This window comes from Cyclobacteriaceae bacterium (assembly GCA_013141055.1).
In the GTDB taxonomy this organism is placed as follows: domain Bacteria; phylum Bacteroidota; class Bacteroidia; order Cytophagales; family Cyclobacteriaceae; genus ELB16-189.
In genome coordinates this window covers 2,249,186-2,364,528 of record JABFRS010000001.1, presented here as the reverse complement: position 1 = coordinate 2,364,528, position 115,343 = coordinate 2,249,186, and the positions used below count along the sequence as shown (strand labels likewise).

The window sequence follows — 115,343 nt, the reverse complement described above, 5'->3', positions numbered from 1 at the left end:
TTCATAGATTTTTTTCAAGAGTTCCTCCATTTTGCTTCTAACCTCTCCTGTTGGAGCTGTAAAGTTATTATTCATCCAGCTAAAGATGAATGTTTTGCCTTTCCTGGTAACGAGGTATCCGCTAAGAATGTGATTATTACTTAAAGTGCCCGTTTTTCCGAAAATAAATGGCTTTTCACCTTTGTAATAGTTTTTGATCGTACCCCTTTCACCACCAATAGCCAGGATATGAAACAGTCTTTCCCTGGGCACTATTGCATATATCTTTTCCCATAAGCGTATAACGGAACGCGGTGTAAATAAATTATAGCGCGATAAACCTGAACCGTCTACCCAGATTGGTTCATCCGGAAGATCTGTGAGATAATTCTTTTTTACATATTTAATAGCGATTTCCGTTTTCAAAGTGTCACTCACAACACCAGAGCAAATCAAAAGAAGCTGCTCCGCTATAAAATTATCACTCTCCTGCATCAGCACTTTATACAAGCTGTCTGGAGGAGTGGATGAATAAATGGTTCTTACATCTGATGTCGGGTTTACGTTGATGAGGCTTACTTCCTTCTTAAGAGTGTCTGTCAATAACTTTGTAAGAAGTTCGTCACTATAGTGAAAAGGAATTTTCCATTGTCGAGGACGATCCGTCTTTCCTGGAATGTAGGTGAGCTTATTTTCTGAAATGCTTCTCTTCATAACTCCCCTTTCCTTTACGGATGGTTCCATAATAGAATATTGAAAAACATCTGGTGATGCTGTAAAGCTTTTTATACTTTTCTTCACGGAAGCATAATTTCCATAAATCGGAAAGGGTGTCCGTTCGACCTGATATGCATCATTGTAATCATCCCATGCCCAGCCCGCTCCAAAATGAGTCGTCTGAAAATTAGATGAAGAGAAAAATATTTTTGAGGTATTGTTTTTCAAGAAGTTATATACACGGTCTTCATGAAAAGTGTTTTCATATAGGAATCCAGGATCACCTGTTCCCCAAAATATTATTGAATCATTCCGCTGAGAATATTTCAGAGCAGGAATAGAATCGCCTAATATTTTCAGGGAAGCATATAGTGTAAAGATCTTTGTGTTTGAGGCAGGAGTAAAATATTGATCTCCCTGGTAATCGCAAATTGTTTTTTGAGTTGAGGGATCAAACAAAACAAAACCCACATGGTCATGAAGATCTTTTTCTGTTTTTTGAATGGCCTTTGTAAGATAGCCTGAAGATGAGCAGGCTGATGAGGCCAACGCGATCAGTATCCAATAGCAACGATTTAATCTCATCATGCGCTAAGGTAGCGCTCCTTCAGGATTTTGCAGTGATGTATTTCATGACCGGCGATGATGAAGCCGAGTGCAATCGTGGTAAGCTCACTTCCGTTGGCAGTTCCCTTTCTAGTCAACATTTCCTCACTGAAACTTTCAAATAGATCAACTGAAGAGCTTCTAAGATGCTGCATCTGATCTCCAATCTGCCTTAAACTACGGCTGGTTGCATTGAGATGATGAGCATATTCCTGTTCATCAAATCCCGCGAGAGGTGTTTTATCATTTCGCGCAAAGCGAAGAGCCCGATAGGCGAAAATCCTTTCAGCGTCCATCATATGACATAATACTTCACGAATGGACCATTTACCTTCTTCATAACGGAAATCACTTTTTGCGTCAGGAATTGAGTGTATTAACTCCATGATCCTGTATCCTGAGATACGAAGAGCCTGTAGTACATCAGGTTGTTCAACCAATTTGATGTAGCCCTTATAAAACGGCGGTATTGTTTCAAGATTTAAAAACATAAGGCTTTGTTTTAAATTCAGTTAGAACTTTGTTTTATCAACTCTTTTCTACTTTATAACAAATCACATTACTCTATTTTCCCTGAAACCTTAACAACACGTCTTCTCAGGAATTGCTCCACCGGAAGCACCAACAATGCAATTAACACCTGAATAAAGAACTCAACAACGGGAGTACTCTTAAATGTAATATTGGATGATGCTATTGTTTGAATAAACTGAATGAGCATAATAACTGTCAGCGCTGACAAAAAGCTGCTGAGGTATCGATACTTTGCATTCGATGCTGTAAGTCCTCTGGATAACAAAACAAGAAATCCAAACACGAAAAACTCTACAGCATAAAACCATGGTCGCTTCCAGTAAGGAGGCTCAACGTTAAAATCGATTGTATTCAGCTCTGTGATTTTATCAAAAAGATCTTTTGATTGAATTAACACATTGTAATTTCCTGGAGGAAGGAATGGAAAATTGACAATGTTGTTGAGTGTTGACCATTCTGACCATCCCGCCTGAAGACCCTTAACCCAATATCGATACTCTACTGCCTGCAGACTAACATATTCAGGTTGTATAAACTCAAACGTCAATGAGGTCTCCCCTTCATCCACTGTCAGCTTTTGCTGCGTCGAAAACTTAAGCTGTTGACTTCTTACCTCTTTCAGGAAAAGGGGATTAGTGATTGTGGTCTGATTCTGATCGCTTGAAAATTTATACAGTTCATTAGACGCTGTAATCACCCACAAGCTCTTTCCCTGTTCGGCAGGAGCCATGAACCTGATGTCCGGAAATAGGCCCAACCACTTTGTCTTAATAGAACCCTGAAGTTTCGGATCCAACGTTCTCCATTGATGCCCATCATAAAACCAGAAGTACCCGGCAGAAGCAAAATATTTTTTAGGTCCAGGAAGTGAGTCATACTTGATGAATGAGTTTTTATAGCTCGCATATCTGAAAAATTCACCATTCTGTGTAAGGTAAACATCAGGTCCATAGGAAAGACCTACTGTCTTATCGACAGAAGTATGGGGAAGCGGTATTGATTCAGCATCCAGAATTTCACCATCTTCTATTCCGACCTTTACTGCGTGATCATGACCACAAATCCATAAATCCTGCAGATTATCTTCAAACATGTAATCTGCATACATCGACAATGTATCCGGAAATTCTTTTTGCTGCCAGGTCTTTCCATTTGATTGGAATGCCTTGATCTCATCATTATAGGTACTAACCAAAAGCTGCTGAAGGTTCTTCGAATAAAAGACCGTTCTCATTGGTTCATGGCTGACAGGCGTTGAGGTTAGTCCTGAGATTTCAAAAACCCCTCCCACTCCGCCAGACAATAGTTTATTTCCAACCACAACCAATTGATCCACTTTACCCGAAATTCCCGCGACGCGCTTGTAGACGTAGTCAGTTCCTTTAAGGACTCTTCTTGTTTTTAGAACAGTGGCTTTTTTTGAATTCGTTCCATTTTTGCCTGGTACATCGTCAGCATTTTTCTTTCTAAGTTTATTAAAGAGTCCAATCTTAAATTTCTTGCGAGGTTGTTTTGATGTAGCAACCGTTTTCGATGTAGAGGAAACCGTTTCAGAAAACACTTCATCTTCATACACATCCTCTTTTGTCAGAAAGAAAAGTCCGAGTGTGGTTCCGACATAAAGACCATTTGAAACAGATTGAACACATAATAAATTACCATCCAGTCCTGGATAATGATTGAAAGTTCTGAATGGAAGGAAAGGCGCTACTCTTGTGAATCCATAATCATGCGCCACCCATACACCCTGATGGCGATCCGTATGCAAAGCAAATACTTCGTTATCAGGAAGACCCGCATAATAATTTGATATCTCAAGTGTTTCACCCGTGAGAGGATCAACAAATACAATTCCTCCCCGCAGCGTGCCGATGGCAATCATCCTGTCAGTTACCCATGCGCAGTTTGCAACTACATTGCTTGACAGGTAAAGCAAATCCTTTGGCTTAAATTCGCTTATAGGTTTTCCTTCACTATAGATAAAGAATCTGCTGTCGTCAGTTGCGATGAAATATGTCTTACCATCCGGTGAGGGTCTGCTAAAAACAAGTTGAGCTCCTCTGAGTGGCGGGATGTCAGAAGGCTCTAAAGCATTGTTGTTTATTTTCTTCAGTCCTTCATTTTCAATATTCAAATAAAGTTGTGATCCTATTTGAAATAATCCGGTATAGAGTCCTTGCGCTGGTGTTGTAGAGAAAAGCTTTTGCGTTTTGGAAGTGACAACATCAAATTGAAAAAGATATTCGTCATTCAGAAAGTATACATAGTTGCCCAGAGCGTAGGAAGCGAATATGTTTCTTGCTTTCGTTAACGAATCAGAGAATGATTGATAGCTAAGCTGGTTCTTATCATTCATCCCGATCCTGCCGAATCCGGAAGGACCCGCAGCATATACTTCACCGGCCTGTGTTACAGCTAATGAATAGACACCACCCTCCACAGGAACAACCACCCATGTGCGACCATCGAATTGAAGAACACCGGATCGGTTGGCGAAATATAGAATTCCATTATTATCCTGTTGTATATCAAAGCTCAGGTAGCTGATATTGTCATTGCCAGGTTTGCAATGAGAAAGGAAATAATGTCCCGTTTGGGCATTACTGAAGTGAAAGATGAAGCCAAGTAGAACTAGGAGGAATAACTTTTTCATGCAGACGCAATCTGTTCAAAGATAGCAGTTCATTCCGAACCTTTTTAGCTGATTTTTGCCCAGTTAACCACTGTTTTTCTAAGGGAGGCTAAGTGGTTTTTAATGGGTAAATGCTCGGAATTTTTCAATTCTTCATCATTCCTGAGTATTTCGGCAGCCGTATCACGAGCTAAGGATAATATCTCGCCGTCTTTTCCGAGATCTGCAATCAGCAAATCCAGAAGGCCGCTTTGCTGGGTTCCCATAAGATCACCTGGACCCCGAAGTTTAAGGTCTGTATCCGCAATTTCGAATCCATTATTTGTCTTCACCATGGTAGACATTCTCAGTTTCGCTTCACTGCTAAGCTTAAAGCTTGAAATTAAAATGCAATAAGATTGTTCTGCTCCCCGCCCTACTCTTCCTCTTAACTGATGAAGTTGTGAAAGCCCAAATCGTTCAGCGCTTTCAATGATCATCACTGAAGCATTGGGAACATCAACCCCAACTTCAATCACGGTGGTCGCTACCATTATTTTTGTTTCTCCTTTTGAGAATCTGCTCATTTCAAAATCCTTGGCATCAGGTTTCATTTGTCCATGAAGAATACTGATGGCGTAATCAGGAAAAGCTCTGGAGACACTTTCATAACCATCCATTAAATGTTTGAGATCAAGCTTTTCAGATTCTTCAATAAGAGGATAAACGATATAAACCTGCCTCCCCAAATCAACCTGTTTTTTTATAAAGGAATTGATTTCGAGACGATGGGAATCATATTGATGAATGGTTTTGATAGGTTTCCTTCCCTTAGGCAATTCATCAATGACAGAAACATCAAGATCACCATACAAGGTCATAGCAAGTGTACGTGGGATCGGCGTTGCAGTCATCACGAGAACGTGCGGATAGAAAGTTGTATTCTTCTGCCACAGTTTTGAGCGTTGTGCCACTCCAAAACGATGCTGTTCATCAATGACAGCAAGGCCAAGTTTTTTAAACTTTACTTCTTCTTCCAGCAACGCATGAGTTCCTACAAGAATCTTCATCGAACCATCCTGAAGTTTCTCATGAAGAATTTTTCTTTCGGCTTTTTTAGTAGAGCCTGTTAATCTTCCAATAGATAATCCCATCGCATCCGCATACTTCTTAAGACCATTGAAATGCTGCTGCGAAAGGATTTCCGTTGGGGCCATCAACGCAGCCTGTGCATCTCCACCGATCACAAGCAGCATGCATATGAATGCGACTATTGTTTTACCACTACCTACATCCCCTTGTAATAACCGATTCATCTGGTGGCCGGATTTCATGTCAAGGTAGATTTCCCGTATGACTTTTTTTTGTGCCTCTGTGAGAGCGAAGGGAAGATGATTTTTATAAAACTCTGTAAGGATTGCAGTATCATTGAAAGCCTGGCCTTTGAATTTTTCGTAGCGGACGAGTTTCATTTTCAAAAGCCTTAGCTGCAAATAAAAAAGTTCTTCAAATTTCAGACGTGATTGTGCTGCATTAAGACTTTCAACACTGGAAGGAAAATGAATGTTATTGATGGCCTCCTTTTTACTTAGAAACCTGAATTTTTTTATGATGTAGTCCGGCAGCGTTTCGCGAATATGCTGCTGCGCGATCCGCAATACCTCCTGTTGCAGTTTGGAAAGAACTTTACTGTCAATGTGCCGGGTGCGAAGTTTATCACTTAATGGATAAATAGGCTGAAGAAATCCTCCTTTTTCACTTCGCGTACTAAGAGGTTCAATCTCAGGATGAGAAATAGAAAATTTGTTACCAAAGCGGACTGGCTTTCCAAAGACCACATAATCAATACCAGGCTTGATCTTTTGAATAACCCACGGAATACCCTGAAACCATACTAACTCAATGGTTCCGTTACCATCAGAGAAATATCCAACCAATCTTTTCTTAAACCCTGTACCAATAATTTCAAGCTTTGAGATCTTTCCGCTGAGCTGCACAAAAGGCATCTCTTCGTTTATCTCTTTGATGGAATAAAATTTTGTCCTGTCTTCGTAGCGAAACGGATAATGCTGGATGAGATCTCCAAAGGAAAAAATCTTAAGCTCCTTTTGAAGAAGGGCTGCGCGCTGAGGACCTACGCCTTTAAGGAATTCTATGGAAGTATCGAAGAATGAGCTCACAACGTGTTATGTATTCAGGTGCGCCCGAGCGCACGTTGCTTAAATTTAAGAACAATCTTCTGATGGACGTGAAGGAAAAACCGGTCTGTTTAGAAAAGTTCAGGTATTACTTCCACTGAACTGAATTGATCAGTCTTAAAACATCTTTCTTCATATACACGATAGCGGGTTGCAGTGAATCATTTTGAACCTTGACATTGAAATACAAAGCGCCCCTTAAAAAATTTTTTGAAGAATCTGTCATTGTAAATTGAAACTGACTTGGAACCTCACCTTCAAGTTCAGCAACAACTGCAGTCATTCCGCTTGGGGTTCTCACAATCGTTTCATCAATCGCATATGCCTTGATCTGATGCTTTGATGTAAGCACATATGCATCCTTCAGATATTCACGCAAACGCTTTTCATCATGATTGATCTTTTCATAGGTAAGATGAATGGTAGCTTCCAGTTCAGGATAATAAATTTCAACCCAGTAAGTTGACTTCACCCACGAGGTATCTTTTAACAATCTTGCATGCTTTGAATACTCAAATTGATAGGGAAGTGTGTCAGGAGAAATTTGATAGGATGGTTCCGGAAGCGTCAAACGATTATATCCTTTGGGCTTCGGCTGATAATCATGGGAGCACGCTGACGCCAGCAACGCAACAACAGCAACAGCGAAAAGTTTTTTCATCATCATAGCTCTACTCCTCTCCGGTTTCTCCATCGATAATGGTCACTCTGATTCTTTTGATCTTCTTCTGGTCTACTGATACAATCGTGAATAAAAAACGATCGTATCCGATTTTATCTCCAGCATTAGGCATTGCACTATGGAGTTCAAGGATCAATCCTCCCAGCGATTCGCTTTCACCTTTGACATCGTCAAAGTATTGCGGATCAAGTTCCAATGCTTTGCATAGATCGTGAAGAGAAATTTTCCCTTCGAATACAAAGGTACGATCGTCAATCTTCTGATAGGGAATTGAAATCTCATCAAATTCATCATTGATCTCTCCAATAATTTCTTCAATCAGATCTTCCAGCGTTATCAGGCCACTGGTGCCGCCATATTCATCTGCAACGATCGCCATGTGAACATGCTTACTCTGAAAATCTTTCAACAATGAATCCAGCTTCTTGGTTTCCGGTATGAAAAATCCAGGACGGAGAAGGCTCTGCCACTGAAACGTCTCATTTTCCACCAAATAAGGAAGAAGATCCTTAGTATATAATATGCCCTGTATGTGGTCAATAGTCTCTTTATAAACTGGTATTCTTGAAAATCCAGACTTACTCACAGCATCCAAAAGTTCGCGAAAATTCAACTCCACCTCAACGGCAGATATTTCCATTCGCGATCTCATAACCTGCTTGACAGCCAACGTACCAAAGTTGACAATACCCTTCAAAATTTCTTTTTCATCCTCAGATGTTTCTTCATTTCCTGTCGTCAGGTCAAGCGCACGATTCAATTCTTCGACAGTGCTGGAATATCCACGCTTCTCAATACGACGCTCGATGAGACTGCTCATCCCCATCAGCATGTAAGAAATAGGACGACAGATTTTCTCTACCACTTTCCATATACCAGCCATGGCATGGGCAATGAAGAGATTACGCTGTGTAGCATAAACTTTTGGAATGATCTCTCCGAAAAATGTAATCGCAAAAGTTGTTACGAATGTCACTACGCCCACAATCGTGTCTGTTGGGTTTCGGGTATTCGCCATGTCCCACATCAGAAATGTTGATATTGTTACGACACCAACATTCACGAAATTGTTCATGATAAGTATCGTGGCAAGCAGTAATCTTGGGCGCTTGAGGAGATAGACAATATTCAAATAACCCGAATCATTGGATTCACGGCAACGATCAAGATCATCTGCTTTTAATGAAAAGAATGCGACCTCAGATGCCGAGATCATGGCAGACATAAAAAGCAGAACTGCGATTGCAATGAAGCTGAAGAGATAGAAAGAATTCACTTCCATTGAAGAGGTGTCAATGGAAGATGAATCAATTCATTACTTAAAAAGGTATCCACCTCAGTGTGTGATCAGAAAGGAAGGTCATCCGTACTGCTGCCGCCCGACTTGGAGCCGAAGTCATCTGAAGCACTGTGCTGGGGAGCAGCAGAAGGTCTGTATTCCTGATTTCCGCCTCCACTACTGCCCTCACGTTTAGTGCTGAGCATCGTCATGTTATCCCCAACAACTTCGGTAGTATACCGAGTAACATTCTCTTTTTCCCATGAGCGGGTACGGAGTTTGCCTTCGATGTAGATCATATCACCCTTGTGAAGATATTTGGCTGCAATCTCCGCAAGCCCTCTCCACAGTACAATGTTGTGCCACTCTGTGATTTCTTTTTTATCACCAGTAGTTTTGTCTTTATAGGTCTCGGAAGTAGCGATTGTAAAGTTTGCTACTGTTGCACCATTTTCGAGATTTCTCACTTCGGGATCTTTTCCCAGTCTTCCAACTAAAATAACCTTGTTTACGCCTGACATATGTGTGTGAATTTTATGATTACGATTTCATCAATTCCACATCTTCTGAAATGTGGAAGACGGTAAAGTTACCAAAAATTCACATCATGGATTCGGGCAAAGATGCGGAGATTCTATCCTTAGACACTGATTATTTACTGTTAAGAAGTCGTTCGATGAGGATAGGCTTTGGCAAATCCTCGACAGCTTTTAATGAGTAAGATTTCAGACCCAGTGTTTTGCCAATCCTGATGAATTCTTTTTCTGACGGAATATCTATTTCAATAAATTTTACAATCAAATGCTGATGAGAAAGAATGTGTTTGACCGGTTTTCGATCTGTTGCTGGATGATAATTACTTAATGGGTCATTTTCCTCAAGAAGATTTTCAATTTTATGCGTTCGCTTTTTCTCAATAAGATGAAAATCATAAAGACCTTTCCAGATATCTTTTTCCTCGCGCATTTTCATCAATGTTTTACCCCCATGGCGGATGATAAAGTAATGCATGTATCGTTTTCGAATCTTTAACTTCTTTGATTTGACAGGAAGTACAGATTGAAGGGCATTGAGATTGGCAACACACGCCTTCGAGAATACACAATCTTCACATTTTGGATTTTGCGGAAGGCAATGCATGGCACCAAATTCCATCACTGCCTGATTGTGAGTTGCCGGATCTGTAGTTGAGATCAGTTCATTTGCTTTTTTAAAGAAAAACTTCCTGCCTTCAGGAGTGGCAACATCTTTTTCTATTCCAAATACTCTTGAAAGAACGCGATAAACATTGCCATCAACTACCGCTACGGGTTGATGGAATGCAAAGGATGCAATCGCAGCAGCGGTGTAGTCACCAATGCCTGAAAGTTGTTTGAGTTCCTCAAAAGTTTGGGGAAACTTCCCTCCGAATTTTGTGACAACTTCCTGAGCGCATTTGTGAAGGTTTCTTGCGCGGGTATAGTATCCCAAACCCTGCCATAATCTCAAGACGTCCTGCTCTTTTGCCCGAGCGAGCGATCTTACGTCAGGATATTGTTGAATAAATTTTTGGTAATACGGAAGGCCTTGAGCGACCCTGGTTTGCTGCAAAATAATTTCCGAAAGCCATATTTTATATGCGTCTTGGGTGTTTCTCCATGGCAGATCGCGATGTGACTCGTGATACCACTGAACGATTTTTTTAGAGAAATATCCCTCCTTCATTTCCTTGAGAATCAGAATTTTTGAATATTGTTTTTAATTCAGGCCACGAAAATTAATTTTGCCCTCCCTAATTTCAAGCAATAACACCCAGCACCGTGACGAAAGCAGACGTTATAAATCAAATCGCAGAGAAGACAGGCATCGATAAAGCAGATGTTACAGCATCCGTGGAAGCCTTCTTTTCCATTGTAAAAAATTCCATGTCAGGCGGACATAATATATATGTTCGTGGCTTTGGAAGCTTCATCAATAAAAAACGAAAGAAGAAAATTGCACGCAATATTTCGCGCAACACTGCCATCGTGATCGATGAGCATTTCATACCAAGCTTTAAGCCTGCAAAAGTTTTCATCAACAAGATCAAGAACAGCGACAAGGTAAAGCAACTTGCTGAAAAATAAAGAGACACTTGTCTGACGGCTTTCGTTGTCTGACAAGTACAGCTCTCCTCTCATGCTCAAAAACCGCATCCTTCTATTGGCCATTAGTGCACTCCTCATAGTGGCACTTTTCTTTCTTCCTAAAGCGGTTGTTGAAAATGATAATCAGTTGCAAACCGGAACTGACTCCAAAGGTTCCGGAGCCATGGCGGCAAGTCCGCACGGACCCACACCACAAGGCGTTCGCCAAAACATTAACCGGTTGAAAGCCCGATACTTATCGGGTTTGCCTGAAGAAAAAAATGCTATCTTTGCCGACTCTTTAGCGATCCTGTATAATCAAGCGGGTCTTTTCGACAGCGCAGCCTGGTACGCAGAGAGAGCAATGACGTTCTTTAAAACTGATGAAAGCCTTTTGAAAGCAGGTAATGCCTATTACGATGCTTACACCTTTGCCCTCAATGCTGAAAAGCAGCAGGCAATGGCAGAAAAAACCCGTGCGCTCCTGGAGCAGGTATTGGAAAAAAATCCAAAAAACCCGGACGCCAAGATCAAAATAGCCATGACCTATTTCTCTTCCAATCCTCCCAAAGGTGTTGGCATGATGAGAGAAGTACTGGCCGATGATCCAAAGAATCAACTGGCACTTTTCAACATGGGAATGCTGTCCATTCAATCTCAACAGTATCCTAAGGCAGTCGACTGGTTGGAAAAGCTTTCAGCAGTGAATGAAAAGCATATTCAGGGTCAATTGCTTCTGGGGGTTGCATATCTCAACCTTGGTCAAAAAGAAAAAGCTCGTCAGCAATTTGATAAAGTAAAAAAAATGGATTCGGATCCTTCAGTTCAGGCTACTGTCGATTCGTATCTCGAGGAACTTAAATAATTTTTTAACTCTCCCGGTCACTCGGGACAAACATTAAAACACTATGCCAAGCGGTAAGAAAAGAAAGAAACACAAAATGGCGACCCACAAACGCAAAAAACGTTTGAGAAAAAATCGTCATAAGAAGAAATAGGTAATCCTGATTAACCGTGAGTAACGAACTAATCATAAGCGCTACTCCGGAAGGATGCCGCATTGCCCTACTGCGCGACAAGTCGCTGGTTGAATTTCATGAAGACAATGGTGGAAGCAAGTTCTCTGTAGGTGACATTTACCTTGGCAACGTTAAGAAAGTTGTCCAGGGTTTAAATGCCGCCTTCATTGATATCGGATACGAGAAGGATGCATTCCTTCACTATCTGGATCTTGGTCCTCAATTTGGATCCCTTCAGAAATTCACAAAGCTGGTTCGCGCCAAAAAGATCACAGGTGGTCGACTAGAAAAATTCCAGGCTGAAAGAGATATCGACAAGCATGGAAAAATCGGCCAGCAACTTTCCAAAGGACAGTTTATTCCTGTCCAGGTTGTAAAGGAGCCGATCTCCACAAAGGGCCCGCGTCTTTCTTCGGAGTTGTCCATCGCCGGGAGATACCTGGTCATGGTGCCATTCTCAAACTCTGTGAACGTCTCCAAACGTATCAGCAGCAGTGAAGAGCGTAAACGCCTCCAACGCCTTATCCAATCAATCAAACCTGAAGGATTTGGTGTCATCGTACGTACTGTCGCCGAAGGCAAAGAAGTAGCAGAACTGGACAAAGATCTTCGCAACCTGGTGAAAACCTGGGAAGAAGGTGCTGCCCGTCTTGTCACTGCTAATCCACGCGACAAGATCATCGGTGAACTAAGCAAAACATCATCTATCCTTCGTGATCTGCTGAACGAATCTTTTGATAACGTTCACATCGACGACAAAAAGATCTACGAAGAAGTAAAGGCCTATATCCATAACATCGCTCCTGACAAGGATAAGATCGTTAAGCTTTATACAGGCAAAGCAAAAATCTTTGAACACTACGGCATTGAGAAGCTCATCAAGTCTGCATTTGGTCAGACTGTGAGTCTTAGAGCTGGTGGATATCTCATCATTGAACATACGGAAGCTCTTCACGTCATTGACGTCAACAGCGGAAACAAATCCAATCGTGAAGAAAATCAGGAGACCACTGCTTTATCGGTTAACATTGAAGCCGCGAAAGAAGTAGCGCGTCAGCTTCGTCTGCGCGATATGGGTGGTATCATCGTTGTCGATTTTATCGACATGCGCAGTGCCGATAACAAGAAGCTCATCTTCAAAACAATGATTGATGAGATGGAGCAGGATCGTGCCAAGCACACTGTTCTTCCTCTTTCAAAGTTTGGATTGATGCAAATCACCCGTGAACGTGTACGTCCGCAGATGAATATTGCAACCAAGGAAGTATGTCCGACTTGCAATGGAACTGGCAGCATCACAGCAAGCATTTTGATCACAGATCAGATCGAAGAGCATATCAAGCATCTGTTTGAAAAACAAAATGAACCTAACCTGGTTCTTGCACTTCATCCTTTCCTGTTTGCCTATTACACAAAAGGACTTTTTTCCAAAAGGGTAAAGTGGTTCTTCAAATACAAACGTTGGGTCAATCTTGTAAAAGACACTTCTCTTGGAATTACAGAATTCCACTTCCTGAACAAGGATGGTGAAGAAATTGATCTGGCGAAAGGTAAGCCTGCTGCACAACCCGCAGAGGTCGCAGCAGAAGCTTAATAAACTTCTTAGTTAAATTATTTCACAGCGAGGGATCATAAAATCCTTCGCTGTTTTGTTTTACGGCCAGTCAAAATAAACTTTGCTTCCAACAAAAATGTCAAACCAAAATCTCCTTACTTGGTAGGAATTCTCTTGCCCCCTATGAAAAAAATTCCCGTTCTGATTGGCATTGCTTTGCTCATTTCTACTCAAAGCTGTTATATCGCCAAGCCCCTGGACCATGATGTCCGGGTTTCCATTAACACTGATTTTCCAGTAATCATCACAAATACCGGAACATCAAATTTTAGTGCTTTGCATACCGAAGCAGAGTATCGCGAGTCGTATTTGAAAGAACTTAAGAATGAATTCACCAACGATCATATTATCATCGATGAAGCTTCTCCCGAGTTTATTGTGAAAATAAGTTCTCTGGAAATTTCCGAGAGCACCAAAACCGATACTGTAAAAGATGTAAAGTCAAAAGACAACGGTCTCATTCGTGATCTCACCCTTGGCAACTTGAAAACTTCCGGCACCGTGGCTCCGGCCGCAGGTGGCAATTCTGTAAAATGGTCTGCTGAAAAAGATAAAGATGAAAGACTGGACAACGCTCGCAATGTGGGTCAGATGATTACCGGTGAGAACAAAGACAATACCGTATACACCGAAAAAGGCTTTGATGAAAATGAGTTTGTTGTGCAATCTGGTCATTGTGGACGTCGTGCTGCCGTGAGAATTGTCAAAGACATTCAGGGATTATTGAAAAAATAACATCCCAAGTCTGACAACCTGACACTTACATTTTTTTGGAACACCATTTGAAACCCTCCGCCCGCGAGGGTTTTTAATTTAATCTCGTACAATTATGGCAGAAACAATGGAAAAAGGCACGATCTCGATCAATACGGAAAACATCTTTCCGATCATCAAGAAATTTCTCTACTCAGACCATGAAATATTCCTCAGGGAATTGGTCAGCAACGCGGTAGACGCCACCCAAAAGCTAAAGAAGCTCGCGGCAATGGGTGAGTTTAATGGAGAGCTGGGTGACTTGAAAATCGAAGTCAGTTTTGATAAGAACAACAAGACGATTACAGTCTCCGATCATGGACTCGGAATGACCGGTGAGGAAATTAAAAAGTATATCAATCAGATCGCTTTTTCCGGAGCCACTGAATTCGTTGAAAAATTTAAAGACAAAGGTGATGCAAAAGACATCATTGGAAAGTTTGGTCTTGGATTTTACTCGGCGTTCATGGTTTCTGACAGAGTCGTGATTCATTCACGCTCATATAAATCAACTGAAGCAGAAGGTGCACGATGGGAATGTGATGGATCAACGGAGTTTGAATTAACCTCTCTTCCAAAGGAACAGCGTGGAACAGATGTAATTCTTCATATCAATCAGGAAGGTGAAGAGTTTCTGGATGAGTTTCGTCTGAAAGGAATTCTTGATAAATATTGCAAGTTCCTTCCTGTTGAAATCAAATTCGGCACAAAGGAAGAGCGTGTAGAGGATGGTGTTGACAATGAGGGTAAGCCCGCTTTTAAAAGCATTACAAAAGATAACATCATCAACAATCCTTCACCTCTCTGGACCAAGTCGCCCAAAGAACTTACTGATGAAGATTATTTAAAGTTTTATAAAGAACTCTATCCGTTTGCGGAAGAACCATTGTTCTGGATCCATCTTAATGTTGATTATCCATTCAACCTTACCGGTGTTCTTTATTTCCCTAAGGTTAAGAATGATTTTGAAGTCAATAAAAACAAGATCCAGCTTTACAGCCGCCAGGTTTTTATAACCGATGAGGTAAAGGATGTTGTTCCTGACTTCCTTATGTTACTCCACGGCGTTTTGGATTCCCCGGATATTCCGCTAAACGTTTCACGCAGTTATCTTCAAAGTGACTCCAATGTCAAAAAGATCAGTCAGCACATTTCCAAGAAAGTAGCTGACAAGCTCAATGATATGTTCAAAAAGGATCGCACTGATTTCGAAAAGAAGTGGGATGACATTAGCATTTTTGTAAAGTATGGAATGGTCAGCGATGAAAAATTCTATGATCGCGCAAAAGATTATGCTTTACTGAAAAACACTCAGAAAAAGTATTCAACAATTGAAGAATATCACACCCTTGTCAAGGATCTTCAAACCGACAAAGAAGGAAATCTCATCTATCTCTACAGCAGCGATGTCAATAAGCAACATAGCTTTATTGAAACAGCCAATCAAAAAGCTTATGATGTATTGATTCTCGATGGGGTTCTTGATAGCCATTTCATCAATACGCTGGAGCAAAAGCTTGAAAAGACGCAATTCCGAAGAGTTGATAGTGATACTATTGATAAACTGATTGTAAAGGATGAGACGGTTGAAAGCGTTTTAAGTCAGGAAGATCAGGATAAGTTGAAATCAGTATTTCAAAAAGCCATCAACAACGCCAGCATGAATGTGGCGATTGATTCTCTTGCGCCCGATCATTTACCGGTTACCGTTACTATGAGCGAATGGGCAAGAAGAATGAAAGACATGGCTCGCACAGGCGGTGGTGGTGGAATGTATAGCTTCATGGGATCCATGCCTGATCAATATTCGGTCTCCATCAACAGCAATCATAAGATGGCTCAAAAAGTATTACAAGCTGAAAATGAAGAGCAGCAAATCAAACTTGCAAAACAAGCATACGATCTTGCTCTGCTTTCACAAGGAATGCTTACTGGTGCCGATCTCACCAATTTCATTAAAAGAAGCGTTGATTTAGTATCCTAGTCCCCAAAGTTTGAAGCCAAGGCTGGAAATTCCGGTCTTGGCTTCACTTAAACGGGTTTAAAATAAACTTTCCATAATTTCGTTTTCCATGACATTATGTTGAAGTCCTCTTTCCTTATTCTATTCATTCTCTTCGGATTGCTTTCCTATGGTCAGGAGAGGAAGAAGGAAGCATTCGGACAGGAAGGACAATTCACGTTTGAAACCGACAAGCCCTTTAAGCTTCTGGAGCTGGATGAAAAAACATCTGATCCAATTGTTACCAAAAAGAAGAAGCCAAAAAAGAAGACATTTTACGGATTAAAAACACGCAAAAGCTATACACGTAAAGGCTTCGGTGATAAGGTTGTCATTGAGCTTTTCTATACGCTTAAGTATCCCGATAAGCCTACTGAATTCGTTCGTGATATTTTCTGGTACGACTTTACAAGAAGAGAGATCCGTCGCTCAGGAAACTTTGATCAAAAAAAAGGTGTCCTTCTTCACGGACCTTACAAGAAAATGCAGGGACCCGTGGTACTGGAGGAAGGTATTTTTTACAAAGGCGCCAAGCATGGACGATGGATGAAGTACGATCGCCAGGATATTCTGGATGACAAAGAGAAGTTCTACAAAGGCTGGCCAAAAGAATCTATCGTCACTTACTATGATGCAGTAGAGCATAAAAAGGTAAAGGAAATGATCCCGATTGAAATAGATGAGCGCGAGGGCTTCTATTTTTTATTCCATGAAAACGGAAATATCGCAGTGACAGGTGAATACAAATGGGGAGAAAAAGTCGGCGACTGGGTAGAGAACTATCCTAACGGTAAACGAAAAAAGATTGTCTCTTATCCTAAAGAGCCATTCGAAAAAGAGATCAAACCTTTCGTCAGAAAGGAATGGGATGAAAAAGGTCGGGAGATCTTCACATCCAGCAAAGGAGTTTAAGGATATTCACAATCCTTAAAATTTTCATCCAATAGCACTTTTATAGATTCAGTCTCGGGGGATTCCCCGATGACCTGACCAATTCCTGATTTTGTTAATTAAGTTTTCTCCTGATTCGCAGCGCGTTCGGGAACATGATCTTTGACCATATAAAAACAACAATTATATGGTCCACAGGCCGCTCTATATCGATTTCAGTTTGTATGCGCACGGTGATCCTGACTTTAAGAAGGAACTGATCAAGATGATGGTTTCAGACTTAATGGAATTGCAGCAGTCACTTCAGTTGTCTTTTCGGTTTAATGAAATCTCCTTTTACAAAAGAGTATGTAACAAGATAAACTCAACTCTTAACATGCTTGATGACAGAGAATTTATTGACATCGTCGAAGAGATTAAATCAGATAACAGCAACGAAGAGAAGGCAGCATCCTTTAACAGGCTTTGTGTTGAAATTGTCAACAGCCTCGAAGCAAATCAAAACGAAAAAAATCCAAGACTCAACTAAACAAACAATTTAAACCCAATTATTATGTCATACCACGATCCATACACATCAGGAAAAAAGGTTCACTTGAAACTTTTAAGACTTGCGGTCTTATTTGTTATGATCCTAGTTACATTCTTTTCATTCACAATGAAAAAAAATACAGTAGCAAGTACTGATCCTTTACAGGAAGAAAGCGCTGCTGCCTCCGTTCAGACAGCAAGTCTGCAATCAAGTTCAGTTAAATAAAATCACCATCTGTATGTCTGAATACAAACAATTTTCCGAACACGACAAAAAAGTCCTGCTGAAAATATTCAGGCTTACAATGATCTTGATCTTATTGACTGCCACTTTTTTCTCATTCGCACAGAGTACGCATGAAGAAGAAATATCTCCTGTGGCTAATCATACTTTTACGGTTCTAAAGGAGTATGATTCGTTTAGTAATCGGCCTATTCATCTTGCAACACCGCCTGTAAAGGTTGTGTTCTGGGAATCAGCATGGTTTCGTTTCTCAGCAGGATTTCTGATCGTAGGTATTCTGCTTTTCATTCAACGTCTCAGAGTGCGCACCATTCAGAAAATGAGAAGAGCTTTTGAGAATGAGCTGATAGAAAGAAATGAAGAGGTCCTTCGACAGGTAAAAACAGTTCGGATTCATTCCGATTCTCTTTTAAAATTAAGAGGACAGTTTGACTCCCTTCAGAAAAGTCTTGAAGACCAAATCGAGAAAACAGAAAAGTCAGAACAAACAAAGGCCAATCTCCTGGCAATGATAAGCTACGGAGTGAATTCGCCTCTGAATGGCTTAAAGGAGATTTCCTCTTCGCTAAAAGAAGTACAGCTCACCAAAGAGATGCACGAATGTTCCGCCGCAATCGAAAATCATGTGAATGATCTGCAATCCGCTGTCCATGATATTTTTGATTTTGCTAAGATTGAGGCTGGACAAATCAAGCTGGATGAAAAGGAATTCAATCTTCGTCGCTGTATTGAAGACGTTTTGGAAGTCTTCGCCAGTAAGTCAGGCGACATCGATTTTGATCTGGTATATCGATTAAGAGATGATGTGCCTGTTCAAATTTGGGGAGATGCATTCCGCTTGAAGCAAGTCTTGACTAATCTTATTGCAAATGTGTTAAAATTCACACAACAGGTTGAAGACATCTTCATTGATGTGCAGGTTGTGAAAACAGAAGGCGACATTCATACTCTTGATTTTCAGATCCACAATTCTGGATATGGAATTCACTATGAAAGTGCCGTCAGTATGTTCAAGTCATCCAGTTACTCCGATAATTTAAGCAACGATCAGTATGGTGGTACCGGATTAGGTTTACCGACTTGTGAAAATCTCGTGAGGCTCATGGGTGGAACTATTGTGATGGAAAGTCACAGAGGGAAGGGATCAACCTTCTCCTTTGCAATCAAATTCAAGACTGATGCAAACCGCTTTAAGGGAACTGAGAATTTTGAAACCGATCAGCTCGAGGGCAAAAATGTTCTGCTGGTGCATAATCATTCCATCAGCCTTAATGTTTTAAAAGACCAGTTGCAACGGTGGAAAATGAATGTTACTGCTGCTGCTTCCGGATTTGAAGCGATGAAATTCTTATCGGAAAGATCAAGCTTTGATCTTGTGATAACAGATTTAAAGATGCAGGGATTTGATGGTGTTCAGTTGGGACAAGCGATTCGAAAATTTCATTCTTCTCTTCCTGTAATCCTTTTGAGTCCGAAAGACAATGAAAGGGCTAAAAAAGAGGGCGATCTGTTCAATTCAATAATCTCCAAACCTGTCCGGCAAGCTGTCTTTCATAAACATCTTTCAAGATGTGTAATCTCATTCGACAGATACATCGCAGAGGCTAGCGGGCAATAGTTCGCTAGTAAAAAGCATCTTCAATGTGACGAATCTTGTGCTTATGGCCATAAATATTTACGGCTACGATGTCATATCGAACATTCCCCTGCCAGTCTTGGCGATACATATATTCAAGCGCTCCTTCGAAAATCATTTTCTTCTTTTTGTAGTCAACAAATTCTTCGGGATATCCGAAAGCCGTTGATGTTCTCGTTTTTACTTCAATAAAAACCAGCCAGTTTCCGCGACTCACAATCAGATCGATTTCTGATTTCTTAAAACGAAAGTTCCTTTCCAGGATGGTAAAACCTTTTTCCTGAAGGAATGCCGCCGCCAGATCTTCCCCCTGCTCTCCCATTTTGATATTATCAGTCATGACCTACCTTTGATTCCAAATTTCAGACGGATCCTATTTCCATGAAAAAAAATCTCGAAGGATTTACCAGACAATTAAGCGATGCTCTCCGCATTGGGAATAGTGTGGATCTGGTCCGACAGGGCTCTGACATTAGAAACGTACTCATTGTTGGGATGGGGGCCAGTGGAATTGCGGCTAATCTGGTGGAATCACTTACGTTTGGAAGAGTTCCCATCCCGATCACCGTTTGCAAGGGATATGAGATTCCGCAATTCGTAAGTCCCCATACGCTTTTCATAGCATGTTCTTATGGAGGAAATACCGAAGAGACCCTTGAAGCAATGCAGAAGGCAATGCTCAAGCGTGCCCACATTATCTGCATAACAGCCGGCGGAAAGATGATGGACATCGTGAAAGAACATAATCTTCTTTACATTAGAATTCCAGGCAACTATAACAGTCCGAGAGTTACTGTTTCATACATGATTGTCTTTTTGCTTACGGCATTATATCACACCAACCTGATCGGTGCCGCCTTCATTCGGGAAACAGAGAATGCCATGGAGCATCTCGATCGAAGCGAAAAGGCAATTCAGGCAGAAGCTGAGTTGATTGCAAAAAAACTAAAAGGCAAACTTCCATTTATCTATTGTGATGGTCGCCTCCAGGCAATGGCAGCCCGTTTTCAGCAGCAGCTTAATGAGAACGCAAAGCAAATCGTTCATTACAATACCTTCCCGGAAATGAATCATAATGAATTGGTAGGATGGCGATTCCCGGAAAACATTCTCCAGCAGGCTCAGGTTATTTATCTTCATTCCGATCATGACCACGTCCGGGTTGATAAAAGATTGGACATCTGCAGGCAGATTTTTGAAAAACGATCTCATCATATTATTGATATTGTCGCCGAGGGCGCATCATTACTTGAGCAATACTTCTATCTGATCCATCTTACTGATTGGATTTCGTATTTCCTTGCAAAGGAGAATAAAGTCGATCCTGATCCAATAGAAGAAATTGATTTTTTAAAGGCAGAGCTTGACCGGTCTTCATGAATTTAAAGCCGAATCACGAAACTGAGATCATTGACCTTGGATTGATCGATTATCAGCAGGCACTGGATTATCAAACCCACCTGTTCAATGATACTCTTGCAATTAAATCCGCCAACAGGGACACTTCTGAGGATAAGCAACTCACCACAAAAAATTATCTGATCTTTTGCGAACATCCTCATGTTTTTACTTTGGGTAAAAGCGGAGACGAGAAAAATCTTCTTGTCAAAAAAGAAGAGCTCCACACAATAAATGCTACCTATTATCCAGTCAACAGAGGCGGAGACATCACATATCACGGTCCCGGGCAAATTGTTGTGTACCCAGTCATCGACATGGAAAATTTCTTCACAGACATTCATCAGTATATGAGATTGTTGGAAGAGTCTGTGATCATGACTCTTAAGCATTTTTCAATCCAATCCGGAAGAATTCCAGGACTTACTGGTGTCTGGCTCGATATTGATAATAACAAGGCAAGAAAGATCTGTGCTCTTGGGGTAAAGACCAGTCGTTGGGTGACACTTCATGGCCTTGCTTTTAATGTTAATTCAGACCTCAAATATTTCGATTACATCGTGCCGTGCGGGCTCGCCGATAAAGCTGTTACTTCGATGCAAAAAGAATTAAGGACTATTCAGAATATGAATGAAGTAAAGGAAGTTCTGAAAAATAATCTTGTCTCACTTTTTGGAATGAAGGCTTTGGTGGCAACATCCAGCCCAAAACGTAATTAATTCCAGGAGATATTTATTTTTGTTGCTGAATCTGTGCTGTATGATCAAAGACATTCATCTTCCCATTGTAAAAAATGTAACACTTGCTGTCATTCGTGATAAGAATAATCTGCTTCAGGACGAGTGGAAAGTATATCTGATTAACAACAACGATGTTGCTCTTGAAAATACTCTGGTGGCCAGCACAGGTTACGGGGAAAAAGAGGGCGAGAAGCAACGCACCTCCACGCTCCGTCATTTTTTGCAAACCGTGCCACCCAACAGCACCGCGCTGATAGAGCCAATTGATTCAGCTGTTTTTCACCTTAACAACGAGTATTGGCTAAGCTATTATATTGGAACTCAGATATACGACAAACGATTTGTTTTTGTGCCCGATACGATCCGGGAAGAGAATCTTACATTCATTAAAGAACTCGAACGGGAAGGGGTTCTTCACTCGTGATCAAATTAAAAATGAAAGGCAAACTTTTTCTTCTCCCGACTATTATTGCTGACGAAACACAGAAATTCGTTTTGCCATCACTGGTAACGGAGTCGGTAAAATCCCTCTCCTATTTTTTGTGTGAAAATGTACGCACTGCACGGCGGTTTGTAAGCAGCCTTAAAGTGCATGAGAGCATTGAGGCACTTCAGTTTGAAGTTCTTGATAAAGACACTCCTGCTACATCTTTGGCAAAACTATTGTCTCCACTTCAAAATGGGATTAATGTTGGCATTCTCAGCGAATCAGGTTGCCCTGGCATTGCGGATCCGGGTGCAATGGCTGTCGCTTACGCACATCAAAACCAGATACAGGTTGTTCCATTGGTCGGGCCTTCTTCAATCCTGCTTGCCTTGATGGCCTCAGGATTAAACGGGCAAAAATTTGCTTTTCATGGATACCTTCCGGTAGAAGCAAAAGATGCGGGCAATTCAATAAAAGTCCTTGAGCAAGAGTCAAGAGAAAAAAATCAAACTCAGATATTCATTGAAACTCCTTATCGGAACAACTCACTGTTAAACCATTTGTTGAAGTCCTTAAGAGGAGATACAAAGCTTTGTGTTGCTATCAACCTCACATCCGCTGATGAAAAAATCATCTGTCAGGACATAAATCAATGGAAGAAAGGCCTCATGACATTTGAAAAAGTCCCTGCTGTATTCCTTTTTCTGGCAATCAAATAGAGGTGTGGGAGAATAGTTAAACCTCATTATCTTTGCGGCCTTTAGTAAATCCAAAACAAACAAATGCCATATTTATTCACTTCCGAATCAGTATCTGAAGGGCACCCCGACAAGGTTGCCGACCAAATTTCTGACGCTTTAATCGACGCCTTTTTAGCGTACGATCCAAATTCAAAAGTTGCTTGCGAAACGCTGGTAACAACCGGTCAGGTGGTTCTGGCAGGTGAAGTAAAATCTGAAGCATATCTTGATGTTCAGGAAATCGCCCGTGAAGTCATCCGAAAGATCGGATACACTAAGAGCGAATATATGTTTGAAGCAAATAGCTGCGGAATTTTCTCTGCTATTCACGAACAATCTGCTGACATCAATCAAGGTGTTGAGCGCAAGAAAAAAGAAGATCAGGGTGCTGGTGACCAGGGAATGATGTTTGGTTATGCAACCAACGAAACGGACAACTATATGCCGCTTGCGTTGGATCTGGCTCATATGTTGTTGCTGGAACTTGCCGTCCTTCGTCGTGAAGGAAAAGCTATGAACTATCTCCGTCCTGATGCAAAGTCTCAGGTAACAATTGAATACGGTGACGACAATAAACCAACCCGCATTGACACCATCGTTATCTCTACTCAGCATGATGATTTCGATAAAGACGCTGTGATGTTGAAAAAAATAAAGGATGACGTGATCAATGTATTGGTTCCTCGCATCAAGAAAAGACTTCCAAAACGCCTTCAGGCATTATTTGGAGATGACATCAAGTACCACGTTAATCCTACTGGTAAATTTGTAATCGGTGGTCCACACGGTGACACAGGTCTTACCGGAAGAAAGATCATTGTTGATACTTATGGTGGTAAAGGTGCACATGGTGGTGGCGCCTTTTCAGGAAAAGATCCTTCCAAGGTTGACCGTTCAGCAGCATATGCTACCCGTCACATTGCTAAGAATCTTGTGGCTGCGGGTGTTTGCAGCGAAGTACTCGTTCAGGTTGCTTACGCAATTGGTGTAGCACAACCTGTTGGCCTGTATGTTAACACTTACGGAACTTCCAAAGTGAAGATGTCTGATGGAGAAATTTCTGATGCGATCGCAAAGATCTTCGACATGCGTCCTTACTTCATTGAAGAACGTTTTAAGTTACGCACACCTATTTATTCTGAAACTGCTGCCTATGGACACATGGGTCGTGAGCCTAAAATTGTTGAAAAGGTTTTCAACAAAGGAAAGAAGACAGAAAAGAAAGTAAAGGTTGAGTTGTTCCCTTGGGAAAAACTTGACTACGTGGATAAGGTAAAAAAAGCATTTAAGCTTTAGAAGTCAAATAGATCATAAAAAAGCCCCTCCGGTATCCGAAGGGGCTTTTTTTATAGTAATAAATCTGTTTTCTATCGTTTGAATTTGTTCAACTGATTTCTCAGAGCTTCGGTTGCCATATCTGCAGCAGCTTCAAATGAACGAGCTTGTTCCTTTGCAAATAACTTTTTCCCGGGAACACTAAGCTTTATCTCTACTGTTTTATTTTCTATTCCTTCATTGTTAATTCTGAGAAAAACTTCTCCCTCTACAAACCGGTCATAAAATGTCTGAAGCTTATCGACACGTTGCTGAATGAAGTCGATCAATTTCTGATCGGCATTGAAATGGATTGAATGAACCTGTAACCTCATAACTCTTGAATTTAAGTGAAACGATCGTACTCTTTTATTCTACTTATTTATCTCAACAAAATCATGCCAGTAGCCTTATGCTTTGGGATGAGCCTGATCAAATACCTTTTTAAGCTTCTCCATTGAGTTGTGTGTATATACCTGTGTTGCTGCCAAACTACTATGACCCAACAGATCTTTCACGGCGTTGATCTCAGCACCCTTATTCAAAAGATGAGTCGCATATGTGTGTCTCAGAACATGTGGACTTGTTTTCTCTACAGAAGTTGAACTCAAATATTTTTTTGCTATTCGCTGCACAAGCATGGGATAACATTTGCCTCCGGTGTCACCAACAATAAAACATCCGTGATCGCCAACTTCAATCTCTTTATTTCTTGCGTTACGATACCCTTTTATGATTGGAACGAGTGAATCCGAAAAAGGAATGACTCTTTCTTTATTTCTTTTACCTAATACACGAATTGTTTGTTCGCGAAGATTAACCTGATTCTCTTTCAGATTGATCAATTCAGACAATCGCATTCCTGTTCCATACAAAAGTTCCAGTACGAGTTTTGATCTCCAACCCTCATGATTGTTCTCAAACTCCTGATCAAGCACAGAGTTTATGTCCGGCTCCTTTACGAATTGAGGAAGTTTCTTTTTCGTCTTCAGCACCTTGATCTTCATCATTGGATCTTTACTGATCGATTCCTGCTTCAGCAGGAATTTATAATAGCTGCGAAGGCTGGCAATTTTTCTGTTAACCGATAAAGGATCCAGCTTCTGCTCAACAAGTTCAACGATCCAGGAACGTACCATTCCGTATGAGGCCACAGAGGGAATTTCCTCATAGCTTTTCCTCAGATAAATCTCAAACTGGGATAGGTCATTCTTATAAGAAAGGACAGTATGCGGGCTAAACCTTTTTTCAAAACGGAGATAATTCAGAAAAGAATCGATCATGTCAGCAGCTACATTCGGGCGTCTTTAGAAATGTAAAAAAAAAATCCCCCCGGATGAAGAATCCGGAGGGATATGTTGACAAATGTCTATGGAATGTTAGTAATTCTCTTTTACGAATTGGCTTTGGCGATAAACCGCTTTCAAAACCTGAGTCCTTCTGGTCACAGATGGCTTTTCAAAAGCCGTGCGTGCGCGAAGCTCTCTTAGGACACCTGTCTTTTCAAACTTCTTTTTGAAGCGTTTAAGGGCCTTATCGATTGACTCGTTTTCTTTGATGTTAATGATCAGCATGCGTATTGTTCTTTATGGGCTGCAAATATAGGGTAAAGGGCACCTATTTTGCAAAATCAAACTAAAATAGTGAAGCCTAAGACCAACTAGGCTAAAAGAGCCCTGGAAATCACCAATTTCTGGATTTCTGAGGTCCCCTCACCGATTGTGCAGAGTTTTGCGTCACGGTAAAACTTCTCAGCCGGAAAATCCTTGGTATAACCATAGCCACCAAAAATCTGCACTCCCTCATTGGCCACATCCACCGCCACTTCAGAGGCGTAAAGCTTTGCCATGGCAGATTCCTTGTTCACGCTTTTACCCATGTTCTTTAGCTCTGCAGCTCTGAATGTCAGAAGTCTGGCTGCTTCAATTTTGGTTGCCATGTCAGCAAGCTTAAATGAAATGCCCTGAAAAGATGAGATCGGTTTGTTGAACTGCTGACGTTCCTTTGAATACTGCAGGGCCGCATCAAATGCTCCCTGTGCAATTCCAAGACTTAAGGCTGCAATTGAAATGCGTCCACCATCAAGAACTTTCAAAGACTGAATAAATCCTTCACCTACTTCACCCATCATCTGACTCTTATGAACACGGCAATCTGAGAAGATCAACTCAGCAGTTTCTGATGCACGCATTCCAAGTTTGTTTTCCTTCTTTCCGGAAGTAAACCCTTTTGTGCCCTTTTCAATGATGAAAGAAGACATTCCATGAGAATCTCCAACCTTGCCCGTTCTAACAATAACTACTACAACATTCCCGCTTCTTCCATGGGTGATGAAATTCTTGGATCCATTGAGCACATAATGATCGCCATCTTCTACAGCAACGGTCCTCATGTTTCCGGCATCTGATCCTGTATTTGGTTCTGTCAAACCCCAAGCTCCAATCCATTCGCCTGAAGCAAGCTTTGGAAGATATTTTTGCTTTTGTTCTTCATTGCCAAACTGAAGAATATGATTTGTACAAAGAGAATTATGTGCAGCTACTGATAATCCTATTGAACCATCAATGCGTGATATCTCAGCAATGGTGGTTACGTATTCCATATAGCTTAAGCCAGCACCACCATACTCCGTTGGAACCAGCACACCCATAAGCCCCAGCTTACCCATTTCACGAAAAATATGAACCGGAAATTCCTGAGACTCGTCCCATTCCATCATATGAGGACGGATGAATTTGTTCCCAAAATCCCTGATCATTTGTGTTACCATCGCCTGGCTTTCCGATTGCTCGAAATCAATTCCAGCAGAAGTCTCTGTCATTACTTGCATCGCCTTTCTTATTTAGGTTTCAAAAGTACAGCAACTTCAACAATCAGCCAAACGACTGTTAGTTTGCTTGCTTTATTTCGTCCAGAATGCGCAGATTCTCATGCTCAAAGCCCTATTTTTGCCCCCTCTAAAAAAGTTTAATCATGAAAATATCAGTCGTTGGGACAGGTTATGTCGGTTTGGTAACGGGAACCTGTTTTGCAGAGACTGGCAATACGGTGACTTGTGTCGATATCGATGCGGAGAAGATTTCAAAGCTTTCAGCGGGAACCATCACCATTTACGAGCCTGGCCTTGACGTTCTTTTTGAGCGAAATATTAAACAGGGACGACTATCGTTTACCACGAACTTAAAAGAAGGTATAAAGGATGCTCAGATTATCTTTTTAGCATTACCTACACCTCCGGGAGAAGATGGATCTGCAGACTTGAAATATGTCCTGGGTGTAGCGGGTCAGTTGGGCGAGCTTTTACAATCGTACACAGTCATCATTGACAAGAGTACGGTACCTGTTGGCACAGCAGAGAAAGTTACAGAGAAGATAAAAGCAAAAGCGAAGGTTGATTTCGATGTGGTTTCCAATCCTGAATTCTTGCGTGAAGGTGTGGCAGTTGATGACTTTATGAAACCAGACCGTGTGGTGATCGGAACATCTTCTGATCGCGCAAAGAAAATTATGGAGACGTTATATGCACCTTTTGTTCGTCAGGGTAATCCAATCATCTTCATGGATGAGCGTTCTGCAGAATTGACAAAGTATGCGGCGAACTCTTTTCTTGCTACTAAGATCACCTTCATGAATGAAATCGCGAATCTTTGCGAAAAACTTGGAGCCGATGTGGATGCAGTCCGTAAAGGTGTAGGTACTGATAGTAGAATTGGTAAAAGATTTTTATTTCCTGGAATTGGATATGGCGGCAGTTGTTTTCCAAAGGATGTATGGGCACTGGCAAAAGCTTCAGAAGATAATGATTATGACTTCAAGATTCTGAAATCCGTGATGGCTGTTAACGCAGATCAGAAAACCAAGCTCATTCCTCATATCAAAAAACATTTTGGAAGCTTAAAAGGAAAAGTGATTGCTTTCTGGGGTCTATCGTTTAAGCCACATACTGATGATATCCGCGAAGCTCCGTCATTATACAACATTGATGAGCTTCTTTCAGAGGGAGCTATTATCCGGGCACATGATCCTGAATCAATGGATAATGTGAAAAAAATATTGGGCGATAAGATCAGCTATCACACAACTCCTTATGAAGCTGCAACCGGAGCGGATGCAATCTTTATTGCAACAGAATGGCCTGAGTTCAGAACACCGGACTTTGCAAAGCTGATCTCCATTATGAAAAGCAAGGTTATCTTTGATGGCCGTAATCTTTATGAACTAAAGGATATGCAGGATCAGGGATTCACGTATATCAGCATCGGACGAAAAACTATACATGCCTAAACAAAAAGTTTTAATTACTGGAGGTGCAGGCTTCCTCGGCTCTCATCTTTGTGACAGGTTCATCAAAGAAGGCTATCATGTGATTGCTATGGATAACCTGATAACAGGTGAGCTGAAGAACATTCAGCATCTATTTCATCTGGAAAATTTTGAGTTTCATCATCACGATGTTTCAAAATTTGTCCATGTCCCTGGTGATCTTGCCTACATTCTTCACTTTGCCTCCCCCGCCAGCCCGATTGATTATTTAAAGATTCCCATTCAAACGCTCAAGGTAAGTTCGTTAGGAACTCATAATCTTCTTGGACTGGCCCGTGCCAAAAAATCAAGAATTCTTGTAGCCTCCACTTCCGAAGTTTATGGAGATCCTATCGTTCACCCTCAGGTGGAAGAATATTATGGAAATGTGAATCCAGTGGGTCCAAGGGGAGTTTATGATGAGGCAAAAAGGTTTCAGGAAGCTATTACGATGGCTTATCACACGTATCATCAGGTTGAAACCAGGATCATACGGATATTCAATACATACGGTCCGCGCATGCGCCTGAATGATGGCCGCGTGCTCCCAGCTTTTATAGGGCAAGCGTTGCGTGGAGAAGATTTGACTGTCTTTGGTGATGGTTTGCAAACGCGTTCGTTTTGTTACGTGGATGATCTGGTGGAAGGTATTTACAGACTACTCATGTCGGATTATGCGTTGCCAGTAAATGTTGGAAACCCCGACGAGATAACAATCCTTGATTTTGCCAAGGAGGTAATCAAATTAACAGGTACATCACAAAAAATTATTTACAAAGGTTTCCCTAAAGATGATCCTAAGCAACGTCAGCCGGACATTACAAAAGCAAAACAGCTTCTTGGATGGGAGCCGAAAGTTTCCAGAGCTGAAGGTTTAAAAATCACGTACGATTATTTTAAAACATTGTCACAGGAAGATCTATACCAACGTGACCATAAGAATTTTGAAGCATACACACGATGAGTAAAAAAATATTAATCACAGGAGGAGCCGGTTTTATCGGATCTCATGTCGTCAGACTTTTTGTTAAGAAGCATCCTGATTACTCAATTGTTAATCTTGACAAACTTACTTATGCTGGTAATCTTGAAAATCTCCGGGAGGTGGAAAGCGAGAAGAATTACCGGTTCGTTAAAGGAGACATTGTGGATTATGAATTCCTCAAAGAACTGTTTATCAAGGAGCAATTTGATGGCGTTATCCACCTTGCTGCAGAATCACATGTTGATCGCTCCCTTGAAAATCCTGCCGAATTCGCAGTAACGAACATCGTTGGCACACTCAATCTATTGCAGGCATGCCGGGTAAGCTGGAAGGATAATTTCGCAAACAAATTATTCTATCACATCTCAACAGATGAGGTGTATGGTTCACTGGATAATGGTGGATACTTTACAGAGGAAACTCCTGTTGATCCACGTTCTCCCTATTCAGCATCAAAGACTGGCAGCGATCATTTCGTCAGCGCTTTTCATAGCAGCTTTGGATTGCCGGTAATTATCAGTCGCTGTTCCAATAATTATGGCCCGAATCATTTTCCTGAAAAGCTTATTCCATTGATGATCTTCAACATCATTAATAGCAAGCCGCTTCCGGTTTATGGAAAAGGTGAAAACGTCCGCGACTGGCTTTATGTTGAAGATCACGCAAGTGCTATTCATACTATTTTCGAAAAGGGGAAAGTAGGAGAAGTTTATAACATTGGTGGTAATAACGAATGGAAGAACATTGATCTTGTCATGCTGCTTTGTCAGATCATGGATAAAAAACTTAAGCGCGAAGCTGGCACCTCAGAAAAGCTAATCACCTACGTAAAAGACAGAGCCGGTCACGATCTGAGATATGCTATTGACTCTTCCAAGCTTCAACGCGAGTTGGGTTGGAAACCATCTATAGATTTCCCAACAGGTCTGGAAAAAACAGTTGACTGGTTCCTCAACAACCGTGAGTGGCTAGACAATGTAACATCTGGCGCTTACCGCGAGTATTATAAAAGCATGTACCATAACCGATAGAACATGAAAGGAATTATTCTTGCCGGAGGGTCAGGCACCCGCTTACATCCGCTTACGCTGGTCATGAGCAAACAACTTATGCCTCTGTATGACAAGCCAATGGTTTATTATCCATTGTCTATCCTGATGATGGCTGGCATCCGCGAAATCCTTATCATCTCCACTCCTTTTGATCTTCCATTTTTTAAACGCTTGCTGGGTGATGGCAAACAAATTGGTTGTGAGATCTCCTACGCTGAGCAACCAACTCCTGATGGTCTTGCTCAGGCGTTCATCATCGGCGAAAAATTTATCGGCAAAGAAAAAGTTGCCTTAGTGCTGGGTGACAATGTTTTTTACGGCTCAGGACTTATTGAATTACTTCGTGAGAATACTAATCCTGATGGAGGAGTTGTATTTGCATATCATGTGCATGACCCTGAGAGATATGGTGTTGTTGAATTTGATGAGAACAAGAAAGCAATCTCTATTGAAGAAAAGCCAAAGAATCCAAAGTCGAATTTTGCAGTACCAGGTCTTTATTTCTATGACAATGAAGTGGTGGCGATTGCAAAAGCTTTGAAACCAAGTCCACGAGGAGAACTTGAGATAACAGATGTCAATAATGTCTATCTGAAAAGAGGAAAACTTCGCGTTGGAACAATGAGTCGTGGCACAGCATGGCTTGATACGGGAACATTTGACTCACTGATGCAGGCCGGAAACTTTATTCAGGTGATTGAGCAGCGTCAGGGATTGAAGATAGGATGTATTGAAGAGATCGCTTATCGAATGAAGTTCATTGATGCCGAACAATTGTTAAAGCTTGCAAAGCCTCTCGAAAAAAGTGGATACGGTGTCTATCTCAAAAGTATTCTTGAGCAATAACTATTGTCCTTCGTAATAGATCACATTCATCAACACATTGCCGACGGCGCCAAGTGTTTCTTTACTGATCACTGACATGTTATCTTTTTGAGTGTGGTGGTAATCGCCAAACGATCCGGATGACGGATCATACGGAATAATATCAATCATTGGAATTTTCGCGAGCTCGTTTACATAAACGTGATCATCGGTGATGCTTCCATTCTTTTGTCTTACAAATAAGGATCCATGACCAAGACGCGCAGCAGTGTTCCAGACTTTATCAACAATCTTTGGCGCATACTCCATTGAGTATCCCTCCTGAAAAAAATGCGTTCCCTGCGCTCCCACCATATCAAGAAGAATACCATAGTAAGCAGTATAGTTCGGCTTGTGTTTATGTTTCCCCCAATATTGTGAGCCAAGGCACCACCAGGAATTCAATCCCTGCGGAGGTTGAATTCTGCCGGAAGCATTTTCTTTTTCACCCCAGTCTTCACCATCAAATAAGATAATATCAATACCCGTATCGGGTGCAGAATTTTGAGATAAGGTGCGAGCTACTTCCAGCAACACGGCTACTCCACTAGCACCATCATTGGCGCCATCAAATTTTGCATCCGGTTTATCCTTGTCTTTATCGGAGAAAGGTCGGGTATCCCAATGCGCTGCCAATAAAATTCTCTTCTGCTTCTCCGGATAAAAACTTGCTATGATATTTCTGAGAAAGAGTTTTTTACCATCGAAAGAATTTGATTCAAACTCCTGAGTAATGACAGAAGCTCCATAGTTTTTGAGAGTCGTTGTCAGATAATCGCCAGTGGTTTTGTGTGCTGGTGAGTTGGGGATTCTGGGCCCGAATTTTACCTGCTTCTCGGTAAACCAAAATGCAGAATCCGCATTGAAAATAGGCACCTTGATAAGGCGCTGTGGTGTTTCTTCTACTGGCTTCTCCTTTTTACCGCAGGAGGCTAAAAATCCAATCAGAAGGATGAGAAAAACTGGCCTGATCATGAAATGAAATGTGGCTTAAACGGCCAAAGAACACAATAATTTGCGATAAAAAATAAAAAGGCATACCTTTGTCATACTTCTGAGGAAAAAGTCAAAGAGGGGACCCAAAAGTCCCCTCTTTCTTTATAGAAAAATGGACATTAAGGCAAAATTGACAGAGTTGGTGGAGGCGAGCCTACAGGATCCAGGGCTGTTTTTAGTGGAAATTGTGGCTTCTAACCGAAATTTCTCTAAAATCTCGATAATCATTGACGGCGACAAGGGTGTTACGATCGATGATTGTACCCGGATCAGCAGAGTAGTTTCTGAAAAACTTGACGAGATAAATTTTGAGGCGGAAAGCTATACGCTGGAAGTATCTACTCCAGGATTGGATCATCCGCTGAAGTTGAAGAGACAGTACCAGAAGAATATCGGACGTGGGTTTAAGATTCACCGAAAAGACAAGAGTATTATCCAGGGAAAATTGATCCACGCCGACGACGACAAGATCGTATTAGCAGAAGAAGTTAAAGAGGGAAAAATCATCGTTGAAAAAGAGATGATCCTACCCTATGAAGAAATAGAAAGAGCATTTGTAATGGTTTCGTTTAAATAATCTAAGATGGACATATCAAATTTAATTGAGTCGTTTGCCGACTTCGCCAAGCAAAAAAACATCGACCGGCCTACCATGATCCGGATCCTGGAAGATGTATTTCGCACTATGATCAAAAAGAAGTATGTCAATGATGACAACTTTGATATTATCATTAACGCGGATAAAGGTGACTTGGAAATCTACCGCATTCGTGAGATCGTCGACGACGACTCGGAAGATATCTGGGAACATGACAAAATCAGCTTGTCAGAAGCTCAAAAGATTGAACCTGATTTCGAAGTGGGAGAAGAAGTTTCTGAGCCAATTGAAATTGAGCACTTCGGTCGTCGCGCAGTAACTACTGCACGTCAAACGCTTATGCAAAAAGTCAAAGACCTGGAAAAAGACATTCTTTTCCAGAAATACAAGGAGATTGTCGGTGAGATCATCACTGGAGAAGTATATCAGGTTTTGAGCCGTGAGGTATTATTAACGGATGCAGAAGGAAATGAAATTTCAATTCCCCGCAACGAACAAATTCCTAAGGATCGTTACCGTAAGGGAGAAAATGTAAGAGCGATTGTTCACAAAGTTGAAATGGTGAATGGCAATCCAAAGATTGTTCTTTCAAGAACATCTCCTGTGTTATTGGAGCGCTTGTTTGAACAGGAAGTTCCTGAAGTTTATGATGGTTTGATCACTATCAAGAAAGCTGTTCGTGAGCCAGGAGAGCGCGCAAAGGTTGCCGTTGAATCATATGATGATCGTATTGATCCGGTTGGAGCTTGCGTAGGTATGAAGGGATCACGTATTCACGCTATCGTTCGTGAATTGCAAAATGAAAACATCGACGTAATCAACTATACTGAAAATCTTGAGTTGTTTATTCAGCGTGCCCTGAGTCCGGCGAAAATTGTAAATCTTAAAATTGATAAGGACACTAACCGTGTTTCTGTTTATCTGAAACCTGATCAGGTATCCTTAGCGATTGGTAAAGGCGGGCTTAATATCAAATTAGCAAGCCGCTTAGTAGGTATGGAGATTGATGTCTTCCGTGAACTTGGTGAACAAACCGCCGGTGAAGAAGATGTGGATCTTGACGAATTCTCAGACGAAATTGAAAGCTGGGTTATCGATCAGCTTAAGCAGATCGGACTTGATACCGCAAAGAGTGTATTGGCTCTTAACAAGGAAGAATTAGTTCGCAGAACTGACCTTGAAGAGGAGACAGTAGAAAATGTTGTGGCTGTTTTGAGCAAGGAATTTGAATAAATTCATATAATAATCACATTAATAAGAAAAAACATAGTCAACTTTGAGCATGGCAGAAGAAAAAATGATAAGGCTGGGGCAAGCGTCTAGAAAACTCAATGTGGGTCACAACACCATATTGGATTTCTTGGCGAAGAAAGGCTTCACCGTAGAAAACAATCCGAACACAAAACTCTCACCGGAACAGTTTGCCATGCTGTCGAAGGAGTTTGCTGCGTCTGCTTCAGAAAAAATTGAAGCATCAGGACTTACTATTGGTACAAAGCATGCTGAGAATCTGACCATTCAACCAGAACCTGTTCGTAAGAAAACAGAGGAGGATGATAACATCATGATCAAGAACCTTGGCTCGAAAGAGATCAAGGCAAAGGAAGAAGCAAAGCAGCCTGAAAAAGTCGAGCGTGAAACCGCGAAGCTTGAAGGTATTAAAGTACTAGGCAAGATTGACCTTGAAAAGAAAAAGAAGGAAGAGCCTAAAGAAACAAAAGAAGTAAAACCTAAGGCTGTTAAAGAGCCGAAAGAAGTAAAAGAAACCAAGCCAGTAAAAGAGGTTAAAGAAGAGGCTCCAAAGAAAGAGGAAGTCGTTACTCCAGTTGTTGAAGCTCCTCCTGAATTAGAGTTGATCAAAGCTAAAGCTGAAAAGCTTCAGGGCTTAAACGTGTTGGGCAAAATTGAACTTCCTGCTGAGAAGAAATCCAATCCGCAGCAAGACAAACAACAACAGGACGACAGAAAGAAGAGACCTCGCAAGAGAATTCCTTCTGCCAATGAAGGCGGAAACAAGGGAGCTCCAAGAACGGGTAATGCACCTGCGACCGGAACGCCTGCAACCGGAAATCCAAGACGTGCTCCTTTGCATGCCCAAAAGGGAGAACCTTCTGAAAAAGAAATTCAGGATCAAATCAGGGCCACACTTGCTAAGCTAAGTGGTGGTCAGAAGAAATTCTCCGGAGCAAAGTACCGCAAGGAAAAACGCCAGGCGGTTTCAGATGCACAGGAGGAAAAGTTGCTTCAGGAACAGGAAGCTTCAAAGATTCTTCGCGTTTCAGAATTCATTTCTGCAAACGATCTGGCATCAATGATGAACGTTTCTGTTAATGAGGTCATCTCAACGTGCATGGGACTTGGAATGTTTGTGTCTATCAACCAAAGATTGGACGCAGAAGCTATTACCGTCATTGCGGATGAGTTTGGATATGAAGTTCAGTTCATCTCTTCAGAAGAAGAAACAGTAGACGAAGAAGTTGAAGACGACGAAGAAGATATGAAGCCTCGTGCTCCAATCGTTACCATTATGGGTCACGTCGATCATGGTAAGACTTCTCTCCTCGATTATATCAGAAATACAAAAGTTGTTGCTTCTGAAGCTGGTGGTATCACTCAGCACATCGGAGCCTATGATGTAACAACGAAGAGCGGTAAGCAGATTGCATTCCTTGATACTCCGGGTCACGAAGCATTTACTGCGATGCGTGCACGCGGTGCCAAGCTTACGGACATTGCTATCATTGTGGTAGCAGCAGACGACGATGTAATGCCGCAAACAAAAGAAGCTATCAATCACGCGCAGGTTGCGGGTGTACCAATCGTCATTGCTATTAATAAAATTGACAAGCCTACAGCGAATCCTGATAAGGTACGTGAGTCGCTTTCAAAAAATAATATCCTTGTTGAAGAATGGGGAGGAAAATATCAAAGCCAGGAAATTTCTGCCAAGACAGGAAAGGGAATTGATGACTTGCTGGAGAAAGTTCTCCTTGAGTCAGAAATGCTTAACCTGAAAGCAAACCCTGATCGTTTAGCGATTGGTTCTATCATTGAAGCATCTCTTGACAAAGGTCGCGGTTATGTATCAACTCTTATGGTGCAGAGCGGAACACTTCGTGTTGGGGATATTATGGTTGCTGGTTCTAACTACGGGCGTGTAAAAGCGATGTACGATGATACCGGCGCAAGAATTAAAGAAGCAGGTCCATCTTCACCAGTTCAGGTACTTGGATTGGATGGAGCTCCTCAGGCGGGTGAGAAATTTGCTGTTTACGAAACAGATCGTGAAGCAAGAGAAGTTGCAACCAAGCGTGCACAGCTAGTACGTGAGCAAAGCATTCGTACCAAGAAACACATTACGTTGGATGAAATCGGAAGACGTATTGCAATTGGTTCATTCAAGCAGTTGAATGTGATTGTGAAGGGTGACGTGGACGGATCTGTTGAAGCGCTTTCTGATTCATTGTTGAAACTTTCCACACCAAAGATCCAGATTGGAATTATCCATAAGGGTGTTGGTCAGATTTCAGAATCTGATGTATTGCTGGCATCAGCATCTGATGCGGTCATCGTCGGGTTCCAGGTAAGACCATCTACTTCTGCGAGAAGACTTGCTGATGGAGAAGAGATTGAAATTCGCTTGTACTCTATCATTTACGATGCCATCAACGATGTAAAGAGCGCGATGGAAGGTATGCTGGAGAAGGAGATGGAGGAGGTTATTGTTGGTAATGCTGAGGTTCGTGAAGTCTTCAAGATTACCAAGTTCGGTACGGTAGCGGGTTGTATGATCACGGATGGTTCTGTCAAGCGTGCCAACCCGATTCGTCTTATCCGTGATGGTATTGTTGTTTACGCAGGTAAGCTCAGTACATTGAAACGATTCAAGGACGATGTAAGTGAAGTGCGCACAGGTTTTGATTGCGGTATGGGCATTGAGAACTTCAATGACATGCAGATAGGTGATGTGATCGAAAGCTATGAGAACCGCGAGGTGAAGAAAAACTAAGATTGCTTTAACTCACAGGAATAAAAAAAGCCTGATCGATTTTCGGTCAGGCTTTTTTATTTAAGGAAGACGATTCAGATCGTCTGAATATTTTAGAATTTCACTTCAGGTGCTTTTTCAGATCCTGCAGCAGATTCAAACCCTTTCTTTACGGCAAACTCTTCGCCATCACCAAACCAGCTCAAAGCTTTGCGTTTGAAATATCCTCTTACGTAAGTGTTGTATCCTTTTATAGACTCGTTGTAACGCTCGCGCGCAACGTTGATCCTGTTTTCAGTTCCTTCTAATTGAGCCTGCAAATCAGAAAAGTTTTCTGTTGAACGAATTTGAGGATATGCTTCAAATGCAAGATTGATTGCTGTATTAATCTGCTTACCTGCACGATCCAATTCTTCAGGAGTTGTCGCACTAACAATACCGGCACGAGCCTGAGTTACCTGAACTAAAATAGATTTTTCGTTTTCAGCTGCGCCCTTAACAGTCGCTACCAAACTTGGAATTAAATCTGCTCTCCTCTGATAAGTTGCCTGCACATCACCCCATTTCTGATTTACATCTTCCTGGGTTGCGACTGCACTGTCATACACTCCTGTTCCCCACATGAAGAATCCTCCAAAAACTACGATCAGTGATCCTACAATGATCAGGGTGGTAATTAGTCCTTTACTCATAATTGTTGTTTGTAATTAAGTTTTAAAGTTAACCATTCGGAAAATAACCCCGAATCGGGCTGCATCTATACCATCAAAAAGGCGTCCAGGTAGGTTTTCAAGGCCAAAATCGCTTTTGACCTGACTAAATTTCATTCAAAATGGCAGTATTGTCAGTTTTGAAGGGTAGTGCTAGTTAACATACAAAACCAACCCTTTCAGATAGTCACCCTCGGGATGAAACATTGAGATCGGATGATCCGCTGGTTGTGACAGTTGATGGAGTACTTTGACTTCACGTCCTGATTGAATTGCTGAAGAAACAACTGTATCATAGAACAATTGTCTGTCTACCACCTGTGAGCATGAAAAGGTAAAAATAATCCCGCCCGGTTTTATCACCCGCATTGCCTCTGCATTAAGCCGTTGGTATCCTTTCATTGCCTGGTGGCGTGCGTCTTTATGTTTCGCGAAAGCGGGAGGATCCAGAATGATAAAGTCATAAACATCTTTTTTATCTTTTAAGAATTCAAAAGTGTCTTCCGCTACACTAAGATGCTTGCTTGAATCGTATCCATTGAGCTCAAGATTCTTTTTAGTGAGATTTATTGCTTTTTCAGACGCATCAACAGAATGAACAAGTTCTGCTCCCCCTGCCAGAGCATAGACAGAAAATCCTCCGGTATAACAGAAGGTATTTAACACTTTCTTTCCCTTAGCCATTTCGCCTACCATCATTCTGTTCTCTCTTTGATCAAGAAAAAAACCAGTCTTTTGACCCTCTTCCCAGTCGACATAAAACTTGTTTCCATGTTCGAGTACAACGTGAGGCACAGGACTCATTCCATGCAGGTATTCTTTGTCTGTCTTTCCCGGTAGAGTACTTTGACTTTTATAATAAACTGCGTTGATACTATCAGGAAGAACTTCTTTTATTGATTCAGTGATCAACTGACGATCATTGTGCATACCTGCGCTGTGCGCCTGCAGAACAGCAACACCATTATAGATGTCTACTATCAGTCCGGACAATCCGTCTCCTTCACCGTGAATCAAGCGATAGCAATTTGTCTGATCGCTGATAACATTTGTATTGATTCTCTGATCAACTGCCTTGCGTATTTTTTCTGAATAAATCTTTTGCGATGGCGGTTGATCAGAAAAGCTAAGCAGTCTTACTGTAATGGTTCCCTTCTGATAGTGGCCAAAGCCAAGAGTTTTTTTAAATCCATCTTTTACCTCCACCCAATCACCATCTTCGGGTTTGCCCTCCATTGAATGAATAGCGCCAGAAAAAATCCAGGGATGAAATCTTTTTGCGGAGGCTTCCCGGCCTTTTTTTAGAATAATCTGTCCCTGAATTTTCATTTCTTCTATTAAATTGTATGCCGTTATTTCAGCAATTTATAATAATATGGTCATCTATCCCGGTCGCATTTTCTTAGCCCCCAGCAACATGAAAAAAACACTTTTGTTTTGCCTGATCCTTTCTCTGTATGGTTGCGGAAAAGATCAATCTGATCAGAAAAATTCCAACGACTCTGAAGAGATTGAATCCGTTTCTTCAGAATTAAAACCTTCCAAAGATTCTGAGCTTCAATATACCGAAGAGAAAAACGGCAATGGCATCGTAATCAGCAGTGGGTATCTTAAGGATGGGAAGAAAGAAAGTTCATGGGCAACGTATTCTACAGGTCAGACTCATCTGTTAAAGACATTGACGAACTATGTCAATGATAAAAAAGAGGGGCTTTATCTTGAGTTTAATGATGGCAACCAATTGATAAAGAAATGCACGTACCGGAATGATGTCCGTCATGGCGAATACCGGGAATACCATTACTCTAACCTGAAAGAAGAGCGCTTCTATCAAAACGGAAAGCAGGAAGGAACCACAAAGGTATATTACGAAACCGGCAAGCTGATGGAAGAAGGTGTTTACAAAAACGGATTGCGGGAGGGTATATCAAAGTGGTATGACGAGCAGGGGAATCTTACCATTGAGTATGAATACAGAAATGGCCAATTGGTCAAAAAATAGGCCTGTCTGTCAAAAAAACAGAACCAAATTCGATTCATACTCGTATTTACAGCAGTCTGCAAAATTGTCAGAAAGGAGAAGTTGACCGGTGGGGAAGGCAGTGAAAAATCAAATTGGCATATTTTTTAATATCTGTTTTACATAATATTAAACACAAAGAAAGATTATGAAGCGTTTTGGATCTCTCATCTTGGCAGCTGTTTTAGGCAGCACCATTACACTGGTTAGTGTCCAGTGGTTTAACACAAACAATAAGGAAGGCGTCAGAATAGAACACGTTACAGGCATACCTTCATCTCAGGTTGCTTATACGGTAAATGAAAATGGTGAAACGGTTCCATTGGATTTCACCGGAGTTGCCGAAAAAGTAACTCAGGCCGTAGTTCACATTAAATCTACTTCCAGTGCACAAGCCAGTTCACGGGAACAGGATTCACAAGATCCTTTTCAATACTTTTTTAATCCACGTCAGCAGCAACGTGGTCCAAGTCAAAGTTCGGGAAGCGGCGTGATCATCAATGCTGATGGATACATTGTAACCAACAATCATGTTGTTGCGGGAGCGGATGCTCTTGAAGTGACTTTGTCGGATGATCGTACTTATAAAGCTGAAGTGATTGGCACCGATACTGATACAGATCTCGCTGTTCTGAAAATCAATCAGAAGGAATTGCCTTTTCTGTCTTTTGTTAATTCGGATCAATCAAAAGTCGGAGAATGGGTATTAGCGGTAGGAAATCCTTTTAATCTTAATTCTACTGTAACAGCCGGCATCATCAGTGCGAAAGGAAGAAACATCAACATCATTAATAGCACTATGGATCAAAGAGGTTCAAGAACTGCAATAGAATCTTTTATTCAAACCGATGCCGCTATTAATCCAGGTAACAGTGGCGGGGCTCTAGTGAATCTCCAGGGAGGCCTTCTTGGGATCAATACAGCCATTGCAAGCCCGACAGGATCATATTCCGGATATGGTTTCGCAGTACCGTCCAACATTGTGAGCAAGATCGTTGAAGATCTCTTATCATATGGTGTCGTTCAGAGAGGTTGGCTTGGTATTCAGGTTCAGGATGTCAAAACTTTGGAAGATAAAGCCAGCATTGCCGTAAATGATGGGGCGTACGTAAATGGCTTTGGAGAACTGGAAAGTATGAGCGCTGCTAAGGAAGCGGGTATCCAGAAGGGGGATGTAATTATCATGCTGGATCAGACGAAAATCAGAACAAGTTCAGGATTAATTGAATATATTGGTCTTAAACATCCCGGTGACAAAGTGGTTGTAACCGTTAATCGCGATGGAAAAGAAAAGATCTTTACCATAACATTAAAAAATCGTGAAGGAAAGCTTGGCACAATCAAGCGTGTAGAGAAAGATGCTGTAGCTTCGTTGGGTGTGAAGTTCGAAGATGTTGATAATAAGATTTTGAAGGGGCTTGAACTTTCCAGTGGTGTAAAAGTGAAGTTGGAAGAAGGAAAAGTTTCACGTTATACAGACATGAAAGATGGATTTATCGTTACTCATATCAACGATAAAACGGTAAAAAATGCTAAAGAAGTAAATGACTTTCTAAAGAGTAAAAAGGCTGGTGACCTGATCACCTTCTCGGGGATATATGAGAACTACCCACGGGAGTATATCTATGCAGTACGAATCTAATCCCATATAAGAATGAGGAGATTGTTTAAAAAAGGCGAACGTGTTCGCAGCAAGATTGACGGAACAGTGATGGAAGTGCTTAAGTACTTCAAAAAGAATCTGGTAGAAGTAAAGTCTTTTGATATCAACTCAAAAGAAGTTCATACCAACAAGGTGAAAGAAGACAAGCTGTCAAAAGCAGCCTGAACCATACTAAACGACAGGCGGAAAGCTCTTTTTCGTCTGTCGTTTTTCTTTATCGACACCTGCCGACAAACCACTAACTTTACGGTTAGTTGTTAAGCATCTTTTTATCAAAAAATTCGAAATCCCATCTTATTACCGATCGTCCATTACAGGTCGCATCAAAGAATTCCGGAGGTCAAAAGATCTGAGAAAGCAAGACTTTACTCCCACAATTCTGGATTTCGGACCGGTTCGATTTATTATTGCCAGGCACTTCGGCTTTTGCTACGGAGTTGAAAATGCAATTGAGATCAGCTATCGTGCTTTAGAGGAAAATCCTGATAAAAAAGTATTTCTCCTAAGTCAGATGATCCACAACCAGGAAGTCAACAGTGATCTTCAGGAACGTGGAATCAAGTTTATCATGGATACGGACGGTTCTCAGTTCATCCCCTGGAAAGAGATCAGCAAGGAAGATATTGTCATCATTCCCGCGTTTGGAACAACACTCGAAATTGAAAAGATCCTTAGCGACATTGGCGTTGAAGTTCAAAAATATAATACTACATGCCCCTTTGTTGAGAAGGTGTGGAATCGTGCAGAGAAACTCGGAAAGGAATCACACACGATCATTATTCACGGCAAGCCCAATCACGAAGAGACGAGAGCAACATTTTCTCATAGTGCAGTGAATGGTCATTCCATTATTGTTCGTGATATGGAGGATGCGATTAACCTTGGTAATTACATCATTGGAAGCAAATCGCGCGCAGAGTTCTTTGAAGATTTCCGGGGCAAGCATTCTGATGGATTCGATCCGGATGTCAACCTGAAAAAGGTAGGTGTTGTCAATCAAACAACAATGCTTGCAACAGAGACACAGGCAATTGCTGATTTCTTCCGTCAAACCATGATTCAGAAATATGGTGAATCAGCTGTTAAGGAACATTTCGCCGATACACGGGATACTCTTTGCTACGCCACCAATGACAATCAGGACGCGACCTACGAGCTTCTGAAGAACGATGCGGATTTTGCAATTGTTGTCGGTGGTTACAACAGCTCCAACACGTCGCATATTGTGGAATTGTGTGAAAGGAAATTCCAGACTTTCTTTATCAATTCAGATGATGAGTTAAAGTCGGGTGAAGAAATCCACCATTTTAATTATCACACAAAAGAAAAAGTAGTCACACATAAATTTATTCCTGACCGCATTCCTGTAACCATAGTTCTTACCAGTGGCGCCTCCTGTCCTGATACGATCGTCGACAGAGTAATGCTCAAGCTCGCAGGATATTTTGCAGATGTGAAAGAAGTAGAGGATGTGATAAAGGGATATTAGCAATTCTGATGTCACGCTATCTGATTTTCTTCCTGTCCCTGATAGTCATTAATCTTTCTGCGCAGGAAGTTTTAACTAAACCAGATACCATTCGAAAACTGGATGAGGTTGTCGTTCATGGCTATGCTTCAGACAGAAACATTCAGGAAGTACCTGCCGCCATTGGCATCATTAAAGATCAGGATCTTAATCGCTTTAGTCCCGTCTCAATTCTTCCAGCCGTTAATATGATCCCTGGTGTAAGAATGGAAGAGCGTTCACCGGGAAGCTATCGGTTTTCAATTCGCGGAAGTTCTCTTCGATCTCCGTTTGGCGTTAGAAACGTTAAATTCTACTGGAATGGTCTGCCACTGACTGATGGAGGAGGAAATACTTATCTCAATCTTTTTGATTTCAGTTCAATAGGAAGCATAGAAATTATTAAAGGTCCTGGTGCCAGTTTATATGGTGCTGGTACCGGAGGTGTTGTTCTATTGACGTCACCAAAAGATGCCGGATTATCCTATTCTTTAACCGGAGGCAGCTATGGACTTTTTCACATTCAGGCAGGTGGCTCGCTTGTTTCGACCGAAAAATTTCAAATGAATATGCGATTGAGCTATCAGCAATCAGATGGTTACAGACAGCAAACCAAAATGAATCGCCTTGTAGCTCAATTTGATTTTAAAAATAGTTTCAGTCCCCGAAGTTTTCTATCCGGCACTATTCTTTCCTCCCAACTATTCTATGAGACACCTGGAGGTTTAACGCAAGCCCAATACGATACAGATCCTCAACAGGCCCGGCCATCAACATCACCTGCATCTCCTGGGGCTGTTATTCAAAAAGCATCCATCAGCAACAACACAATATATTCGGGATTATCATTCGAACATGAGTGGAGTGATCAATGGTCTACGCAAATCGGAGCGTTCAGTTCCTTCACTGACTTTACAAATCCCGCCATCAGAAATTATGAAATACGGAGGGAGGAAAATTGGGGAGGGCGTACAAACACTAAATTCATTTTTGATATCGCATCTGCAAATGGCAGACTTAATTTCGGGGCAGAGTATCAGCATTTCTTCTCGCCGATTACTGATTATGATAATCTATCCGGAAATCGTGGCAATGTTCAGACAGACGACAAGCTTCGCTCTGAATTGGTTATTGGATTCACTCAGATTGACCTTGATTTACCAGCAAATTTTTATCTCACTCTCGGGACAAGCATCAATTTTATCAAGTATCAATTCGAACGCATTGCTCCATTACCTTCTTCCTTTCAGGAAAGAAATTTTGATCCGGTAATTTCTCCACGGGTCGCATTGTTAAAAAAGCTTTCAGAAAGTACTTCTATCTACGGAAGTGTAAGTAGTGGATTCTCTCCTCCCACTCTGGCAGAAGTAAGACCATCCACTGCAACATTTAATTCAGGATTAAATTCTGAAAGAGGAGTCAGCTATGAGATTGGGGTGAAGACAAAAGTAATGGATGCCTTTGATGCCTCTTTTACACTCTACGATTTCATTCTCGATGAGACGATTGTTATTCAAAGTGATGCAACGGGTGCTGATTTTTTTATAAACGCGGGAAAAACAGATCAAAAAGGTGCCGAAATTTTTCTCAGCTGGAGTAAGCAGTTTGACAAAGTACAACACAATACATTCATTAATAATATTCGGTTATACACAAGTCTATCATATAATCATTATAGATTCAATAACTACATCACCTCCGGAAATGATTTCTCGGGGAATGCATTAACAGGCGTTGCCCCTTACATTGTAACTTTTGGATCTGATATCATTTTCAAAAAGAATTTCTATCTGAATATCACCAGCCATTATGTTGATCGTATCCCTTTGAACGACGCAAACACGGATTACGCTTCACAATATTTTTTGCTTGGCGCAAAGTTTGGATACAAGCTTACCGGAAAACTTCCTCTTGAATTCTTTTTGGGAATTGAAAATGCTCTGGATGAACGATATAGTCTGGGCAATGATTTGAATGCTGTCGGTGGCCGTTACTTCAACGCTTCTTCTAGAAGAAATTATTTTGGAGGAATTGCTCTTCGTTTAAAATCACAAAAGTCCGAGTAAAAAAATCGTCATTGCCTGGCTCGCACCAAACAATGACGACTGATGAGTTTCTATTTAATTACTTAATCCCAGGAAGATTCACAGGACTCGCCTGCTCATTACCAAATGATGGTGCTTTGTGTGGATTAGGGTAAACCTCGTCCAGTGTTGCTCCATCGAATAGCCTTCCATTCTTCATAACTTTATTAACAGAATTTGTATTCCTGATATTCTCTAATGGATTCTTATCCAGGATTACCAGGTCTGCCAGTTTACCGGACTCAATGCTTCCAATGTCACCGTCAAGACCAAGAGCCCTTGCTCCATGGATGGTTGCAACCTTCAGAGCATTGTGTGTGCTCATACCACCAGAAGCAATGTTCCAAACTTCCCAATGATATCCCAATCCCTGAAGCTGCCCATGAGATCCGACACCTGCATTTCCGCCGGCTTTAACCAATTCATTTACAAATCGAGCATGATCCTGAAACACGTGCTCTTCTGTCATAAACCATGAACCTCTTCTGCGTGATTTCTGATCGAGTTCTGACTTTGGCGTGAAGTAATTCAATTTTGGATCACCATTAACATTTTCCGTTGAGTAGTAAAAATTCTCAGCCCATGGTCCTCCGTATGAAACCAAAAGTGTTGGTGTGTACGTCATTTTAGATTGGGCAAGTGAAGTTGTAAGGTCCTTATACAAAGGATAGATCGGTAAAGAATGTTCATGACCGGAATATCCATCGATCAGATTGGTCATGTTAAGTTTGAAATCCAATCCACCTTCTGTTGTAGGCATAAGCTTTTGCTCTTTCGCGGCCTGAATGATCCATTGACGATGCTGGCGATTACCAGTTAAGTACATTTTTATCGTCTTCGTATTATAATATTCTGAATACTGTTTAAGGATATCTTTCGCCTGATCAAGATCTTTCAGATTATATGCCCAGTATCCCACGCCTGGTCCGGTGCTATAGACACGCGGTCCAATGATCTGACCTGTCTCTACCATATCACTGTAGGTTAATACATCAGTAGTTGCAGTTTGTGGATCACGGGTTGCGGTTACGCCATAAGCAAGGTTAGCAGCATAAATCCAAACCTGATTCTTATGAATTCCCCATGCTGGCCACATGTGAGAGTGAGTGTCGATAAATCCGGGAACGATCGTTTTGCCAGCCATGTCCATCTGAACAGAACCATCAACTGAAATCGAGCCTGCTGCTCCAACTTGCTTAATGCGCGCATTTTCAATCAGGATATCTCCTTTCTCGATAATCTCATCACCTTTCATCGTAATGATGCGGGCATTCTGCAGCAAAAGTTTTCCGTTGGGTATATCCTTTTGAACTGTAACCTTGATGCGAACTTCTCCGGGCTTGTAGCCTTCGTCTTTCTTCTCATCTTTTTTAGGTTCATCTTTTTTATCACCGCTTTTTACCTCCTCCTTTTTCTTTTCATCTTCTTCTTTTTTCTTTTCCTCTTCAGCTTTCTTTTTCTTCAACTCCAGCTCTTTAGCTTTTGCTTCTTCAAGGTTGTATGTGAAGAATGCATTGCCCAATGAGTAATAAACAATCTTTGCGTTATCACTCCAGCTAGGGAATTCTCCGCCCAACTTCGTCAGCTTCGTTGATGGAAACGCTGCCTTGTCTGCCTCAGCAACAGAGATCTTTGGAACTTCTCCGCCTGTTTTGGGAATCGTTACGACATAGATCTCATTATGTATCTGAGCAAAAGCCTTGTCTCCTTCCGGCGCCATTTTAATGATGTCAGCATTCAGAGGTTCTCTCTGCGGTTCTGTTGCTGATTCTACAAGCATACAGTTGTTCTCTCCGATGATAGAGCCGTAAGTCATAATTCCGGTAATCTTGGCAAGTTGTTTTTCATCGGTACCATCCCATCGAATAGAGATCAATCCTTTTTGGCCACTGTATAAGTAAATCCGATCATCTGATTTCACAAAATGAGGATTGCTTCTGCCTTTTGCACGAGCAATCACATTAACACTCCCTCCGTCTCCGCTTATCCACGCAATCTCTTCCTGACTTGCAAAGGTGACAGGATCTGCATCTTCCTTGAAATTGAAAGAGGTTCCCTGCAGGAACACGATCTTATTTCCTTTATACGTCCAGGCAGGATCTGAATACAATGCAGCCGTTGAAGTTAATTTCTGTGGCTTGGCTCCTTTTAGTTTGAAATTTATTTTATAAAGATGGCCGCCGTTACCTTCCCATGAAGCCCACAATAACTGTGATCCATCTGGACTCCAGGAAGGTTGTGCTTCTGTAAAATCAAAATTCGTCACACGCTTTGGTGTTCCGTTAGCAACATCCATTGTATACAATCTATTCAATGCTGTGAATGCAATTTGTTTTCCATCAGGAGAAACAACAGGGTTTCTTATCTGCGTTACAACCATATCCTTGTCGTCCTTGATAGGATATTTGAACTCTACCAATGGTCCCAGGAGCATTTCTGTTTCCATTTCAAATGGAATGTTAATAGAAGGTCCGCCGGCTACTGGTATTCTGTAGAATTTACCACCATACGATGCTACTAACTCTTTACTGTCAGGTGTGAATGACATGGCAGGCAAAACTCCGAGAGGAGCAATTGATTCCTGTTCATCTCTTTGAACCGGATAAGCGAGCCACTTTTCATCACCAGATTTCAAATCACGAAGAAGCAATCCTGTTTGATCATTGTAACGTGATCCATAGACAAGATACTTTCCATCTGGTGAAAGTGTTGGAGCAAAAGCCGACCCGTATCGTGTTGTTTTTGTTTCAATCTCACCATTCTCACGATCATATACAGCAATCTGATATTGTGGAAGCTGTGCATTATAATTCCATGCGCCGATTCTTTGTGAATACCATATGTAGCGATTGTCTGGTCCGAAAGCTGGTTCAACTGTTTTAAGATTGTCAGGTTTACTGATCAGTTGTACACCGGAGCCTCCGTCTTTATGATACATCCAGAGTTTAAAATTTCGTGTGCCGCGTGATCCGATAATGTAAGTTCCATCCGGAGTCCACTCTGCAGATTGGTAATGTTCTGTTGCACCCTTTGTTATTTGAAGAGAATCTTTCTTATCAATTGAAAACCACCAGATGTTTTCACCACCGCTTCGATCAGAAATGAAAAGAAGTTTCGTTCCATCCGGACTGAACTTTGGCTGAGAATCGAATGCCATTCCTTTTGTAAACTGAGTAGGCTTACCTCCGGCGATTGGCATTGTAAAGATGTCTCCAAGAAAATCAAAGGCGATTGTTTTCCCATCAGGACTTACGTCAAGTGACATCCAGGTTCCTTCATTGGACTTGATTGAAACTTTGCGGGCTACCTCCAGCGGAAGGTCTTTCTTCTTCTTTGGTTTCTCCTTTTTGGTGGTGTCTGGCTTATCTTCTTTTTTCGGCTCTTGTGCAAAAGCCAAATGAGTGACGAGAATGAGCGTCACGCAAAACAGGTGGTAAATTTTCTTCATGGTTAGTTGGGATTGTTACAAAGTAAACTGATTTTCCCAGACGACCGTTTGGAATATTACACGTTCGGCAAATAGATCAAAGACCTTATCTAAAAGTTGGAATGCGTGACCCTTTCGATTGCATATGGCAATGAAAGTGATGTCTTTTTATTTGAAAGGCGATACCCGTCAGGAAGTGTGGAGCGGTCTGATAAGTTTTTTATCAATCCAATGAAGCACAAGGATAAATACAATCCCAAAAGCGAACAGTCCTGCATATCCCGATAAGAATCGGAATGCACCGAAGTTCAATTTGAAATCTGTAAGTACAATTGAAATGATGGCTGCAATAACAAATGAAAGAACTCCCATGACTATCCAAAAAGAGTCCTTTGAGTCTTCTTTTTTAACTTCAATTTTTGCGATGACCTTATCTGCAAAATTATAAGACAAGTTAAAATCAGGCTCTTTTTTTAAAGCATCGAAAACAATCTTATAGGAATGCATATCGATCTCAGATCCGGATTTGCCGGATCTCTCAAATTCATTCTGCAATTCTTCTTCTGCGCTGTTCATAACATTTCTTCCTTGCCAAGATACTTTTTTACTTTCTCTTTCACCAATGCCCGTGCCCTGAAAAGATAATTTTTCACAGTTCCTTCTGGCATACCTGTAGCTATTCCAATTTCCGGATAACTCATGTCTTCAAGATGATACAATGTGAGCACTGCTTTGTATTGAGTTGGCAGCTGATCAATGAATTGCATCACAAGAGCATCCATATTTTTATCTTCAAGCATCTCCTGAGGATTGTCATCCGAAATAAAATGCTTGGTAAAGCTCTCCTCATCTGGAATATCATTTACCAGAATTTTCTTTTTTCTCAAGTGATTAATTGAATGGTTATATGCTATTGTAGCAATCCATGTCGACAATTTTGACTGAAAATTGAATTCCCCAAGCTTATCATAAACCTTCAGAAATACATCCTGACAAAGCTCCTCACGATCCTCTGCATTGTTGATTAGTCTGCCAACCATATGACCCACTAATCTCTCATGTTGTCGTATCAGGGTCCTTAAAGCATGCGTATCGCCTTGCAATACCCGCTTTACTAAGGCCTGATCATCTGTCATTTTGAGGTTAGACACGGGTTTGGACAGGAAGGTTGCTGAAAAATAAGGGATTTTCTAGCGGAACGTTTAAAAATAAAGAGAGGTTGCCGAGCATGCATTTAAGCTTCTCTTAAGAGTTAAATCCATCCTGGGAAAGATTTATCAAATTCTCCTGCAACATTTCATCTGTTCATCCTGTCTCACGCTCCAGAAACAAAAAAGAAACTAAAATTCATAGCCATGGACAGTAATTTAAGAGAAGTTCTAATGCCAGTTGCCATCTTCAGTGGGCTTGGCGGTTCCGTCTATTTCTTCGTTAAAGTGATGACTGATTATATTCTGAAAAAGAAGATGATCGAAAAAGGTTTTGTCAACGAAGACACTCAGGCAATTTTCAAACAGGTTGGAGATGACAACAAATACAGTTCTCTGAAATGGGGTTTAATTGTATTCTTTGGTGGTCTTTCATTGATCATTATGGAGTTCATCTCGGTAAATCCCGAATCACCTCTTCCTTATGGGTTGTTTGCTGTATCTGTTTCATTAGGTTTCCTTATCTATTATTTCCTGGTAAAGAAATCCTCCTGATTACCAATAAGAAGTTATTCAAGTCGTGCGGAATTTTTGAATGTCCCGCACGACTACCCTCCTCTCTTTAAAACCAAATTATCATGTTAAGGAATTATATCAAGACTGCTTTTCGCAGCCTGAACCGTCATAAGTTTTTTTCTTTCATCAACATCTTCGGTCTGGCAATTGCGATGTCCATTTGCCTTGGTATCATCATGCTCGTGGCAGATCAGATGACATATGATATCCATAACACAAAGCGCGACAGGATTTATCGGATTACCAGCATTCCTGTTGGCGCTGATGGACTATCCAGCAGTGGCAATGAATACTCCACTTCTCCAATGCCTTTGCGTCAGGAGTTAATCGATAACTATACCGGTATTGAAAAAATCGTTCAGATAAAACGAGGGTTCGGAAATGGCTGGATTGAGTTTGATCAAAATGTAAATGTTCCGCTTAGCGGATTCTTTGTTGATCCTGAAATGCTTGACATTTTTGAATATGAATTGGAATATGGTGATGCAAACACCGCATTGACTGAACCCTACACAGTGGTTCTTACCAAAAGAGCTTCCAAAAAACTTTTCAAAGAAGAAAATCCAATAGGGAAAACCATAAAGGTTGGTGACATCGGAACGTATACAGTAACTGGCATTCTGAGAGAGACAGACCGGAAATCACATATCGTATTTGAAGGGCTGGCAAGCATGGCTTCCTGGAGAAGTCAGGTGGCTATGAAGGGGAAGAAAAAAAGAGATGGTGAGGATTGGCATAATCACTGGGATACCTGGAATTATTTATTGCTTGAAAAAGGAAAAACAGCTGATGATATCAAACCTCATCTCGCCAAAATTTATAAAACAAAAATTGCTACTGTTACTAATCCTGATATTCAAAAAACATCATTCTCTCTGCAATCATTGCGCGAGATCACTCCTGGTAAATTATTGAACAATCCAATCGGACCGTTCCTTCCGTGGATCTTTATATATTTTTTCGCGGGTCTGGCTGGAGTTGTGATGTTGACATCCTGCTTCAACTTTACAAATCTTTCTATTGCGAGATCACTCACTCGTGCGCGCGAAATTGGTGTTCGTAAAGTTTCAGGAGCAGCACGGTGGCAGATCTTTACTCAGTTTCTGTCAGAGTCTGTTATAACAGCTTTGCTTGCGCTGGCATTGTCTTTCGTCTTTTTAATGGCGATTAAACCTTTAATGCTGAATCTCACCTTTGCAAGAGTGTTGAAGTGGGATCTAGAATCTAACATTTATGTCTATGGTGTTTTTGTAGTGTTTGCTGTCGTCATAGGAATTCTCGCTGGCTTGTTTCCAGCTGTTGTTCTTTCTGGCTTTCAACCGGTAAAGGTTTTGAAGAACCTGGGGTCTATGAAGCTTTTTTCTAAAATGGGATTGCGTAAAGCCTTGTTGGTATCACAGTTCACTTTGTCGTTGATTTTTATCCTGACAGTAATCGTGATCTATAATCAATTGAATTTGTTTGTGCGTGCGGATCACGGCTTTGACATGAAGAATAATGTTGTTGTAAGACTTAACAATACCTCTTCTCAGAATTTAAAAACAGAATTAGCCAAGCATTCTAACATAACCAATGTAGCGACTTCTTCACACGTTCCCGCAGCAAGCACCACCTACGGAAGCGGATTCAAAAAATCGCTTGACGAAAAAGAATGGACCGATCTTGAATACTATTCTGTGGATGAGGACTATTTGAAAAACCTTAGCCTCACCATGATTGCCGGCAGGAATTTTTCGGCAGAGGCGGGGATTTCCAATAAGAATTTCATTCTTATCAATGAACAGTCCGTAAGAGCTTTTCATTTTGCTTCTCCCGCAGATGCAATCGGGCAAACTGTTATTCACGATCATGATTCATCAAAGCTTGAGATCATCGGTGTGGTGAAAGATTACAATCATCAGATGATGATGCAGAAGATCAGTCCTATGGCACTAATGTATAATCCGGATCAGTTTCAAATTCTCCAGGTAAAGTATTCAGGGGACTATAGTGCCGCCACAAAATCCATAGAAGAATCCTGGGCAAAGGTCAATCCTTCCTTAAAGCTTGATTATAAAAACTTTGAAGAGGAGATCCTAAGTTTCTATCATACCATCTTCGGAGATCTTGTCAATATTGTAATGATGATCGCTTTTCTTGCCATCATGATCTCATGTCTTGGTCTTCTTGGAATGGCTACTTACACAACGGAAACGCGCATGAAAGAAATTTCTATACGCAAGATTCTTGGATCCAGTGATGCATCACTGATTGTTCTTCTATCAAAAGGATTTGTTAAAATCTTACTGGTTGCAATTCTGATTGCGGTACCATCTGCTTACTTCCTAAATAATTTATGGCTCGAGCAGGTTGCGTATCACACCAGTTTTGATTTTGTTGTGGTGATAACGGGTGTGATGATGCTGGTAGTTTTTGGTGCGGTGACGATCGGTTCACAAACCATTCGCGCAACGAAAGTGAATCCGGTAGAGAATCTGAAAAGTGAATAGTTAACGCGTGGAAATTGAATGGCGATAAAGGACGCTTCAGATGTTCAAATATTTCATGAGCATGTCAAGTCTTTCTTTATCGTCATCATCACGTGGTGCTTCCTGATAACGACCAATAACGCGATATCCAAAACGTTCAAGTGTTGCAACAATGCGTGAAAGATCAAGCTGATTGATTTTAAGTGTCAGCTTTATTTTTCCCCGGTCGAGTGCATCTTCGGTCATCGTGCTGCTGATAACTTTTGCTTTGTTCTCTTCAACGTAACGACTGATCTCAGCAAGAGAATAATCAATCAGATCCATTGAAAGGACAATAATACCTCCTGGCATTTGAACAGAAGCTGTTTGGGCAAAAGATGCCATGATATCCTGAACCGTAATGATGCCGGCATAACGGCCTTCTTCATTCAGCACGGCAACAATATTCAGTTTATGTTCTCCGGCAACTTTAAGGATGTCGAAAAAATGCGATTCCAATCCAACGACGCAATCCTTTCCGACAAGGTCAAAATCACCAAGATTCATATCGATGTCATTTGACTCGAGAATGATCTCTTCAGAAATAAATCCAAGCAATGTTCCTTCATCTACAACGGGAAGGTGATTGCAACGGAATTCCTCCATCCACACAATTGCCTTGTGGGCATCATCCGACACCTTTAGCGGCGGAATCATGTGGTTGATAAGTTCTTCTGCAATCATTTATTTATTCTCTATTTAACCTGGGGTGTTGCCATTAAAAAGTCCTCCACAATTTCATTGAATTCTTCAGGATGTTCCATCATCGGTGCGTGACAGCATTTGTCCATAAAATGCAGTTCAGAGTTCGGGATCAACCTATTAAATTCATATGCCACGGTGGGTGGCGTAATGGTATCATTTAATCCCCAAACCAGCAGTGTGGGAACCAGTATTTTATGCAAATCGTTTGCCAGGTTGTTGCGCTGTGCAGATTTGGCGATAGCAACGATCCGCATACATTTTGGAATGCTTTTCGTCGTCTCAAAAACTTCATCAACCAATTCCTTGGAAGCAACTGCCGGATCATAAAAAGTATATGCTACGCGTTCGCGAACGTAATCATAGCTTCCTCTTCGCGGGTATGAGCCACCCATCGTATTCTCAAACAATCCCGAACTGCCGGTTAGCAACAACTTATCAACTTTCGCAGAGTTATTCAAAGTATATAGCAATCCTATATGACCCCCTAAAGAATTGCCAAGGATGATGAGATTATCAAGTTTCTTTAATGCTACAAAGTCTTCAACAAATTTTCTTAAACCTTCAAGCCCTGCTTCTTTGATAGGCATCTCATAAATAGGAAGCATAGGAATTACAACTCTGAATTGCTTCGAGAATCTGCTCACAACTCCTTCCCAGTTACTCAATGCACCAAACAAACCATGGAGTAACATAAGAACCTGTCCATGACCTTCGTCTACGTATTTAAAACCGCCTTCTTCTTTAACATTAAGAGCCATGTGACAGTTATTTCCTTGAAAAGTAAGTGAAAAATATTCGTAGTTAGAATTGCCTGAAAATTTCCTTGAAAATGGGCAGAAATCCTCCAATCCATTCAGCAGTACGCGGGGCTAATTTCGCTGTAAAGGGATAAAGCCATGAGCCAACGGTCCATGATTCTTTGGGAGTCCACTTCAGTGAATCTGCAATCCATAACGCAATACTTAACATAAATATTGTTTTGAATGCACCCAGTACAGCACCCAAACCCTGATCAGCTTTGCCGAGAAAAGATTTATCAATTGAATTCTTTATCAGTTTCCCAGCTAAGTTGACAAGCACTACAATGATGATAAATATCACTGCAAAGGAGATGTAAGGAAGTGTCGTTGTATCTGCGTTGAATTTCTCTTCAAGTAGTATCATTCCTTCACCCATCAGTTTGAAGCCTGCGAAGACTCCAAGCAATATTGCAATAACTGAAATCAACTCCATCAGAAAGCCTTCTTTGTAACCAGCGAATGCGCCGACAATAATCAGGAGGGCAATAATAATATCTGCTGTGCTCAAGACGCGAGGAGTTTTTTAACAAGTTCAGAGATAAGTTTTCCGTCAGCCTTACCTGCAAGAGATTTGGTTGCAGTGCCCATTACCTTGCCCATATCCTGAGGACCTTTGGCGCCCACCTGAGCAATGATTGCCTTTAATTCATTTGCTACTTCTTCTTCAGAAAGTTGTTTAGGCAAGTACCGGCTAATAACTTCAAGTTGAAGATTTTCCTTGGCTGCAAGATCTGTTCTTCCTTCCTTTTGGAAGATCTCAGCAGATTCTTTTCGCTGTTTAGCGGCCTTCATTAATAATTTATTTTCTACATCGGCAGCGATGTCTCCACTTCCACCCTTTTCTGTTTCGGAAAGGAGGATCATTGACTTGATGCTGCGCAGGGCTTCAAGTTCTTCTTTGTTCTTGGCGAGCATCGCTTTCTTGATGTCGGCGTCGATGATAGTTTTCAGTGACATGATTTATGTATTTTCGCTTCAAAGTTATCGAACGAAATCCATCTTTAACAATGACGCATTTAAGTGTCAATATCAACAAGATTGCCACGCTTCGCAATGCCCGCGGGGCGAATAATCCTGATGTCATTAAAACTGCGCTGGATTGCGAGCGATTTGGTGCGCAGGGCATCACAGTTCATCCCAGACCGGACGAGCGTCACATCCGATACAGTGATGTCACTCAGTTGAAAAAGATTGTGACGACAGAATTCAATATCGAGGGCTACCCTGACGAGCGGTTCATGAAACTTATCCGGGAGGTGAAGCCTGAGCAGGCGACGTTGGTACCTGATCCTCCAGGGGCAATTACTTCTAATGCCGGTTGGGATACTATTAAAAATGAAACGTTTCTGAAAAAAGTAATTTCCGAAATTAAGGGCTATGGAGTTCGGGTGTCAGTGTTTGTGGATCCATCCCCATTGATGGTTGAAGGAGCTTCAAAGATCGGTGCCGATAGAATTGAACTTTACACAGAACCTTATGCATCGAATTATCACAAAGATCCTGCGAAAGCAGTGGCGCCTTATGTTGAGGCTGCAAAAGCTGCGAGGAATTTCGGCCTTGGCTTAAATGCTGGGCATGATCTCGATTTACATAACCTGAAGTTTCTTAAACAATCCATTCCGGATCTGGATGAAGTTTCAATTGGACATGCTTTGGTCTGTGATGCACTTTATCTTGGGTTGGAGAATACGATACAATTGTATTTGAGGGAGTTGAAATAACAAACGCCAATAAAAATCACCCTTAAATGAGGGGATATTTTTACTCATCGTATGGAATTTCATGATTTTCAGAATCATAGGATAAAACAAGCCTATGAAACCTATTCTACTTTCAATTCTGTTGATCATTTCCGGATCTACATTCTCACAAAATTTTAAAGAGAAAGAACTTAAGACGGAAGTCGCGGAAGTCACTCTATTTCTGAATAGTGCACAAATCTTTGAGAAAGGAAGTGCGACTCTCAACCAGGGAAAAGTTCTCCTTCGAATCAAAAATCTATCACCATTTCTTGATCCCAAAAGCATTCAGGTAAAGGCAGAGGGAGATTTTACAATACTCTCAGTCAATCACAAACTGAACTTCCTGAAAGAACTAAAGAAAGATGACAAGATTGACAGCCTTAATAAAATAGTAGAATCATTAATTGCAAATATTACCGAAAGCAAAGCCATGCTCGAGGTATTGATTGAAAAGCAAAGTCTTCTTGATCTGAATAAAAAACTTGGAGGTGAGAATTCCGGAACAACAGTTACCCAATTAAAGCTGGCTCTTGATTTTTATGACGTCGAATTTTCAAAAATAAAGCAGGAAGAAATTCGAATTAATAGAAGCATAGTCTTGAAAAGTGAGCAGAAGAAAAAGATTGAATCGCAATTGAAGGAAATTCAGGCGCAAAAAACACTTCCAAGCAGTGAAATTGAAATAAGACTTAATGCAGACAGCCAAGAGACCGTCAGGTTTTCAGTAAGCTATCTTGTTTCCAATGCAGGATGGTATCCAAAATATGATGTCCGTGTAAAGAATGTGAAAAGTCCTTTAGATCTCACCTACAAAGCTGAAGTATATCAAAACACAGGGGTCGATTGGAAAAATGTACGACTTAGATTCTCCAACGGCGATCCAAGGCAAAGTGGAGTTATCCCTGAGTTGATGCCCTGGAATTTGAATTATGCTCAATACACTTTTGTTCAAAAGTCAGCCTATGGAGTTGCGTTAACTAACGTGAGAGAGGTTTTTGGAACAGTTCTGTCAGAAGAGGATGGTAGCGTTTTACCTGGGGTTAATGTAGTGGTGAAGGGTACAACAATTGGAACTGTCACTGATGCAAATGGCCAATACCAGCTTACTTTACCAAATGAAGCATCCGTTCTGGTTTTTTCCTTCATCGGGCTGACCTCGCATGAAGAGCCTATTATAAAACCAGAAATGAACGTTGCCCTGGCTTCGGATGCAACGCAACTTTCTGAGGTTGTGGTGACGGGTTATGGCTTAAGTGGTGCGACAGCCGGTGTTCAGATACGGGGAATTAGCTCATTGAATTATAAAGAAAAAACTTCCAGAATCATCCCGACCACAATGATTGAAAATCAAACTACTGTTGAGATTTCGATAGACACACCATATTCTATAAAATCCAATGGCGATAAACTTACTGTGGATCTTAAGAAGTACCCAATTGATGCAACCTATCAATACTATACTATTCCTAAGCTTGACAAAGATGCTTTTCTGATAGCGCAGGTTGTAAACTGGGATCAGTACAATTTGCTGCAGGGTGAAGCAAATCTTTACTTCGAAGATGCTTACATCGGACGTACAATACTTGATGCAAAGGCCCTGAAAGATACTCTGACTATTTCTTTGGGTCGTGATAAGAATATTGTGATCGGTCGAATTAAGAATGAACAGTTCACAAAAAGAAGAACTCTTGGTGGTAATGCCATCGAAAGTCGCGGCTTTATTACTTCGATAAGAAATAAAAAATCCCTACCCATCAACATAAAGATCTTTGATCAAATCCCGGTTTCTGTCAATAGTGATATTAGCGTCAATGCTCTTGAAATATCTAAGGGTCAATTGGATGAGAAAACAGGAAAAATATTTTGGGATCTAGAGATAAATCCTCAACAGCAAAAGGACTTACAACTACAATACGAGGTAAAATATCCGAAACGTGAGAAAATCATTTTGGAATAGACCACAAGCCTCGAGTCCGATTTTTCTGCTAATTTCAAATCCGGAATAATCCATTCATGCAACCTACCAATAACATCGAAAGCAAACGCAAATGGTGCACCCTGCTTTCGGTGTTGTTTCTTTTATTGTTCGCAATCTTCTGGTCGCTTGGATCATTTTTCTTCTGGACACTATTAGGATTGTCCATTTCCTTCGGTGCCTTCGCGCTTTCATATTCAGGTGTCACGATCTCCTTTTTCAATAATCCAACAAGAAATCAAAATCCATTTCAGTCACGGCCATCCAATTTTGGAGCGACCGATTCGCATGGTCAGGCTATTCAAAAGAAAGTATTTAGAACCTTCGCAATCATAGGTGGCGTCATCTTCATATTCATCATTATTGGACTATTCTCCTCTGATGAGGAATCGCAAACATCCGAACCTGTTGAGATCGAGTCATCATCAACTTCTGCAGTAACGGAAACAGATAACTCATTCAATTCAAAAGGAACTGAATACTTCGACAAGGGTCAATATGATTCTGCTCTTTACTTTTATAACAAGTCACTTGAGATTAATCCAGATGATATTGACGCAACCTACAACAAGGCGCTGGCATATTTCATGAAAGAAGATTACAGAAAATCAATCAGCATCGTAAAGAAATGTCTTCAACAGAATGAGGATTACAATCCAGGCTGGTGGTTGCTGGGTGATGATTATTATTCTGTTCGGGAATATGACTCTGCGATTATTTCTCTTCAAAGGGCATACAATAATCAATATGAAGAGCCAGGCTTTCTTCAGCTTTTTGGCAATGCGTACTTAAAGCAAGGCAACAATGAAAAGGCAAAAGAGTTTTATTTAAAAGTAATTGAACAAGACACTACACAGGCCGATGTTTATCGTCAATTGATTCAGCTGGATCCTGAGAACGCTAACGAATATCGTTCACGTGCCTCTGCGCTTGAGAAGAATTCCCGATAATCAATGTCGCCGATCAAAGACCGTTACTTTATTGCTATTGTTCCTCCATCACCTTATTACGAACAAGCGGCGGTCATAAAAAATTATGTCAGTGATAAGTTCAACAGCAAAGGATCCCTTCTTTCACCTCCTCACATTACACTTCACATGCCTTTTGAATGGAGGAGTGACCGTGAAGATGACCTGATCACGCATCTTCAGAATTTCTTTTCACTTCAAAAGCAGACCTACGTAACCTTTCAGAATTTCAATTGCTTTGAACCACGGGTTATTTTTATTCAAATAGAAAAAACAGAAGAGCTTTCTCATCTTCAGCGTGCGCTTCGTCAATTCTGTAAAAAAGATCTTGGTTTATTCAACGCCGATTATAAAGACTTACCGTTTCATCCGCATCTTACCGTCGCTTTTCGTGATTTAAGAAAGCCAATGTTCAAATCGGCATGGGAAGAATTCAGCAAAAAGAAATTTGAAGGGACCTTTTTAGTGAATAATATCTCTTTGTTGAAACACATCAATGGAAAATGGGATGTGATGAAGGAATTTTCTCTTTCCAAAACATAAAATTGTATTAAAACTATAAACAGGATCGCAAATAAATCCGTGTGTAAAACGACTCCAAACTCCGTACCTTTGCCTTTTCCCTACCTATGACCCTGGATGTAATTATCACGTTGGCCCTCGTTCTGTTGAATGGCTTTTTCGTCGCTGCAGAATTTGCCATCGTAAAGGTTCGTTCCTCTCAAATTGCAGTTGAAAAGGGCACTTTATCCCGTGATGCAGCCACTAAAATCATCAGCAATCTTGACGGATATCTTGCCGCTACGCAGCTTGGAATCACCCTTGCCAGTCTTGGCCTCGGATGGGTCGGAGAAGATGTTGTTTCCAGAATGGTCCTGAACGGAATTCATAATCTCGGATTTGAGATCACAGAAGTTACAGCACATGCTATTGCCATTCCAGTTGCTTTCTTTTTACTCACGGTACTCCATATTGTGTTCGGTGAATTAGCTCCAAAGACTATTGCGATCCGATATCCCACCATCACAACACTCCGACTCTCACTTGCTCTCAGAATTTTCTACATCGTTTTCCGTCCGTTCATCTGGTTACTGAATGGATTTGCAAACATCATCCTGAAGATCTTTGGCATCAAACCAATGGGTGAAACAGAAATCCATTCAGAAGAAGAGTTGAAGCTAATCATTGCTGAAAGTGAAGAAGGTGGAGCGATCGAACATAGCGAGCGTGAATTGATTCAAAATGTTTTTGACTTTGATGATCGTGTTGTGAGACAAGTAATGGTGCCGCGCATTAAAATCTCTGCCCTGCGATTGACTTCTCCTATTCCGGAAGTGATGAATCTCGTTCTTAAAGAAGCATATTCGCGTTATCCTGTGTATGAAAATTCATTGGAAGAAATTGTCGGGATTGTTCATGCCAAGGATATTATCAGCCTATTCGTTCAAACGAACAATGACAAGGGTTTAAAAGATATCATGAGGCCAGTTCACTTTGTTCCTGAAACAAAACCTATTGATTCGCTTCTTCGTGAATTTCAAAAAAGAAAAACGCAGATGGCTGTAGTCATCAGTGAGTTCGGCGGAACGATCGGATTAGTTACATTGGAAGATATTCTGGAAGAGCTTGTAGGAGAAATTCAGGATGAACATGACCACGAGCAATTGATCGTTCAGCCTATGGAAGGCGACCGCTTTCAGATTGTTGCTTTCTCTTCCTTACATGACATTAATAAGTTCCTTAAGAGTTCATTCCCTGAATCGGAGAATTACGAGACCCTTGCAGGTTTGCTGACATATCATTGGCCAACCATGAAGGAAGGTGATGAGAAGACACTCTTCAATTATAAGATCAAGGTAACGCGTATCAACAAAACGCTTCCTGAAACTGTTGAGGTTGAATGGATCGGACCCTCACAGGAAAAATAACTGATAAGATCTTTGCTTCAGCTAATTCTGTTTGCTGAAAAGATTGTTGATCTCAAGATCTACTCTTCCAACAATATGGGAGAAATCTTCAATTCGTTCTACAAAATCCATGTGATTGACATCAACGATCAATAGTCTGCCTTTGTATCCGCTGATCCATTGCTCGTAATGCTCATTAAGAGTTTTTAAATACTCCAGCTTAATGTTGTATTCAAAGTCACGGTTACGCTTTTGAATTTGCTGAACCAGTTTTGGAATATCTGCCTTTAGATAAATCAGGAGATCCGGCGGCTGAACAAAGTTTACCATTGATTTAAAAACATCGAGATAGCAGTTATAATCCAAATCTGTGAGGTGTCCACTCTTATGAAGGTTGGCAGCAAATATCTCGGCATCTTCATAGATCGTTCTGTCCTGAACAATTGTCTTTTCGCTGTTGCGAATTTGAGTTACCTGGTTAAACCGGTTGTTCAGGAAATAGATCTGAAGGTGAAATGCCCATCGGGTCATATCGGAATAAAAACTCTTCAGATACGGATTGTGATCTACTGATTCAAAAAGTGGTGTCCAGTTATAATGCTTTGCCAGCTTTTCAGCGAGGGTCGTTTTTCCCGAACCTATATTTCCTGAAATGGCGATGTGTTTAAGTGTGTTCATGGGCTGGACGGCTAATTTAGGAATTTCATAGGAATGAACGAGGGAAGAAATTATTTCATCCTTCGGGTGCGAATTCATCCATAATTTAAACTTGGTGAACATTCCTCCTTTGCGATCTTTGGGTAAAATATTATTCTGATCTTAGTGAAATGAGAAAATTCTTGCTATTCATTTTTTGCTGTCTGCTCATTGTAAGTTGCAAGGAAACCGCTGAGCGCTGTGCTTTCATCCCTGAAAAAACTGTAAAACCAGAGATGCAACTTGAAGTCCTGGAAGACTCTCTCCCGTCCATTACCACCAAAACACAACTTGTAAATTTCTTTGATCACCATCGTCAGGCAAGGGATCTGTTTTTCAATCGTGCTGCCTATCCTAATGACTCAGCATTTATCAACGCACTTTATTCAAAATTCACTAACCCACACATCGACACTCTGCTGACCGAAACACATCGGGTCTTTGGAAACAATCAGGAATTAAAAAATGAATTTGAAGAAGCTTTCGCGAATCTTCAATACTATTATCCGGAAGTTCGTGCTCCTAAAATTCAGACAATAGTTACAGGACTTGAGGGTGGCAGTGATCTATACGTAAGCGATTCATTGATCATTGTTGGACTGGACTATTTTCTTGGTGATGGAGCAAAGTATCGGCCGCATGATATGTATGAGTACATGCTGCGTCGTTATAACAAACACTTTATTGTTCCTTCAGTAATGCTTTTGACCGGAATAGACAGTCATTTTAATAAGGTTAATTCAGAAGACCGGTCCGTTCTTGCTGATATGGTTGCCTACGGGAAAGCATATTATTTTACCAAGCAGATGCTGCCATGTGTTCCTGACAGCGTATTGATTGGGTACACGAAAAAAGAAATTGAAGGCTCTAACAAATTCGAAAATCTGATCTGGTCACGATTTGTGGAAGATCAGGTGCTATTCTCAACAAGTCATCTTGTTAAACAAAAATATATTGCTGAAAGACCCAAGACCGTGGAAGTCGGAGAAGAATGCCCGGGGCGGATCGGGACCTGGGTAGGATGGCAGATCGTTAAAAAATATATGGAAACGCACCCGGAGACAACGCTTCAGCAATTAATGAAAATTCAGAATGCCTCCCTTTTGTTTAAAGAATCGGGCTACAGACCGCAGATCGTAAAGGTGCCGGGAAAAGAAAATATTTAATTTACATTACATAAAAATTCATCTCATGAATCCTTCAGTGTTCTCCCGCCTCTCCGTCATGATGCTCCTCCAGTACTTTATCTGGGGTGCATGGTATGTAACCATGGGGACTTATATGTCTGAATTCTTGCATGCTTCCGGCATTCAGATCGGCGCAGCGTATGGTGCCCTTGCCATTGCGACAATGATCTCTCCTTTCTTCATAGGTCTGGTGGCAGATCGTTTTTTTGCCGCTCAGCGAATTATGGGCGTTCTGCATTTGGCCGGTGGGATTTTGCTTTACCTGGCCACAACCATAACTGATAACACTGCTTTCTATTGGGTCATTCTGGTCTATTCATTATTGTATACCCCTACGATCGCATTAAGCAATAGCATTGCCTTTAATCAGATGACGGATCCTGGAAAACAATTTCCCTGGATTCGTGTGTTTGGAACAGTGGGTTGGATCATTGCGGGTTTATTAATCGGATACCTGGCGATTGAAAAGACTTCTTCAACATTTTATATGGCCGCGGCTGCTTCTATTGCATTAGGTCTGATCAGTTTTATTCTTCCAAACACACCTCCGAAAGGTAAACAGGAAGGTGCTTCAGCCTCCTCTGCATTGGGAACAGAAGCTTTCGTACTTTTTAAAGACCGGCCTTATCTCGTCTTCTTCATTGCTGCCATTCTGGTTTGTATTCCTCTTTCCTTTTACTATGGATTCGCGAATGTATTCCTTAATGAATTAGGAATGGAAAGTCCGGCAAGCAAAATGATTCTAGGCCAGGTGTCAGAAGCTGTTTTCATTCTTGCAATTCCTTTTCTTTTCAACAGCATTGGAGTAAAGAAGATGTTACTGCTTGGGATGACCGCATGGATATTGCGTTATGTGTTCTTTTCCTTTGCCGATCTCGGTCCAAATACCTGGATGCTTTATGCAGGGATTATCCTTCACGGAATCTGCTATGATTTTTTCTTTGTCACTGGCTATATGTACACTGAGAAAAAGGCGGGTGATAAAATTAAAAATGCAGCGCAGGGCCTTTTCACTTTTGCCACGTATGGTGTTGGTATGGTGATCGGTTCTGCTTTCTCCGGATACACTGCCGACTATTACGTTGCAGATGGCGTTCATCAGTGGCCGCAGATCTGGTTGGTGCCAGCGTATATCGCGATTGCTGTGATGATTTACTTCATCCTGTTTTTCAAAGAGAAAAAAACTGTATAAAAATCATTGGTGGTTTTTGTTCATTGCTAACGATCAACATCTATGAATATCGCAATGCTTGGTTCCGGCTTTATCGGCCGGTTTTATGCTGACTCTCTTCAGGGATATCGCAGCAAAGACAAGATTGTTAGTATCTATTCACGCCGCGAAGAAAGTGCAAAAAAGTTCGCTTCTGATTATAAGGTAGGTCATTTTACCACTCAACTTGAAGATGCAATCAACCGGTCTGAGGTCGAAGTGGTGTGCATCGCTCTCCCGAACAACCTTCATGAAGAAGCCGTGGCATTATGTTGCAAGCATAAAAAAGCAGTGATGTGCACCAAACCTCTTGGTCGAAATGCTGAAGAAGCAAAACGGATGCTTGAGGCGGTTGAGAAAGCCGGAATATTCAATGGATATCTTGAAGACCTGGTGTACACACCAAAATTTATAAAGGCAAACGAAAGCGTTAAGAACGGAGCTCTTGGAAGAATTCTCTGGGCAAAGTCGAGAGAAACACATCCGGGACCTCACAGTGAATGGTTTTGGGATATTGAACAGGCAGGTGGCGGAGCAATCCTTGATCTGGGTTGTCATTGTGTAGAGATCACCAGATCCTATATCGGCAAAGATATAAAGCCTGTTGAAGTGATGTGCTGGGCCGATACACAGGTCAAGCCGATCGATGCAGAAGATCACGCCATTGGTTTAGTCAAATATGAAAACGGTGCGATCGGACAGTTTGAGGTCAGCTGGACTTTTCGCGGCGGTCTTGATCTTCGTGATGAAGTGATGGGAACAGAAGGGACGATCTGGATCAATAATTTTCTTCGCACAGGTTTTGAAATGTTTACCTCCGGAAAAGGAGGAGACTACATTTCAGAAAAATCTGAAAGCAATAGCGGATGGCTTTTCCCGGTAGGAGATGAATTAAATGAGCTGGGTTATAATCACATGTTCATGGATATGTTCAATAACCTTGAAAGAAAATCTGATCCAAAAGAAACATTCTACGATGGATATGTTGTGAATTCTATTTTAGATGCAGCATATAAATCCGCCAAGACAAAACAATGGGAACCTGTAAAACTGGACGTCTGGAGAGGAAAAGTGGGCGTTTCAAAAGACAGTCACCTGGTTGAATATGATGCCGATCATTATTTAATTAAAGAGGAAGTAACGCACTTTGGTGTGAAGAAGGTGATTTTAAAAAACAAGAAGACAGGGAAGATTGTTGAGAGAGGTGAATAGAATAAGTGGATAAGATAGTTGTACCATGACTGATCACGAGAAAAATCTTATCGCCGTAATTTGTCCTGCTATCCAATCCAAGCAGTTAATTCGTTTTTGGTATTTGAACAGCACCAATGGAATTCGGGATTGGAGGACTGTAGAACCTCACATCATTGGGTGCTTCCCCAGAAAACACATTCAGCTTTCAGCATGGTATCTGCCAACGAAAGAACAGGGAATGGTGGGCCACACCGAGAACTGGAGAACATATCTGTTGAAGAACATTTCAGATATCCAGATACTGGATCAAAAGTTTGAATTAGTGCGTCCTGACTTCGATAGTACTGGTGGTGGAATGAAAGAAATTTTCTGCGTGATCAATAAAGACAGGCAGGCTTTCATGAAAATAAATCCGTAAAGATTACGCTAAGTCTTTTTCTTGAATACTTTCTTTCGCCGAGTTCTCTTGATGCCGATTGATACTGCTCCTGTAATTTAGGATCAGAAACGAATGGGGAGATTTTCTTTGTAAAGTCGGTAGGATGAGCAGGATCGACAAAAACTCCGCACCGATTTTCTTCAATTTCTTTTCTTATCCACCCTCCAAAATTGATGATGATCAATTTACCTGCTGCTAATCCATCAAAAAATTTATTAGGCGATCCTGTTTCGAGGATTGGAACATTCTTATAGCAAACAAAAATTGCATCCGTCACATTCATTATTTCCTTCACCCGATCTCTGTTTGCAAATCCTATGAAGGAAAGATTATTCAAATTTAATCTCTGTGCGTTGAGCTTTAGATCTTCCAGCATGGCACCATCACCACATATTATAAAATGAATTTTGGAATTTGATTTTCTTGAGGCATTTGCACACTCCAGAAGATAATCCAGACCATTGGCTACGCCCAGTGCGCCGATGTATGAAACAACAAACTTTCCGGCAACGCCAAATTGATTTTCCAGATCAGGGTTTTTCTTTTCTGGTATAAAAAATTCACAATCAGCCATATTTGGAATAATGTGAACGTTCACATCTGTCACTTTCTTTTCAATAGAAGACTGGATAGCAGGTGAAAGCGCAATCACTGCTTTTGCATTTCTGTAAATTGATTTTTCAAGGGAATACAAGGAGCTCTTCAGAAAAGAGTTTCTAATAAATCCCAATTGAATAGGGGCATCCGGCCAAAGATCACCCACTTCAAAAAAATAAGGTATACCAAATCTTAGCTTGATCCAACGCGCTATCAATCCAACTGTCAGCGGAACAGAAATCGCATAGCAATAATCAAAATCCTTAAACTTCGTAGCAAGTCTTGAAGCGGCAGTAGTAAACTGAATAAATGACCGGCTTCTTGCATAGAATGTAAACCGATTATCGTAAGGTATGGGCAGATAATGTACTTCAATGCCCTCCATCATTTCTACCTTGTATCCTTCTCCACTAAATGATGTTATCACAACCACTCTATGGCCCTTTTTAATCAGTGCTTTTGCCAGAAAATATGAACGAATGGCACCACCACCCTGAGGCGTTTTAAAATGTTGGTGGAGCATTAAAATTTTCACGATGCAAAGAAAACAAAACCCTTGTTATAACTCCTAAATTCATCGTTACCAACTGTGATCATTTATTTTTACCTTTTGCTGAATGGATCCAATCAAACTCCACAACCTTTCTCATCAAATTGGCAATCGGACCATTCTCAGTAATTTGTCTATCGATTTTCCTGAAAATAAAGTCATCGCCATTATTGGAAAAAGCGGGAGTGGAAAATCAACGCTCATCAAAATGATCAATGGGCTGTTAAAGCCAACAAAAGGAGATGTCTCTGTATTTGAACAAAAGATAAATTACCAGGATCTCCAATCTTTGAGAAGAAAGATTGGCTATGTCGTTCAGGGGGTAGGGCTCTTTCCTCATTTAACGATTGAGGAGAATATTCTATTGACGGGCAAGGCACATTCACCGCGGCAATTAACCGATAGCAAAAGACTTTATGAGTTAATGAATCTTGTCGGCCTGTCGGATCATCTCTATAAAAAATTTCCTCATGAGCTTTCCGGTGGAGAGCAACAACGGGCAGGAATTTGCCGGGCATTGTTTCTTGATCCTTTTATTTTACTCATGGATGAACCCTTTGGTTCTTTAGATCCTTCCACCCGATTTGATATACACGAGGAGTTTCTCCGTTTACAAAATACCGCTCCACGCACCGTGCTCATGGTTACTCATGATATGCGTGAAGCAAAAAAACTTGCTGATCGAATTCTTGTAATCCACGCCGGAACCATTCAACAATTTGGTCCTGCATCAGAAATCTTTGATCATCCCGCTACAAGTGTTGTCGAAGAACTTATCACAGAATCAGAGCTATGAAAAATATTCTGATTTTCATCTTTCTCTTTACAGGGTTCTCTACTTACTCGCAGAATATTACAGTAGGCGCTAAGCACTTCAATGAAGGATACATTTTAAGTGAGATCATTTCCCAATTGCTTGAGGATAATGGATTCAAAGTAAAAAGAGTTTACAATCTTGGTGGAACACTCGTCTGTTTTGAAGCATTAAAGAATGGAGCCATCGACGTTTATCCTGAATATACCGGCACTATCGCATCTGAAATTCTTTCGGCTGGAGCAAAGATTCCAAACGAAGAAATCAGCAAGCAGCTTCACTCCACTTTTAAAATGGAAATGTCCGGATCTTTTGGATTTAGCAATTCATATGGCCTGGTAGTGTTGCGTACGGTAGCCCTTGACAGGAAGCTTGCCCTTATCTCAGATCTTAAGGATCATCCTGAAATAACGATCGGCTTAAGCTATGAATTTTTAAAACGTCAGGATGGATGGGACAACCTTGCCAAAGTTTACCAGCTTCCACTCCGCCCCACAGGATTGGAGCATGGCTTGGCCTATGAAGCATTGCGTAATAAAAAAATTGATGTCACTGATGCATATACTACAGATGGAGAAATTTCAAGAGATAACCTCGTAGTACTTGAAGACGATCTCAGCTTCTTTCCATCGTATGAAGCTGTAGCACTTCATTCAGAAAATATTGACCGAAAGGCAAAAACAATTTTGAGCAAACTGGAAGGAAGCTTAAGCGAAGAAAGTATTCAACAATTGAATGCGGCTGTATTATTTGAAAAGAAAAGCTTTGCGGAAGTCGCGCATTCATTTCTTACAAGCCATAAGCTGGTATCAGCTGAAACTGAAACTTCCAATGTTTCAACCTGGAACGAAATCCTTTCAAAGACAGGAACACATCTTGCACTTACATTTCTGGCGTTGCTCCTGGCGATCATCGTTGCCATTCCACTCGGAATTTCTATCTATTGGAATCCGTCGATCTCAAAGCCAATCTTGTATTTTGTAAGTCTATTGCAAACCATTCCAAGCATCGCACTGCTTGCAATCACTATTCCTCTTTTGGGGATTGGCCTTCTTCCTGCATTGGTAGCTCTCTTTCTCTATGCTTTGCTTCCAATCTTGCGAAATACGATCACCGGATTGCAGACAGTCGATCCGCTATTAAAAAAGGTTTCTGAAGGAATGGGACTTACTCGCCGTCAGCAACTTCTTTGGATAGAATTCCCTCTTGCAAGTCCGGTGATCCTAAGCGGAATCCGGACTGCTTCTGTTATTAATGTTGGTACAGCTACACTAGCAGCATTTATTGGAGCAGGGGGATTAGGGGAATTTATTGTGACAGGATTAGCATTAAACAATACCCAGTTGATTCTTCAGGGAGCGATTCCCGCAGCAATGCTGGCCATTATGATGGAACTTCTATTCGAACTTATTGGGTGGTGGTTAATTCCAAAACATCTTCGCTCAAATGCTGGTTGATTAGTACTCCACTATTTGCTCATCAACATAGCACCAGGCCCATCGTTCTCCCGGCTCGGAAGAAATAGCAACAGGATGATTCGCCTTAGCCGCATGCCTGGATGCATGTTTATTTGGAGATGAGTCACAGCATAGAGTTGTTCCGCAAGTCTGACAAGTGCGAAGATGAAGCCATCGGTCTCCGGTCTTCACACATTCGTCACACTCATGTTTTTTTTCTGTAAGAATAATTTCGAGGTTTTGTAGATGATTGCAAACTCCTTCTTTCATATCAGAATATATTTTATCGCTTTAATTCTCAGCAAGATATTCATGAACAAATTTGATGGCCATGGCTCCTTCCCCTACTGCTGATGCAACACGATTCATAGCGCCTGCACGAACGTCTCCGGCAGCAAAAATTCCTGGACTACACGTTTCCAGAAGGAAAGGCTCCCGTTCAAGCTTCCATGACTTCTTAAACGAATCATATTTTAAAAGATCCCTTCCTGTTTCTATGAAGCCTTTGTCATCCTTAATGATGTCAAGCTTGATCCAGTCGGTAACAGGTTTTGCCCCAATAAAAATGAAGAGTGCTGATGCCTTTACTTGCTTACGTTCTTTGGTAGCAAGATTCTCAAGACAGATTTCTTCCAGTTTTTCATTTCCAAAAACCTGTCCCACAATTGTTTCACCCATCAGGTGAATGTTAGGTGTACCTTTGATCTGATCAATCAAATACTGAGACATGGTAGAGGAGAGATCTGGCTTTCGAACAACGATATAAACATTTGCAGCAAAGTTGGCAAGATACATGGCAGACTGTCCTGCTGAGTTTCCTCCACCAACAATGTACACATCACAGTTTTTACACGCATGTGCTTCTGTTGTTGATGCTCCATAGTAAATTCCAGCACCCGTATACTTTTCTACATCCGTCGCCTCAAGTGAGCGGTAATCAACTCCTGTAGTGATGATGACACTCTTAGCATTGATGACACTGCCATCGGCCAGCGTAATAATCTTATAATTGTCTTTGATCGATATATCTACTACCTCTTGTGGAGATAAAAGTTCAGCGCCAAATCGTGATGCCTGTGAGATAGCTCTTCGTGAAAGCTCAGCACCGCTCAATCCATTTGGAAAGCCCAGATAATTCTCAATCCTTGAACTGGTTCCTGCTTGTCCGCCCGGGGCACGTTTTTCAATGAGTGTTGTATTGAGTCCTTCTGAAGCTCCATACACTCCGGCCGCCAAGCCTGAAGGACCTGCCCCAATAATGGCAACATCATACATTGTCTTGGAAGCTTTGGATCGCATTCCCGTTTTACTGCCAACTTCCTGAAGGTTGGGATTCAGTAAGAAAGATCCGTCTTCAAAAAAGACGACAGGCAATGATGCGCGATCGATCTTGTTTAATTCCATCAACTCTCTTCCTGCATCATTGGATTCAATGTCTAACCATTGATACGGAATTAAATTCCCGGAAAGAAAATCTTTCACCTGATGGGAGCGTGGTGACCATTGATATCCAACGATACGAATCCCCTGAAAAAGAGGCGTGTATTGACTTTGCCATTCATCCAGCTGTTCATTAAGCGCCGGATATAATTTCTCTTCCGGTGGATCCCATGGCTTCATCAGATAATAATCCAGTTGTACATCATTGATGGCCCTGATGGCTGCTTCTGTGTCAGAATAAGCAGTGAGAAGAATTCGTTTGGCATCAGGGAAAATCTCCTTTGCCTGTTGTAAAAATTCTACTCCCAGCATTTCTGGCATGCGCTGATCTGAAAGAAAAAGAGCTACAGTTTCATTTTTATTTTTCAAATCCGTGAGGGTCTCAAGCGCCTCCTTTGCGGAATTGGTGCTCATGAGTCTGTACTCTTTCCCAAATTGATTTCTTACGTCACGCACGACCGCCCGAAGTACCTGCGGATCATCGTCAACTATTAATATGATTGGTTTGTTCATGTAGGTTCTTAATCTTTAACCAGCGATAGGAAAACAAATTTCAAAATCAGTTTTCCCTGCTTCTGATGTTACCGTGACTTTGCCATTGTGCTGATTAATGATCTGTTGAACGACCTCCAGTCCAAGTCCCGTTCCTTTGCCGACAGGCTTCGTTGTAAAGAAGGGATCAAATATTTTATCCTGAATGTCTTTTGGAATTCCAGGCCCATTATCAATAATATTCACAACTATAAATTCACGGTCTTTTTTCGTTTTGATTTCAAGGGTACTGTTCAGACGATCTTCCATTGCATCAATGGCATTATCGATAACGTTGGTCCACACCTGATTCATCTCACTGACCAGTATTTTTGCCTGAGGAAGATCGCTCTGAAAATTTTCAATCAGCTTGATGTTATTCTTTTTCAACTTGTGATTCAGCATTGTCAACGTGTTGAGAATTCCCAGATGAATATCTACAGGCTGTTTGACCGAAGCCTGATCCATATGAGTGTAGCCCTTCACCGAAGAAACAAGTGTATTAATTCTCCTGGCTGCTTCTTCGATATCACTTACAAGCTTCTCAGTATTCATCACCTGATTGATCCAGCCGATAACGGCTTCTTTGTCTTCAGGTCGCAACCAGGATTTTACTTGCTCAAGCTCCACTTTTCCCAAGCCATAGTCAGCAAAGGTTTCAATGATTCCATCTGTATCTTTAATTCCATTTTCATCCATCCACTCATAAATCTCGTCTTCCAAAGCAGTCTTTGCTTTAAGGGAAAGAGGTTTGTCTTTGCAGAGTTCGATTTTAGAATACAGAAATTCATTCAGCTTATCAACCAGTTCATCAGTAGATTTGATTTTAATAACTCTTTTAAATTTTTGAGGAACATTTGAGAGATGTCGTCTTAATTCCTGTGCGCTTCTGACAACTGCCGCGGACGGGTTATTCAATTCATGCGCTAGTCCAGCGGAAAGTTTTCCCAGCGCCATCATCTTGTCATTCTGTTGCTGCTGTTTTGTAAAGTCTCTGACGCGATCGGTCATGTTATGTACAAGCGCTTCTGTGATTTCGTAACAATTGGTAACCAACTCCTGAAAAAGATCCTGATGTAAAAAGAAAAGAATTGTTTCACCGACAGCAAACCCCTCACCTGCCGCAAGTCCCATTCGTGAATACGGTAACCTTCCAAGAATTTCTCCCGGTTCATATGTTCCTAAATCCCTCAGACTTCCTGCCTGAATGTATTTAAGATTAACACCACCCTTAAAAACTATGTTAAAACCGATAATCTTATCTCCTTTTGCAAATACTTTAACACTATCCTGAAATGTGTTGAGTATCCCCTTTTCTGAGAGCCATTGAAGTTGCGATTCGGGAACCGTTTTAAATTCAGGTACGGCTTTTAATTTTTCCAGAATGTGTGTGGCCTCCATGGTGATAATGTATTGGTATTTGAAAGATAGCGCTTTTCCGTTTCCTCAATGCGATTTCATTGTAAACAAAGACTCTTGCGAATAGGTTGCCCTCAATGATTATATTTAGCAATGTCAGGATTGAAGAACAAAAATTATCTTCGGCCAGACCTAACATTAGAATCCTGATGATGTCTTTTAGAATTGAATTTCATTTGGTTTACAAAGGTTAGTATGGCTTTCCACTTCAATAATGTTAGCGTATTGCACTCCACAAAAAAAATCTGAGTGGACGGAGGCATCATTCGAAAAGAAGGATTAAGTTCATTAGAAAGAAATCACAGTCAGCGCAAGAGAGGTCGAATGCAATCGCCAAGTCTATGGATCCAAAAAATTTATTCAATACCTTCCACTGAACATCTGTATTCCGAAAGGATATATTCTCACATTAATAAAATCAAAAAAACTGGTGCCACAATTCTCGAATGCAAAATGCCTTTATGTGATGGTATGGATCTGCCTGATAACTGGATTTACTAACCTGCCTTCACTGCAAATTGCACTTTATACTTTCTGATAGTTCTTCCTATCAGTATCCCACCAATTAATGCTGGTAACACCCAAAGGATCCAGCCATTGCTTTGAAGCTGTATGTTGACAACAATAAATGCAGTAACCGCAGAGATATAGCTTCCACCCATGCTGGCAATGTGCCCATACCACCAGTGCATTTTTTCCGGAGGTTTGCCAAAGAATTTTTTCAGATCCTGAAACAAGAACGTTGATCCGATTAATCCGAAAACAAGTCCAACGATTCCCATGCCATTGCCATTGATCAATACATATGTTCCCCATACTATCAGAAATAGTATAAAGGCTCCTGATATCGTTGTGATGATCCAGTCGATATAATTCAGCTTCTGCCCTGAGCTTAAATTTTTCAGGTATAGAATTCTATAACCTCTTACAGTCATATAGTAACTGAAGAAAGCTACCATCAATAAAAAAGTACGGTGATGTCCAAAAGCAAGAGCGAGCGCTCCCACAAAAACAGCCGTCATTGACCAGAAGTATATTTTCCCAAAGGTGCGATGAATAGAGCTTCCTTTTTTAGTGAGCATTGCACCCATACCTGTGATAAGAGCAAATGTGCCCCCTGCGATATGTATCCACAACATGATACGCAGGAATGTTTCTATCTGATTCATGCGTTGAAGATGCATGAAATGCCTGGAGGAACGAAGAAAAAGATACTGAGTTGAAGAATAAGACTTCCCAGTTGTGGCAAGTTGTGGATCGTCCGTCAAGGGCTAACGATCAAGTCATACGATTAGCCCGCGGCCAAAGGTCGGTCAATAAATAAAAACGGATGATCTGAATTTCAGATCACCGTTTGTTTATCAGGATAAGTAATGTTACTGTTTTACTTCCAATCCGTGCGCGTAGCGAAGTATATTCTCTACAACTTCGGTTGAAGGCTCAAGTTGTGCTTTTTCCAAGGTGGTTTTGGAGAGCAGCAACTCCCGGTATTGCCGTTGCAATTCCGGATCTGAAGAAAGCGTCCGGTTAATCTCCAGTGCTTCCTCCTCTGTGGTCTCTTGGTAAATAAACCTGATCAGGTCGTTTTGGGTAAACGTTTTGGTCATAGGCATATTGGGTTTTTGTCATTTTCTTCCTCAAGTTGATGAGTGCATAACGCATGCGGCCCAGTGCAGTGTTGATACTTACACCTGTCTTGTCAGCAATGTCCTGAAAGCTCATATCCATATAATGGCGCATGATCAGTACTTGCTTCTGCTCAGTGGGCAGCTCCTTAATAAAATCACGCAGGCGTGTTTGGGTGTCCTGAGTGATTTGTTTTTCTTCAGCAGAGTCTTCTGCAAACTCCATGGAATTAAACACACCGCTTCCATCTTCCAGGACGATCTCAGGATACCGGCGGTTCCTTCTGAATGCGTCGATGGCAAGATTGTGAGCGATGCGGCTTAGCCACGGCAGAAATTTGCCTTCCTCATTATAGCGTCCACCCTTGATGGTGTTAACGGCTTTGATAAAGGTTTCCTGAAGCAGATCTTCTGCTTTGTAACGATCTTTTACTATAAAGTAAATAGCCGTATAAATGCGCGATTTGTGACGATGGAGGAGCACTGCGAAAGCCTCTTCGTTACCTTGCTGATAAAGCGATACCAATTGGCTGTCGCTGGATCGATTGTCTATCATTCTGTCTCACGGTTAGGTAACGTAGAGCTCTATATCGATAGTGTACGGGTTGGTTGTTATTATTTTAGACCTAAAAGGTAGAAATATTCTTGAAAGACCCAAAAAATTAAGAGAAAATTCTTGCCTACTATGGATTTTCTTATCCTATTTGCCCATATTATTTGTATAGTCAACATTTATGCCTGTTAGTAAGAAGAAAGTAATCAAAAGCCTCGATAATTTATCGGAGGAACTGAAAGAACTCATGCTGGAACAATACCCCGATGGGTATGAGAACAGCATTCAGAGAATCAATAATGCAAAGAAGGAGCCAATCTTTGTATTTCCGCTGGAAACAGAGGAGGCGACCTATCTCGTAAAGGTTCCTGCTACAAAAAATAGTGATGGAGGCTACGATGTAGAATCTAAACCTAAAGAAGAAGAATTTGCTCCCGCCGAAAAGGGTGACGATGACGAATTCGGGGGAGGTGGGGATGACTTCGCCGGCGGTGACGACTTTGATGCGGATGCCGAAGGTGAAGGGGGTAGCAAGGAGCCTGGCTATGACCCTGATTTCGATAATTAGAATCCTGGAATAAAATTCCTGAAAATTGAACACCATCCCTCCCGATGGTGTTTTTTATTAAGTGGAATATATACCAATGGATTGAGTTAATGGAGGGCAACACTTTCTCAAATCTTAATATCTCAAATCAATTCGGACTGATAATCCTTACCTTTGCACCCGATTAATGAGCACACCCACAAAAGATTCATATTTAGACGATCTCGATCCCAAGAAGTTCATCATCATCAAGCGCGCAAGGGTCAACAACCTGAACAACCTCAGTGTAGCCATACCTCGTAATAAGCTTGTTGTGGTCACCGGACTTTCTGGTTCTGGAAAATCCTCTCTGGCGTTTGATACTCTTTTCGCGGAAGGACAACGTATGTATGTTGAGAGTCTTAGCTCTTATGCGCGACAATTTCTGGGGCGCATGGAAAAACCAGATGTGGACTACATCAAAGGTGTTTCTCCCGCGATTGCAATTGAACAAAAAGTAAATACCCGTAATCCCAGATCTACCGTCGGAACTACAACCGAGGTCTATGATTATCTGAAGCTTCTTTTTGCCCGTATCGGGAAAACATATTCTCCCATTAGTGGCCGTGAAGTAAAACGTGATACTGTTTCTGATGTGATCGATGTGATCAACAAACAAAAGGAAGGCACGCGTATCATGATTGCCTGTCCTTTGAAAATTCAAAAAGGGCGCAAGCTCGAGGATGAATTGAATTTGTTGTTAAGCAAGGGCTTCGCTCGTGTCTTAATAAATGGTGAAATGCAATTCATTGAAGACTTGCTCGCTCCAGCTCCGGCAATAAAAGGTGAGCCCAAAAAGAAAAAGGCTAAAACAGAGGGTGATCTTGAGGTTCTCATCGATCGCGCTGCTGTGAATGCTGGCGACGAGGATCTTACCTTCCGGCTTTCTGATTCCGTTCAAACTGCATTCTTTGAAGGTCATGGTGATTGTCATGTCTACATCGACGGAAAAGATATGCTTAAGTTTTCCGACAGGTTCGAACTGGATGGAATGACTTTCACAGAACCATCTGTTAATTTCTTTAGCTTTAATAATCCTTTTGGTGCCTGTCAAACTTGCGAAGGCTTTGGAAAAGTCTTAGGCATTGATGAAGATCTCGTAATACCTGATAAGAGTTTATCATTGTATGAAGGTGCCATTGCTCCATGGAGAACGGAAACGATGGGTGAATTTCAAAAGCCCTGGCTAAAAGCAGGAATCAAATTCGACTTCCCAATTCATCGTCCTTACAATGAACTATCTCAGGAAGAGCGTGATCTTCTTTGGAATGGAAATAAAGATCTTGAAGGCGTTCATGCTTTCTTTAAATACCTCGAATCCAAAACTTATAAAATTCAATATCGTGTTTTACTTTCACGATATCGCGGAAGGACAACATGTCCTGACTGCAGAGGAACAAGACTTCGTAAAGATGCTCAGTATGTAAAAATCGCTGACACATCCATTACTGATCTGGTCTTGTTGCCAATTGAAGACGCTCTCGCATTCTTTCAGACTTTAAAAATCGAAACGTACGATCAAAAAGTAGCCGATCGTATCCTTACAGAGATCAAGTATCGACTTGGTTACATGGAGAAGGTTGGATTGGGGTACCTCACGTTAAATCGTCTTACAAATTCATTATCAGGAGGAGAATTTCAGCGCATCAAACTTGCGACTTCTCTCGGAAGTGCATTGGTTGGCTCCATGTATATCCTTGATGAACCCAGCATCGGTCTTCATCCAAAAGACACTGCCCGAATGGTAGAAGTGCTGAAATCACTGCGGGATCTTGGTAATTCGGTCATCGTTGTGGAGCATGAAGAAGAGATCATGCGTGCCGCAGATCAGATCATTGACATCGGTCCGGATGCCGGTACTCATGGTGGGCATCTTGTTTTCCAGGGAACCATCAACGAGATCACATCAAAGACAGCAACACACACTGCAGATTACCTGAGTGGAAAGGAAAAGATTGCCGTTCCTAAAATCAGAAGAAAGTGGAAGGACTCAGTAACTGTCAGTGGTGCACGCGAGAATAATCTCAAAAATCTTAAGGTAAAATTTCCATTAGGTGCTTTGACAGTGATCACTGGTATCAGTGGTTCTGGTAAGTCAACACTCGTTAAGAAAATTCTTTATCCTGCTTTGGGTCGGATGAATGGTTCCGTTGCTGAAAGCCCGGGTAAATATGATAAGCTCGAAGGGGATGTATTGAAGATCACGCAGGTGGAGTATGTGGATCAGAATCCAATTGGAAAATCTTCCCGCTCTAACCCCATCAGTTATGTGAAAGCTTATGATACAATCCGTCAATTGTATTCAGATCAGGCTTTGGCAAAACAACGTGGTTACAAGCCGTCTCATTTTTCATTCAATGTTGACGGCGGTCGCTGTGAGAATTGTGAAGGCGAAGGTGAGATCAAAGTCGAGATGCAGTTCATGGCAGACATTTTCCTTAAATGTGAAGTCTGTAATGGTAAACGTTTCAAGCAGGAAATTCTTGAAGTTGAATACAACGGCAAGAACATTTCGGATATTCTGGACATGACCGTTGAAGAAGCTCAGGGATTTTTTGCTGATAAAAAACCAATTTTTGAAAAGATCCAGCCCCTTTTTCATGTTGGATTAGGATATGTCAAGCTTGGACAATCCTCAAACTCATTGAGTGGTGGTGAAGCGCAGCGCGTGAAGCTTGCATCGTTCTTAGGAAAAAATTCTCCTGACGGTCATATCCTTTTCATCTTTGATGAGCCGACAACAGGCTTACATTTTCATGATATCTCAAAACTCCTGACGGCAATCAACGCATTGGTAGATCAGGGGCATTCGGTTATTATCATCGAACACAATATGGAGATCATCAAGTGCGCAGACTGGATCATTGATATGGGGCCTGAAGCAGGTGATAAAAAAGGCGGGTATGTTGTATTTGAAGGAACACCCGAAGATATGGCAAAGAAGGGAAAAGGTTATACAGCCGAATATCTCAAGCTAAAGCTCTGATGAATTTCCTTTCCGGAAAGGAGAATTAAGAAATTAAGCTGGTACCTCTTCTCTCAACGCCCTCCTCAATATCTTTCCAACATTTGTCTTAGGAAGTTCTTTAATGAACTGAATGAATTTCGGTCGTTTGTAGCCAGTGAAATTCTCCTTACAGAATTGCTTCAGTTCTTCTTCCGTTAAAGACTCATCACGTTTCACCACAAAAATCTTGACAGCCTCCACGCAAGATGGATCTGCAACACCCACAGCTGCTACTTCCAGAACTTTTGGATGAGTTGCTACTACTCCTTCAATTTCATTAGGATAAACATTGAAACCGGAAACCAGGATCATGTCCTTCTTACGATCAACAATGCGTATGTATCCGTCTTCATCCATCACCGCCACATCGCCGGTCTTAAACCATCCACCAGTATGAAAAACAGTTGAATTATCTTTTTGCCAATAACCTTTGAATACCTGAGGGCCTCTGGCGCACAATTCACCGGGTTCTCCCATAGGCACCACTTTTCCATCATCATCCATCATCTGGATCTCAGTACTCGGAATAGGAATACCAATGCTTCCCATTCTTTCCCTTCCTGCAATCTGATAAGTAAGAACAGGTGATGTTTCACTTAAACCATATCCTTCACTGATCGTAATACCTGTCCTGTCAAACCACTTCTTGAAAACAATTTCTTGTAGCGCCATTCCTCCTGCACTACAGCCTTTTATTTCAGTTAAGTTGATGTCTGAAAAATTCGGTTGATTGAGTAATGCGTTGTATAGCGTGTTCACACCAATCATGGTATGAAAAGGTTTCTTAAGAATCTTAATAAATCCCTGAAAGTCGCGCGGATTTGTTATGAGACGATTGTTAAGTCCTGTGTTAAGGAAAACAAAAATTCCGGTAAGTGCATAGATATGATATAGCGGCAATGGAATTACAGCGGTATCTCCAGGAACCAGCGGGCCTTTGCCTGTATTCTTCAAAAGCGGTTCCACCTGCCAGACATTCGACATTACATTGCTATGTGTTAGCTCAGCTCCTTTTGATAAGCCTGTTGTTCCACCAGTATACTGTAAAAATGCTGTGTCTGTCTTCTTTACTTCAACGGGTTTAAAAGCTGATGCTTTTCCCTTTTCCAGAGCGTAAGAAAATGAAATCGCACCTGGCAAATTATAAGCGGGTACCATCTTCTTAACCTTCTTTACCATAAAATTCACAAGCAATTTTTTAAAGCCGCCCATCAGGTCACCAATCTCTGTGATGATTACAGTCTTTATTGATGTTTGCTTAATAACTTTTTCAAGATTGTGAGCAAAGTTCGCAACGATAACAATAGCAATGGCGCCGCTATCCTTGAACTGATGTTCCATTTCGCGAGGCGTATAGAGCGGGTTGGTGTTCACTACAATTAGTCCTGCCTTCAATGCGCCAAACATGGCGACAGGGAACTGAAGCAGGTTAGGCATTTGAATTGCAATACGATCTCCCGGTTTGAATTTGCAATCGTTCTGAAGAAATGAAGCGAACTGTGTTGCGAGCACATTTAGTTCCGTAAAACTTATCTGCTTATCAAGATTCTCAACTGCTGGTAAAGAACCATACTTTTTACAGGCACCCTCTAGCATTTCTGCGAGTGAATTAAAGGGCGGCTCCGTTATTTCAGGAGTCATGTAAGAAGGGTATTGACTAAGCCAGGGACGGTTCATATCGGTTCAATCGTTTGTATCTGACGAATGTAGCGATTTTAACGTTTTCTTAAATCAATTTTTTGCCTTTCGTTTAACTCTGATTGTGTTAAAGATTAATTAGAAATACCTTATGAAACCTTATTCCAAAACCCATGAAACGATCCTTACCCTTACTTCTTCTGGTCATTCTCTTTGCCTCGCAATGCAAACAGGCGACTGATGTTAAAAAAATCGGCCCGAATTTCTCCATTTCATTTACCAAGGAAATGAGTGATCAGGCGCAGGACGGCAGATTAATGCTGCTTCTGGCCACCAATGATAAATCTGAACCCCGCAATCAGATTTCATTTGGACTCAAAACCCAGCTTGCTTTTGGTATAGACGTTGATGGCATGAAACCCGGAGATGAGATCATCATCGATGCGACGGCTTTTGGTTTTCCAGTAAAAAGCACGGCCAACATTCCTGCTGGCGAGTATTACGTTCAGGCACTCATTAATCGTTACGAAACATACAATCTTAAAGCTGGCAAGACGGTAAAACTTCCTCCCGATCAGGGTGAGGGACAACATTGGAATAGTAAGCCAGGAAATTTTTATAGTCGACCATTCAAAGTAAAAATTGATTCTGCTAACAGCGAGACCATTAAAGTTGTCATGGATCAGAAAATTCCTCCGGTCGAAGAGCCCAAAGACACCAAATATGTAAAGCATATAAAAATTCAGAGCAAGATGCTTAGTGAGTTCTGGGGAAGACCAACATTCATTGGTGCACACGTACTTATTCCGGAAGGATTTGATGAACATCCAAATGCGAAATTTCCACTCATGATCTATCATGGACATTTTCCTTCTGACTTTGGAGGATTCAGCACAGAGCCTCCTGATCCTAAAATGGATACTTCTGATTACTCGGAGCGGTTCAGCATCTACGGTTATAAGAAATTCGAAAAACAGGAAGCATATAATTTCTACAAGCAATGGACCGGAAAGAATTTTCCGAGGTTTCTGGTTGTGGAGATTCAACATCCTACTCCTTACTATGATGATTCATATGCTGTGAACTCTGCAAGTCAGGGACCTTATGGAGATGCCATTATGTATGAGCTCCTGCCTGAGATTGAAAAGAAATTTCGCGGCATAGGTCAGGGCTGGGCCCGCTTCACGTATGGAGGATCAACAGGAGGCTGGGAAGCGTTAGCCGTTCAAATGTTTTATCCTGATGAATTCAACGGATGCTTTGCCGCATGTCCTGATCCGATTGACTTCAGTGCGTATTGTCTCGTCGATATTTATAAAGACAAGAATGCATACTGGTATGACAGTGAGTTCAAGAAGCTGGCGAGACCCTCTCATCGTAACTATCTGGGACAAATCCAGGCTACTATGGAAGAGAATAATCACTATGAATTAGTGTTGGGTACACATGGACGCTCTGGCGAACAATGGGATATCTGGGAAGCGGTGTATTCACCCATGGGAGATGATGGTTATCCAAAAAGGTTGTTCAATAAAGAAACTGGAGAGATTGATAAAAGTGTAGCGGACTACTGGAAAGAAAATTATGATCTGCGGTACATTCTTGAACGTGACTGGAAAACTTTAGGTCCAAAGCTTGAAGGAAAGATTCACATCTATTGCGGCGACATGGATAATTATTATCTCAATGATGCTGTCTATAAAATGGAAGCCTTTTTGAAGAAAACAAGCAATCCATTCTATAAAGGTGAAGTTGATTATGGCGATCGTGCAGAACATTGCTGGAATGGTGATCATGACAATCCAAATTATGTTTCACGTCTGAGGTATAATACCATGTATCTTCCAAGAATATTGAAAAGAATTTCCGAGAGCGCACCGAAAGGCGCGGATACAAAGAGTTGGAGATATTAAAAATTATAAAATGCTCTTAACTACGCCAATGGTGTGGTTAAGAGCATTCTTATTGAATCAGGTTTTGGAATTCACCGGCCATCACACCTGACTGGAGTCCAATGACGACAGCTATTGCAATGCCTACAATGATCAATATTTTCTTTTTGGTGTCCATGACTTATTGATGGATCAAAAGTAAATCAGACATTCCTCCGACTAAATTAAACATTACCGAACTGTTGAATTTGAGCTCCGAGATGTGAAAAAGTGTTGTGGAATATTTGAGCATTTTGAGGAAATCTGCGTAACTCCCCATTAGAACCTGTATTGATTCCTTAAAAGAATGAAAGATTTTGACCTCATTATTATCGGTGCCGGACCCATTGGACTTGCTTGTGCCATTGAAGCAAAAAAAGCAGGATTAAACTGCCGGATTATTGAAAAGGGCTGTCTTGTCAATTCCCTATATCATTATCCGTCAAACATGACGTTTTTCTCCACTTCTGATAAGTTGGAGATCGGTGAAGTTCCTTTCATTTCGCATAGTCCGAAACCCAATCGTTCAGAAGCTCTGGAGTATTACAGACGTGTATGTCAGACCTGGAAGCTGGATGTCAATCTTTATGAAGAAGTCATTTCAGTCAAAAAGATTAATTCAAAGTTTGAAATCCAAACCTCAAAAGGTGAATATACTTCAAAGGCCGTCGTGCTTGCTCTTGGGTTTTATGATTTGCCCTATATGCTGAATGTTCCTGGGGAAGATCTTCCTAAGGTGAAACATTATTACGATGAACCTCATCCTTACTTTCGGCAGAAGATCGTCGTGGTAGGTGCTGCTAACTCTGCTGTTGACGTAGCGTTGGAAACCTGGAGAAAGGGCGCCGAAGTGACGATGGTAATAAGGGAATCTGCAATTCGTGAAAATGTGAAATATTGGGTCAAGCCTGATATGGAAAACCGCATCAAGGAGGGGACTATCAAATCCTATTTCAACTCGACAATAAAAAAAATCACACCTACAACCGTTGAGATTGAAACACCAACTGGCATCGTAACTCTTGAAAATGATTTTGTTTTGGCAATGACCGGATATCAGCCTCCTTTTAAATTCATGGAGGATTGCGGTATTAAATTTCAGAACGATGTTGATCACACTCCCGTCTATAATGAAAAGACAATGGAGTCAAGCGTTCCGGGTCTATACCTCGCTGGAGTTGTGTGCGGTGGACTAAGGACAGGGAAATGGTTTATAGAAAATTCCAGAGTTCATGCCGAATGCATTGTGAAGAACATAAACGGATGAATCCAAATTACATAAATGAAAAAGGATTCATCGCTGGAACGTGCGTCACTTTAATTCCGGGAATTCTTGGCTCGAGCCATGTAACCAGTCTCCGCATGCCAGGTTCTTCGCTTACTGCATGACTTAAAACAATCAATGATATTTTTTCGCCTTTGGATCTGGCATCACGGATGTATTCTCCTAACTCCCACTCACTGAGTTCACCTACAATGCAAACATCAGGTTTGATCTTTTCAAGCCACGTTACTTGTCGCTTCACTCCTGCCGCACCAGGAAAGAGCGCGACCCGTTTACATATCTGTGAAGGGTCACCAATTGTTCTTACCATCTTTATTCCAAGCTTAGCCTTTACGTGGCTAACTATTTTCTTCATAGAGGTTGGAGACAATGTCACCGTATGAAGCTCATTTTTATCAGCAAACTTTTCCCAACCCAGTGTTGTCAGAACACCTGTTTGTACTCCGTCTTGAACATATGAATGCCAGTAGTCATGAAAACGCCACACAGCAATGTTATACTTCTTTAACAGATCACGTTTATACTGATATACCGGATTGCTTTCCAGCCATTCTGTTTCGTCTCTATGGGTATAGAAAGTTGGTTCGTGTGTAATAATAAAATTTGCGCCCAGTTTCGCTGTCTTTTCAATGATCTCAATTGTTGCAAAACTGGTGGATACAATCCCGGTAACTATTTGATCAGGCGAACCCGACTTTAATGTATCAACGGTATCCTTGAAAGGAGCACCCGGAATCTCTTTGATTATAAGATCCATGATCTGTTGTACCGTGAAAGAATTCTCATTCTCCCAAACACTTCTGGCCATTCCAACTGCGGGTGATAGAATTACAGCAGAGGCACCAAGAGCTTTTGTTACTGTCGTGATGAATTCTCTTCTTCCATTTTCTTCCATGATCATAATACACGTTTATGTTATCAATTGTTAAGATTTCTTTACGGTTTCAATCCAGCGATTGATCTTATCTTCCAGTATTTTCAATGGAATACTTCCAGAATCCAAAACCTGATTGTGAAATTGAGCAATGTCAAATTTATCCCCCAGCTCTTTCTCTGCTTTTGTTCGCAACTCGCGGATCTTCAATTGACCAATTTTATAAGACAATGCCTGCCCCGGGATCGCCATATACCTTTCTATCTCTGCAACAATGCTTTGTTCTGTTTCGGCCTCATGATCCAGAGAATACTGAATTGCCTGTTCACGCGTCCATCCCTGAGTATGAATACCTGCATCCACAACCAATCTGATGGCCCGATGCATTTCACCACTCAACATTCCAAAATACTGATATGGATCATCATAAAGCCCGAGTTCTTTACCCAACGATTCAGTGTAAAGCGCCCATCCCTCTACATAAGATCCATAATTCGGAATTTTTCTGAACTCAGGAAGCGTGGTATTCTCCTGCTGTAATGATATCTGATAGTGGTGACCAGGAATGGCCTCATGCAGAAAGAGGTCCTCATCGGATAGCATATTATATTCCAAAACATTCGGAATTGGTACATAAAATACTCCAGGCCTCGTTCCGTCATGAGATCCGGAACTGTACTCTGCACTTGCCGTTGCTTCACGGAACGCCTCTGTTCTTCTGACTTCAAAAGGAGTCTTTGGTTTCTTATCAAACAGCTTGATAAGATTCGGTTTCATTTTCTCATGGATAGCGTTGAAGTTCGCAATGACTTCTTCCGGCTTTTTGAAGGGCATCAATTCCTTCTTTTTTCTAAGATGATTGAAGAAAGATTTAAGATCACCTTTAAATCCAACCTGATCTTTTATCGCTTCCATCTCTTTACTGATCCTATTCACTTCACTTTGTCCTAATGAAAATATCTCATCAGCAGATTTTGTTGTAGTTGTGTGCATCTTGATCAGATAGTCATAATACTTTCTGCCTTCCGGAATAGCATCAATGCCGGATGTTGTTCTTCCTCCCGCCAAATATTCTGTTTCCAGAAACTCTCTCAGTTTTTTATGAGCCGGAATGATCTTACTCTGAATAATATCTTCATACGCCTTTGCAAGTCTATCTCTATCACTTGATGAGAAGTCCAATGGAATATTTTTTATGGGTGAATAAAACAAATGATCTTTTGCAGGGCCGTGATCAAATGCGGAAATCTGAGGGATAACTTTTTCAATAAGCTTCGTAGGAAGAATGTACCCATGATTCATTCCATTCTTCATATTAACAATGGCACTGTCACACCACACCGTGTAAGAATCCAGACGCGACAACCAATTGTCATAGTCTTTCACAGTTTTAAACGGCTGCACACTCGTACCACCCGCATCCTGACCGATGAACAAAGCCATTGAGCCCATTTGATTGAGTGGTAAAAAGTAGTCTTTGAATTTACTACCCTCAATTGCTATGTCGCAATCCCACAACAAAACATCATAACTCATCTGATCATTTTCAGAAAGCCTGCTTCTCTCAATTTTCACAAGAGTATCCCGATAGTGAATAAAGAAATCCGTTACCTTCTTCCTGTATTCAAAGGTCATATCGTTAGGAAGTAAATCATTGTAACGATCATCTCCAGTCATAGTAGCTTCCAACGGAAACAACTTTAGTCTCTCTTCATAATACTGATGCAGCAAACTATCTAGTGTAACGGGAGTGTTCTCTGTAGTTTCTTTTTTGGTTGTACATCGCGTCATGATCAAAGGGATAACAACAGCAATAAGAATGATTCTTTTCATATTGAAGGATTTTGATTGATGGTAAGGGTTATGATTGAATTGCTCTAATTCTTTTCAATAAACTCGAGTTCTGCTATAACTGGTAAATGGTCAGATGGATAATTCTTTCCATCATTGTCTCGAAGTACATAATAGGATTTCACATACGCTTCCTTACTATGGAAGATATAATCGATTGCAACACATTTAGTATTGCTTACCTCAAATCCGCAAAAGGTTGGATGATGATCATCTTCAGGTTTGGAGTCAAGCATCAGTTTGGTTTCTGTCAATACTTTGAAAGCTTCTGTGTCACGTTCCACATTCAAGTCTCCGCTCATGACCAGCACAAGGTTCTTCTTTTTGTAATGGTCAGCAAGAAAATCATTGATCAATATGGCACTGTTTGTTCTGGCCTGTTTACCTACATGATCAAAATGCGTGTTGATGTACAGAATCTCTTTCTTATTGTCCCTATCATAAAGCTCTGTCCAGGTCGCAACACGGGGCAATTGAGCATCCCAGCCTTTGCTTCCTGCGATGTCTGGTGTTTCAGAAAGCCAAAACGTACTGTCTTTTATCACACCGAATCTTGAGTGGCGAACAAGAATTGCAGAGAACTCCCCTTTTTCTTTCCCGTCATCACGACCTACACCATAAGATGTGTAATCCGGAAGCAAAACCAACAACTCCTTCAGCTGATGATCAAGAGCCTCCTGAAGTCCAATGAGATCGGGATTATTCTCTCGGATAATTTTAGCAACTTTTTCCTTACGGTTTGACCACTGATTAATCCCGTCGCCACCATTATCATATCTTATATTATAGCTCATCACCTTGAGTGACTGCGCCTGTAGCCATGATGTAGCTGCCATAAGTAAAATCAGGAAAAAGCTGCACTTACCCATCAGTATATATTAGTTAGAATATTATCAAAGGATTTAAACTCCTGTCTTATGAATTGTTGGGGCAGATTTTACTCAAGGGAGAGGTCTATTCCAAATTTACAGAATATTTACCTTGCTTTCTGTAGTTTTTAATCCCCTTTTGCTACTAATCGTTTATGAATTTGAATAGCAGTTATGTCAGACTCCAGAGATAAGTTTCTCGGCGAGCTGAATCCGAATATCAGGGTCGTTCACAAAATCTGTCGTATCTATTTTAGAGACAAAGATGAACGTGACGATGTGTTTCAGGAAATTATGTATCAATTATGGAAATCCTATGGAAAATTTCAGGGTGAGTCAAAATTCTCCACGTGGATGTATAAAGTTGCCCTGAATACAGCGCTTACTCATATCAGGAAAATCAATAAGATCCCTGAAAAAGAAAAATTAAAGGATGCTTATCATCAAATCTCCGAGATACCGCAAGAGGACAAGGCTGAACTGTTATATGACAGCATCAATACTTTAAATGCGATTGACAAGGCAATTATTTTCCTGTACCTGGAACAAAATAGTTATGATGAGATCGCTGCCATTACAGGACTTACCAAATCAAACGTCAGCGTAAAGATTGTGAGGATAAAAAAAGTGCTTGAGGAAAGGTTAAAACGCATTAAGTAAATTTTATGGAATCATTTGAAAACATTCAGAATATCTGGAACACTGACACAGCGAAAAAAGACTATCAGATTATTATGGATAAAGACTCTCTTGGAAGAACCATTCTGTCCAGAATGAAAAAAGAGAGAAAAATTCTAATGGAGTATTTCTGGGCGTCATTCGCTTATCAGATTCTCATCTATGCTTTCATGTTACACCTTTTTATAAGATTCTGGGGTGATCCGGAGACTATGCTTATAAGTCTGATCACAATCCTGCTGTATTCGCCCTTCACTTTTATTCAATTAAAGAAATTCAAGGCTTTCGTGAATAATCACTCCTCAATGGATCTGTCGGGTAATCTTCAGATGCAATACATGACCCTGTCCGAATTTTTTAAATTCAAAAAAAGATTTGAATTGATAAGTGTTCCTGTGAGTTGCTTTGTTATTGTTTTTATAATATTCCGGTTATCTATGATTGGAAGGCCGGAAGACAATTTAATTGTAGCTGGTTCCCTTTTCTCCATATGGATTCTGCTCTTTGTGATCTCCCTTTTCTTTGAAAACAAGAAACGTTTTAAAGACCCGCTCAATCAATACAAACTCCTGTTAAGGGAAATGGAGAGTTAATCGCATTGATCACTCTCACTCATACTTCAAAGTGTCTGCTGGATTTGTAGCTGCTGTCTTTAATGTTTGAGTGGCGATTGCTCCTAATCCCAGAGCAAGCATAATAAACAGGCTGATTACTACATCAATAGCATCAATGCTTACACGATAATACTGAATGCCTTTCAGCATTTGTTCAAACAAGAACCAGGTTATAGGTACTGCAATCATGGATGCGATCAACATCAGCTTCAAATAATCCTTTGAAAGAAGGAGTGTTATGCTTGCGCTGCTTGCTCCCATTACTTTCCTGATGCCAACTTCCTTGGTTTTTATCTCAGCAGTATAAACTACCATCCCAAGCAATCCGAGACATGAGATTGAAATTGCCAGTAATCCTAAGAAGCCAATAATCTTCAATAAAGTGATATACGTTTCATAGGATTCAGCTATTTCATCTTCAAAGAAGTGTGCCTGAAATTTTTCTTCTGTATCAAATTCCTTCCATGTCGACTCCATGTTCGTCAATGTCGAAAACATATCATTGGAAGAGACCTTGAGATTAGCGTATTTAAATTGATCCTCATTGCAGCGAAAGAAAAATTCCTTTATTGGTAAACGGAGATTAGCATAATTAAAATTCTTTACCACACCAATCACTTCAAGTTCGATGCTGTCAACCTTATAAACCTTGCCCAATGCATCAGATGGATTACTGATGGCATAGTGTTTAAGAAATTCTTCATTTACTATAATGTATCTTTCATACGTCTTATCACTGTCTGTAAAGTTTTTCCCAGCTAACAGCTTTAGTCCAAAATTTGGAATAAATCGACTATCCACAAATATCTGAGCAACTTCTGTAGAATCATCTGATCCCTGCTGATGAACTTCGATTTCAGAATAAGAAATTCCGGGAAGATTTGATGAATAAGAAATATCATTCACGGAAGACATCGATGCAAACTTTGAATTAAAGATATCCGGATCGACATCTGCCAATGTTACATCCAGGATACTCTCCTTTTGGAATCCCATGTCAAAATTCATGGTGTACCGGTATTGCTTAGCGAAGACAACTAAGCCTATGATAAATGAGAATGAAATAACAAACTGAATAATCGTTAATCCTTTTCTGACTTTTGTCCCTGAAAGCAGTTTCATGCTCGCCTGACTTTTCAAAGCCTGAATAGGATTGAGTCTGGAAAAATAAAATGCGGGAATGCCTCCTGCTGCAAAGCCAGTAAAGAGAGCAAAGCCGAAAAAGTATAAAATCATCGAAGGTGTAAGGCTCAAATCAAGATCTGAACCATTTACCATCATCGACTGAAACTCCTTCCGGATCATAACGTAGATCACACAGGCCAAAGCCAAAGCAATCATGGACACGACAACTGTCTCTGTTATAAATTGGAGAAAAATCTGATTCCGTAATCCTCCAAGGGATTTTCTCAATCCAATTTCTTTGGCCCGCCTCATCGCACGCGCGATAGAAATATTGGCATAATTGAAACAGGCAGGCAATAGAATCAGCAAGCCCAGAATCGCAAACACTGTGATTCCAATATAATCCCAGTCACGACCGATTTGTCTGCGTAACTGCGGACCAGGAGCAATGTCGTTCAGCTTCTGAATATCAAAGCTTACATTAATACCGTTGCTTGGGTAAATGTTCTTTGAGACTTTGCTGAGATACTTTTTTAGATCGTCAACAGTTTGTTTTTCATTCAGTGAGAAGTAAACATACTCCTGGGGATAGTCGCTCCATCTTTCTGATCGTAATAATTGTTGATTAGTGATCGTGGAATAAGAAACAAGAACTTCAAATTCAAAGTGAGAATTTTTTGGGGGTTCCCGTAGAATTCCCGTCACCTCTAAATCACCAATTCCTTTTATCTGAACAACCTTACCAAGAGCATTTTCATCACCAAACAGTTTTTCAGCTGAAGCTTCCGTGAGCAACAATTGATTAGGTCTGTTCAAAGCAGTTTCGGAATTTCCAGATGCCAGGGGATAAGTAAAGATTTTAAGAAATTCAGGCTCTGCAAAATATCCACCGAGCGGTATCGCTTTTTCATCAATTACAACTTCACCACTAAAAGACGAATTGATTCGGCTGATTCGTTCTATCGCATTATACTCCTGCTGTATCCTATCCGCAATCGCCACTGGTGCTGTTGCATATTCAAATGTCTCAAGTCCCTCCGTACGATTGGTGATAATCCGATAAATGTTCTTATTGTTGATATGAAAAGAATCATAGCTTGATAAATAAGTTATGAATCCAATGATCAGGAGACTGATCGACATCCCTATTGCGAGTCCTCCAATATTTATAATGGCAAAATATTTTTGCTTCTGAAGATTTCTCAATGCTACAACAAAATAATTCTGCAGCATGGCCATTTGATTGGAAAGGGAATTCTGTGCTTTTATAGTCTTTCTCTTTCGTCTACGAATTGCATAAGAGAAAATAAGTGAGATGACTTGCTTCCAATAGAGAAGTCGTGCTTTTCGTAGTGATTTGTTTTTGATGTTATGATAGAAAAGCTCTTCAAGATCGCCCTGCAAATCTTCAACATTGGCATGCCTGCAATACCAATCAAACAACCACGAGGCAAATTTAGGAGGATGGTTCACGATCAGTATGAGAGTTTAACTTTTGAAAGATTCCAAAGTTCATTTCTCAGATTTTTTGCCTGTGTTAATGCTGCTTTACCGTCTCGCGTTAGTTCATAGTATCTTTTGCTTCTCCCTCCACGTTCGTTGGTAGCGCCTCCGGTCCAGGATTTCAACAACCCACTCTCTTCCAGTCGTGTCATCGTTGAGTGCAGTGCTCCCATGCTTGTTTCACGCTTACTATACAATTCAAGAGCTTCCTTAATAGAAACTCCATAAGCTTCTTCACCCAGTGTGGCGATTGTAAGGAGTACTAGCTCCTCAAATCCTTCGAGATTTGTCTTCATACCTGCAGTTTACGAACACCATGAACTATTTGTTTCATTTTTCAGAAGAAATCAATTTCAGAAACGAAATCATCTCTACTGGCATGATTTTAGAACACATTAGATGCATGAAAGACTTTGCAAAAACAGTGAAAAAAGGGGATTTACGGGTGGTTATGCATCCTGACGAAGTGGCTTTCATTGTCAGAACTCAAACAGATTTTGATGTTTTGATTCCCCCTGATGTTTCATCACGAACGAAATGTTGCAATGAAGGCAGCTGATAGTGTCGAAAAAATCACACAATCCTTTCCGGAATTTCTAATTCCACATCAGCATAAACTCATTGAACTTATATTGGATCATCCCAACACTGAGCTGAAGTGGCATCTCGCTCATTTGGTTACGAGATTTTCTTTAAATGAAAGTGAGTTCAGAATGATCTGGGCGAAGCTCCGATACTGGATTGTAAATCCCAATGAAAGCAAGTTGGTGCGTGTGAATTCCTTGCAAGCCATTTATGATCTGATGAAGAAGTATCCAAACCTTTCACAGCCTTCCGAATTCAAGAATATTGTCCGTTCTGTTGAACAAGAGCACATTCCGTCCATCACGGCCAGGATTAAAAAGCTCAGAAGAGAAGTTCTCGTTGAACGCGGAAAAATCTAGTAAAAATCTAAAAGAACTTACTTTATTTTCAGGAACACCAGTTCTTCTTTCCAGCACTCATCACTTTCAGATTGGCATATAAGTGTGATCTTGTTGCCTGCAATTGTTCCTTTATATCGCAATGGATCTCTGGAGTTACCGATCGCTGATTGCGGAGAAGTGTTCTTTACAGTAAAGAGAGATTTCTCAAACAAAACCCTTTCTCCTATTTCAAATTCGATATTACCATTCGCAAAGAGCCTGATATTGGAAAGGTCAGCTTTGTAAAAGAATATACCATGTCCCTTTCCATCCTCACTTCCGTAATACTTGCCTTTGAGTTTTCCTTCGCCGCTGGTAAGTACGATGTAATGATTTTCAGACGGTTCTTCTGACTTAAACTCATATGTTCCGGTGAACAGTTGCGACTGAGTCCAGAGAAAATTGAATAAGAGGAGAATAATCACTTTCATATTCAATATGTTATAGTGAAGGTAATTATCAATTTCTCCAAATAAAAAGCCCGCTGCGATTTCTCACAACGGGGCTTCTTAACTGAGCGATATTACTTTAACCGAACGTTGACTGCATTCAGTCCTTTCTTTCCTTCTTTCAGTTCAAAAGTTACTGCATCATTTTCTTTTAGTGTGTCTACCAACAATCCTGAGATGTGTACAAAGTACTCGGTACCACTGCCTGTTTCTTTAATGAACCCAAATCCTTTGGCGTCATTGAAGAATTTTACTGTTCCTTCTTTCATTTTATTAAGTATTAAAAATTTAATTCAAAGGTAGGAAAAAAAATATTTCACTTGCTAGGGGTTTTTCAGGGGGTTAATGCGCCTCCAACCAGTTCTTACCCACACCTACCTCTACTTCCATAGGAACATCAAGAATCACAGCAGACTTCATCAACTCAATTACTTTGGGTTTCACAATCGCCTGCTCATCCTTATGAAGATCAAACACCAATTCATCATGCACCTGAAGAATCATCTTACTCTTCAGCTTCTCCTTTTGCAACCACCGATGAATATTGATCATCGCTATTTTTATAATGTCTGCTGCGCTTCCCTGGATAGGTGCATTGATCGCATTTCGTTCTGCAAAACCGCGTGTGGTAATATTTCTTGAATTAATGTCGCGCAAATAGCGACGGCGGCCTAAAATAGTTTCTACGTATTCTTTTTCCCTTGCTTCATTAATCGAATCATCCATATAGCGTTTGATCGCGGAGAATTCCTTAAAGTATGATTCAATGATTTCTGCTGCTTCCGTCCTTGAAATATTCAGATTCTGCGAAAGACCAAAAGCAGTACTTCCGTATAGAATTCCAAAGTTCACCTCCTTTGCCTTACGGCGCATATCTGGTGTGACCTTACTCAATTCAACTTTAAATACTTTGGCAGCCGTAGTGGTATGAATGTCCCGCTTGTTGCGGAATGCTTCAATCATAATCTCGTCCTTTGCAAACGAAGCAGCAATACGTAATTCAATCTGCGAATAATCGGCAGACATAAATAAAAAGTTCTTGTCGCGGGGGACAAATGCACTCCGGATTAATCTTCCCTTCTCTGTGCGAATCGGAATATTCTGCAGATTGGGATTGTTGGAACTTAGTCTTCCTGTTGCAGCGACAGCTTGTCTGAAGTCAGAATGTATTCTTCCATCCGTCTTGCTCACCATTTTTGGCAACGCATCAACGTAAGTAGATCTCAATTTTTCATACTCACGATACTCAAGGATCTTTCTTGCGATCTCATGTTCATCGGCAAGCTTCTGAAGCACATCTTCACCAGTAGCATACTGACCCGTCTTGGTTTTCTTTGCCTTATCAATCAGTTTCATTTTATCAAACAGCACCTCTCCCAATTGCTTGGGTGAACCAATATTAAACTCAGATCTTGCCAGTTTAAAAATGCTTTTCTGAAGTTTGTCAAGATCTGATTTCAGACCATCCGACATCTTCTTCAGTGCCTCCTCATCTACCTTTACTCCCTCCGCTTCCATTGTTGCTAAAGCGCTGACCAATGGCATCTCAACATCTCTTAATAATAATGAGTGGCGTCTTTGTTCGAGTTCACTGATAAGTTTTTTCTTGAGTTGTAGTATCTGATCTGCGCGTTCACACATCAGGTTAATTTCCGAACCTTCGGTTTGTAATTGATATCCGAGGTATTGATTGCAGATGATACCCAAATCATGCGATGCTTCAGGTTCGATCAGATAATGCGCAAGCATCGTATCAAATAAAACACCTTTCATTTCAACACCGTACTTCTTCAATACCAGCACTGAGCTTTTAATATTATGTCCTGATTTTTTTATTTTCTCGTTTTCAAACGCCTCTTTAAAATCTTTAATCTCAACTCCTGATTGACTAACGGGAATCATCCAGGCTTCTCCCGCTACAAATGAGAAAGCAAGATTTGTCAGGATAAAATCAAAATTCGTTTCTTCATCAGTAACTGTTTCTACTGCAAACTCGGTCTGCTCGAGTAATTTTTCAGCCAGTTCCTTTCTTAATTTCGGAGTATCTGCAAGTTTGTACCTGACATTATCTGCGTTGAGATTCTTTGTTTCCGTTTCTACTGCGGCAGCTGGAGCTCCACCAAACATGGAGAGTTGCTGTGAGCCAGAAGATGGTGCTGCTGCAGCAACTGTTGGCGCAGAAGTCGATGCGACACCTCCGGGTTGAGTGTTTGCTGAGAACACTCGTGGAATCATAGTTTTAAATTCAAGATCCTCCAGAATAGGCTTAAGCATATCCGCATTTGGACCTGTGTATCTAAGATTCTCCTCATGAAACTCTACCGGAACATCCAGAATAATCGTTGCCAGTTTTTTTGAAAGGATTGCCTGTTCACCAAATTGCTCAACCCGCTCCTTTAATTTTCCCTTCAACTCACCAACATTCTTAATTATATTTTCAATCGTTCCATACTTCTTGATCAGATCTGCTGCAGTCTTTGGTCCAACACCAGGAATTCCAGGAATATTATCAGAAGTATCTCCCTGCAGGCCGAGGATTTCTATAACCTGTGAAACATTGTCAATGTCCCACTTCTCACAAACTTCTTTCATCCCCATGATGTCAACTGAGTTGCCCATATAAGCAGGCTTGTAGAGAAAAACATTTTCTTTCACAAGCTGTCCAAAGTCTTTATCAGGCGTCATCATGAATACCTGGAAGCCTTGGGTGGCAGCCTGAGTAGCCAGTGTTCCGATAACATCATCTGCTTCGTACCCATCCATTTCGAGAATTGGAATATTGAAACCCTTTATGATTTCTTTACACTTTGGAATTCCTGATCGTATGTCTTCCGGAGTCTCCTGCCTGTTTGCTTTGTACTCTTTAAATATCTCATCACGAAAGGTCTTGGCTTTCGTATCGAAGGCAACGCCAATATGTGTTGGCTTTTGTTTTTGAAGCACTTCCAACAATGTGTTGGTAAATCCAAACGGAACCGAAGTGTTTATTCCTTTAGAATTAATGCGTGGATTTTTGGTAAAGGCGAAGTGAGCACGATAGATCAGCGCGTACGCATCCAGGAGAAACAGCTTTTTTGGGGTAGATGACATTATTAATCGCTTTTAGGAAATTCAAGCGATTAAAATTAACATTAACATTCAGAAGATCATTCATGAATTCCAATCCACTTGAGAAATTCTATCATTGGGAGAGAACAACGCCTGACAATCTTTTCCTAAGGCAACCCATCGATGGTCAATGGCATGAATATTCTTTCGCGAAAGCGGGAAATGAGATCAGGAGGATCGCAGCAAGCTTAAAGGCAATGAATCTTCTTCCGGGAAGCAATGTCGCCATTCTCTCGAAAAATTGCGCCCACTGGATAATGGCGGATCTTGCTATATGGATGGCGGGCCATATTTCTGTACCTATCTATCCCTCTCTTTCTGCTTCAGCTGTGAATTACGTTCTCGAGCATAGCGAAGCCAAGGTGGTTTTTGTTGGCAAGCTTGATGATTATCCCAAACAGCGTCCCGGAATTCCTGAATCCATTAAGAAAATTTCATTCCCAGTCTATGGGCCGGGTGAAGGTATGCTTTGGGAAGAGTTGATAACACAACCAGCTATGACGGAAAGCACTCTTCCTTCTTCAGATAAACTCGCAACGATTATTTATTCTTCCGGAACAACCGGAACGCCGAAGGGAGTGATGTTAACTTTTGGAGCGATGGATTTTTTCGGTAAATCTGCTATCAAAAGTTTTGGTGTTGATAAAGCCTATCCTTTCTTCTCTTATCTTCCATTGGCACACATTGCTGAACGGGCGTATATAGAAATAGCGGTTCTATATTCTGGAAGTAATATCGCTTTCGCTGAATCATTGGAGAAGTTTCCACAAAATCTTAGTGAGGTGAAACCCGTTATGTTTGGTGGGGTCCCAAGGATCTATGCAAAATTTCAGGAGGGTATTCTTGGCAAACTTCCCCAAAAGAAACTGAATATAATTCTATCCATTCCCATCATCAATGGACTGATGAAGAATTTCATTCAGAAAAAACTTGGGCTGAATCGTGCAAAAAAAATAGTTTGTGGTGCGGCACCAATACCAATTTCGTTACTAAAGTGGTATCAAACGATCGGAATTAACATTCATGAGGTATATGGTATGACTGAAAACTGTGGCTATTCACACGGCGATCATGGTGAGCATTTAAAATACGGCACAGTAGGCCGCGCATGGGAAGGTGTTGAATGTAAATTCAGTGATGAAGGAGAGATCCTGATGAAACATGGTGCATTATTGACTGGCTATTATAAAGATCCCGAAACTACTGCATCTGTTTTTACAACCGGTGGATTTTTCAGAACAGGAGATAAAGGAATGGTTGATCAGAATGGATTTCTTACCATTACCGGAAGACTGAAAGATCAGTTCAAGACAGATAAAGGAAAATTTATTGCTCCTGCTGCTATTGAAATGAAGTTATTGGCAAATCCCTATGTCGAGCAGGTGTGCGTGGTTGGAAGTGGAGTGCCGCAGCCCATCGCTTTGATCACGCTATCCGCTATCGGAAAAATAAAAACAAAAGAAGAGCTTACTGAAAGTCTTGAAGTCACTCTTAAGCAAACCAATACCGTACTTGAATCTTTCGAGCGATTGGCAAAAGCCGTTATCATGAAACAAGAGTGGACGATTGATAACGGATTACTCACCCCTACTTTAAAAGTTAAGCGAAACGAAGTAGAAAAAATTCATCTGCCCATGTATCCTGCCTGGTATAAAATGGATGGGACGATTCTGTGGGAATAGTATCCGCTAATCCTTCCACTGTCCCCTGATCACACGATCATAAGTAATCAGATCTGTATTAACAGGTTCAAATCCTTTTTGACGTAACAGCATTGCAATTTGGGCACGGTGATAGCTCGAGTGATTCACCAAATGAATCATGATCGTCTCTACGTTATTCGTGTAGTGATCCCCTACATAGTTTGTGTAGGTAAGTTCTCTGTTAAAATCTTCCGTTGATTCAACAAATTCAAGCCATTGCTTGCCTGCATCCTCTGCCAGTTTGATGAGTTGAGGAAGCGTGTAAGTTCCCCAAAGCTTGACGTCAGGCGGTGCAAGTCCTTTAATGCGATGCAGCCACAAAAACTGAGCTGCGACAATGTGACCCATTAAAGAAAAAATCTTCTCATCATTAACATTCTGGCGCTGAATGCAATTAAGGACTCGTTGATTTGACCAGGCGTTATACTGATAAAGCTTTAAAAAATATGATTTCATATGGCGATTCTGAATCCAAAGGTCGCTGACGCCAATCAAAATGCAATGAAAATTCCCGTGATTACGAATATGATTATTTTCTGAAAGACTGGATTTTCAGATATGTCAGGCTTCTCCAAAGCCACTCAACCGGACCGTAATGAAATCTTTTCAGCCAATAATTGCTAAATGCAATTTGCAGTATGAAAACGACGATGGCTATGCCCGCGCAGGCGGTCGTTCCGATTTCACCTAAAAGACTAAAACCAATTGAAAAGAAGAGGATTATTCCAATCAAAGTTTGCATCAGGTAAGTTGTAAGTCCCATTCGTCCAACGGCATAAAAATTCATCAGCCTCTTGTTCCACTTTTCCTTTTGAAAGAGCGTGACAATCAGTCCAACATAGATTGCTGCGAGTGCAGCATTGAAAAAATCAACTATTGCTCCACCTATCAGCCATTGCGCTGGCATCTTCAGCTCTATACCCAAGGCTTGCGTTCCTCCAAAGAATGCCAGCGCGAATATGACGCAGCCCAACATTGCCCAAAGACTATAGCGAATGAGTTTCTTAAAGAATAATGTGTCCTGAAAAATGTTCTTTCTGCCAACATAGAGTCCCAATAAAAATAATCCCAGGGTGATGTAAGCTCTTCCTGACTCCATCTGGAAATCATACTTGCCCTTAAGCTCATAGAAGTTTGCTTTGAGAATTTCCAGATATGATCCGGATTTCAAAGTTGAGTAATATGCTTCGAGTGTACTCTGATCAGCATTAAAAAATGAAGAAGATGATGATTCAGGATTAATAAGTGCTACTGTCCTTACCAATATGGAGGGAACATTGAAAACCAATAAAAATGCTACAATCAATAGAATCTTATCCGGTAGCTTGTAACAGATCAGTAAGATCAATCCAAGAACAGCATAGATTGTCAGGATGTCACCGCGGTAATGCAATGAATGGATAAGACCTATGCCAAACAAAACTAAAAGTCTCCATGCAAATCTGATCACAAAAGATCCTTGTTGTTCACTTCTGTGAAATTGAATAAAGAAGCTCAATCCAAACAGGAAGGAGAAAATCATAAAAAATTTTCCAGAGATCAGAAGACCAATTATAAATGATACAATCTGATCCGAGACTATATGATTTGTAAAGTTCTCATGTGACTTGGGTGCCTGGCCTGCATAATACTGTTCTGTAAAGTGTACGAGTATAATGCCGAGCAATGTAAACCCGCGCAATACATCAATAACTGCAATGCGATCGGCTTTCTTTACAGATATTTCCATTCAATTCTATTTCGATGTTCGTTGAAGGCCATCCTGAGCATCCTTTAAAGTAGCATCACCTTTTAATGCCGTTTCATAATATTTCTTCGCCTCTGCTTTGTTTCCTTTTTTCTCTATGATCTGTCCCATGCGCATGTTGGCTGCTGCTATTGATGGCTCATTTTGTTTAGGTGTATAGGTCATGTATTTTTTCAAATACTCTTCTCCACGATCAAGTCGTTGATTCGATAATGCACTCAATCTTCCATATTGATAGATGGCAGCATAATCATCCGGGTTCTGCTTTATTTTTTCTTCATACAAGGAGAAGGCTTTGTCGTATTGCTTTTGATTAAGGTAGAAGTTAGCAAGTCCCGTAACATAAAGCGGATCGATCTTTACCATTTCAATAAATTCTTTTTCAGCTTGAGGAATCTTCTTCTCTGAAACCAGAATATTGCCCATCTGAAGATGACCTTGGGCAGGATTCAGTTTCATAATCTGATTCGCCATCTCTTTTGCCTTATCAAAGCTGCCGCCCATAAACCCCGGTGCCTGGGTATAATATTGTATCAGGGAGCTGCGTGCATCAATATTTTTAGAGTCGAGCGTAATGGCCTTCTCCCATGCATTTCTCATTTTCGGTGCAAGGATTCCTTGCCTCATCACATTGGCATCGCGGGCAATATTTCCATACGCGTTTCCAAGCCAGGTGAAATATTCTGCCTTCGTTTGATCTTCATCAGAAGCTTCTGAAAAGTAATCAGCAGCATCGTCGTACTCTTTCTTATCAAAAGCAACACGGCCTAAATAATACTGAGCTGCCGGGTAATCTTTCTCATCATCATCGACAGGTTTTAAGAGTTGAATCACCTCTGCAAATTTCTTTGCCTCATAAAGTTTTTTCGCCTGATCAACTCTGGGGGTCTGACCTGGAAGGTGAAAGCAAATCAGACAGAAAATGATAACGATTCCTATTTTCATGAGACTGGTTTATACGATAAGACTGAGCATATCAATCAAACGTTGCTTTAAATGAAAGGTTGGCCCTTCCTTTGCTTGTTAAATTAACAATTACCCACTCAATTGTTGATTCTTCATGAATATTAAACCTCGGTTTTTTTCGTTGAGTAACAGGATCTCCTGCCGGACTGACGACCAGCGTTCATGCTTTTATGTAAATTGAACTATCAAATTCTAACTTATGAAATCCCTATTTCTGATCGCCTTCTTCGTGATGATTGTAGATTGTTCAACCGCACAGGTGATTGGAAAAACATTTCCCCTCATGGAAACTCAAACCGTTGATGATAAAAAGGTTGTGTTGCCGGCTGATGTGAAGGGAAAATATACACTGCTTGGACTTGCGTACTCCAAGAAATCAGAAGACGAGCTTAACACATGGTTCGAACCCGTTTTCTCAAAATTTGTGCAGAAGGCTACCGGGCTCATGGCCGGAATGGGTTACGATGTTAATGTTTACTTCGTGCCCATGTTCACTGGGATAAACGCCGCCGCCACTGGAACCGCAAAGCGAAAGGCTTCTAAAAACATGGATCCTCAGTTGCTACCGTACATACTTTTCTATAAAGGAGAACTCAAAACTTATAAAGAAGCGCTTGACTTTGAAAAGAAAGACATTCCATACTTCTTTGTTCTTGATCCTAACGGCAAGATTGTATACGCAACTTCTGGTTCCTTTTCAGAAGACAAGATGGATAAAGTAGAAGAGTCCATTGAGCAATAAAATCACTGAGGTCTTTTTCAATTTTAGAAATTCAACTTAAAAATCCGTAGGTTAGAGAAACAAATAGCTCTAATGTTCCGCGAGTCCTTCAAAAAACATTACATCGGATTAAATCAGGAGTTTCGTTTTCGTGGTGAAGAGCCAGGAAGATTAGAAAATTTCAGTGATGCAATCTTTGCCCTTGCCATCACCCTGCTTCTCATTTCAACTTCTCCACCTACCAATTTTGAACAGATCAAAAGGTTTACGTTTGACCTGATTCCTTTTCTTTTGTGCATTGCATTGATCGTATCGATCTGGCACGAACATTTCACTTTCTTTTATCGCTACGGTTTGCGAAATGGCAGGATCATTTTCCTGAATACTCTGTTTCTGATCATCGTGTTATTCTATGTTTACCCGCTGAAGTTTCTTTCAAAACTTATTTTGATTCCAATCTCCATTCTTATCGGCAATGAAAAACTGAAAAGTGAGTTCGATGGAATTATGAAATCCGAAGATATCGGCGATCTGATGATCATTTATGGAATTGGTGCTGCAAGCATATCACTTGTTCTCATGATGATGTATCGATATGCTCTGAAAAAATCAGATGAACTTGAACTCAATGAAATTGAGCGTTTTGATACTAAAGTAAGCGCGAGATCCAATTTCCTGATGGCCATTATTCCTTTAGTTTCCGTTGTAGTTGCCTTTATTTTCAGAGGTACCTGGTTGGCCGGTTTTCTGGGTGGGATGACTTACTTCTTATACACTCCTGTGATGTCTATACACGGAAGGAGTACTGATAAAAAAAGAAAGAAGCTTCTTTTGGCTCATGCAACTCCATCTATTGAAGAGCCAGCGCCTTCATTAAAGGAGTAAAGACAAAAAAAAACCCGACCATATAGATCGGGTTTTTCATGTACAATGTTTTTTACTTCGGTGTCACCGCTGTTGACGGGGCAGGGGTAATTCCCAATTTCTTTAATACAAGCAAAGAGATATCAAACTTTTCATCACTGTAAAGAAGGATATCACCGCCTTGTGGCATTTGAGGTGCAAAAATAAATGAGTAACCATTTTCCTTGGCAGCATCTTCAATTGCCTTTCCTACTTTAGTATAGATCGGGGCCATCAGAGTTGTTTGTTTCTTCTGCAAGGATGTTTGTGCATCCTGTTGAAACTTCTGGATGTTCTCCTGGAGTTGAGTCAATTCTGTTTCCTTATCCTTGCGGACTGCATCAAGCATGGTAGCTGCTGTTGACTGATATGTTTTCAATTTTGCTTCGTACTCAGAATACTTAGCCTTCAACTGAGCTTCAAGTTGTGTGCCGTGAGTTTTTAATTCATTGTCAATTTGTTTTGACTCGGGCATCTGGCTAAAGATATATTCCCAGTCGGCATACCCTATCTTTTGTGCCGTCTGCGCGAATGCTACAGACGAGAACAGGGTCAATAAAAGAATAAATGCAGTTCTCATGTTCGGTTTTAATTTATTTGGGTATTCTGTTTTTTAAAATTATTTAGTTGCTGCGGTAGTGGTTGGCAAAATGCCAAATTTCTTTAAGACAAGAGGTGAGATGTCATACTTTTCATCACTGTAGAGAAGAATGTCTTCACCACCAAGTGATTTTGCTGTGAACACAAACGTAAAGCCATGCTCCTTTGAAACCTCTTTTATCGCTTTAGAAATTTTAACAAACACAGGCTCCATTAAATCATTTTGTTTCTTTTGCATAGAGGTCTGAGCATCCTGTTGAAACTTCTGAATATTCTGCTGCATTTGAGTAAGTTCTGCTTCTTTGTCCTGACGAACAGCATCTAACATGGTTGCGCCTCCAGCCTGATATGCTTTGTACTTTGCCTCATACTCTTTGTACTTAGCATCGAGCTGCGCCTTCAGTTGATCACTGTGGATCTTCAGGTTATTTTCAATTTGCTTCGTTTCCGGCATTTTTAACAGAATGGTTTCCCAATCAGCAAAACCGTATTTCGCTTCGGTTTGAGCAAATGTTACCGTAGAAATGAACGCAAAAAAAACAAAAGCAAAAATTCTCATATAACGTTTATTACTTAATTCTATCATTCGGATCACCTAATCCAAGTTCTTCCAAAACAAAGTCTGTATAATCATGACGAGGGTCAGTATAGATCATTACAAGCTCACCTGATTTATCGAAGATGATCGCCAAACGATTTTGTTTCGCGACTTTCTCAACTGCATCAAATACTTTATCCTGCAAAGGTTTAACCAATTCCTGTTTTTTCAAAAACAATAGACCACCAAACCCAAAAACTTTACGCTGATATTCTTTCAAATCAGCTTCTTTTTTATGAATCGCCTCAAGACGCTCAGCCTTCATCTCGTCTGTCAAAAGCACTTCCTCTGCTTTCAATGAAGAATAAAGAGCTTCCACATTCTTCGACATGTCTTCAACTTCCTTTTGCCACCCGCTTGAAAGCTGATCAATCTCACTTTGAGCTTTCGCATACTCCGGCATTTTACTCAGAATGAAGTTTGTGTCGATGTATCCGAACTTCTGTGCTTCGGCAAAATTCAGGCCGAATAATAGAATTACTGCTACTGTTGCGAAAACCTTCATTTTTTAACGGATTTGTTGACCAATTGTGAAATGGAATTGAGATCCGCTGATATCCGTTGCGTTTTTAATCTTGTCAAACCCGTAAGCCCAGTTTAGTCCTATGAGTCCAAAGGCTGGCATAAAGATGCGTGCTCCGAAACCTGCTGATCGATAGGAATTAAACGGATTAAATTCATAGAAATTATCCCAGTTGTTTCCTGCTTCTCCAAACACGAAAGTATATATCGTGGCAGACTGACTGGTAGAAATTGGATATCTTAATTCCATTACGAATTTGTCGTAAACAATTCCTCCTTCAATGGTAGTAGCCGAATTTCCATTTCGCAACGCATACAATGGCGGAGTGATAAGATTATCAGCATAACCTCTCAGACCTACGATTTCCTGCCCTAATACATATGAGTTGAATCCTCCGGCAAGACCGGCACCACCCATGAAGAATCTTTCAAACGGTCCTTGTGGCAATTTTGAATTATATCTTCCAATGAAGCCCATGTGCGCCCTCGCCTCCATGACAAGACTTCTTCCGTTAGGTTTTTGACTTCCCAGAAGCTTTACATAAAATTTGGAGTCAAACATCCATTTATGAAGCTCGAGCCATTTGTAACGCTCATTAATGTCCTTTACATAATTATCATTTCTGAACAATGAATACGGTGGCGTCAACGAAACACTCAATCTGATTTCTGAACCAGATGTTGGGAACATTGGATTATCAATACTGGTTCTCGCAAGTGTTGTATTAAACGTTAAACTATTGGTTTGCCCCACAGCCGGCAATGATGTCGATCCGTATAAATAGTTGTTGTAGTTATAAACGAGGAACGAAACCGAGTTTGTAAGAGAGAAATAATTATCCGGCCATTCAAGACGACGCCCCAATGAAAGTGTTATTCCACTTTGCTTCAATGAGAAGTCATCTGTGAATTGATAGTTGCTATTCGGTCTTCTTGAGATCGAATGAGAAAGACTTACCGTAAAGGAATTAGGTCTTGAACCTCCTAACCATGGCTCAGTGAATGAGAGTGAATAGCTCTGGAACGAAGCACCATTCGCCTGTGCCTGAAGTGAAAGTTTCTGCCCATCTCCAACTGGCAGTGGTTTCCATTTTTCAAAATGTCCAACGTTGCGCATAGAGAAGTTGTTGAACGTAAGTCCAACCGTTCCTACAAAACCATAGTATCCGCCCCAACCACCAGAAAGTTGTACCTGGTCATTGGATTGCTCTTCTACTTTCCATTCAATATCAACAGTTCCATTTGCCTGATTAGGTCTGATGTCCTGTTCAATTTTCTGAGGATTGAAATATCCCATGGAAGACAACAACTGTTGTGTTCTTATGATGTCTGATCTTCTGAATTTTTGCCCTGGGATAGTGCTTAACTCACGACGGATTACGTGATCACTGGTACGTTCATTTCCACTGATGATCACACGATCAATGATCGCCTGCTCTCCTTCAAAGATTCTCATTTCAAGATCAATCGAATCTCCGACGATGGCAACTTCAACAGCATTTACGCGGAAGAACAAATAACCATCATCCATATAAAGTCCACTGATGTCAGCCCCCTTCGGATTGAATGAGGTTTTCCTGTCAATCATTTCTTTGTTGTAAACATCTCCCTTCTTGATATCAAGGATCTTATTTAATGTAGATGCCGGGTGAAGATAATTCCCTGTCCAGAATATGTTTCTGAAATAGTATTTCCTTCCTTCTGACAGTTTAAATATTATATCAATACTGTTTTTATTATGCCTTACGATTGTATCTGAGAGGATTTCTGCATCACGATAACCTTGAGTGTTGTAGTAATCTATCATCTTTTTCTTATCCTCATCGAAATCAGAACGGATAAACTTTGATGACGCGAAGATGTTAGGTTTTACATTCTGTTGAATAAAGCCCTTTACATCCTTGAATCCAACTTTACGGCTTGAGTCAAGCGCCGCACGATATTCACGTGGGTGTGTATTGAGAACGGCGGCCAACAAAGCACGATGAAGAGAGAAGCGCGCATGTTCGTGCGTCTTTTTCAACTTCTTTTTTAAAGTTCCGTCCTGGACTTCGTTATTGCCTTCAAAAATTATCTGATTGATTCTCACTTTAGTCTTAAGATCAACTCCGATCCTTAATCTTACTCCTCCACGATTAAGTGTATCCTGTTCCTGATTGATCTTTACTTCAGTGTTAAGAAAGCCCTTCTTTGCGAAATATTTCTTCACCGTTAATTCCGTATTGCGAACAACGGCGTCATTGACAATCTTTCCTTTAATAAGTTTTAGATCATCTTTCAGAGATGCCTGCTTTGCTTTTGATATCCCAGTGAAATAGAAATCGGTAAGTCGTGGTCGCTCTGCAAGTGTTATAAGAAGGTATGCATTCTGACCTTCGATCCTGTCAACAGTGATCGAGATATCACCAACAAGTCCCATCTTCCACATCTTGCGAATGGCAGTGGCAATCTGATCTCCAGGAATCTTAATCTTATCACCAATCTTCAATCCGGTCAATGAGATCATTGCATTTTTATCAAGAACATTAAGTCCCGTGATATCAATGCCTGCAATAATAAATTCAGATGGATTAGAATAGTTAAACGCTGCTGCATCGGGTTTCGCTGCTTCAGCAGGTGCATCCGTTTTATCACGACCTCTCCGGAACTGCGCTTCAGTTGAAAAACCGCATACCACCAGCAAACACAAAATAAAAATCCTTCTCATCAGGTATTCGGTTCTAATACTTTTCCAAATCTGCGTTCACGATGTTGATAGGAATAGATGGCCTCATATAAATCTTCCTTTCTGAAATCGGGCCACAACGTTCCGGTAATATATAATTCAGTGTAAGCGATCTGCCAGAGTAAAAAATTACTAACCCTAAGTTCTCCACTGGTACGAATCAGTAGTTCAGGATCAGGAACATTTGCTGTTTCCAAAAGGCCGGAGAACATTTTTTCATCAATGTCTTCAGGATGCAATTGACCACGCTGTGCTTCTGCAGCGAGTTTCCTGGCTGCTTTTAAAATCTCCCATCTTCCACTGTAATTCAAGGCCAGTAAAACTGTGAGTCCTGTATTGTTCTTCGTTGTCTCTTTTGCTTCCTCCAGATTTTTCTGACACGCCTTTGGCAAGTGAGAGATGTCACCAATCGTTTGAAGCCTCACACGGTTCTCCATCAGATTATTGATCTCTTTTTTTATGGTATTTACCAACAGCTCCATCAATCCGTCTACCTCTTCTTTTGGCCGACCCCAATTTTCGGTGCTGAAGGCATACAATGTCAGGTATTTAACACCTAATTCTCCGCACCCCTCAGTAACGTCTGTGACTGCCTGAATCGCATTTCTATGACCGAAAATACGGGCAGCACCCTTTTTCTTAGCCCAGCGCCCGTTGCCATCCATGATGATAGCAATGTGCTGAGGCATGTTAGCCGGATCAATTTTGTCTTTTAAAGAAGCCACAAGGGCGCAAAAGTAGCCTATTTCCGACATTTAAACACTATCAACTAGCTGACAAACGGTGACTTACCTAGATGGAATTAACTTAAAAATAGTTGTCTCGATGATCCCCTATCGGTAGGGATTCGTTGGGCAGGGAATGTCGTAAAAGGTGCGGGTGATGGTAAAACCAATGAAATAGTAGGTATCAGTATCAAATTTATTTCCGTACTGATAATTTTTAGAGCTGATATCTGCATCAGAAACATTGTCCAGATAGTCAAAAAAGGTCTTTCTGACCCCAAATTCAAGGGAGAGATAGTATTTTGGGTTAAGGACATATTTCATCCCTCCACCAAAAGGTATGGACATCTGCACATTGCTGTACTCTGCTGTTTTTGATGGAACTCCGGAAATGTTGAACAAGGCCAGGCCTGCAAAAAGGTAGGGTGTATATCTCAATCTTCGTTTGGTATCTCTCCAATCAAGAAAGTGATATTCATAAACGCCTGATAGTTCTGATAGGAAAACATCGAAGGATGCATTTCTTTTTGTTGCAAAAGCATCAATGGGAGCACTTTTGTCATCTGCTTTAAGATTTCCCGCTGTCAGTGATGCCCGAAAACTTACAACTTTACTTATGTTGGATCGATAGAAGATCGTTGCGGCAGGTTGAGAAAAAGAAAAATTGTAAGACCGTACTAAATCGCCGGTATAGTTAAAGGTGCCAACACCAATCCCTACTTCAGAGCGCTGAGTAATCTGTGCAGCACCTGTTGAGATGTTGAAAATGATGAGAAGACCAACAAAAAGACTGGAAGGCTTTTCCAGTAGCATCATCTGAATTTTGCTCGGTGAAACGATGGACTTATAACGTAGGAAAGCTGAATTCTTGTGACCATGTAGATATCATTTTCATTCTTTCCTCCTCTTTTATTCGTTGGGTACTCGCTTCCATAGCCTGCTTCCGTTACGATTCCATTGTTTCCGACTTCAGCTGTTGGATGAAGAGGCATCCCTGGAAGTTCGTTTGTGCGGTATGACATTGCCTGAGCAAGAGGACTATTAAGTCTTCCAAGGTCAACATAATTAGCACTTACATCGTCCAGGTAATCGGTAAATGTGTAGCGGAATCCAATGTCAGCAGACAAGTCCAAAACCTCGTTTAAACGAAATCTTGCGCCAATTCCGAAGGGAATCGCAGCTTGAAAGAGTGAGTATGGCTTGATGCCATAATTGGCATCTGTAGCATTCAGAGTAGAATATTGTCCTTCTGTTCCTAGGTCACGTAAGTCAACATACTGACCTGCTTGTGGCAATGCAGCACCATAGAGATCTCTTGCCGGAGCAATAGCTTGTGGATTGTGAAGGAAGGCGGCGAATCCAAGATATACATATGGTGTCCACTTCACACGACTCATATAAGTACCTTGATTGTCGAACAAGTCTACAATTGCAACAACAGATAATTCCTTGATCTGATTACGGAATGAAAGATTACGATTGTATCGGTAAGCGCCGCTGGTAGGATCAACCTTGCTTGCAGATTCTGAATCAGAACCCTTCAAAGTTCCAAACATGAATTGAGCCTGAACCGCCCATCTTGGACCAAAACGACGAGTATACGAAATACCAATACCAGGAGAAGTAAATGAAATATCTGTGCTGATTCTTCCTGGAGAAGGAGAAAGGTCTCCATAATAATTCAAGGCATTGACAGAGATTGCAATTGAATTATAAATCTTTTGGCCACCAAAGCCGGTTTTAGCTCCACGATAAGAAGCTATTCTCTTATTTGTCTTCTTGATGCCTTTCCTGTTAAACTGGGCATAGGAATCGCTCACGCCTATCATCAGCAGGAAACAAATCAGCACAAACCACAACTTTCTCATACTGAAAGACTTTTGAAGAATAGCAAAGGTATAAAATTAAATACTCTCTCCACAGGATTCATCCCTCAAAACGGCCTTTGGTAATCACCAAAACGACTGTTCGGCTAGTTTCTAATGTCTAAACCCCAGTTGAGTTTTTGACGGAGGGTCTTAAAATAATGCTGACCTGGAAGTTGAATGATGTGTGCTTTGAATCTCTCCTTCTTTATTTTAAGCTTCACTTTCTCATCCACAGTTTCGAATCGTGAATCAAGAGATACCAAAAATTTCTTGCTGCGTCCTTCGATTTTAAACGTCAACTCCGATTGATCTGACACCACAATTGGGCGCGCGGTAAGGTTATGAGGACTAACAGGTGTAACAACAAAGCTTTCTGATTCAGGGAATACCAGCGGACCTCCACAACTAAGCGAGTAGCCAGTAGAACCTGTAGGTGTTGAAACTACCACACCATCCGCCCAATATGAATTCAATAGTTCGCCATCAACAGAAACATGAACCGTGATCATGGAAGATGTATCTTTCTTCATGATGGTAAAATCATTCAATGCAAAATTGAGACCTGTAAATAATTTTGGATCTGATACAAGTGAAAGCATCACACGTTCATCCACAGAATATCTTTTACTGAATAGATTATCGAGTGCGACTTCTATTCCGTCACGATGAAGTGTAGCGAGAAATCCAAGTCTTCCTGTATTAACACCCAGTATTGGTATTTCGCTTTTACCAATGTAGGTGACGGATTCCAGTAATGTTCCATCGCCGCCTATTGAAAGAAAAAAATCCAGATTCTTAAGATTGTCGCCGTGTTCAAAAACTTTCAGTTTAAAATCCTGATGCGATCTGAACTGTTTGTAAAATTTTGATGAAACAAAGATGTCGGCTTTGTAACGACTCAAGCGGGTAAGAATCTGCTCAATGAAGAGAGGCGACTTTTGCTGAAAATCTTTTCCGTGTATTCCAACGCGCATACCTTGATCAGATTTTGATTTACAAAAACAACGAGATGTGAAGCGTTATTGAAAATGCTTTAGCCGGATCACTTCATCCTGGCGAAGGAATCTCCAATGGCCACGCGGCAAATCTTTTTTATCGAGCGTAGCATAAACAGAACGATCCAGTTTTACTACCTCATAACCCAGTGCTTCAAAAATTCTTCTGACGATACGATTCCAGCCGATATGAATTTCAAGTCCAACCGTTTTACCATCGTCTGAAACCATGGCAAGATCATCCACCATTGCTTTTCCTTCTTCTAGACGAACACCTTCAAGGATTTTTTGAAAATCATTTTTGGTGAGGGCTCTGTCAAGCTCAGCCTTATAGATCTTCTTTATGTTATGCTTTGGGTGGGAAAGTTTTTCCGTAAGGTCGCCGTCATTGGTCAGAAGCAAAAGTCCTGATGTATTCCGATCTAATCTTCCTACCGGATATACGCGTTCTTTACAAGCTCCTTCAATCAAATTCATGACCGTGTTGCGATCTTGTGGATCATCAGTAGTTGTAATGAATCCTTTGGGCTTGTTCAATAAAATATAAACTGGTTTTTCAGCTTTTAATCTTTTACCATCATGACGAACATCGTCGGTGCGTTTTACTTTATAGCCTAATTCAGTAACAGATTTTCCGTTTACTGTAATCAGTCCCATTGTAATGAGATCATCCGCTTCACGACGGGAACAAATACCACTGTTGGAAATGAATTTATTTAATCTGATCAGATCTTCTGTTTGCTCAGAAGCATATTCAGGGGATCTTTCTTCAAAAGATTTTCCTTTAGGTCCATTGAAAGGTTTCTTGCCTGCAGGTTTTGAATCCTTTTCATCAAAACTTCTTTTTGATCGGACTGAATCCGGTGAATCTGTACGTGGTCGTTTTGCCTTAAAAGGTGCTGAATCTTCGCGGGAGAATGATTTTGGCTTCCTTTCTGAAAAATCCTTTGATCCCTTATCTGCATCAAAAGATCGGGGTGTTGATGGTCCTTTATCCTTATAATCTCTTTTCTGAAGATCAGGATTTCTTGAAAATGATTTTGGTTTTCTTTCTGAAAAATCTTTGGAGTCTTTACCGCTTTCCTTGTCTTTAAAATTCCTTTTCTGAGCTCCTGATCCGCGTGAATACGATGGCTTTCTTTCCGCTGAATCTTTTGAATCTCTTTCTCCTCCGAATGATCTTGGAGCGCTGTCACCTTTATCTTTGAAGTCTCTCTTTTGAAATGGTTTGCCTCCTCCGAATGATTTCTTGAAGGGCGGTTTGCGGTCCGATGAGCTGCTGCTTTTTTTGAAAGAAGAGTCACCACCACGCGAAGCTTCCTTATCCCGCTGAGATTTTTTTTTGAATTTTTCTGACCTGTTGGCGGTAGGGCCAGAGGTTGTACGGAATCGACTTTTTTGCGCCATGATTATTACAAGTTAGGCACAATCTGCCTTGATAGGAAATATTCTACTGCTGAGATTCAGAGGTGTCACCGATGGTGTTAACCTCCTGAGAAAAATCTTTAGGGGTTGGCAACTCATTCAATTCGCTGATACCGAAGTATTCCATGAATTTTGGACTGGTACCATAGATCAGTGGACGACCAACTCCATCACCTTTGCCCTGAATTTCAATGAGTCCTTTTTCAAGTAATTTTTGAACAGCGTAATCGCAGTTTACACCACGAATAGTTTCTACTTCTGTTTTAGATACAGGCTGTTTGTAAGCAATGATGGAAAGTGTTTCCATTGCTGAGGTAGACAATCTTTTTTTAGACTGTTGCTTGAGCATGATGCCGATGCTCGCCTGGTAAGCTGGTTTCGTCAGGAACTGATAACCGCCACCGGCTTTATTCAATTGAAATGAAAAGTCTTCGTGTTCGAATTTATCTGTGACGCGTTGAATGGCTCCGATGATATCTTCTTCAGGAACATCTGCATTGAACATTTCTGAAAGACACGATTTTAGTTCAGCCAGTTTTATAGGAGATGGCGAACAAAAAATAAGCGCCTCAATATGATTCTGCAGGAAGTCCAAAGTTCGATTTTTTACGGATAGTTAATTGCACATATTAATCGTGCTGCATCATTTTAGCTTCAATGGATTGTGTTGTGTGTGGCACTGCAATCAATCTCTCTTTAGGGATCAATTTGCCAGTCACAGTACAAATGCCATATGTTCTGTTCTTGATACGCACCAAAGCATTTTCAAGATTGGTGATGTATTTTAATTGACGAGCTGCCAGCTGGCTAAGATTTTCCTTCTCTGCAGTTTCTGCTCCGTCTTCAAGCACCTTTGTATTTCCTCCGGAAGTACTGTCAGTGCCCGCATCATTATTACGATTCAATGTCTCCTTCAGAATGCGAAACTCCTCTTTGGATTTCTCCAGTTTTCCCTTGATGAGGTCTTCGAATTCTCTCAGCTCATCATCACTATAACGAGTCTTGTCATCCTGAACTGCTGGCTTTGATTGCTTATGTGCAATCGGGCGTTGTGTCAATGCAGGGAAGTTGATCAATTCATGCTGTGGCTTGGGTGTTGGCACAACAATCTTCGTCTCCACTCTCTTCACTGGCGTTGCTTTCTCAACTTTCTTAGGGGCTGATTCTTTCTTCATTAATTCTTTCGGTGCCTCTTTCTTTGCAACAACTTTCTTTGTTGGTTTTGCAACCGCTTTCTTCACTACGGCCTTCACCTTTACCGGCTTCTTAGCCTTAGGAGATGCTTTCGCCTTCTTAGCTTTAATTGTTGATTTTTTTGCTGATTTCGCCATAATACTCAGTCCTCCAGCTATATGGGTTTAAAAAAGATGCGCAAAAATACACGGCTGAGGGTGAAACAAAAAATCTCACTGAATTAATTCCCCGCCTCTCAAATTTCGCAGTCGGTATGATTTACTATAAAGTATATACCCGGTCATCGGGCTGAGACAACTACTCTTTTCCTAAAGGTTTGCACCACTCCATCGGAGTTGAAAATTTCAAACCACACCATGTAATATCCCATCCTTACTTTCACTCCATCATCGCGATCACCATCCCATCGTAAGAATCCTTCCGTACCCAACGTCTCATTATTGGCAATGGTTTTTAAAAGATGTCCCTGTGGGTCAAAGATCCGGACATTAGCAACAGGACCTTGCTTAAAATGATATTCGATCTGAACAAAATCATTTGTGCCGCTTCCCGGCGAAAATATTTCCGGATTAATCGTAACGGCTCCCTCCTCAGCTTCCTCTCTCTTGCGGAGTTGTGAATTAATAAATCCAGGTGTTGCAAATCCTTCTGAAGCACTTGCTGATGTCCAGCTGTTACGATCATTGGACGACGCACTGTAAGAAATTCTCTCCAGAGAAACTCCCTCATCACTTTTTATAAATACTGAGTGCCAATCTTTTGAATAGGATACTCGATCTGTTTCTATTCCACTTTCATTTATCAAAACCACGGATCCTGCATCATCGGAAAAGCCTGGCATTGGTGTTTTATAAAGATTTTTACTCGCGCTGTTAACATATTGCAACTTTACTATAGAGGGATCGGAAGTAAAGACGGCAAACTCATTCGGTGAAAGCAATACATCATTCACAAACAGTGTGATGGTGTTTGGTTCACCATTAATGTCATTGGTGAGTTTCCATCCCTTTAGATTCACAAATTTTTTGGAAACATTTACTGCCTCTACAAAATCAACTCCACCTGTGCGTGGATTGAATAAAATTTCATTGACCAGCACATCCAGATTTTCTGTGTTTTCGGGTAAACCAAAAGAAACTTCAGATGGGTCAGCCGGATTACCATTACAATCTCTGATGTTTTTTAATTCAAGTGTATAAACTTGCTTTTCAATCAGTCCTTGTGATAGATCTATTCTGATTTTTTTCTGGCTCGTGTCGGTGAATGAGGATTGCCCGATTGTTACCGAAGGGGTAAGAGAAAAATTCTCGGCGAAGAGCGAACTCTTATCCAACTTCTCATTGAAAGTGATCAGTATCTGATTGAAAGTTTCCGGAAAGGCCGTTATTAAAAAAGGTGCTGAAAGGTCCGGTTTATTGGCAAAAACAGCATTTTTACTGCCAGGAGTGCCTCCACTTTTATCTTCAGACGCTGTCCAGTTTTCTTCTTCACCGCATGGATTTTCTGAATCAATAAGCTCAAGTGTCCACCCTCCCTGTTGCTTATCTGTATCATGATACCATTCAAGATTGTATGCTACAGAATCAATGGTAATGTCATCTGCATTTCTCAGCGTGAGAACATCGGCATCATTGTTAAGAGTTGGAAAATTTACCAGTCCGATAGTAGGTCCATAACGTGAAAAAAGATTGACAGAAGATGATGATGTCACAATCCAATACTCTCCCGGAAGAATGATCTGTGAAGGAAAAATTCCTGTTGAGCTGCCGTCCGACAACTTCCATCCAGATACATTAAAAGGATTACTGGTTCGATTAAAAATTTCTATGAACTCCACATTGGGTAAACCAATCTGAGGTGATGTGTCCGGAAAAAGTTCTGTAAAAATAATATCCTTCCGATGAATTGATACCGGATTGAAAAAAAGACAATTCACTTTCGTTGATGCAATGGTGTTTCCAGCAAGATCTTTAACATTTGATACCTGAATGGAATAATTCACACCGTTGGTCATCGCCATTGCATACATTAAACTTATTGTTCTGCTGTCAGCAGAAAGCAAGGTTGAAACCGGAACTTCATTATTTCTTAAAAAGTTAGCGGGCTGTATTGATGATATTGATTCAACTGGTTCTGAAAACAGAAGATCAATTTGATTTGCATGAATCGCTGTTGTGGATTGAATTGCCGGAGGAGTTGTATCAGGTACGGGCATGCCATTCACGATAAAGTCATCAAACCAGAATTTATCAGAGCGGGTAGAAGTATAAAAACAATTCACTCCAAAATAGGAAGAGTTGGTGAAGTTGTTATCTGTGATCAATCCCTCTGATGTGTATGATCCTGTCGGTCCAACATCCGAAAACAATTGCCATTCACCCGTCTCATTTCTCGTCACCTTGATCTTTATCCTGACAGTAGGAAGATTAATGCGATCATCCAACCCGTCAATGATTTCAGTTTCAGTAGAGCCGTTCTGTCGATAAAGACTTACTTCACGCGAAGTGTTGCCTGCTTTTATAAAGTATCCTTTCAAAGGATGATTGAGATCGGGATTATCCGAAATGAGATAGATCCTTGCATAATTTGTACTGCTGGGGATAAAGTCCATTTGAAGATAAAACTCCCATGATCCACCATGAATTGCCTGACTTGGAAGTGATAAAAATGCTGTTTCTGCTATCACCGGGGCCTGTAATTTCAATTTTCCCGAGTTGATGACAAACTTGGATCCATCACCAGTCCAGGAGGGACTGAACATAAAATCTCCATCGGTAAAACTATCTGAGAACTGTGCTTTGCTATATCCCGTTATAAGGATGAGCATTATTAACAGAATGATTTTTGGCGGCTTCATGTAACCAAAATACCATTTGTAGTACTTTTGCGGTTCTAAAAATTGAAACAGTCATGAAAACAGTTGTAGTGGGCGCGACCGGATTGGTTGGCCAGGAGATTTTGAAAGTTATGGAAGAACGCAACTTCCAATTTGATGAGTTGTATTTGGTAGCGTCGCCTAAGAGTGTTGGTAAGGAAATAGAATTTAAGAAGAAGAAGTATACAATCATTGGAATGCAAGAAGCTGTTGATCTGGCGGCTGATGTTGCTATTTTCTCAGCCGGCGGAAGTACTTCACTGGAGTGGGCGCCCAAGTTTGCTGACAGGGGTACGATCGTAATCGATAACTCCTCAGCATGGAGAATGGATCCTTCAAAAAAACTGGTGGTGCCTGAGATTAATGGACATGTGATAAAGATCGATGATCGCATCATTGCAAATCCAAATTGCTCAACCATTCAAATGGTAATGGCCTTGGCTCCGCTACATGTTAAATACAAACTGAAAAGAATTGTTGTTTCCACGTATCAATCTGTAACAGGCACAGGTAAGAATGCTGTTGAACAGTTAATGAATGAACGCAAGGGAATTACAGGAGGAAAAGTATATCCACATCCTATCGACATGAACGTGTTGCCTCACATCGATGTATTTCAGGATAATGGTTATACAAAAGAAGAGTTGAAAATGGTAAATGAAACCCGCAAGATTTTGGGTGACACTTCCATTGGTGTTACTGCCACTACTGTACGTGTGCCTGCAGTGGGTGGACACTCAGAGGCAGTGAATGCCGAGTTCCATAAAGAATTTGATCTTGCTGAAGTTCGCGCTATTCTTGAAAACACACCCGGTGTTATTGTATCTGATGATGTGAAGAACAACATATATCCTATGCCAATCCATTCACATGGAAAAGACGAAGTGTTTGTTGGCAGACTTCGTCGTGATGAATCTCAACCTAAAACATTGAATATGTGGGTCGTTGCTGATAATCTTAGAAAAGGCGCTGCGACCAATGCCGTTCAGATTGCTGAGTTTATGCTGGAGAAGAATCTGGTTTATTAATCTCAATA

The 115,343-nt window shown here is 40.9% G+C and carries 104 protein-coding genes (2 of these 104 running past the window's edge); 49 read left to right on the top strand and 55 right to left on the bottom strand.

Features of this window, described 5'->3' with window-relative positions; translation table 11 throughout:
- On the bottom strand, positions 1–5 hold the beginning of the coding sequence (locus HOP08_10585) for a glycoside hydrolase family 3 protein (GenBank protein ID NOT75367.1). 1,252 nt of this gene lie to the left of the window's left edge; only the first 5 of its 1,257 coding nucleotides appear in the window; the start codon lies at positions 3–5; the stop codon falls past the left edge of the window.
- On the bottom strand, positions 1–1,284 hold the 5' portion of the coding sequence (locus HOP08_10580) for a D-alanyl-D-alanine carboxypeptidase (GenBank protein NOT75366.1). Its footprint begins 9 nt before the window's first position; 1,284 of the gene's 1,293 nt are visible here — the first part of the coding sequence; it begins with the start codon at positions 1,282–1,284; its stop codon lies off the left edge, out of view. The genes HOP08_10585 and HOP08_10580 overlap by 14 nt, the downstream gene beginning before the upstream one ends.
- The gene (locus HOP08_10575; protein NOT75365.1) at positions 1,281–1,793 is read right to left on the bottom strand and encodes a DinB family protein; all 513 of its coding nucleotides are present in this window, start codon (positions 1,791–1,793) and stop codon (positions 1,281–1,283) included. The genes HOP08_10580 and HOP08_10575 overlap by 4 nt, the downstream gene beginning before the upstream one ends.
- A gap of 68 nt (positions 1,794–1,861) precedes the next feature.
- Complete coding sequence (locus tag HOP08_10570; GenBank protein NOT75364.1) at positions 1,862–4,489, bottom strand: hypothetical protein; 2,628 nt, start codon at positions 4,487–4,489, stop codon at positions 1,862–1,864.
- Between the two features lie 44 nt (positions 4,490–4,533).
- Positions 4,534–6,627, bottom strand: a complete 2,094-nt coding sequence (recG, locus tag HOP08_10565) for an ATP-dependent DNA helicase RecG (protein NOT75363.1) — start codon at positions 6,625–6,627, stop codon at positions 4,534–4,536.
- 106 nt (positions 6,628–6,733) lie between these two features.
- On the bottom strand, positions 6,734–7,306 hold the full coding sequence (gldD, locus tag HOP08_10560) for a gliding motility lipoprotein GldD (protein ID NOT75362.1): 573 nt from the start codon (positions 7,304–7,306) through the stop codon (positions 6,734–6,736).
- 10 nt (positions 7,307–7,316) lie between these two features.
- Positions 7,317–8,609 carry a gliding motility-associated protein GldE gene (gene gldE / locus HOP08_10555; protein ID NOT75361.1) on the bottom strand — a complete coding sequence of 431 codons (1,293 nt, stop codon included), beginning with the start codon at positions 8,607–8,609 and terminating at the stop codon, positions 7,317–7,319.
- Positions 8,610–8,674: 65 nt separating this feature from the next.
- On the bottom strand, positions 8,675–9,127 hold the full coding sequence (locus HOP08_10550) for a single-stranded DNA-binding protein (protein NOT75360.1): 453 nt from the start codon (positions 9,125–9,127) through the stop codon (positions 8,675–8,677).
- 130 nt (positions 9,128–9,257) lie between these two features.
- Positions 9,258–10,310, bottom strand: coding sequence for an A/G-specific adenine glycosylase (mutY, locus tag HOP08_10545; GenBank protein ID NOT75359.1), 1,053 nt, complete (start codon positions 10,308–10,310; stop codon positions 9,258–9,260).
- An 80-nt stretch (positions 10,311–10,390) separates the two neighbouring features.
- Here mutY and HOP08_10540 point away from each other — a divergent pair, with 80 nt between their 5' ends.
- The 8 genes from HOP08_10540 to HOP08_10505 all read left to right on the top strand — a co-directional run bounded on the left by HOP08_10540 (position 10,391) and on the right by HOP08_10505 (position 19,384).
- Positions 10,391–10,711 carry an integration host factor subunit beta gene (locus HOP08_10540; GenBank protein ID NOT75358.1) on the top strand — a complete coding sequence of 107 codons (321 nt, stop codon included), beginning with the start codon at positions 10,391–10,393 and terminating at the stop codon, positions 10,709–10,711.
- Between the two features lie 52 nt (positions 10,712–10,763).
- Positions 10,764–11,576 (top strand): tetratricopeptide repeat protein, encoded by an 813-nt coding sequence (locus HOP08_10535; protein ID NOT75357.1) that lies wholly within the window; start codon positions 10,764–10,766, stop codon positions 11,574–11,576.
- 149 nt (positions 11,577–11,725) lie between these two features.
- Complete coding sequence (locus tag HOP08_10530) at positions 11,726–13,324, top strand: Rne/Rng family ribonuclease (GenBank protein NOT75356.1); 1,599 nt, start codon at positions 11,726–11,728, stop codon at positions 13,322–13,324.
- Between the two features lie 144 nt (positions 13,325–13,468).
- Positions 13,469–14,080: a hypothetical protein gene (locus HOP08_10525; GenBank protein ID NOT75355.1), complete on the top strand. Its 612-nt coding sequence runs from the start codon at positions 13,469–13,471 to the stop codon at positions 14,078–14,080.
- A gap of 106 nt (positions 14,081–14,186) precedes the next feature.
- Positions 14,187–16,082 (top strand): molecular chaperone HtpG, encoded by a 1,896-nt coding sequence (gene htpG / locus HOP08_10520; protein NOT75354.1) that lies wholly within the window; start codon positions 14,187–14,189, stop codon positions 16,080–16,082.
- A 225-nt stretch (positions 16,083–16,307) separates the two neighbouring features.
- On the top strand, positions 16,308–17,012 hold the full coding sequence (locus HOP08_10515; protein ID NOT75353.1) for a hypothetical protein: 705 nt from the start codon (positions 16,308–16,310) through the stop codon (positions 17,010–17,012).
- Between the two features lie 166 nt (positions 17,013–17,178).
- Positions 17,179–17,520: a hypothetical protein gene (locus tag HOP08_10510; protein ID NOT75352.1), complete on the top strand. Its 342-nt coding sequence runs from the start codon at positions 17,179–17,181 to the stop codon at positions 17,518–17,520.
- 241 nt (positions 17,521–17,761) lie between these two features.
- A complete protein-coding gene (locus HOP08_10505) occupies positions 17,762–19,384 on the top strand; it encodes a response regulator (protein ID NOT75351.1) in 1,623 nt (540 codons plus the stop codon).
- Positions 19,385–19,388: 4 nt separating this feature from the next.
- On the opposite strand, the gene HOP08_10500 is transcribed toward HOP08_10505, so the two are convergent.
- Positions 19,389–19,742, bottom strand: coding sequence for a YraN family protein (locus HOP08_10500; protein ID NOT75350.1), 354 nt, complete (start codon positions 19,740–19,742; stop codon positions 19,389–19,391).
- A gap of 41 nt (positions 19,743–19,783) precedes the next feature.
- On the opposite strand from HOP08_10500, the gene HOP08_10495 reads away from it, so the two are divergent.
- The 5 genes from HOP08_10495 (at position 19,784) to HOP08_10475 (ending at position 24,003) form a co-directional block, all read left to right on the top strand.
- Positions 19,784–20,782 carry a bifunctional phosphoglucose/phosphomannose isomerase gene (locus tag HOP08_10495; GenBank protein ID NOT75349.1) on the top strand — a complete coding sequence of 333 codons (999 nt, stop codon included), beginning with the start codon at positions 19,784–19,786 and terminating at the stop codon, positions 20,780–20,782.
- Positions 20,779–21,519, top strand: coding sequence for a lipoyl(octanoyl) transferase LipB (lipB, locus tag HOP08_10490; protein NOT75348.1), 741 nt, complete (start codon positions 20,779–20,781; stop codon positions 21,517–21,519). The genes HOP08_10495 and lipB overlap by 4 nt, the downstream gene beginning before the upstream one ends.
- A gap of 40 nt (positions 21,520–21,559) precedes the next feature.
- The gene (locus tag HOP08_10485) at positions 21,560–21,964 is read left to right on the top strand and encodes a hypothetical protein (protein ID NOT75347.1); all 405 of its coding nucleotides are present in this window, start codon (positions 21,560–21,562) and stop codon (positions 21,962–21,964) included.
- 11 nt (positions 21,965–21,975) lie between these two features.
- Positions 21,976–22,686 (top strand): SAM-dependent methyltransferase, encoded by a 711-nt coding sequence (locus HOP08_10480; protein ID NOT75346.1) that lies wholly within the window; start codon positions 21,976–21,978, stop codon positions 22,684–22,686.
- A 63-nt stretch (positions 22,687–22,749) separates the two neighbouring features.
- A complete protein-coding gene (locus HOP08_10475) occupies positions 22,750–24,003 on the top strand; it encodes a methionine adenosyltransferase (protein ID NOT75345.1) in 1,254 nt (417 codons plus the stop codon).
- 71 nt (positions 24,004–24,074) lie between these two features.
- On the opposite strand, the gene HOP08_10470 is transcribed toward HOP08_10475, so the two are convergent.
- The 4 genes from HOP08_10470 to HOP08_10455 form a co-directional block, all read right to left on the bottom strand.
- Entirely contained in the window at positions 24,075–24,356 is a 282-nt protein-coding gene (locus HOP08_10470) for a ribosome-associated translation inhibitor RaiA (protein ID NOT75344.1), read from the bottom strand.
- Positions 24,357–24,431: 75 nt separating this feature from the next.
- The gene (locus HOP08_10465) at positions 24,432–25,304 is read right to left on the bottom strand and encodes a tyrosine-type recombinase/integrase (GenBank protein NOT75343.1); all 873 of its coding nucleotides are present in this window, start codon (positions 25,302–25,304) and stop codon (positions 24,432–24,434) included.
- Between the two features lie 96 nt (positions 25,305–25,400).
- Complete coding sequence (locus HOP08_10460) at positions 25,401–25,595, bottom strand: 30S ribosomal protein S21 (GenBank protein ID NOT75342.1); 195 nt, start codon at positions 25,593–25,595, stop codon at positions 25,401–25,403.
- 86 nt (positions 25,596–25,681) lie between these two features.
- Positions 25,682–26,821, bottom strand: a complete 1,140-nt coding sequence (locus tag HOP08_10455) for an acyl-CoA dehydrogenase (protein NOT75341.1) — start codon at positions 26,819–26,821, stop codon at positions 25,682–25,684.
- A gap of 173 nt (positions 26,822–26,994) precedes the next feature.
- Here HOP08_10455 and HOP08_10450 point away from each other — a divergent pair, with 173 nt between their 5' ends.
- From HOP08_10450 to rfbA, 4 genes are read left to right on the top strand one after another with little or no spacing between them, the layout of a single operon-like run.
- Positions 26,995–28,305 (top strand): UDP-glucose/GDP-mannose dehydrogenase family protein, encoded by a 1,311-nt coding sequence (locus HOP08_10450; GenBank protein NOT75340.1) that lies wholly within the window; start codon positions 26,995–26,997, stop codon positions 28,303–28,305.
- On the top strand, positions 28,298–29,287 hold the full coding sequence (locus HOP08_10445; protein NOT75339.1) for an SDR family oxidoreductase: 990 nt from the start codon (positions 28,298–28,300) through the stop codon (positions 29,285–29,287). Before HOP08_10450 ends, HOP08_10445 begins: the two co-directional genes overlap by 8 nt.
- On the top strand, positions 29,284–30,339 hold the full coding sequence (gene rfbB, locus HOP08_10440; protein NOT75338.1) for a dTDP-glucose 4,6-dehydratase: 1,056 nt from the start codon (positions 29,284–29,286) through the stop codon (positions 30,337–30,339). Before HOP08_10445 ends, rfbB begins: the two co-directional genes overlap by 4 nt.
- Before the next feature lie 3 nt (positions 30,340–30,342).
- Positions 30,343–31,206 (top strand): glucose-1-phosphate thymidylyltransferase RfbA, encoded by an 864-nt coding sequence (gene rfbA / locus HOP08_10435; protein ID NOT75337.1) that lies wholly within the window; start codon positions 30,343–30,345, stop codon positions 31,204–31,206.
- Here the strand turns inward: rfbA and HOP08_10430 are convergent, their stop codons facing one another.
- Positions 31,207–32,199 (bottom strand): M28 family peptidase, encoded by a 993-nt coding sequence (locus HOP08_10430; GenBank protein NOT75336.1) that lies wholly within the window; start codon positions 32,197–32,199, stop codon positions 31,207–31,209. It lies immediately after the preceding gene.
- A 133-nt stretch (positions 32,200–32,332) separates the two neighbouring features.
- Between HOP08_10430 and HOP08_10425 the strand changes: the two genes are divergently transcribed.
- From HOP08_10425 to infB, 3 genes are read left to right on the top strand one after another with little or no spacing between them, the layout of a single operon-like run.
- The gene (locus HOP08_10425) at positions 32,333–32,797 is read left to right on the top strand and encodes a hypothetical protein (GenBank protein NOT75335.1); all 465 of its coding nucleotides are present in this window, start codon (positions 32,333–32,335) and stop codon (positions 32,795–32,797) included.
- A gap of 6 nt (positions 32,798–32,803) precedes the next feature.
- On the top strand, positions 32,804–34,051 hold the full coding sequence (gene nusA, locus HOP08_10420) for a transcription termination/antitermination protein NusA (protein ID NOT75334.1): 1,248 nt from the start codon (positions 32,804–32,806) through the stop codon (positions 34,049–34,051).
- Between the two features lie 49 nt (positions 34,052–34,100).
- Entirely contained in the window at positions 34,101–36,827 is a 2,727-nt protein-coding gene (gene infB / locus HOP08_10415) for a translation initiation factor IF-2 (protein NOT75333.1), read from the top strand.
- A 92-nt stretch (positions 36,828–36,919) separates the two neighbouring features.
- Here infB and HOP08_10410 read toward each other — a convergent pair whose 3' ends face one another.
- Together HOP08_10410 and HOP08_10405 are read right to left on the bottom strand one after the other, a co-directional pair.
- Positions 36,920–37,498, bottom strand: a complete 579-nt coding sequence (locus HOP08_10410; GenBank protein ID NOT75332.1) for a LemA family protein — start codon at positions 37,496–37,498, stop codon at positions 36,920–36,922.
- 171 nt (positions 37,499–37,669) lie between these two features.
- Positions 37,670–38,845, bottom strand: a complete 1,176-nt coding sequence (locus tag HOP08_10405; protein ID NOT75331.1) for a class I SAM-dependent rRNA methyltransferase — start codon at positions 38,843–38,845, stop codon at positions 37,670–37,672.
- Positions 38,846–38,933: 88 nt separating this feature from the next.
- On the opposite strand from HOP08_10405, the gene HOP08_10400 reads away from it, so the two are divergent.
- From HOP08_10400 to HOP08_10380, 5 genes are all read left to right on the top strand, one after another.
- Entirely contained in the window at positions 38,934–39,518 is a 585-nt protein-coding gene (locus HOP08_10400; GenBank protein ID NOT75330.1) for a toxin-antitoxin system YwqK family antitoxin, read from the top strand.
- A 163-nt stretch (positions 39,519–39,681) separates the two neighbouring features.
- Complete coding sequence (locus HOP08_10395) at positions 39,682–41,178, top strand: PDZ domain-containing protein (protein ID NOT75329.1); 1,497 nt, start codon at positions 39,682–39,684, stop codon at positions 41,176–41,178.
- A 12-nt stretch (positions 41,179–41,190) separates the two neighbouring features.
- Positions 41,191–41,364, top strand: a complete 174-nt coding sequence (locus HOP08_10390; GenBank protein NOT75328.1) for a hypothetical protein — start codon at positions 41,191–41,193, stop codon at positions 41,362–41,364.
- Positions 41,365–41,470: 106 nt separating this feature from the next.
- Positions 41,471–42,688 carry a 4-hydroxy-3-methylbut-2-enyl diphosphate reductase gene (locus HOP08_10385; protein ID NOT75327.1) on the top strand — a complete coding sequence of 406 codons (1,218 nt, stop codon included), beginning with the start codon at positions 41,471–41,473 and terminating at the stop codon, positions 42,686–42,688.
- An 8-nt stretch (positions 42,689–42,696) separates the two neighbouring features.
- Complete coding sequence (locus tag HOP08_10380; GenBank protein ID NOT75326.1) at positions 42,697–44,772, top strand: TonB-dependent receptor plug domain-containing protein; 2,076 nt, start codon at positions 42,697–42,699, stop codon at positions 44,770–44,772.
- Positions 44,773–44,830: 58 nt separating this feature from the next.
- Here HOP08_10380 and HOP08_10375 read toward each other — a convergent pair whose 3' ends face one another.
- The 3 genes from HOP08_10375 to HOP08_10365 all read right to left on the bottom strand — a co-directional run bounded on the left by HOP08_10375 (position 44,831) and on the right by HOP08_10365 (position 49,368).
- On the bottom strand, positions 44,831–48,238 hold the full coding sequence (locus tag HOP08_10375) for an amidohydrolase family protein (GenBank protein NOT75325.1): 3,408 nt from the start codon (positions 48,236–48,238) through the stop codon (positions 44,831–44,833).
- Positions 48,239–48,406: 168 nt separating this feature from the next.
- Positions 48,407–48,793 carry a hypothetical protein gene (locus HOP08_10370; GenBank protein ID NOT75324.1) on the bottom strand — a complete coding sequence of 129 codons (387 nt, stop codon included), beginning with the start codon at positions 48,791–48,793 and terminating at the stop codon, positions 48,407–48,409.
- Positions 48,790–49,368 carry a sigma-70 family RNA polymerase sigma factor gene (locus tag HOP08_10365; GenBank protein NOT75323.1) on the bottom strand — a complete coding sequence of 193 codons (579 nt, stop codon included), beginning with the start codon at positions 49,366–49,368 and terminating at the stop codon, positions 48,790–48,792. Before HOP08_10365 ends, HOP08_10370 begins: the two co-directional genes overlap by 4 nt.
- Before the next feature lie 204 nt (positions 49,369–49,572).
- On the opposite strand from HOP08_10365, the gene HOP08_10360 reads away from it, so the two are divergent.
- Positions 49,573–49,920 carry a hypothetical protein gene (locus HOP08_10360; protein NOT75322.1) on the top strand — a complete coding sequence of 116 codons (348 nt, stop codon included), beginning with the start codon at positions 49,573–49,575 and terminating at the stop codon, positions 49,918–49,920.
- 83 nt (positions 49,921–50,003) lie between these two features.
- On the top strand, positions 50,004–52,430 hold the full coding sequence (locus tag HOP08_10355; GenBank protein NOT75321.1) for an FtsX-like permease family protein: 2,427 nt from the start codon (positions 50,004–50,006) through the stop codon (positions 52,428–52,430).
- Positions 52,431–52,466: 36 nt separating this feature from the next.
- Here the strand turns inward: HOP08_10355 and HOP08_10350 are convergent, their stop codons facing one another.
- The 4 genes from HOP08_10350 to HOP08_10335 are packed head-to-tail and all read right to left on the bottom strand — an operon-like array spanning position 52,467 to position 54,910.
- Positions 52,467–53,105 carry a CBS domain-containing protein gene (locus tag HOP08_10350; protein NOT75320.1) on the bottom strand — a complete coding sequence of 213 codons (639 nt, stop codon included), beginning with the start codon at positions 53,103–53,105 and terminating at the stop codon, positions 52,467–52,469.
- Between the two features lie 38 nt (positions 53,106–53,143).
- The gene (locus tag HOP08_10345; protein NOT75319.1) at positions 53,144–53,911 is read right to left on the bottom strand and encodes an alpha/beta hydrolase; all 768 of its coding nucleotides are present in this window, start codon (positions 53,909–53,911) and stop codon (positions 53,144–53,146) included.
- Between the two features lie 43 nt (positions 53,912–53,954).
- Positions 53,955–54,461, bottom strand: coding sequence for a CvpA family protein (locus HOP08_10340; GenBank protein ID NOT75318.1), 507 nt, complete (start codon positions 54,459–54,461; stop codon positions 53,955–53,957).
- Positions 54,458–54,910: a GatB/YqeY domain-containing protein gene (locus HOP08_10335; GenBank protein NOT75317.1), complete on the bottom strand. Its 453-nt coding sequence runs from the start codon at positions 54,908–54,910 to the stop codon at positions 54,458–54,460. The genes HOP08_10340 and HOP08_10335 overlap by 4 nt, the downstream gene beginning before the upstream one ends.
- A 50-nt stretch (positions 54,911–54,960) precedes the next feature.
- Between HOP08_10335 and HOP08_10330 the strand changes: the two genes are divergently transcribed.
- From HOP08_10330 to HOP08_10310, 5 genes are all read left to right on the top strand, one after another.
- Entirely contained in the window at positions 54,961–55,674 is a 714-nt protein-coding gene (locus HOP08_10330) for a pyridoxine 5'-phosphate synthase (protein NOT75316.1), read from the top strand.
- A gap of 94 nt (positions 55,675–55,768) precedes the next feature.
- A complete protein-coding gene (locus tag HOP08_10325; GenBank protein ID NOT75315.1) occupies positions 55,769–57,652 on the top strand; it encodes a mucoidy inhibitor MuiA family protein in 1,884 nt (627 codons plus the stop codon).
- A gap of 56 nt (positions 57,653–57,708) precedes the next feature.
- Positions 57,709–58,620, top strand: coding sequence for a tetratricopeptide repeat protein (locus tag HOP08_10320; GenBank protein NOT75314.1), 912 nt, complete (start codon positions 57,709–57,711; stop codon positions 58,618–58,620).
- Positions 58,621–58,623: 3 nt separating this feature from the next.
- Positions 58,624–59,181, top strand: a complete 558-nt coding sequence (locus tag HOP08_10315) for a 2'-5' RNA ligase family protein (protein NOT75313.1) — start codon at positions 58,624–58,626, stop codon at positions 59,179–59,181.
- An 86-nt stretch (positions 59,182–59,267) separates the two neighbouring features.
- Complete coding sequence (locus HOP08_10310; GenBank protein NOT75312.1) at positions 59,268–60,566, top strand: HlyC/CorC family transporter; 1,299 nt, start codon at positions 59,268–59,270, stop codon at positions 60,564–60,566.
- A 21-nt stretch (positions 60,567–60,587) separates the two neighbouring features.
- Here HOP08_10310 and HOP08_10305 read toward each other — a convergent pair whose 3' ends face one another.
- Positions 60,588–61,223, bottom strand: a complete 636-nt coding sequence (locus HOP08_10305) for a deoxynucleoside kinase (GenBank protein ID NOT75311.1) — start codon at positions 61,221–61,223, stop codon at positions 60,588–60,590.
- Positions 61,224–61,372: 149 nt separating this feature from the next.
- Between HOP08_10305 and HOP08_10300 the strand changes: the two genes are divergently transcribed.
- From HOP08_10300 to HOP08_10285, 4 genes are read left to right on the top strand one after another with little or no spacing between them, the layout of a single operon-like run.
- The gene (locus HOP08_10300; protein NOT75310.1) at positions 61,373–62,407 is read left to right on the top strand and encodes a gliding motility lipoprotein GldB; all 1,035 of its coding nucleotides are present in this window, start codon (positions 61,373–61,375) and stop codon (positions 62,405–62,407) included.
- Between the two features lie 25 nt (positions 62,408–62,432).
- Positions 62,433–63,620 carry a nucleoside permease gene (locus tag HOP08_10295; GenBank protein ID NOT75309.1) on the top strand — a complete coding sequence of 396 codons (1,188 nt, stop codon included), beginning with the start codon at positions 62,433–62,435 and terminating at the stop codon, positions 63,618–63,620.
- 42 nt (positions 63,621–63,662) lie between these two features.
- Positions 63,663–64,850 carry a Gfo/Idh/MocA family oxidoreductase gene (locus HOP08_10290; GenBank protein NOT75308.1) on the top strand — a complete coding sequence of 396 codons (1,188 nt, stop codon included), beginning with the start codon at positions 63,663–63,665 and terminating at the stop codon, positions 64,848–64,850.
- A gap of 25 nt (positions 64,851–64,875) precedes the next feature.
- Positions 64,876–65,250: a WYL domain-containing protein gene (locus HOP08_10285; protein NOT75307.1), complete on the top strand. Its 375-nt coding sequence runs from the start codon at positions 64,876–64,878 to the stop codon at positions 65,248–65,250.
- Here HOP08_10285 and HOP08_10280 read toward each other — a convergent pair.
- A complete protein-coding gene (locus tag HOP08_10280; GenBank protein ID NOT75306.1) occupies positions 65,231–66,391 on the bottom strand; it encodes a glycosyltransferase family 4 protein in 1,161 nt (386 codons plus the stop codon). The genes HOP08_10285 and HOP08_10280 overlap by 20 nt on opposite strands.
- Positions 66,392–66,485: 94 nt before the next feature.
- Between HOP08_10280 and HOP08_10275 the strand changes: the two genes are divergently transcribed.
- Both HOP08_10275 and HOP08_10270 read left to right on the top strand, forming a co-directional pair.
- On the top strand, positions 66,486–67,214 hold the full coding sequence (locus HOP08_10275; GenBank protein ID NOT75305.1) for an ATP-binding cassette domain-containing protein: 729 nt from the start codon (positions 66,486–66,488) through the stop codon (positions 67,212–67,214).
- Positions 67,211–68,689, top strand: coding sequence for an ABC transporter permease subunit (locus tag HOP08_10270; GenBank protein NOT75304.1), 1,479 nt, complete (start codon positions 67,211–67,213; stop codon positions 68,687–68,689). The genes HOP08_10275 and HOP08_10270 overlap by 4 nt, the downstream gene beginning before the upstream one ends.
- Here HOP08_10270 and HOP08_10265 read toward each other — a convergent pair whose 3' ends face one another.
- The 5 genes from HOP08_10265 to HOP08_10245 form a co-directional block, all read right to left on the bottom strand.
- Positions 68,690–68,959 carry a UBP-type zinc finger domain-containing protein gene (locus tag HOP08_10265; GenBank protein ID NOT75303.1) on the bottom strand — a complete coding sequence of 90 codons (270 nt, stop codon included), beginning with the start codon at positions 68,957–68,959 and terminating at the stop codon, positions 68,690–68,692. It abuts the gene before it with no gap.
- A gap of 21 nt (positions 68,960–68,980) precedes the next feature.
- Positions 68,981–70,642: an FAD-dependent oxidoreductase gene (locus HOP08_10260; GenBank protein ID NOT75302.1), complete on the bottom strand. Its 1,662-nt coding sequence runs from the start codon at positions 70,640–70,642 to the stop codon at positions 68,981–68,983.
- A 15-nt stretch (positions 70,643–70,657) separates the two neighbouring features.
- Positions 70,658–72,061, bottom strand: coding sequence for a GHKL domain-containing protein (locus HOP08_10255; GenBank protein NOT75301.1), 1,404 nt, complete (start codon positions 72,059–72,061; stop codon positions 70,658–70,660).
- A 515-nt stretch (positions 72,062–72,576) separates the two neighbouring features.
- On the bottom strand, positions 72,577–73,248 hold the full coding sequence (locus tag HOP08_10250; GenBank protein ID NOT75300.1) for a hypothetical protein: 672 nt from the start codon (positions 73,246–73,248) through the stop codon (positions 72,577–72,579).
- 358 nt (positions 73,249–73,606) lie between these two features.
- Positions 73,607–74,260, bottom strand: a complete 654-nt coding sequence (locus HOP08_10245; GenBank protein ID NOT75299.1) for a sigma-70 family RNA polymerase sigma factor — start codon at positions 74,258–74,260, stop codon at positions 73,607–73,609.
- Positions 74,261–74,438: 178 nt separating this feature from the next.
- Between HOP08_10245 and HOP08_10240 the strand changes: the two genes are divergently transcribed.
- Both HOP08_10240 and uvrA read left to right on the top strand, forming a co-directional pair.
- Positions 74,439–74,825 carry a hypothetical protein gene (locus HOP08_10240; protein NOT75298.1) on the top strand — a complete coding sequence of 129 codons (387 nt, stop codon included), beginning with the start codon at positions 74,439–74,441 and terminating at the stop codon, positions 74,823–74,825.
- A 166-nt stretch (positions 74,826–74,991) separates the two neighbouring features.
- On the top strand, positions 74,992–77,829 hold the full coding sequence (gene uvrA, locus HOP08_10235; protein ID NOT75297.1) for an excinuclease ABC subunit UvrA: 2,838 nt from the start codon (positions 74,992–74,994) through the stop codon (positions 77,827–77,829).
- Positions 77,830–77,862: 33 nt separating this feature from the next.
- Here uvrA and HOP08_10230 read toward each other — a convergent pair whose 3' ends face one another.
- Positions 77,863–79,527, bottom strand: coding sequence for an AMP-binding protein (locus HOP08_10230; protein NOT75296.1), 1,665 nt, complete (start codon positions 79,525–79,527; stop codon positions 77,863–77,865).
- Between the two features lie 134 nt (positions 79,528–79,661).
- On the opposite strand from HOP08_10230, the gene HOP08_10225 reads away from it, so the two are divergent.
- A complete protein-coding gene (locus HOP08_10225) occupies positions 79,662–81,401 on the top strand; it encodes a hypothetical protein (protein ID NOT75295.1) in 1,740 nt (579 codons plus the stop codon).
- Between the two features lie 325 nt (positions 81,402–81,726).
- On the top strand, positions 81,727–82,686 hold the full coding sequence (ypdA, locus tag HOP08_10220) for a YpdA family putative bacillithiol disulfide reductase (GenBank protein ID NOT75294.1): 960 nt from the start codon (positions 81,727–81,729) through the stop codon (positions 82,684–82,686).
- A gap of 7 nt (positions 82,687–82,693) precedes the next feature.
- Here the strand turns inward: ypdA and HOP08_10215 are convergent, their stop codons facing one another.
- From HOP08_10215 to HOP08_10205, 3 genes are read right to left on the bottom strand one after another with little or no spacing between them, the layout of a single operon-like run.
- On the bottom strand, positions 82,694–83,605 hold the full coding sequence (locus HOP08_10215; GenBank protein ID NOT75293.1) for an NGG1p interacting factor NIF3: 912 nt from the start codon (positions 83,603–83,605) through the stop codon (positions 82,694–82,696).
- A 24-nt stretch (positions 83,606–83,629) separates the two neighbouring features.
- On the bottom strand, positions 83,630–85,411 hold the full coding sequence (locus HOP08_10210) for a DUF885 domain-containing protein (GenBank protein ID NOT75292.1): 1,782 nt from the start codon (positions 85,409–85,411) through the stop codon (positions 83,630–83,632).
- A 44-nt stretch (positions 85,412–85,455) separates the two neighbouring features.
- Entirely contained in the window at positions 85,456–86,265 is an 810-nt protein-coding gene (locus HOP08_10205; protein NOT75291.1) for an endonuclease/exonuclease/phosphatase family protein, read from the bottom strand.
- A 207-nt stretch (positions 86,266–86,472) separates the two neighbouring features.
- On the opposite strand from HOP08_10205, the gene HOP08_10200 reads away from it, so the two are divergent.
- Together HOP08_10200 and HOP08_10195 are read left to right on the top strand one after the other, a co-directional pair.
- Positions 86,473–86,958 (top strand): sigma-70 family RNA polymerase sigma factor, encoded by a 486-nt coding sequence (locus tag HOP08_10200; protein NOT75290.1) that lies wholly within the window; start codon positions 86,473–86,475, stop codon positions 86,956–86,958.
- Positions 86,959–86,963: 5 nt separating this feature from the next.
- Positions 86,964–87,569: a hypothetical protein gene (locus HOP08_10195; GenBank protein ID NOT75289.1), complete on the top strand. Its 606-nt coding sequence runs from the start codon at positions 86,964–86,966 to the stop codon at positions 87,567–87,569.
- A gap of 15 nt (positions 87,570–87,584) precedes the next feature.
- Here HOP08_10195 and HOP08_10190 read toward each other — a convergent pair whose 3' ends face one another.
- Positions 87,585–90,188: an FtsX-like permease family protein gene (locus HOP08_10190; GenBank protein NOT75288.1), complete on the bottom strand. Its 2,604-nt coding sequence runs from the start codon at positions 90,186–90,188 to the stop codon at positions 87,585–87,587.
- Between the two features lie 2 nt (positions 90,189–90,190).
- The gene (locus tag HOP08_10185; GenBank protein ID NOT75287.1) at positions 90,191–90,514 is read right to left on the bottom strand and encodes a PadR family transcriptional regulator; all 324 of its coding nucleotides are present in this window, start codon (positions 90,512–90,514) and stop codon (positions 90,191–90,193) included.
- 222 nt (positions 90,515–90,736) lie between these two features.
- Between HOP08_10185 and HOP08_10180 the strand changes: the two genes are divergently transcribed.
- Positions 90,737–91,162 carry a hypothetical protein gene (locus HOP08_10180; protein NOT75286.1) on the top strand — a complete coding sequence of 142 codons (426 nt, stop codon included), beginning with the start codon at positions 90,737–90,739 and terminating at the stop codon, positions 91,160–91,162.
- 17 nt (positions 91,163–91,179) lie between these two features.
- On the opposite strand, the gene HOP08_10175 is transcribed toward HOP08_10180, so the two are convergent.
- From HOP08_10175 to polA, 3 genes are all read right to left on the bottom strand, one after another.
- On the bottom strand, positions 91,180–91,614 hold the full coding sequence (locus HOP08_10175) for a hypothetical protein (protein ID NOT75285.1): 435 nt from the start codon (positions 91,612–91,614) through the stop codon (positions 91,180–91,182).
- 92 nt (positions 91,615–91,706) lie between these two features.
- The gene (locus HOP08_10170; protein ID NOT75284.1) at positions 91,707–91,901 is read right to left on the bottom strand and encodes a cold shock domain-containing protein; all 195 of its coding nucleotides are present in this window, start codon (positions 91,899–91,901) and stop codon (positions 91,707–91,709) included.
- Positions 91,902–91,974: 73 nt separating this feature from the next.
- Positions 91,975–94,722 carry a DNA polymerase I gene (gene polA, locus HOP08_10165; GenBank protein NOT75283.1) on the bottom strand — a complete coding sequence of 916 codons (2,748 nt, stop codon included), beginning with the start codon at positions 94,720–94,722 and terminating at the stop codon, positions 91,975–91,977.
- A 62-nt stretch (positions 94,723–94,784) separates the two neighbouring features.
- Between polA and HOP08_10160 the strand changes: the two genes are divergently transcribed.
- Positions 94,785–96,422, top strand: a complete 1,638-nt coding sequence (locus HOP08_10160) for an AMP-binding protein (GenBank protein NOT75282.1) — start codon at positions 94,785–94,787, stop codon at positions 96,420–96,422.
- 6 nt (positions 96,423–96,428) lie between these two features.
- Here HOP08_10160 and HOP08_10155 read toward each other — a convergent pair whose 3' ends face one another.
- From HOP08_10155 to HOP08_10145, 3 genes are all read right to left on the bottom strand, one after another.
- Positions 96,429–96,899: a hypothetical protein gene (locus HOP08_10155; GenBank protein NOT75281.1), complete on the bottom strand. Its 471-nt coding sequence runs from the start codon at positions 96,897–96,899 to the stop codon at positions 96,429–96,431.
- 73 nt (positions 96,900–96,972) lie between these two features.
- Complete coding sequence (locus HOP08_10150; protein NOT75280.1) at positions 96,973–98,172, bottom strand: DUF418 domain-containing protein; 1,200 nt, start codon at positions 98,170–98,172, stop codon at positions 96,973–96,975.
- 6 nt (positions 98,173–98,178) lie between these two features.
- Complete coding sequence (locus tag HOP08_10145) at positions 98,179–99,135, bottom strand: tetratricopeptide repeat protein (protein NOT75279.1); 957 nt, start codon at positions 99,133–99,135, stop codon at positions 98,179–98,181.
- A 220-nt stretch (positions 99,136–99,355) separates the two neighbouring features.
- Between HOP08_10145 and HOP08_10140 the strand changes: the two genes are divergently transcribed.
- A complete protein-coding gene (locus tag HOP08_10140) occupies positions 99,356–99,898 on the top strand; it encodes a hypothetical protein (GenBank protein ID NOT75278.1) in 543 nt (180 codons plus the stop codon).
- 72 nt (positions 99,899–99,970) lie between these two features.
- Positions 99,971–100,762, top strand: coding sequence for a DUF1211 domain-containing protein (locus tag HOP08_10135; protein ID NOT75277.1), 792 nt, complete (start codon positions 99,971–99,973; stop codon positions 100,760–100,762).
- A gap of 52 nt (positions 100,763–100,814) precedes the next feature.
- Here HOP08_10135 and HOP08_10130 read toward each other — a convergent pair whose 3' ends face one another.
- The 12 genes from HOP08_10130 to HOP08_10075 all read right to left on the bottom strand — a co-directional run bounded on the left by HOP08_10130 (position 100,815) and on the right by HOP08_10075 (position 114,259).
- Positions 100,815–101,360, bottom strand: a complete 546-nt coding sequence (locus HOP08_10130; protein NOT75276.1) for an OmpH family outer membrane protein — start codon at positions 101,358–101,360, stop codon at positions 100,815–100,817.
- A gap of 39 nt (positions 101,361–101,399) precedes the next feature.
- Complete coding sequence (locus HOP08_10125; protein ID NOT75275.1) at positions 101,400–101,939, bottom strand: OmpH family outer membrane protein; 540 nt, start codon at positions 101,937–101,939, stop codon at positions 101,400–101,402.
- Between the two features lie 10 nt (positions 101,940–101,949).
- A complete protein-coding gene (locus HOP08_10120; GenBank protein NOT75274.1) occupies positions 101,950–102,483 on the bottom strand; it encodes an OmpH family outer membrane protein in 534 nt (177 codons plus the stop codon).
- A gap of 3 nt (positions 102,484–102,486) precedes the next feature.
- Complete coding sequence (locus HOP08_10115) at positions 102,487–105,207, bottom strand: BamA/TamA family outer membrane protein (GenBank protein ID NOT75273.1); 2,721 nt, start codon at positions 105,205–105,207, stop codon at positions 102,487–102,489.
- Entirely contained in the window at positions 105,207–105,980 is a 774-nt protein-coding gene (locus tag HOP08_10110; GenBank protein NOT75272.1) for an isoprenyl transferase, read from the bottom strand. Before HOP08_10110 ends, HOP08_10115 begins: the two co-directional genes overlap by 1 nt.
- Before the next feature lie 78 nt (positions 105,981–106,058).
- Complete coding sequence (locus HOP08_10105) at positions 106,059–106,766, bottom strand: outer membrane beta-barrel protein (GenBank protein ID NOT75271.1); 708 nt, start codon at positions 106,764–106,766, stop codon at positions 106,059–106,061.
- A complete protein-coding gene (locus HOP08_10100; protein ID NOT75270.1) occupies positions 106,763–107,818 on the bottom strand; it encodes a hypothetical protein in 1,056 nt (351 codons plus the stop codon). Before HOP08_10100 ends, HOP08_10105 begins: the two co-directional genes overlap by 4 nt.
- Positions 107,819–107,922: 104 nt before the next feature.
- Positions 107,923–108,792, bottom strand: a complete 870-nt coding sequence (locus HOP08_10095) for an NAD kinase (GenBank protein ID NOT75269.1) — start codon at positions 108,790–108,792, stop codon at positions 107,923–107,925.
- Positions 108,793–108,837: 45 nt separating this feature from the next.
- The gene (locus tag HOP08_10090) at positions 108,838–110,220 is read right to left on the bottom strand and encodes a pseudouridine synthase (GenBank protein NOT75268.1); all 1,383 of its coding nucleotides are present in this window, start codon (positions 110,218–110,220) and stop codon (positions 108,838–108,840) included.
- 43 nt (positions 110,221–110,263) lie between these two features.
- On the bottom strand, positions 110,264–110,833 hold the full coding sequence (gene scpB / locus HOP08_10085) for an SMC-Scp complex subunit ScpB (protein NOT75267.1): 570 nt from the start codon (positions 110,831–110,833) through the stop codon (positions 110,264–110,266).
- 34 nt (positions 110,834–110,867) lie between these two features.
- A complete protein-coding gene (locus tag HOP08_10080) occupies positions 110,868–111,281 on the bottom strand; it encodes a TraR/DksA family transcriptional regulator (protein ID NOT75266.1) in 414 nt (137 codons plus the stop codon).
- Between the two features lie 431 nt (positions 111,282–111,712).
- Positions 111,713–114,259, bottom strand: a complete 2,547-nt coding sequence (locus tag HOP08_10075) for a hypothetical protein (protein ID NOT75265.1) — start codon at positions 114,257–114,259, stop codon at positions 111,713–111,715.
- A gap of 83 nt (positions 114,260–114,342) precedes the next feature.
- On the opposite strand from HOP08_10075, the gene HOP08_10070 reads away from it, so the two are divergent.
- Positions 114,343–115,335 carry an aspartate-semialdehyde dehydrogenase gene (locus tag HOP08_10070; GenBank protein ID NOT75264.1) on the top strand — a complete coding sequence of 331 codons (993 nt, stop codon included), beginning with the start codon at positions 114,343–114,345 and terminating at the stop codon, positions 115,333–115,335.
- Positions 115,336–115,343 lie beyond the last annotated feature (8 nt).

Coding starts and splice junctions, on each gene's coding strand:
- HOP08_10575 (NOT75365.1), bottom strand. CDS start 1,793: ATGTTTTTAAATCTTGAAACAATACCGCCGTTTTATAAGGGCTACATC.
- HOP08_10570 (NOT75364.1), bottom strand. CDS start 4,489: ATGAAAAAGTTATTCCTCCTAGTTCTACTTGGCTTCATCTTTCACTTC.
- gldD (NOT75362.1), bottom strand. CDS start 7,306: ATGAAAAAACTTTTCGCTGTTGCTGTTGTTGCGTTGCTGGCGTCAGCG.
- gldE (NOT75361.1), bottom strand. CDS start 8,609: ATGGAAGTGAATTCTTTCTATCTCTTCAGCTTCATTGCAATCGCAGTT.
- HOP08_10550 (NOT75360.1), bottom strand. CDS start 9,127: ATGTCAGGCGTAAACAAGGTTATTTTAGTTGGAAGACTGGGAAAAGAT.
- mutY (NOT75359.1), bottom strand. CDS start 10,310: ATGAAGGAGGGATATTTCTCTAAAAAAATCGTTCAGTGGTATCACGAG.
- HOP08_10535 (NOT75357.1), top strand. CDS start 10,764: ATGCTCAAAAACCGCATCCTTCTATTGGCCATTAGTGCACTCCTCATA.
- HOP08_10525 (NOT75355.1), top strand. CDS start 13,469: ATGAAAAAAATTCCCGTTCTGATTGGCATTGCTTTGCTCATTTCTACT.
- htpG (NOT75354.1), top strand. CDS start 14,187: ATGGAAAAAGGCACGATCTCGATCAATACGGAAAACATCTTTCCGATC.
- HOP08_10510 (NOT75352.1), top strand. CDS start 17,179: ATGGTCCACAGGCCGCTCTATATCGATTTCAGTTTGTATGCGCACGGT.
- HOP08_10505 (NOT75351.1), top strand. CDS start 17,762: ATGTCTGAATACAAACAATTTTCCGAACACGACAAAAAAGTCCTGCTG.
- HOP08_10500 (NOT75350.1), bottom strand. CDS start 19,742: ATGACTGATAATATCAAAATGGGAGAGCAGGGGGAAGATCTGGCGGCG.
- HOP08_10495 (NOT75349.1), top strand. CDS start 19,784: ATGAAAAAAAATCTCGAAGGATTTACCAGACAATTAAGCGATGCTCTC.
- lipB (NOT75348.1), top strand. CDS start 20,779: ATGAATTTAAAGCCGAATCACGAAACTGAGATCATTGACCTTGGATTG.
- HOP08_10485 (NOT75347.1), top strand. CDS start 21,560: ATGATCAAAGACATTCATCTTCCCATTGTAAAAAATGTAACACTTGCT.
- HOP08_10480 (NOT75346.1), top strand. CDS start 21,976: ATGAAAGGCAAACTTTTTCTTCTCCCGACTATTATTGCTGACGAAACA.
- HOP08_10475 (NOT75345.1), top strand. CDS start 22,750: ATGCCATATTTATTCACTTCCGAATCAGTATCTGAAGGGCACCCCGAC.
- HOP08_10470 (NOT75344.1), bottom strand. CDS start 24,356: ATGAGGTTACAGGTTCATTCAATCCATTTCAATGCCGATCAGAAATTG.
- HOP08_10465 (NOT75343.1), bottom strand. CDS start 25,304: ATGATCGATTCTTTTCTGAATTATCTCCGTTTTGAAAAAAGGTTTAGC.
- HOP08_10460 (NOT75342.1), bottom strand. CDS start 25,595: ATGCTGATCATTAACATCAAAGAAAACGAGTCAATCGATAAGGCCCTT.
- HOP08_10450 (NOT75340.1), top strand. CDS start 26,995: ATGAAAATATCAGTCGTTGGGACAGGTTATGTCGGTTTGGTAACGGGA.
- HOP08_10445 (NOT75339.1), top strand. CDS start 28,298: ATGCCTAAACAAAAAGTTTTAATTACTGGAGGTGCAGGCTTCCTCGGC.
- rfbB (NOT75338.1), top strand. CDS start 29,284: ATGAGTAAAAAAATATTAATCACAGGAGGAGCCGGTTTTATCGGATCT.
- rfbA (NOT75337.1), top strand. CDS start 30,343: ATGAAAGGAATTATTCTTGCCGGAGGGTCAGGCACCCGCTTACATCCG.
- HOP08_10430 (NOT75336.1), bottom strand. CDS start 32,199: ATGATCAGGCCAGTTTTTCTCATCCTTCTGATTGGATTTTTAGCCTCC.
- HOP08_10425 (NOT75335.1), top strand. CDS start 32,333: ATGGACATTAAGGCAAAATTGACAGAGTTGGTGGAGGCGAGCCTACAG.
- nusA (NOT75334.1), top strand. CDS start 32,804: ATGGACATATCAAATTTAATTGAGTCGTTTGCCGACTTCGCCAAGCAA.
- infB (NOT75333.1), top strand. CDS start 34,101: ATGGCAGAAGAAAAAATGATAAGGCTGGGGCAAGCGTCTAGAAAACTC.
- HOP08_10410 (NOT75332.1), bottom strand. CDS start 37,498: ATGAGTAAAGGACTAATTACCACCCTGATCATTGTAGGATCACTGATC.
- HOP08_10405 (NOT75331.1), bottom strand. CDS start 38,845: ATGAAAATTCAGGGACAGATTATTCTAAAAAAAGGCCGGGAAGCCTCC.
- HOP08_10400 (NOT75330.1), top strand. CDS start 38,934: ATGAAAAAAACACTTTTGTTTTGCCTGATCCTTTCTCTGTATGGTTGC.
- HOP08_10390 (NOT75328.1), top strand. CDS start 41,191: ATGAGGAGATTGTTTAAAAAAGGCGAACGTGTTCGCAGCAAGATTGAC.
- HOP08_10380 (NOT75326.1), top strand. CDS start 42,697: ATGTCACGCTATCTGATTTTCTTCCTGTCCCTGATAGTCATTAATCTT.
- HOP08_10375 (NOT75325.1), bottom strand. CDS start 48,238: ATGAAGAAAATTTACCACCTGTTTTGCGTGACGCTCATTCTCGTCACT.
- HOP08_10370 (NOT75324.1), bottom strand. CDS start 48,793: ATGAACAGCGCAGAAGAAGAATTGCAGAATGAATTTGAGAGATCCGGC.
- HOP08_10360 (NOT75322.1), top strand. CDS start 49,573: ATGGACAGTAATTTAAGAGAAGTTCTAATGCCAGTTGCCATCTTCAGT.
- HOP08_10355 (NOT75321.1), top strand. CDS start 50,004: ATGTTAAGGAATTATATCAAGACTGCTTTTCGCAGCCTGAACCGTCAT.
- HOP08_10350 (NOT75320.1), bottom strand. CDS start 53,105: ATGATTCCGCCGCTAAAGGTGTCGGATGATGCCCACAAGGCAATTGTG.
- HOP08_10345 (NOT75319.1), bottom strand. CDS start 53,911: ATGGCTCTTAATGTTAAAGAAGAAGGCGGTTTTAAATACGTAGACGAA.
- HOP08_10335 (NOT75317.1), bottom strand. CDS start 54,910: ATGTCACTGAAAACTATCATCGACGCCGACATCAAGAAAGCGATGCTC.
- HOP08_10330 (NOT75316.1), top strand. CDS start 54,961: ATGACGCATTTAAGTGTCAATATCAACAAGATTGCCACGCTTCGCAAT.
- HOP08_10325 (NOT75315.1), top strand. CDS start 55,769: ATGAAACCTATTCTACTTTCAATTCTGTTGATCATTTCCGGATCTACA.
- HOP08_10320 (NOT75314.1), top strand. CDS start 57,709: ATGCAACCTACCAATAACATCGAAAGCAAACGCAAATGGTGCACCCTG.
- HOP08_10315 (NOT75313.1), top strand. CDS start 58,624: ATGTCGCCGATCAAAGACCGTTACTTTATTGCTATTGTTCCTCCATCA.
- HOP08_10310 (NOT75312.1), top strand. CDS start 59,268: ATGACCCTGGATGTAATTATCACGTTGGCCCTCGTTCTGTTGAATGGC.
- HOP08_10305 (NOT75311.1), bottom strand. CDS start 61,223: ATGAACACACTTAAACACATCGCCATTTCAGGAAATATAGGTTCGGGA.
- HOP08_10300 (NOT75310.1), top strand. CDS start 61,373: ATGAGAAAATTCTTGCTATTCATTTTTTGCTGTCTGCTCATTGTAAGT.
- HOP08_10295 (NOT75309.1), top strand. CDS start 62,433: ATGAATCCTTCAGTGTTCTCCCGCCTCTCCGTCATGATGCTCCTCCAG.
- HOP08_10290 (NOT75308.1), top strand. CDS start 63,663: ATGAATATCGCAATGCTTGGTTCCGGCTTTATCGGCCGGTTTTATGCT.
- HOP08_10285 (NOT75307.1), top strand. CDS start 64,876: ATGACTGATCACGAGAAAAATCTTATCGCCGTAATTTGTCCTGCTATC.
- HOP08_10280 (NOT75306.1), bottom strand. CDS start 66,391: ATGCTCCACCAACATTTTAAAACGCCTCAGGGTGGTGGTGCCATTCGT.
- HOP08_10275 (NOT75305.1), top strand. CDS start 66,486: ATGGATCCAATCAAACTCCACAACCTTTCTCATCAAATTGGCAATCGG.
- HOP08_10270 (NOT75304.1), top strand. CDS start 67,211: ATGAAAAATATTCTGATTTTCATCTTTCTCTTTACAGGGTTCTCTACT.
- HOP08_10265 (NOT75303.1), bottom strand. CDS start 68,959: ATGAAAGAAGGAGTTTGCAATCATCTACAAAACCTCGAAATTATTCTT.
- HOP08_10260 (NOT75302.1), bottom strand. CDS start 70,642: ATGAACAAACCAATCATATTAATAGTTGACGATGATCCGCAGGTACTT.
- HOP08_10255 (NOT75301.1), bottom strand. CDS start 72,061: ATGGAGGCCACACACATTCTGGAAAAATTAAAAGCCGTACCTGAATTT.
- HOP08_10250 (NOT75300.1), bottom strand. CDS start 73,248: ATGAATCAGATAGAAACATTCCTGCGTATCATGTTGTGGATACATATC.
- HOP08_10245 (NOT75299.1), bottom strand. CDS start 74,260: ATGATAGACAATCGATCCAGCGACAGCCAATTGGTATCGCTTTATCAG.
- HOP08_10240 (NOT75298.1), top strand. CDS start 74,439: ATGCCTGTTAGTAAGAAGAAAGTAATCAAAAGCCTCGATAATTTATCG.
- uvrA (NOT75297.1), top strand. CDS start 74,992: ATGAGCACACCCACAAAAGATTCATATTTAGACGATCTCGATCCCAAG.
- HOP08_10230 (NOT75296.1), bottom strand. CDS start 79,527: ATGAACCGTCCCTGGCTTAGTCAATACCCTTCTTACATGACTCCTGAA.
- HOP08_10225 (NOT75295.1), top strand. CDS start 79,662: ATGAAACGATCCTTACCCTTACTTCTTCTGGTCATTCTCTTTGCCTCG.
- ypdA (NOT75294.1), top strand. CDS start 81,727: ATGAAAGATTTTGACCTCATTATTATCGGTGCCGGACCCATTGGACTT.
- HOP08_10215 (NOT75293.1), bottom strand. CDS start 83,605: ATGATCATGGAAGAAAATGGAAGAAGAGAATTCATCACGACAGTAACA.
- HOP08_10210 (NOT75292.1), bottom strand. CDS start 85,411: ATGAAAAGAATCATTCTTATTGCTGTTGTTATCCCTTTGATCATGACG.
- HOP08_10205 (NOT75291.1), bottom strand. CDS start 86,265: ATGGCAGCTACATCATGGCTACAGGCGCAGTCACTCAAGGTGATGAGC.
- HOP08_10200 (NOT75290.1), top strand. CDS start 86,473: ATGTCAGACTCCAGAGATAAGTTTCTCGGCGAGCTGAATCCGAATATC.
- HOP08_10195 (NOT75289.1), top strand. CDS start 86,964: ATGGAATCATTTGAAAACATTCAGAATATCTGGAACACTGACACAGCG.
- HOP08_10185 (NOT75287.1), bottom strand. CDS start 90,514: ATGAAGACAAATCTCGAAGGATTTGAGGAGCTAGTACTCCTTACAATC.
- HOP08_10180 (NOT75286.1), top strand. CDS start 90,737: ATGTTTCATCACGAACGAAATGTTGCAATGAAGGCAGCTGATAGTGTC.
- HOP08_10175 (NOT75285.1), bottom strand. CDS start 91,614: ATGAAAGTGATTATTCTCCTCTTATTCAATTTTCTCTGGACTCAGTCG.
- HOP08_10170 (NOT75284.1), bottom strand. CDS start 91,901: ATGAAAGAAGGAACAGTAAAATTCTTCAATGACGCCAAAGGATTTGGG.
- polA (NOT75283.1), bottom strand. CDS start 94,722: ATGTCATCTACCCCAAAAAAGCTGTTTCTCCTGGATGCGTACGCGCTG.
- HOP08_10160 (NOT75282.1), top strand. CDS start 94,785: ATGAATTCCAATCCACTTGAGAAATTCTATCATTGGGAGAGAACAACG.
- HOP08_10155 (NOT75281.1), bottom strand. CDS start 96,899: ATGAAATCATATTTTTTAAAGCTTTATCAGTATAACGCCTGGTCAAAT.
- HOP08_10150 (NOT75280.1), bottom strand. CDS start 98,172: ATGGAAATATCTGTAAAGAAAGCCGATCGCATTGCAGTTATTGATGTA.
- HOP08_10145 (NOT75279.1), bottom strand. CDS start 99,135: ATGAAAATAGGAATCGTTATCATTTTCTGTCTGATTTGCTTTCACCTT.
- HOP08_10140 (NOT75278.1), top strand. CDS start 99,356: ATGAAATCCCTATTTCTGATCGCCTTCTTCGTGATGATTGTAGATTGT.
- HOP08_10135 (NOT75277.1), top strand. CDS start 99,971: ATGTTCCGCGAGTCCTTCAAAAAACATTACATCGGATTAAATCAGGAG.
- HOP08_10130 (NOT75276.1), bottom strand. CDS start 101,360: ATGAGAACTGCATTTATTCTTTTATTGACCCTGTTCTCGTCTGTAGCA.
- HOP08_10125 (NOT75275.1), bottom strand. CDS start 101,939: ATGAGAATTTTTGCTTTTGTTTTTTTTGCGTTCATTTCTACGGTAACA.
- HOP08_10120 (NOT75274.1), bottom strand. CDS start 102,483: ATGAAGGTTTTCGCAACAGTAGCAGTAATTCTATTATTCGGCCTGAAT.
- HOP08_10115 (NOT75273.1), bottom strand. CDS start 105,207: ATGAGAAGGATTTTTATTTTGTGTTTGCTGGTGGTATGCGGTTTTTCA.
- HOP08_10110 (NOT75272.1), bottom strand. CDS start 105,980: ATGTCGGAAATAGGCTACTTTTGCGCCCTTGTGGCTTCTTTAAAAGAC.
- HOP08_10105 (NOT75271.1), bottom strand. CDS start 106,766: ATGATGCTACTGGAAAAGCCTTCCAGTCTTTTTGTTGGTCTTCTCATC.
- HOP08_10100 (NOT75270.1), bottom strand. CDS start 107,818: ATGAGAAAGTTGTGGTTTGTGCTGATTTGTTTCCTGCTGATGATAGGC.
- HOP08_10095 (NOT75269.1), bottom strand. CDS start 108,792: ATGCGCGTTGGAATACACGGAAAAGATTTTCAGCAAAAGTCGCCTCTC.
- HOP08_10090 (NOT75268.1), bottom strand. CDS start 110,220: ATGGCGCAAAAAAGTCGATTCCGTACAACCTCTGGCCCTACCGCCAAC.
- HOP08_10075 (NOT75265.1), bottom strand. CDS start 114,259: ATGCTCATCCTTATAACGGGATATAGCAAAGCACAGTTCTCAGATAGT.
- HOP08_10070 (NOT75264.1), top strand. CDS start 114,343: ATGAAAACAGTTGTAGTGGGCGCGACCGGATTGGTTGGCCAGGAGATT.